This is a genomic window from Micromonospora sp. NPDC048935, assembly GCF_043197875.1.
Classification (GTDB): domain Bacteria; phylum Actinomycetota; class Actinomycetes; order Mycobacteriales; family Micromonosporaceae; genus Micromonospora.
The window spans coordinates 282,285-394,435 of the sequence record NZ_JBICTZ010000003.1; the positions used below are offsets into that span (position 1 = coordinate 282,285).

A 112,151-nucleotide genomic window follows, 5' to 3' on the forward strand; every position below is an offset into this window, starting at 1 on the left:
TGGCGCTCGGTGGAGTGGGAGCGCTGGCCGTCGGTGGCGCCGACGCCGTTCCTGGAGTCGCACGAGCACTACCAGCGGCTGATCCGTCAGTTGATCTCCAGTGGGGTGATGCTCGACGAGGGGATGCTCTACTGGTACGCCCGACTGTCGGCGAAGTACCCGACCGTGGAGCTGCGGATCGGCGACGTCTGCCCGTCGGTGGACGACGCGGTGCTGGTCGCCGCGCTGGTCCGGGCCCTGGTGGCCACCGCCAGGGCGGACGTCGAGGCTGGTCGCCCGGCGTTGCAGACCGATCACCACCTGCTTGTCGGCGCGCACTGGCGGGCCGCGCACGACGGCCTGGAGGGCGACGCCGTCGACGTCACCACCGGCGAGGTCCGCCCGGCCTGGGAACTGCTGGACCGGTTCGTCGAGCGGCTGCGGCCCGCGCTGGAGCAGCACGGCGACTGGGCCGAGGTGACCGACCTGCTGGGCGGGTTGCGCCGGCACGGCAGCGGGGCGGCCCGGCAACGCGCGGTGTACGAGCGCGCCGGCCAACTCACCGACGTGGTGCAGGACGTCGCACGGCAGACCCGTGGCTGAACACCGTCGTGACAGGATGAGCCCGTGGCGCAACGGCTGATCGTCATCGGCGGGGACGCCGCCGGAATGTCGGCGGCGTCCCAGGCCCGACGCCGCCGCGACCGTGACGACCTGGAGATCGTGGTCTTCGAGCGGGGCCACTTCACCTCCTACTCGGCGTGCGGCATCCCGTACTGGATCAGTGGCCTGGTGTCCGGCCCGGAGGCGCTGATCGCGCGGGATCCGGAGACGTTCCGCACGACGTACGCGATGGACGTCCGGCTGCGTCACGAGGTCACGGCCATCGACCTGGACCGCCGCGAGGTGGTGGCCCGGGATCTGGAGGGCGGCGGCGAGGTCCGCGAGCGCTTCGACGACCTGATGTACGCCGCCGGTGCCGTCCCGGTGCAACCGCCCTGGGCGGACACTGACGCGGGCGGCGTGTTCGGCATGCAGACCCTCGACGACGGGGCGGCGCTGCGCGACTGGCTGGACGCTGAGCCGCAGCCGCGTCGGGCCGTGGTGGTCGGCGGCGGCTACATCGGCGTCGAGATCGCCGAGGCGCTGATCCAGCGCGGCCTGTCGGTGACCCTGGTCGAGGCCGGTGCGCAGCCCATGGCGACTGTCGACGGCGACATGGCCGAGCTGGTCGCCGAGGCGATGCGCGGCCTGGGTGTCACGATCCGCACCGACCTGCCGGTGACCGGCCTGGAGCAGCGGGACGGCCGGGTGTCCGCGGTGGTCACGGCCGAGGGGCCGATACCGGCCGACGTCGTGGTCCTGGGCCTGGGGGTACGCCCGAACACCGCGCTCGCCAAGGCTGCCGGGTTTCCGATCGGCCCGACCGGTGGTATCCGGGTGGACCGCCGGATGCGGGTGGCCGGGCTGTCCGGCGTCTGGGCTGCCGGTGACTGCGTGGAGATGCTGCACCGGGTCAGCGGGATGCCGGTGCACGTGCCGCTGGGCACCCACGCCAACAAGCAGGGCCGCGCGGCCGGGATCAACATCGGCGGCGGGTACGCCACCTTCGCCGGCGTGATCGGCACGGCCGTGACCAAGGTCTGCGACCTGGAGGTGGGGCGCACCGGCCTGCGGGAGCGGGAGGCCACCCTGGCCGGCTTCGACTTCGTCTCGGTGATCGCCGAGTCGACGAACCGGGCCGGCTACTACCCCGGTGCCCGACCGATGACCGTCAAACTGATCGCCGAGCGGCCCAGCGGCCGCTTGCTGGGCGCGCAGATCGTCGGCTGGTCCGAGGCGGCCAAACGCATCGACACGCTGGCTGTCGCACTCTGGAACGGCATGACGGTGGACGATATGACATCACTGGACCTGGGCTACGCTCCGCCGTACGCGCCGGTGTGGGACCCGGTGCTCGTCGCCGCGCGCAAGGCGGTCGACGCGCTCGCCGCCCCCGACCGCTGACCGGCGCCCCGCCGTGGAGGACGACCCGTGACCCAGACCCCGACCCGGCCGACGGTGCGTCGGCGCCCGACGATGGTCGACGTGGCCCGGCACGCCGGGGTCAGTCTGAAGACGGTCTCCCGGGTGGTCAACGACGAGCCGGTGGGGCAGGAGCTGGTCAACCGGGTGCTCGCCGCCATCGCCGAGCTGGGCTTCCGCCGCAACGACATCGCCCGCAACCTGCGGTCCCGGCAGCTCAACGCCACGGTCGGGCTGCTCATCGAGGAGATCGCCAACCCGTTCTACGCGACGATCGCCAGCGTTGCCGCCGAGATCGCGGCCGCCCACGGCACCATGCTGATCACCGCCTCGTCGGAGGAGGACCCGGAACGCGAACGCGCCCTGCTCCAGGACTTCACCCAGCGTCGGGTCGACGGACTGCTGGTCGTGCCGGCGGGTCTCGACCACTCGTTCCTGCGTCGCGAGGTCGAGCTGGGGATGCCTGTGGTCTTCCTGGACCGTCCGCCGCAGGGGCTGCACGCCGACGCGGTGCTGTTGGACAACCGGGGCGGCAGCCAGGCCGCTGTCAGCGCGCTGCTCGACGAGGGGCACCGCCGGGTGGGCCTGCTGCTCGGCGCGCCGAGCGTGCCCACCATGCGCGAGCGGCTGGCCGGGGCGCGGGCGGCGCTGGCCACCGCCGGGGTCGCACCGGACGAGTCGCTGGTCCGCGAACGGCTCATCGCGCCCGAGGAGGCCGGTCGAGCCGTCGCCGCGCTGCTCGACCTGCCGGACCCGCCGACGGCGTTCTTCTGCGCCAACAACCGGCTCACCGTCGGCGCCCTCCAGGAGCTGCACCGCCGGGGCAGTGACGCCGCACTTGTCGGCTTCGACGACTTCGAACTGTCCCACCTGATGCCGCGGCCACTGACCGTGGTCGCCTACGACACCCGGGAGCTGGCCAGAGTCGCCACCGAACGCCTCTTCCAACGAGTAGCCGGCGACGACACCCCACCGTCCACCACAGTCCTCCCCACCAAGCTCCTAAAACGAGGCCTAACCTAACCCGCCCCCGCGCCCCCGGCCCCCGGCCCCGCTCGCCCCGCCCACCCCCACCCGGTCGATCATGGAGTTGTGGTGGGCGTTTGACTGCACTTCGCGGCGTTTGTGAGGCACCACAAGTCCATGATCGACCCGGCGAGCCTGGGCCGGGCCGGGTGGGGCGGGGGCGGGTCCGGGGTTTTACGGGGTTGGGTTGAGGAGGGGTTGGACCTCTGCTCGGCGGGGTGGGTCCGCGCCTTGGCGGGCGCAGGTCAGCGCGGCCACCGTCGCCGCCTGGCGGAGCACCGAGCCCCACTGCTGCTCGGTCACCGCGGCGAGTCGGTCGGCCGGTCGGTCGCCGAGGGCGTCGAGATCGGCCAGCGCGGCCAACAGACCGCCGGTGAACGAGTCACCCGCCCCGACGGTGTCGACAACTGTGGTGCGTACCGCCGGTTGTTCGTGCAGTGATCCGTTCGGGGCGAGTAGCCAGGCTCCCTCACCACCCCGGGTCACCACGGCGCAGGACACCCCGGCCTCGCACCACTCGGCGAGCACGTCGCCCACCGACCGGTCCGGGTAGAGCCAGGCCAGATCCTCGTCACTCGCCTTCACCACGTTCGCGAGGGGCACCTGGCGGCGTACCCTGGCCTGTTCCGCCGCCCGGTCCGTGACGATGCTGGGCCGCAGGTTGAGGTCGATCGAGACGGTGAGCCCGTCGCGGCGGTGTTCGCGGGCGAGCAGGTCCTCCAGCACCTGGGCCCCGGGTGGCAGCGCGAGCGCGAGGGACCCGGTGTGCAGCGCGGTCGCCGGTGACCCGGCGAGGTCGGGTAGCTCCCGCGGCGTCCACTGCCAGTCCGCCGTGCCGGCCAGCCGGAACTCGTAGCTGGCCTGCCCGCTGGCGTTCAACGTGGCCACCGCCACGGAGGTGGGCTCCGTGGCGCGGACCGCCCAGTCCAGGTCCACCCGGTTGGCGCTCAGGTGCGCGGTGAGTTGCCGACCGTAATCGTCGGTGCCGAGCCGGGCCAGCAGCCGTACCGGCTGGTCGAGCCGGGCCAGGGTGAGCGCAACGTTGGCCGGGGAACCACCCGGCACGGCGCGCTGCCCCTCGGCGGTGACCACCAGGTCGATGAGCGCCTCGCCAGCGACCACGATCATGCGGTCACCTCGCCCGGCGCGAGCGGGCCGGGCCCGCCGAGCCCGGTGGCGGAGCACGACAGCAGCACCGCCTGGTACGCGTGGTAGACGTCCGGCCGGCCGTGCCAGACCGTGTCGGCGGGCAGGTTCCGCGCGTCCAGCTCGTGCCGCCAGCCGGTGCCGTCGATCAGGTAGCGGCGCGCGTACGCCCAGAAGACGCGGTACCAGTCGGCGTAGACGTCGTCGCCGGTGCGGCGGTGCAGGGTGATCGCCGCACCGATGGCCTCGGCGAGCACCCAGTGCATCCGGGAGCGCACCACCGGCCGGTCGTCCCAGTCGATCGTGTAGACGAAGCCGTCGGCGCCGTCGACCGCCCAGCCACGGCGCACGGCGGCGGCGAACAGGGTGCGGGCGTCGGCGTGCAGCCAGCGGGGTGGCTGCGGCAGGACGGCCTCCAACTCCAGCAGCAGCCGGGCCCACTCCAACCAGTGGCCCATCGTCGAGCCGTACGGCCGGAAGGGGTCGGCAGGCTGGTCCCGGTTGTAGTCGAGCAGCGGCGTCCAGTCGGCGGTGAAGTGCTCGGGCAGCCGCCAGTCGTGTCGGGCGGCCTCGGTGTGCACCAGGTGGGTGGCGATCCGCAGGGCGCGGTCGGCCCAGCTCGCGTCGCCGGTGGCGGCGGCAGCGGCGAGGAACGCCTCGACCATGTGCATGCTGCTGTTCGCGCCGCGGTAGTCCTCGGTGACCGTCCAGTCCCGGAGCCACGACTCGCGGACCGCGCCCGCCTCGTCGTCCCAGAACCGGTCCCGCACCACGGTCAGCACGTCGGCGAGCAACTCCTTCGCGCCGGGTCGTCCGGCGCGCGTGGCGCTGGATGCGGCGAGCAGCACGAACGCGTGGTCGTAGCCGGCCTTGTGGTCGTCGACTGGCACGCCCTGCTGGTCCACGGCGCTGAACCAACCGCCGAACCGGTCGTCGTGCAGCAGGGTGCTGAGCGCGGCGATTCCGTGGTCGACGAGGGCGGCGGCGTCCGGATCGCCGTTGCGGTGGGCGAGGGCGGCCACGTGGGTCATCCGGCAGGTGATCCAGGTGTAGACGGCTTCGCCACGGTCCGGGGTGCGGTCGTCGGTCAACCACCAGAAGCCGCCCTCGGGCCGGACCGCGCGGCGGGCCGTGTCGAGCAGGGTGCTGGTCTGGTCGGTGAGGAACCCGTCCAGGTCGGGCAGGTCGGGTGACCCGGGCGGAGCGGGGGTCGTCAGGGCGTCGGATCGGGGCACGTCGGTCATCTCAGCTGGTCACCGTCGGGTAGGAAAGGGACATACGGCCAGGATCGGCGCACGGACCGGGTCGGCGCCGCAAAACCGTCAACGGTACGCCACGAAGCAACCGGCCAGGTCGACCATGCGGCAGGGAGAGCTTTTCCTCCCTTTTGCCCGTTGACATCGTTGTCACTTCTCAACCCTGCTCCGGTGGCCGGCCGACTGTCAATTCCGTCTGCGTCACACCGCACCACCGCCGCAGCAGCCGTCCGGACGTGGTCCAGCAGGTCGGCGACCTCCCCTACCGCTGCGCTCAGTAGTAGTCGTCGATCGGCGCACGCGCCTCGTCGAACAGCGCCGGCCCCTCGTAGCGGACCGGAGGCAGCGGCGGGGTGGCCGGCTTGACCTCCTCGAACTGCTCGCTGGACAGGGCGTACACCACCCGTCCGAGCCCGGAGCGGTCGATCGCTGTCGCGCACATCGGGCAGGGCTGGCAACTGGTGAACATGGTGGTGCCGGCGGCCACCTCGGGAGAGAGTTCCCGAGCGGCCCAGCGGGCCAGCTTGAGTTCCGGATGTGCGGTGATGTCCGCGTCGGAGACCACCGTGTTGTGGTCCTCGATCAGGACGGTGCCGTCCGCCCCGACGAGCAACGAGCCGAACGGCCGTTCGCCGGAGGCTCCGGCCTCGCTGGCAATGGCAACGGCACGGCGGAGAAAGGTCTCGTCCTCGGGGGTCATCGGTCCTCCATGGTCTTGGCGTACGCGGCCACGGCCGCGAGGGTCTGCCAGGCGCGCTCGGGTTGGTGGATCTCGGTGAGGTCGCCGTTGAACGGGTCGAGCACCACCGTCTCCGCGCCGAGCAGCCGGATCTGGTCGAGGTCTGCGGTGATCTGCTCGATGGTGCCCACACCAGCGAGCCGGTCGGGGCCGGTGACCGGGTCGCTGGTCTCCTGGAGTGCGATGCGCGGCATCAGCGCGGGCACGGGGAGGCCCAGGTCGTCGGCGATGGCGGTGAGTCGTCCGGCCGCGTCGGTGAGGTCGCCGAGCGTGAGGCGCAGCGGGTGCCACGCGTCTCCGAGTCGAACGGCGCGGCGCATGCCGGCATCGCTGTTGCCGCCGACCCAGATCGGGATCGCACCCGTGTCGTAGTCGTCGGTGTCCTGCCAGGCGTCGCGCATCGCGCGCAGGTAGTCGTCGGTAAGCGCGCCGCGCCGCTGGAACGGCACACCGAGCGCCTCGAACTCCTGCCGGGCCCAGCCGACGCCGACACCGAGGACGAGCCGGCCGCCGCTGAGCCGGTTGAGGTTCGCCGCCATCCGGGCGGTGAGCAGCGGATGCCGGTACGGGACGATGAGCACTGTGGTGCCCAGCCGGACCCAATGGGTCACCCCGGCCAGCCAGGACAGCGTGGTGAACGGCTCGTAGAACGGTGCCGGATATTGCTGGGCCACGTCCGGGGTCACCGCGATGTGGTCGGAGACCATCAGCAGGTCGAACCCGAGGCCCTCGATCGTCTGTGCCCACCGTCGCAGCACGTCGGGGTCGGTGCCCGGGCCGAAGTTCGGTACGTTCACGCCAATGTGCACGGGCCTACGCTAGCCACTGTGGACCGGCGTGTGAACACCATGATCCCTGCCTGTGCTGACCCTGGGCGCGGATCGGCCGGCAGGTGCGGGCCGCGTACCCTGTCGAGCCCTGCCCGATCGCGGCCCGCGCCGGACGCCGGCCCGGTCCGGCCCGGCGGATGAACGCCCTGCCCCAGGATGGCCGGATGGAGCTACCCGAGGGGCTTGGCTGGGTGGGCGCGGCACCGACCGGCCGGGCCTGGCTCGCTGCCCTCCCGAGCTGGTTGGCGGAGTGCGCCGAACAGTGGTCGCTGCGACTCGGCCCGCCCTTCCCGCAGGCGTACGCCTCGCTGGCGCTCCCGGCGGACCTGCCGGACGGCACGGCGGCGGTGCTGAAACTCCAGTACCCGGACGACGACAGCCGGCACGAGGCCGACGCGCTGACCCACTGGGCTGGCGACGGCGCGATCCGGCTCCTCGCGCACGATCCGGCACGCCGCGCCCTGCTGGTGGAGCGCTGCCGGCCCGGCAGTCCGCTGCACGAGCTGCCGATGGACCGGGCCCTGGACGTGGCGACCGGGCTCCTGCCCCGGCTCTGGCGACCCGCCGGCACGCCGTTCACCCCGCTCGCCGAGGAGGCCGCCGGCTGGATCGACCGGATGCCGAGGGCGTGGGAGCAGGCCGGCCGGCCGTACGAGCGGCGGCTGTTGGACGCGGCGCTCGCCCTGCTCACCGCCCTGGTGTCGAGCCAGGGCGAGCAGGTGCTGGTCAACCAGGACCTGCACGCCGGCAACGTGCTCGCCGCCGACCGGGAGCCGTGGCTGGCGATCGACCCGAAGCCGCTGACCGGCGAACGCGAGTTCTCGGTCGTGTCGATGGTGCGCGGTCCGGAGTTGGGCCACTCGCCGGCCGCTGTCCGGCATCGGCTGCACCGGCTCAGCACCGACCTCGGGCTGGACCGGGAGCGGGTACGGGGTTGGACGATCGGGCACACGCTGGCCTGGAGCGTCGCCAACGACAGCGTCTTTCCGCACCAGATCGAGGTGGTCCGCTGGCTGCTCGACTGATCGATCGATCCGTGCACCCTCCTTGATCACGCTCGATCCAGGATGTAGTGGTCTGCTCGCTCCGCGAGGCCACTACATCCTTGTTCCAGCACGATCATGGGGGCAGGGCGGGCGGTGGCGGTGGCGGTGGCGCTGGTGGCGGCGGTGGTGGCGCTGGTGGCGGCGCTGGTGGTGGCGGCGGTGGCGACGCGGGCGGCTCAGCCGAGCTGGCAGGTGCGGCACCAGTAGAGGTTGCGCCTGGCCAACTCACCACGGCTGACCTCGGTGCCGCAGACGTGGCAGGGTGCGCCGGGACGGCGGTAGACGTACACCTCGCCACCGTGCCGGTCCACCCGCGCGGCCCGGCCCATCGCCTCCGGCAGGTGTGCGTCGCGCACGGTGTCGATCCGGCCGTGCTCGACCGCGAGCCGCATCAGGGCGACCAGGTCGGCCCAGAGCGCGTCCCAGCCTTCCCGCGTGAGCCGGCGGCCGGGCACCGTGGGCGACAGGCCGGCCCGGAACAGCGCCTCGGTCACGAAGATCAGGCCGGTGCCGGCCACCACCGACTGGTCCAGCAGCAGCGCCGCGAGGGGCGTCGGGCTGCGCGAGATCCGGCGGTACGCCCGCTCCGGGTCGGCATCGGCGCGCAACGGATCCGGCCCGAGGCGGGCCCGCAGCGCGGCCACCTCGGGGGGAGTGATCAGCTCACAGGCGGTCGGCCCGCGCAGGTCCAGCCAGTGCCGATCGCTGGCCAGTCGCAGCCGCACCTGGCCGACCGGCTCCGGCGGCTCCCCCGACCCGTCGGTGAACTTCCCATAAAGCCCCAGGTGTACGTGCAGAATCAGCTCGCCGGCATAGTGGTGCAGCAGGTGCTTGCCGTACGCCTCGGTGCCCTTCAGCACCGTCCCGGAGAGGCGGGCGGCACCGTCGGCGAAGCGCCCCTGCGGGCTGGCGGCGTGCACCTTGTCCCCGGCGAACAGCTCGGCGTGCCGGGCCGCCAGGCGGTGGATCGTATGTCCCTCTGGCACGGGTCCCAAGGATAGCCAGCCACACCGCCACGCCGACCGACTCGGGGCACCGCCGGGCCGGGCGACGCCGGGCCGGGCACCGCCACGCCGACCGACTCGGGCGACCCCGGGCTGCGCGACGCCGGGCTGATCGCCCTGGGGGCGCCGCCGGTCGGGCACCGCCGCGCTTGATCGACTCGGCTTTCAGGAAATCGGGGTGTTCTGGTGAGCGGGACACCCCGGTTTTCAGGAAGGCGAGTCGATCACGGCGGGAGGGTGCCCGGGACGGCGTGGTCAGCCCCGGCGCTGCCCCTTGATGCCGTCCACGAACGCGGCCCAGGTGGCCGGGGCGAAGGCCAGCGCGGGACCGGTCGGGTCCTTACTGTCCCGTACGCCCACGACAGCGGGCAGGTTGTCGGCCACCTCGACGCAGTCGCCGCCGCTCCCACCGCTGCGGGTGCTCTTGCGCCAGGTCGCACCGGCAAGGTCAGTCATGATGCTCCTCGATGATCGAAGTGATCATTTTCTCTGATTCTGCCTCACTCGACGCGAGGGCTTCCAGGTCCGACCAGACATGTTCGTAGGCGGCCACCTCGGCCGGCTTGTCCAGATAGAGCGCGCCGGTGATGTTCTCGACGTAGACGGTGGTCGGCTCGGTCGACGCTCTCCCGAACGCCTGTGGGAAATCGAGCAGGACGAAGGTGCCGGTCTCGCTGGCCAACGGCGGACCGGCGACGAGCGGCAGGACCCGCAGACTCACGGTCGGCAGTGCGGCCACGTCGAGCAGGTGTCGTAGCTGCTGGGCCATCGCCCGGCGATCGGGGATGGTGCGCAGCAGCACGGCCTCGCTCAGGACGACCCGCAGGGTGGGCGCGGTGGGCAGCCGGCGCACGAGAATGCTCTGCCGTTGCAGCCGGACTTCCACCAACTTTTCCCGATCCTCCTCGCGCATGGTCGGATTCTTCCGGCGGAACAACTCGCTGGCGTACTCCCGGGTTTGCAGAAGCCCGGGGATCAGTTCCGAGTCATATCGGCGAATCAGAGCCGCGGACGATTCCAGGCCGACGTACAGCGAGAACCACGACGGTACGACGTCGCCGTACGAATGCCACCAGCCACGGGCACGAGTTTCCTTCGCGAGCCCGGCGACGATCTCGCCCATGTCGTCGGGCACCCGATAGAGAGCACACATCACTCGGGCGTCCACCACGCGCACCGGGACCAGCCCCTTCTCGATGCGCCACACCTTCTGCCGTGAGCAGTCGAGCGCTTCGGCTGCGGCGTCCAGCGACACCGAGGCGTCCTCGCGGAGCTGCGTGAGCAGCCGACCGAGCTGCCGTCGAGGGACCGTGGACCCGCTTGTTTCATCCGTCATGCAACATCACCGCGTCCCTCCTGCAACACCGAATGTTTCGCCCTGCACGCATTTCTTTTCCATTCCTCGTGCGTCAATGTTATCTGACGTTAGGACGGCGGTGTGGATTGCACAAGGTGGCCAGCGTGGAACATGCTGTCACGCGTTGGCGCCTCCCCGAAAACTGCTTCGGGAATAGCGTCAGCACAAGGCCGGTGTGACGCTATTCCTCGGAAGGACACCGCGATGCGCGTCTCGTACAACGAATACCTCTTGGTCACCGCGCTGACCTTCGCCCGTCGACATCGGCCGGTGTGGAGTTGGGTGCGCTGGCGCACCGTGTGCCGCTGCGGTGCGGACTTGCCCTGCCGAGCCCGTCACCGCATCCCGATCAACCGCGGCCACTGGCCGACATGACCGGCTGGAAGCCCGGCGACCTGCTGCTGATCGGCGCGGCGTGCTCGGTGCAGTTCGCCGGCGACCGGGCGTTACGCCTTCGGCTGGTCAACGCCGACCCGCGCCCGACGTACCACGGGTGGGTCTGGCTGACGGGCTACGTCCTGGATGACAAGGATCTGGCCGTCGACAAGCGAGAGGTCTTCGTGCAGCAGGCCGGGGTGCGTCTGCTCCGCGCCGCGCCCCCGCCCCCACCCACGCCCCGCAAGTCGACCCGCAAGTCGACCCGGCCCGGCGGTGAACGACTCGGCATCAAGAAAACCGGGCTGTCCCAGTGAGGCGGACCCGCCGACTTCCTGCAAATCGAGTCGATCACCGCGAGCCTCGGACACCGCCCAGCCTCGGTCACGGCCCGACGTGGCGACCCGTACCCGGGATTGGTGTCAGGAAACGCCCAGGTGGGTATTTCAGGGCGGTACCGCGTGGGTGCCATCCCTTCCGACGGCCACCACGCATTTATCAGGAGGTGTGTAGTGGTCAGGATTCCTTCGCTGTCCCGCCGGTCCGAGCCGGCACCGACGCGGGACGAGAACCTCGACGGCCGCGTTGACGGCCGCGACACCCCGGGCGCTGACCGGGCCAGCACAGCGACGACCGACACGGGCCGGTCCGACGAGGTCTCCGGTCGACCGGTGATCACCGACCGGGACGCCGACCAGACGACGTACCGCAGCGCCACCGCGCCCAGCGGGCAGATCGGCGAGGCCGAGCGGCGTGCCGCCGAGCGGGCCGCGGTGGCCCGAGCCGCCACCGCCCGCCCGGTCGACAGCGACCCCCGCACCGCCCGCCCGGTGGCGACCACGACCGGAACGGCCCGCCCGGTCGACGGCGAGACCCGCACCGGAGCCGTGGTGGACACCGAGCCCCGCACCGCTCGCCCGGTGGCGACCGAGACTCGCAGCGCCCGCCCGCTGGACACCGAGACTCACAGCGGCCGCCCGGTGGCGACCGAGACCCGTAGCGGCACCGCCCCGACCGTGGCCCGCACCGCCGAGCGGGACGCCGACCTCGGCAGCACCGCCGGCCGGCCCGACACGACCGACCGCGTCACCACCGACCGACCGGTCGACCCGACCCCGGGCGTGACCACGCCCGAGCCGCCGGCGACGCGCGGTCCGAAGCCGCGGGCCAGCCTGCTCGCCACCCTCGGCCTGATCGTCTCTGTCGCCGGTGCGCTGTTCGTGCTGACCGGCACTCTGGCTGGGTACGGCATCGGGCTTGGCGCCTTCGGCGCGGTGCTCGCGGTGCTCGGCCTGATGGCCACCCGCCGCCGGCACGTCGCCGGCAAGACCGACGCGCTCTTCGGTGTGCTGATCGGGCTGGCCGCGGTGGTGATCGGGGTGCTCGCGATGACCGGGCAGTTCGACTGGCCGACCACGGACGGCGACTGGGTGCAACGCTTCCGCGAGTGGCTTGACTCACAGTTTGTCGACCGTTTCTAGCGGGCACTGTTCCGCTCGCCGGTGATGCACCGGCGACAAGCCGGCGGTTCGCCGGCAGCACGATCTCATCCGGTGGTTCACCGGACGTGCGACACCCTTTCAGGGGCGGCGGTTCGCCGCCCCTGAAGTGTTTTCGGGGCCCGGCAGCGTCCACTGGGATGGGTGGTCCCCTTGGGATGGCTCCGTCCCCTGGGATGGCTCGTCCCCTTGGGACGGCTCGCTGGCCCGACAGCGACCCCGCCTGCCGGCAGCGGACCGGCCACCCCTGGATCGCCTTTGCTCTGCACCCGCCGAGGCGACACTCACAAGCAGCGGACCGGCCACCCCTACGTGCACCTTTGCTCTGCACCCGCGGAGGCGACACTCACAATCTGTAGCTGGCGCTTCCGCGGGTGCAGAGCAAAGGATGGCTAAGGCTCACCCAACAGGAGGATCACCCACCAGGAGGCTCGCCCGCCAGAAGGCTCACCCACCCGCAGCCTCACCCACCCGCAGGCTTACCCACCAGGAGCAGCGGGTGCAGAGCAAAGGTGACCCAGACCCAGCCCTGCGGCGGGGGCCCAGAACCCGAATCCCGGCTCTCGCAAACCCTCGACGCAACGATTCGCAGTCGTAGGCCGGCCAGACGCAACGAATGTTCGGTCTGCGCAACTCTCAGTGGTGGATCCTGCCGCTGGGGCCGCATAGCGTTGAGCAACGGCGCCAGCCCGTGGGCCACGGTGGCCGGGCGCGCCCGACCCTGGGAGCAGGACTAATGACGATGGACGCCACCAGCCAGCGCCTGTTGATGTGCCGGCCGACGTACTTCGCCGTCGACTACGCGATCAACCCCTGGATGGACCCGAGCTCCCCGGTCGACGCCGCGCTCGCCGTCCGGCAGTGGGAGCAACTCCGCCAGACGTACCTTGACCTGGGCCACACCGTCGAGGAGATCACTCCGGTGCCCGGTCTGCCCGACATGGTCTTCGCCGCCAACGGCGGCACCGTCATCGATGGCAAGGCGATGGCCGTGCAGTTCCGCGACCCGCAGCGCGCCGACGAGGCACCGGCCTACCGGGCCTGGTTCGAGGACGCCGGCTTCGAGATGTACGACCCGAAGCACGTCAACGAGGGTGAGGGCGACGTCCTCCTGGCCGGCGACCACCTGCTGGCCGGCACCGGCTTCCGCACGGCGCACTCCTCGCACGCCCAGTTGCAGGAGGTCTTCGGCTACCCGGTGATCACCATGCAACTGGTCGACCCGCGCTTCTACCACCTGGACACCGCGCTGACCGTGCTCGACGAGCGGACCGTGGCGTACCTCCCGGAGGCGTTCTCCCCCGGCAGCCATGCCGTGCTGCGCCGGCTCTTCCCCGACGCGGTGCATGCCAGCATGGCCGACGCCGAGGTGCTGGGGCTGAACGCGGTAAGCGACGGACGGCACGTGGTGCTGCCCGCGCAGGCCACCGACCTGGCCGCCAAGCTGCGCGACCGGGGCTACGAGACCATCGGTGTCGACCTGTCCGAACTACTCAAGGCCGGCGGCGGACCGAAGTGCTGCACGCTGCGACTCCGTCAGGGAAAGGCAAGCCAGTGATCGTGGATGACATCCTGCGGACGCCGGAAGCGGTCCGGGACGCCGAGCGCTGGACAGCGCACAACTACCACCCCCTGCCGGTGGTGATCTCGTCCGCGGAGGGTGCCTGGCTCACCGATGTGGACGGGCGCCGCTACCTGGACTGCCTCGCCGGCTACTCCGCCCTGAACTTCGGCCACCGGCACCCGCAGCTCATCGCCGCCGCGCACGCGCAACTGGACCGGCTCACGCTGACCAGCCGCGCGTTCATCCACGACCAGTTCGCCGACTTCTGCCGGGAGCTGGCCGAGCTGTGCGGCAAGGATCTGGTGCTGCCGATGAACACCGGCGCCGAGGCGGTGGAGACCGGGATCAAGGTGGCCCGCAAGTGGGGCTACCAGGTCAAGGGCGTGCCCGCCGGCCAGGCCAACATCGTGGTCGCCGAGGGCAACTTCCACGGCCGGACCACCACCATCGTGAGCTTCTCCACCGACGAGGACGCCCGCGCCGACTTCGGGCCGTACACCCCGGGTTTCACGGTCGTGCCGTACGGCGACCTGGACGCGCTGACCGCCGCGATCGACGAGAACACGGTGGCCGTGCTGCTGGAGCCGATCCAGGGTGAGCAGGGTGTGGTGGTGCCGCCCGAGGGCTACCTGCCGGGTGTACGCCAGGTCTGCACCGAGCGCAACGTCCTCTTCATCGCCGACGAGATCCAGTCCGGTCTGGGGCGTACCGGCAAGACCTTCGCCTGTGACCACGAGGGCGTCGTGCCCGACATGTACCTGCTCGGCAAGGCGCTCGGCGGCGGCATCATCCCGGTCTCCGCGGTGGCCGCGAACGCCGACGTGCTCGGCGTGCTCAAGCCCGGCCAGCACGGCTCGACCTTCGGCGGCAACCCGCTCGCCTGCGCGGTGGCGATCGAGGTGGTCCGGTTGCTGGCCACCGGCGAGTTCCAGCGCCGCTCGGCCGAACTGGGTGAACGGCTGCGGGCCGGCCTGGAAGGGCTGGTCGGCAAGGGCCTCGTCGGGGTACGCGTCCGCGGGTTGTGGGCCGGTCTGGACATCGACCCGGCGCTGATGAGCGGGCGGGAGGCGTGCGAACGGCTGGCCCAGCGGGGCGTGCTCGCCAAGGACACCCACGGCTCCACCATCCGGCTCGCCCCACCCCTGGTGATCACCGAGGACGAGATCGACCTGGCGGTGTCCAAGCTGGCCGAGGTGCTGGCCGGCTGAGCCGCGCTGGAGACGCAACTACAGGGAAAGTGCTGCCTCGACACCGTCCGAGGCAGCACTTTCCCTGTAGTTGTGCGGATCTTGACCGGCTGCGGCCCGCGGGCCCGTCAGGGGCGGGGCAGGCGCATGGCCATGGTCGGGGCCTCGGCCATCACGGAGGTGGGGGTGAACGGGGCGCCGGTCGGCAACTCCTCCGCGCGGCCGATCTGCACCCCCGGGTACAGCTCCACCATGTCGTTCTCACCGAGCACCCGGGACTGCTGCGGGGCCAGGGGGATACGGTCCGGCTCGGTCATCGAACCGGCCGGACGGATGCCGGAGCCGTTGGTGCTGATGTCGGTCACGATGACTTCGCCGACCCGCAGCTCGAACTGGACGTGACCACGACTGATCCACCGCCGGGCCTCGTCGTTGAGCCACTGGCCGAGCATGATCCCGCCGTCCTGCTCCGGTGCCCGGCCGGCCACGATCGGCTGCTCCTCAGTGAGCACGAACCGTCGCCGAACCAGGCCGCCGACGCGCACGGCGAGCACCTCACTGCGCGGCCGGGGCCCGCCGTCGCCGAGGCGTACGCCGTGGCGGGGGCAGGTCGGCACACCGTTGCGCAGCGCGGGCGGCGGCTGCCCGGCCGGGCTGCGGTCGGCACCCCCGGCCAGGTCGGCGAACGCGCCACCCCCACCGCCACCGCCGAACAGCGCGCAACCCGACTCCGGGCAGCGCCACTGGCGAGCCAGCAGCTTCGCCCCGGTCGGCGAGCGCTTGCCGGCGACCGGCGAGTGCCCGCCACCGACGTGCGCGATGAACACCGGCCCGCCCGCGCCCGGCACCGGGGCGACCACCCGACCGGCCTGCTCGACCAGCCACGGGAACCGCCCACGCAACCCGTCGAAGCGGACCCGGCTGAGCACCGGCAACCCGAGCAGGTCGGCCACCTCCAACATCCGGTCGCCCGGATTGTCGAGCACCTCCACCAGCCCGTCGTCGGCCCAGCGGCGCACCACCATCCGCTCGTTGGAGGTGAGGTCCGCGTCGGAGAGCAGCGCCCGGTGCACGACCGCGTAGACCTGGACGCTGTCCTCCTCCAACTCGCGGGAGAGCGCGTCGATGACCATGCCGAGCCGTAGCAGGCTGGCCGGTCGACCACCGTCGATGTCCTGGTAGCGGATCACCTCGGCCAGGTCGAGCACCGCCCGGGCCAGCGACGGATCGGTGCAGACCCGGCCCTCGATGGCGTCCAACACCTTGCTGATCTCGAATCTCATGCCGCACTCCGGACGATGTCGTCGATCCGCCCGGCCAGCTCGATGTCCCGGTGGGTGACCCCACCGGCCGAGTGCGTGACACAGCGGAAGGTCAGGGTCCGCCATCTGACGTCGATGTCGGGATGGTGGTCAAGCTCCTCGGCCACCGCCGCCACCCGGTCCACCACCGCGATGGCGGCCGGGAAACTGCCGAGCTGGGCTGTCCGAGCGATGCCGGTCGGGTCGCCTGACCAGTCGGGCAACCGGCCCAGCTCTTCTCGCACCGCGTCCGCGGTGAGCAGGTCTGCCATGAGCAGACCCTACCGGTGGCGCGGCCGACGAGCCGGACGCGCCACCGGCGGAGGGCGGAGCCCAGTCTTCGACGAGTTCGTCAGCCGCGCAGCGGCCGGCCCACCTCGTGCAGGTGACCGAGCGCCTGCCGGTACGACTCGACAAGCCCGGTCTCGGCGTACGGGATGCCCTGCTCGACGCAGTAGGCGCGCACGATCGGCTGGGCCCGGCGCAGGTTGGCCCGGGGCATGTTCGGGAAGAGGTGGTGCTCGATCTGATAGTTGAGCCCGCCCAGCGTGGTGTCCACCAGTCGGCTGCCGCGCACGTTGCGGGAGGTCAACACCTGCTTACGCAGGAAGTCCAGCTCGTCCTCGGCGGTCGGCATCGGCATGCCCTTGTGGTTCGGTGCGAACGCGCAGCCCATGTAGAGGCCCCACAGCGCCTGGTGCACGACGGCGAAGAGCAGCGCCTTGACCGGCGACATGACCGCCAACAGCAACGCCACGTAGCCGACGGTGTGCGCGACGAGCAGCGCGGCCTCGATCGCGCGGTGCCGCATCGGAACGGTGTACCCGCCGTTCGGCTCCCGCCCGACGATCGCCCGGATGCCCGACACGTGCAGGTTCAGACCCTCCAGCAGGAGCATCGGGAAGAAGAGGTACGCCTGCCGCTTGGCCAGCCAACGACCGAACCCCCGGGTCTCCAGCGCCTGCTCGCGCGTCCACACCAGGGCACCCGCGCCGACGTCCGGGTCCTCGTCCTCGTGGTTCGGGTTGGCGTGGTGCCGGTTGTGCTTGTCGACCCACCAGCCGTAGCTGATCCCCACCGCCACGTTGCCGGCGAACAGCCCCACCAACTCGCTGGGGCCACGCCGACGGAACATCTGCCGGTGACCGGCGTCGTGCCCGAGGAACGAGACCTGGGTGGTGGCCACCGCCATCACCGCCGCGAGGGGCAGCTGCCACCAGGAGTCGCCGAGCAGGAACACGGCGACCCAGCCGGCCACGAAGGCGCCGAGGGTGAGCGTGATGCGGGTGACGTACCAGCCGGGACGCCGTTCGAGCAGGCCCGCCTGGCTGATCCGTCGGGACAACTGTGCGTAATCACTGCCTCGCCGTCGTACCGGCGGTTCCGCCACCGCTCCGAGCGCCATTGCTGCTCCCGATCCACTTGTGCCTGAACCGGTATGGTTCGGGCCTTCTGTCAAGTCTCCGGTCCGCAGTAGCGCTGAGTAACCCTGGCAACCCCCGAATCGGGGGTAGGGCGGGCACTACCCCGCTGGTGGACGACTCAGCCCAGCCGGGCCACCGTGGCCCGCAGTCGAGCGAGGTCACGCCGCCGCCGCTCGTAGGTCGCGGCGAGCCCGACAAGCGCCAGCCCGCCCGCTCCGAGGTAGATCCACCGGGGCAGCAGGTCCCAGCCTCGGGCCACCTCGTGCAGCGCCAACAGCGCCAGCACCCCGCCGCCGAGCAGCACCGGCGCCTGCCATCGGCGGGTCGCGCCGGCCAGCACCGCGCCCAGGGCCGCCGCGCCGAGCAGCAGTCGCCGCCACGGCTGCGGGTCCGATCCGGCCAGCACCGACACGAGGCTCGGCAGCAGCGCCGCGACCAGCCCCGGGCCGAGGGCCGGCCAGCTGGTCAGCCCGGGGCGGGTGCGCAGCGCCAGCAGGCCCGCGCCGAGGGCGAGCGCCGAGGCCGGCAGGGTGTACGCCTCCAACACGGTCACGCCTCCGGCGGCCAGCAGGACCCACGCCCCGAGCAGCTCGCTGCCGGCGGCGATGCCGGCGAACGCCCACCGCCGGCCGGCCGACTCACCCCGGCGCAGCAGCCGCAGCGCGACGGCAGCTCCCCAGAGCACGCAGACGGTGGCGAGGTGCCGCGCCACCTCGACCGCCAGCACCGCCGCCACAAGCGCCACCGCCTGCGCGGCGGCGTCCAGCACCCGCCCGACCCGGAGCCGTGGCGCAACCGCCGCAGCCGGCAGCGGGACCGCCGCATCAGCACGCAGCGGGACCGCCGCGTCACCCGGCGGCGGAGGCGTCACGTCACCCGGCCGCAGGGCCGCCGTGGCCGCCCGCGGCCCGGTGGTCGTGGCGGCGACGGCCAGCACCAGGGCGGCCACCGCCAACAGCGGATACGCCGCCGCCCGCAGTGGCAGCCCACCGGCGAGCGGGGCGGTCACCGCCAGCGCGGACGCCGCACCCACCCCGGCCAGGCAACCCGCCACCCGCACCTCGAACACCCGCGCCCCGACGGCGACGACAACCGCCACCACCAGCAGCACTCCCTCCGCGGCGAGCGTCCCCGCCCGGGTGGCCAGCAGCCCCGCCACACCGGAGACGGTCAGCACCGCACCCACCGGCACGGCGACCGGTGCGAACGCCGGGCGCACGGCCAGAGCGGCGATCAGCAGCGCCGCCAGACCGGTGAGCAGGACAACCACCGGCAGCACCGGCCACGGCGTGCCGATCGCGACGAGGAGCACCGGCAGGGCCGCCGCGACGAACGGCAGCGCGGGCAGCACCCGGGCGCGGACCCCCCGACCGGCCACCACGACGGCCAGCGCCAGCACGGCCAACGCCAACCCGCGCGACAGCGCCATCGGGTCGGCGACGAGCGTGGGCACCCCCGACCACACCCGCCCCCGACCGCCGTACGGCGACACGAGCGCGCCCCACACCGTCGGCAGGGCCGCCAGGATCGTGAGCGCCGCCAGCAGGCCCCCCGCCGCCAGCGGCACGGCCCGCCGGACCGGTTCCCGGTCGCCGGCCGCCGGCCGCTCCCACCGGGCGACGAGCGCGACGCCGAGCGTCGCCAGTGCGGCGTACAGCGGGAGGGGTTCGTTGCCCGCCACGATCAGCGGCGTGAGTCCGGGCACGGTCACCGCGACCACGGCACCGATCACCGCGTACCCGGTCAGCTCGATCCGGTGGCGACGCGCCGCGAGCACCGCGACAAGCGGCAGCCCGGCGGCGGCCAGCGCGAGCCGCGCCTGCCACCAGGGTGGCGCACCCCCGGCGAACAGCGCCACCGCGACGGCCCCGGGCAGCGCGAGCTGCGCGACCAGGAGCCCCACGCCGGCCACCGGACGGTACGGCCCGGCACCCCGTCGCACGGCCAGGGCCAGCCCGACCCCGACGACGCTGCCGAGCGCCACCAGGGCGCCGATCGGGGCGGCCAGGGCGACCAGCAGCCCGTGCCCGAGCAGGACGGCACCACCGAGCGCGCGGGTGAGCAGCGCGGCGGGGCGGGTCGCCGGACGAGCCAGCACGGCGCACAGCAGCCCGACCCCGCCGACCAGGTCGACGGCCACCACCGCCGGCCAGGGGGCCGCCCAGCCGGCGGGCAGGGCGAGCAGCACCGTCACCGCGCCGGTCGTGGCGAGCACCGCTCGCACCTTCCGGGGCAGCAGCAGCACCGTCGCGCCGAGCGCCAATGCCACGGCGGGTGCCAACTGCCAGCCCCAGTCCAGGTCCGGTCCCGTCCCGGCCCCACGCCAGGGTGGCAGCGAGCGGCCCACGGCGGTGACCGCGAGCACGGCGGTGATCAGCGCGGCCACCTGGGCCGTTGCGGCCGCGACCAGCAGCGCGCCGGCACGCGGGCCGGTACGCCAACCGCCGGCGCCACGCGCCACCGAAGCGACCTCGGCGGGAAGCTCCGCCCCGGCCGACTCCCGCACCGGCGGCTCCGCCCCGACCACTCCCGGCAGCAGGCGCACCGCCCCGGCCAGCACGAGTGCGACGGTGGCCGCCGCGAGCAGCAGCAGGGACGGCCGCAGCTCGGCCACCGGGCGGAGCAGGGCGGCGGCGAGGACCGGCACCAGCAACCCGCCGGCCACCGCCCGCAACGCCCGTCCGCCGACCAACCGGGCCGCACCGAGCGCGACCAGCGCGACAAGCAACAGCGGCAACCCGGCCAGCAACGGCGAACCCGCCGCCCGCCCGAGGACCAGTGGCACCAGGGCACAACTGGCGGCACCCACGAGCGCGGCGACGTGACCGACCGCCGCCACCACCCGGCCGACGAGCGGTGCCACGCCCACCCGGCCGCGCAGCGCCACCAGCACGGCCAGGTCCAGCAGCGCCACCCCGAGCAGGACCAGCACCCAGCCGGCCGCATCCGGCTCGGCACCGACGGCGAGCAGCGGCAGAACCGGCTGCGCGGCCACCAGCGCGGCGAACCAGGGCCCGGTCAACCCGCTCCCCCGGCCGTACCCCACGGCGACCGCCGCGCTGGCCCCCCCGACCAGCGCGGCGTACCTGCTGCCGGACCAGCCGGCCACCCCGGCCAGGTCCACCGACCAGGCCGCGTAACCGTCAAGCACCACAAGCAGCAACCCGACCGCGGCGAACGTCTCCGCCGTGCCGCGCAACCCCCGACGGGCCACCAGCAGCGGTACGCCCAGCAGAAGCGCCGTGACCGCGGCCAGGATCGACGCCCGACCGGCGACACCGACCGCCGCCCAGGCCACTGCGGTGAACACCACCGCGGCCGTGCCCAGCAACAGCCCGCCGAGGACGAAGAGCACGCCCTGGACGGTCCGGGTGGAGGTCTCCGCCGCACCCGGTGCCGCACCCGCCGTGGCGGCCGGCCCGGTGGACACCACCGGCCCGACGGGAGACGCCGGACGCGTCACCACGGACCCGGCCAACCCCGCGCGGACGACCGCCGCCAGCTCGGCCCGCCGCCGCGAGGTGGCCGACAGGCGTCCGGCCAGCTCGACGTACGCGCGGCGGGCCCGCTCCACCTCCGGCTCCAACCGGGCGACCTCCCGGCCCAGCCGCAACACCTCGGCGGCGATCGGGTCGGGCGCGCGCCGGCAGCCGGTGCAGCCGGTACTCAGATCGGCCGGGGCACCGCAGGCCGGGCAGGGATAGCCTGTGTCATCCACCCGGTCATCATCGGCAGTCGACCGGAGCGCGGCCCAGAGTCCGCGTACTCAGGGTCGGGTGTGCTCGAATACCCAGGTGGCGTACGCGGGGTCGCCACTGTCCACCTTGGACACCAGGATCTCCGGCACCTCGTACGGATGGCTGACCCGGATCTGGTCCACCAACGCGGCCAGCCGATCCGGTGCGGTCTTGAACTGCACCGACCACTCGGAGCTGGTCTCCACCCCGGACCGCCACCAGTAGGTGCTGTCCACCTGACCGCCCACCTGTGCACAGGCGGCGAGCCGGCCCGCAACGGCCGCGGCCGCCAGCACGTCGGCGACCGAACGCGCGTCCACCACAGTCGTCACCACGCAGATCTGATCCACGCCCGCACCCTACGCGGCATTGTCCCGATTAGACGCTATCCACGTGTCGATCTGGGCCCACCAGTCGAACAGCCAGTCGATGCGTTGCTGCCGGCCGGTCGGCACGTCCTCCGGCGGCACCGACCAGAACCGCATCACGATCCGCTTGTCCATCGGCAGCTCCCGCCACACGTCGGCGACGGTGAGCATCCGGTCCAGCCCGGTGTGGGCGACGAAGATGACCCCCGCGTCCGGGGCGGCGTCCAGCGCGGCGAGCATCCCGCCGGGCTGCGGGGCGAGCACGTGGCGCATCCGTTCGGCGCGCAGGGCCATCCGTTCCAGGCCGAGGGACCGCAGCCGGGCGATGGCCCGCAGCCGCCGCTTGGGGGTGAAGTTGCCGCCCTCGGGGAAGATGACGAACGCGTCGTTGTCGTCCAGGCCCGTGGCCAGGTGACCGACCTGGCGTACCGTCTCCTCGCCGTGCTCCGGCGTCGGCGCGATGAAACGGTTGGGCAGCCGGTTGAGCAGCACGTCGATCGCCGGGTCCCACTGGAGGCTGTCCTTGAGGACGATCCGTGGCTCCCGCTTGAACCAGTTGACCAGGCCGTGGATCAGGATGAACGAGTCGCCCGGCCCGGCGTGCCGGCAGAGCACCAGCTCGGGCCGGCCGGGCAGCGCCGTGTCCGGATCGGTGCCGACCACGTCGATGCTCAACCGCAGGGTCCACCGCGCCTGCCAGAACAGCACCCGCAGGAACCAGCCCGCCAGCACGTAGTGCGCACGCTGGAAGGCCGGGGACCGGACCCGCCAGCCGAAGCCGGAGACGACCCAGAGCACGAAGAGCGCGAGCAGCGCGGCGGCGTTCCAGACCAGGTAGACACAGCCGATCCAGAGCAGCCGCAACGGGCGCAACCGGCCCGGGACCAGCGGCGACGCGGCCGCGGCGAGGAACGCCCAGACCGGCAACGTGGTGACCACGACGAAGGCGAGCACCACCACGGCGGGAGCGATCAGCAACCGACGGAGCCACCGGGGAGGCAGCGGCATCACCGCTCCAGATGCGTGGCGAGGTAGCGCCGGGAGGCGGTGTACGCCCGGCTGATCCGCCGGCCCACCGCCGCCATGTCCCGGTACGCCCACGGGGTGTCGTCTCGTGGGTTCAGCCCCCCGGTCGGCAGGACGTGCACCTCCACCCCCTCGGGCAGCGCGGCCATCTCGCGGAAGAAACGGTGCCGGCGGGAGATCTCGAACGCGACCTGCGCGATCTCCCACGGCCGCCGGGGCGGTGTCAGCTCCCGTTCGATCCGACCCACCTGGAGAACGTAGATGCGGCGGGCGCCGACGGCCACCGCCTCGCCGATCGGGATGGAGTTGACGATGCCGCCGTCCACGTAGTGCGCGCCGTTGATCTCCATGGGCGGGAGCAGGCCCGGCACCGAGGCCGACGCCATCACCGCCGGCACCACAGGACCGGTGTCGAACCAGTGCTCGGCGGCCCGCTCGATGTGCGCGGCGCAGCAGCGGAACGGCACCCGCAGCTCGGCGAAGGTGGTGTCCACCCCCAACTCGGTCTCCAGCAGGCGGCGCAGCGGTCGGGGCGAGTGCAGGTGGGTGCGGGCGGCGAAGCGGCGCAACTGCCGGGCGACCGAGTCGCCGTACACCTCGCTCGCCTCCGGCGAGGCCCAGAGCCGGACCAGCCGGTCGGTCACCGCCTCCGACGGGTCGGCGGCGACGAGCGCGCCGTTCACCGCGCCGATCGAGGTGCCGAGCACCATGTCGGGCTGGATGCCGGCGCGGAACAGCGCGCGCAGCATGCCCACCTCGACCGCGCCCAGCACTCCCCCACCGCCGAGCACGAACGCCACAGGTCCCCCCGCCATGTCTCTCATCCTGGCACGGACCCGCAGACGACCGGCCAGCCGCCGTCGTTGGACGGTCGGCGCACGCCAGGCACCGTCCGTCGACCGGAGGCGGCAACGGCGTTGACAGGCAGGACGCATTCGCGCAACCTGATACCGCTCCCACCCCTGAGGCAGGTGCGATCGGTGAAGGCAGCACTGCATGCGGGCCGATTGCTGGCTCGCAGATACCGGCTTCTCGACCAGATCGGCGCCGGCGGCATGTCGGTGATCTGGCGTGCCCGCGACGAGGTGCTGGCCCGGGTCGTCGCGCTCAAGGTGCTCGCCCCCTCGTTGGCCGCCGACGCGCGCTTCCGGGACATGGTGCGCGAGGAGGCCCGAGCCGCCGCCCAGTTGGTGCACCCCCACGTGACCTCGGTGCACGACTACGGCGAGACGGTCGCCCCGGACGGCTCCATCACCTCGTTCGTGGTGATGGAGTTGCTCAGCGGCGAGGAGTTGGAGCTGCGACTCACCGAGGGGCCGTTGCCGTGGGCCGAGGCGGTCCAGGTGGCCGCCCAGGTCGCGGACGCGCTGGCCGCCGCGCACCGACTCGGCATCGTGCACCGGGACATCACCCCGGCCAACGTGATGATGACCGGGTCCGGGGTCAAGGTGCTCGACTTCGGCATCGCCACGCGGATCGGCACACCCGACGACGACGAGGACGGCGGCACCTTCGGCACACCGGCGTACGTCGCACCGGAACGACTCGACGGTGCGCCGGCCCAGCCGTCCACCGACGTCTACTCGCTCGGCGTCCTGCTGTACGAGGCACTCACCGGCCGGGTCCCCTATCCGGCGGAGACCTGGGAGCAGCTCAGCGCCGCGCTGGCCAACGGCCCGCCGCCGACGCTCGCCGAGCTGCCGGAGCTGCCCCCGGCGGTGGCCCAGATCTGTCTGCGGAGCCTCGCCCGCGACCCGGCGGACCGGCCGACCGCCCGACAGGTCGCCAACGTGCTGCGCGACCAGTTGGCGCCGGCCGACCCGTCACCCACGACCGTCCGGCTGCCCAGCCAGCCCCTGCCACCGCAGCCAGTCGCCGTCCCACCCGTCGGAGGGAGCCTGGGCGGAAGCGCCCCGGCCGGATGGACGCCGGGCGGAGACACCCCGGCCGGATGGACGCCGGGCGGAGACACCCCGGCCGGATGGACGCCGGGCGGAGACACCCCGAGCGGATGGACGCCGGACGGAAGCCCTCCGGCCGGATGGACGCCGGACGGAAGCACCCCGGCCGGATGGACGCCAGGCGGGGAGGCCCCGGGCGGACAGGCCCCGGGCGGAGAGATCCCGGGCGCAGGGACAGCGGGCGCAGGGACGACGGGCGCAGGGACAGCGGGCGCAGGGACGGCGGGCGCAGGGACAGCGGGCGCAGGGACGGCGGGCGCAGGGACGGCGGGCGCAGGGACGGCGGGCGCAGGGTCGAACCGGTCGCGACGGCGGCTGGCGCTGCTGCTCGTGCCCGTGGTCCTGGCGGTCGCGGCCGCGCTGATCGGGGTGGCCCTGCTGCCGGAGCAGCAGCCCACGCGGCGGGCGCAGCCCTCGACAGGCCCGGTGACGACCCCGACCCCCACCCCGGCGACGTCGGCGACGTCCGTGCCGTCCGCGCCGACGACGGCACCGCCAGCGGGGCTCGCGTCGCCCACCTCGGATCCGGGCACTCTCGTCCAGGCCGCCAACCGGGTCGACGAGCTGATCTCCGCAGGGCTGAGCGCCGGGGAGATCCGCGACGACGTCGGCCTCGACCTGCGCAACGAACTCCGCAACCTGACCGCCCGGGTCAGCGCCGGCCGCGACGAGCTGGCACCACCGGTGGCCCGGCTGCGCCAGAAGGTCGCGGTCCGCCTCGGCGAGGGTGGCATCAGTCCGGCGTACGCGAGGCAACTCGACGTCGCCATCGCCGAGCTGGGCATGGCCCGGGTCTGAGCGGGCGACGGGCGTCGCGGCGGGCGGGTCAACGGGCGCGTCGCGGCGGGCGGGTCAACGGGCCGAGAGCCGGGCCGACTCGCGCACGTCGTGCCCGCCGGTGGCGAAGCGCCGGTAGATCTCCGCGTAGCCGTCCGCCATCCGCTCGACCGAGAAGTTCCGGGTCACGTGCGCCGCGCAGTCGGCCGGGTCGAGCCGTTCCGCCGCGCGCAGGGCCGCGGGTAGCTCCTCCGGTCGCGCGCAGACCAGCCCGGTCACCCCGGGTTCGACCAGCTCCGGCACCGCGCCCCGGTTGAGCGCGACCACAGGTGTCCCGGTCGCCATCGCCTCCACCATCACCATGCCGAACGGCTCGTCCCACTGGATCGGCATGATCAGGCAACGGGCGTCGACGAGCATCCGGAGCGTCTCGGCGCGGTCGGCGTTGAGCACGACTGTCACATTCTCGTCGACAAGCGGCTCGACGACCTGCTCGTAGTACCGGCGCTCGGCCGGCTCGTTGCACTTGCCGGCGAGCAGCAGGGGCAACCCGGCCTCCCGGCACGCCTGGATGGCGATGTCGGGACCCTTGTCCGGGCTGAACCGGGCCAGCCACAGCACCGGTCCCCGGCCGGGCTCGCTCTTGCGCGGTAGGCCCTGGGCGTCCAGCGCGTTGTGCACGGTGCCCGCCCATGGCAGGCCGGGATTCAGCAGGCGCTGGGCGTGTGAGATCGCCACCAGGGCCACCTCGGCGTCGATCTCGCTGAGCACGTCGCCGTACTCCCCCACGGGGTTGCCATGCACGGTCGCGACGGTCGGTACGGCCCGGCGACCGGCGAGCAGCGGGCCGATCGTGGTGTGGTCGTGGATCACGTCGAAGTCGGCCGCCGTGATCAGCCGGTTCACCCGGGCCAGGTGGGCCAGCTCGGGCAGTGACTCGCCGAGCCGCTCGTACTGGAGCTCGGGCACGGTCGAGACGAAGCCGTCGGCGGCGGTGCCGTGGTGGCTGCCTGCGCCGAACAGGGTCACCGCGTGTCCGTGCCTGCTCAACGCGTCCACAAGTGCGGCGACGACCTGTTCGAGGCCGCCGTAACCGGGAGGCGGCACGGACAACCAGGGCGGAACCACCATCGCGATGCGCAGAGACCGCTCCGGAGGGCGGCCCGCAGGCGGGTGGTTCACGGCCACGAGTCCTCCCCGTTGCTCCCCGTGCGGCGTCACCCGCCGGCCGGCGGGTGAGGTCGGCGGCGGGTTCCCGGTGGCGCCCCGGGTAAACCGGACAAGCGGTCGCTCACCCTCCGACCAGGAGTTGGTCGTGCACCACCCGCACGCCCGGCGCGCACCAGGCGACCCGCTCGACCTGGTCGCGTTCCCACCAGGACCGGACCACCCCGGCGAGGACCAGCGCGTCGCCGTCCACCTCGACTGTCACCCGATCGGCACCGATCGTGCGGGCCAACGCCCGCTGGACGTCCCGACGCAGGCGTTCGGCGACCGGTGGGTCCCCAGGTCGTACCTCGATCAGGTTGGTGATCCCCCGGACGCCGGCGAGCCGGCGCACCTCGCCCTCGACGGCGCGGCGCTGCCAGCCGAACTCGACGACACCCCGCAGCATCAGCCAGCCGTTGGCGACTGTGACGTCCAGGCGTTCGGCCGGCACGGAGCTGTCCCACTCCAGCGCCCGGGAGGCGGCGATGGCGACCTCGGCGTCGGTGCGACCCGGCGTGCCGGGCAGCCGCACCTCGATCGTGTCGGCCACCGCCCGTACGCCGCGAACCCGCTGCGCGGATCGGGTCGCGGCCCAGGCGCGAGCGGCGCCGTCCACGAACCCGGTCAGCGTGACCACCCCCTGGTCGACTGTCACGCCGATCTCGTTCGGGCGCAGCCGGGGGTCCCAGGCCAGTTCCGCGAGGACGTCGCGTTGGATCCGCTGGTCGTCGCGGACACCCACCACCTCGGTCATGAAGCCCACCCCCGGTCTCGGCTGCGCACACTCCGCACCGAAACCTGCCGGGTGAACGGGTGACGGCGGTTCACCCGATCCGGGTGAACCGCCGTCCGGGCGGAGAAGAGCGGCGGGTGACGGAGCCGACCCCCTCGGCCCCGCCACCCGCCGCCGGAGGGAGGAGGCAGGTGTGGATGTCTGTCAGGACGTCTCGGCGAGCGTCACGGTTGCCGACTTCTCGGTGCCGTTTCGCTTGTACTGCACCTCGACCCGGTCGCCGACCTTGCCGGCCTGCACCGCGCCGACCAGGTCGTCGGAGTCGTTGACCGGCTTGTCGCCGAACTTGGTGACGACGTCGCCACGCTGGAGGCCGGCCTTCTCGGCCGGGCTGCCCGGGGTGACCGACGCGACGAGCGCGCCACCGCCCTCGGCCTGGTTGACGCCCACCCCGAGGGAGGGGTGGCTGACCTTCTCGCCGCGCTGAAGCTTGCCCGCGACGTCCTTGGCCTTGTTGCTGGGGATGGCGAACCCGACGCCGATGTTGCCGGTGCTCTGCCCGGAGGTGGCGATGGCGGTGTTGACGCCGATCACCTCACCCCGGGTGTTGACGAGCGCACCGCCGGAGTTGCCCGGGTTGATCGGCGCGTCGGTCTGGAGCAGACCGGAGATCGAGCTGACCGGCTGGCTCTGCTGGTTCGGGTCCTGCTGCTGGCCGTCGCCGGCCCGGATGGTGCGGTCCCGGGCGCTGAGGATGCCCGAGGTCACCGAACCCTGCAGGCCGAGCGGGCTGCCCAGGGCGAGCACCTGGTCGCCGACCTGCATGGCGTCGCTGTCGCCGAACTTGGCCGGCTTGAGGTCGGTGACCCCGTTGGCCTTGACCACGGCCAGGTCGGTCTTCGGGTCGGTGCCAATGATCTTCGCCGGTGCCTTCGTGCCGTCGGCGAAGATCACCTGGACGGTGTCTCCACCGGCGGAGGCGACCACGTGGTTGTTGGTCAGCACGTAGCCGTCGTTGGTGAGCACCACCCCGGAGCCCTCGCCGCTGCCGGTGGTGATCGAGACGACGCTGTCCTGCACGGACGCGGCGATCTTCGGCAGGTCGGCGCTGTTGAGCACCGGTGCCGCCGTGTAGGTGCGGGTGACGCCGCCGCCGTCACCGTCGAGGGCGAGGGCGAGGGCCCCACCGGCGACGCCGGAGCCGAGCATCAGCGCGAACACCGCGACGCCCGCGCCGGCGAACTTGGCGATCCGGCCCGGCCGGGGGCCGCTGCCGGGCGGCGCGACCTGCGGGCCCCACGGCGGAATCGGCTGACCGGGGTGCTGGCCGGGGTGCTGCGGGTGCTGGCCGAGGTGCTGGGCGTGCTGTCCGGGGTGCTGCTGGTGCTGTCCGGGGTGCTGCTGGTGCGGCGGGTACGCCATGCCCGGCTGACCCCCGCCGGCCCAGCCGGACTGCTGGCCCGCGTACCAGGGTGCACCGGGGTATCGGCCGGCATTCGGCTGCGGGTAGCCGGGCTGGCCCGGTGCCGGGTAGCCGGAGACCGGGTACGGCGGCGCGGAGGGCGTGGCGGCCGGCGGCTCGTACCCGGTGGGCTGCGCGGTGGTCGGCTGCCCGGTGGGCTGCGTGCTGGCCGGCTGCCCGGCGGTCTGCGTGGCGGCTGGGGGCTCGTACCCGGTGGGCTGCGTGGTGGCCGGCTGCCCGGCGTAGGCGGCGGGGGCGGCTTCGCTGCCGGCGACGGGCTGCGTGACGGCGGTGGTCTCCGTGTCACGGGTGGTCGCCGCGTCACCGGTGGGCTGCGTGTCACCGGTGGTCGGGACGACCGAAATCGGAGTGGTCGGGGAGTCGGACTGCGCGCGCTCGTCGCGCGGCAGCTCGGCGGTGGGGTGCGACGGCTCGGCGTCGGTGGGGGCCGGCCGGCGCTGCGGGTCGGACTCGTACTCAGTCATGCCACTACCTTCTCCCTGGGCACTGCAATCAACCTGGAACCGTCCTGGAAGTTGGCTGAAAGTCACTCGCCCACTTCCTCGGCCTGTGGCAGCAGCGGCAGCCGGACCCGGAAGGTGGCGCCACCACCGGGTGTCCCGGCCACCTCGACCGAGCCGTGGTGCGCGGCGACAAGTGCCGCCACGATGGCCAGGCCAAGGCCGGTGCCGGTGTTGCCGTCGGCCCGCCGCGTACGCGCCGCGTCGGCCCGGTAGAACCGCTCGAAGACCCGTTCGGCCTGCTCCGGCGAGAGGCCGGGGCCGGTGTCGACCACCTCCACGACGGCCCGGCCCCCCGGCTCGGCCCGCAACCGCACGCGGATCTCGGCCTCCGGCGGGGTGTGGGTGAGCGCGTTGGTGACCAGGTTGCCGATCACCTGACGCAGCCGAGCGTCGTCAGCCGAGACGACGAGCGGACCCGACCCGGGCTCGATCTCCAACTCGATCCGACGATCCGGGGCCATCACCCGGGCGGCCTGCACGGCGTCGGAGGCGAGCACCGGCAACTCCACCGGAGTCAGCGAGAGCGGCCGTTCCCGGTCCAGCCGGGCGAGCAGCAGCAGGTCCTCCACGAGCAGCCCCATCCGGGACGCCTCGTCCTCGATGCGGCGCAGCAGGCCGGCGGTCTGCTCCGGCTCCCGGGCCGCGCCCTGCCGGTACAGCTCGGCGAAGCCGCGGATGGTGGTCAGCGGGGTCCGCAGCTCGTGCGAGGCGTCCGCGACGAACTGCCGCATCCGCTCCTCCGAGCGAATCGCCCGCGCCTCGGACGCCTGGGCGGCGTAGGCGGCGTCGCGGGCGGAGCTCTCCGCCGAGCGCGCGGACATCTCCGAGGCGGCTCTGGCGGTGAACGCCGCCTCGATCTGGGTGAGCATCGCGTTCAGCGCACGGGAGAGCCGGCCCAGCTCCGAGGTCGGATGCTCCTGCCCCTGCTCCGGGTCGGGCACCCGCTGGGTCAGGTCACCGCCGGCGATGGCGGCGGCGGTGCGTTCGATCTCCACCAGGGGCTTGAGGCTGGTCCGGACGATCGCCGCACCCACCGACGCCAGCAGGATCAGCACCGACCCGCCGACCAGCAGGTCGATCCAGACGAGCTGCTTCACCGCCCGGTCGACCTCGGTGAGCGGCTGACCCACGGCCAGCACCGAGCCGTCCGGCTGTGCCGCGAAGTAGACCCGCCACCGGGTACGGCCGTCGTGCGAAACGACGGTCTTCGGCTCCCCCTCCGAATCCTCGAAGCCGTCCACGCTTGTCGGGAGCGTGGGCAACTGCTCGGGGTCGAGACTCTTGTAGTCGTAGATCGCCCGGTAGACCTGGGTCTCGTCGGCCACCGACACGACGTAGTCGCTGGGCAGCATCGCCCTGATCTCGCCACTGCGCAGACCCGGCAGCGCCTGCCCGAGACCCTGGGTGGCCGAGCGGACCTGCCCGTCCACCTGGCCCTCCAGGTAGTTGCGCAGGAAGTAGGCGGTCAGCGAGCTGATCACCAGCAGCGCGACGGCGACAAGCGCCAGCACCGACGTGACCAGCTTGACCCGCAGCGGTACGCCCCGCAGCCGTCCCTTCGCCTGCTGGACCGTGTTCACGCCGCCGGCTTGCGCAGCACGTACCCGACGCCACGGAGCGTGTGGATCAACCGGGGCTGGGTGGTGTCGACCTTGCGCCGCAGGTAGGAGATGTAGGACTCGACGATGTTGTCGTCACCACGGAAGTCGTAGTTCCAGACGTGGTCGAGGATCTGCGCCTTGGACAGCACCCGGTTGGCGTTGAGCATCAGATAGCGCAGGAGCTTGAACTCGGTCGGCGAGAGCTGCACGCGCTGACCGGCCCGGTGCACCTCGTGGGTCTCCTCGTCCAACTCCAGGTCGGCGAAGGTGAGCCGGGACGGGGCCTGCCCGCCGGTCGTGGTGCGGCGCAGCACGGCCCGGATCCGGGCGGTCAACTCCTCCAGGCTGAACGGCTTGGTGACGTAGTCGTCGCCACCCAGGGTCAACCCACGGATCTTGTCGTCGGTGGCGTCCCGGGCGGTCAGGAAGACCACCGGGGTACGCGTGCCGCCCTCACGCAGCATCCGGATGACCTCGAAGCCGTCCAGGTCGGGCAGCATGACGTCGAGCACCACCAGGTCGGGCCGGTGGTCCTTGGCGGCGTTGAGCGCCGCGCTCCCACTTGTCGCGGTGGCCACGTCGAAGCCCGCGAACCGCAGGCTCGCGGAGAGCAGTTCGAGGATGTTGGGGTCGTCCTCGACGACGAGGAGTCGCGCCTCGGTCTGGGTAGCGGGCATGCGCCCATCATCGGCGACGTCACTGCGCCTGCGCTGGACACTTCCTGCAAAAACCCTGTGAGTCGTCACGGTACGGCGAACGTACTCAGCGCAGCAGGCGGCGCAGCCCGTCCAGGGCGCCGTCGAGCAACCGGATCGCGGTGCGTAACTGGGTGTCGGTGAACTGCCGGGCGCGCATCAGTCGGCCCACCTCGGCGCTGAACGCGGTGAGCCGCTGGTCGAGCTCGTCGAGCAGCTCGGCTCGTGGCCCGGCGGTCGACGCCGGCCGGGGCGGCGGTGCCGGTGCGTCCCACCGGGTACGCCGGGTCTGCCGGGTGGCCTCGCTCAGCTCCCGCTTGAGGTCGCGAACCGAGCCGCGTACCTCGTTGCGGATCTCGCCGGCCAGGCTGGAGAGGTCGGCCACCGAGGCCGCGATGTCCGCTTCGAGCGCGGCCAACTCACCGGCCCGCTGGCGCAGCTCCGCACGACCCGCGTCGGTGATGTCGTACGTCTTGCGGCCACCGGCAGCGGTGTGGCTGACCAGCCCCTCGACCTCAAGGCGTTGCAGGCGGGGATAGATGGTGCCGGCACTGGGCGCGTAGAGCCCGAGGAAACGGTCCTCCAGCAGGCGGATCAGCTCGTAGCCGTGCTTCGGGCCGTCGTCGAGCAACTTGAGCAGGTAGAGCCGGAGCCGCCCGTGGCTGAACACGGCGGTCACGGCAGCTCCTCCCCGTCGTGGTCGACAGCTCGGGCGAGCAGGGCGATGCTCCCCGAGGTCGCGGAAGCCCAGAGCTTACCGTCGCCGGCGCCGAGCACACCCGCGCCGCTGGACGGCGGGAACGGCGAGGTGCGTACCTGTGGAAAGCCGCTGGTGATCCGCCCGGCGGCGGTCTGAAGCTCGACGGCCAGGTCGCTGTCCTCGCGGACCCGGACGGTGATGCTGCCCGAGATGGTGGTCAGCCGGATCTCGCTGCGCCGGGGATTGTCCAGGTCACAGGTGATGGCACCGGAGACGGTCTGCGCCCGCACCCGCTCGGCGGCGCTGTCGGCGATGATCACCTCGCCGGAGACCGTCTCCAGGGTGAGGTCACCGCGGACGCCGAGCGCCTCCACCGGGCCGGAGGTGATGTGCGCGCTGGTGGTGCCCCGCAGACCCATGAGGGTGATCTGGCCGGCGGTGACCTGGACCGTGGTCTGCTGGCGCAGGCCGGAGGCGACGAGCGAGCCCGCGACCAGGCCCAGGTCGGCGAGGACGTCGGCGGGCACGGCGACGGAGACGTCCACCTTCGGATAACGGTGGATCATGCGGAGCCACCGCAGGACGTCCGACCAGCTCCGGCCGCGTTCCTGGCGGATGCTGAGCCGCCCGTCGGAGTGCTCGATCAGGACCGGCCGACGGCCGACCTGGGTGACGTCGACCCGGGCGGGGCCGTCGGCGGCGACCACGTTGAGTCGTCCGCTCACCAGGCGGACGTCCAGGCGGTTGACCGGCCCGTCCAGGGTGAGCCGTCGCGGGCTCTCGACAGTCCATCCGGCCATGGCGCGTCCTCTCTCTCGACGGCGCGCCACGCGCGCCCGACGACCAGACAGTAACGCGATACATCGCGACAGCACAAGACAGGTCGCGAGTTGGCCGTGCCGCCGGGCGCGCGCCAAGAGCCGCGCACCTTCCGGATGCCAAGATCCGCGCACTTTCCCGGATGTTGCTGCCTCAGACGCGCGGGAGGCAGCAACATCACCGATGTTGCGCGGATCTTGCTCTGCGATCCCGCCCCCGCCGCCAAGATCGCGCTCGATCCTGGATGTGGTGGCATCCCAGCTCACCGAGGCCACTACGTCCTGGATCGAGCGCGATCTTGGGACGGCGCAGGCTGCCAGCGCGACGCAGGATCCCGACGCGACGCAGGATCCCGACGCGACGCAGGGCCCCGACGTGGCTGCCGTTCTCAGGCCGCCAGGTCCAGCTCGCCACCGACGGCTGGGGCCGCCGGCAGGGCCGCCGAGGCCGCAGGGGCCGCCGAGGTCGCCGTGGGCACCGGACGCAGCCGGGCCCGCGTCACCGCGCCCGCCGCGGGCAACAGGTGTACGGCCGACTCGGCGGCCCGGGCCAGCAACCGCCGGTCGGCGGCGCGGGCCGGGTGCAGAGCTGCGGTGATCGTCACCGACACCACAAGTTCCCGCACCGCGACCACCCGGGCCATCGATCGCAGCAGCGTGTCCGCGCCGAGGAAGGCGGCGACCGTGGTGGTCGTGCCGGTGGCCGCGCAACGGTAGGCGAGCCGCAGCGGCACCACCGGGCTGCCCGTGTCGATGGCCGCCTGGAACGTCGCGGGCCGGAACCCGCCGCCGGGGCGGCAGTCGGCGGCGCCGTCACCGGCACACCAGGTCGTACCCTCCGGAAAGACCGCCACCGACCGGCCGGCGCGCAGCGTGTCGGCGACCCGGCCGACCATGTTCGGCAGCGCCCGCGGCCGGGACCGGTCCACGAAGACCGTCCCCGCCGCCGCGGCCAGGAGGCCGACCACCGGCCAGGAGCGGATCTCCCGCTTCGCGACCATCCGGGTGGGCGCGACAGCCAACACCGCGATGACGTCCAGCCACGAGACGTGGTTGGCGACCAACAGCGCCCGTCGCCGGGGCAGCCGGCCCCGGGTCACCAGCCGGACGCCGAAGGCACGCGCGGTGGCCCGGGCCCAGCCGCGTACCGCCGCCTGCCGTTCCTGGGTGGGCAGCACGGGCAGCACCATCACCAGGCCGGCACCGGCCAGCAGCATGCCGGTCACGGCGACCAACCGGAGCACCCGACGGGCCACCGGCACCGTGGGCACCTCGCCGGCCGTCGGCAGACAGTCGTCGTCGCAACCCGACGAGGGCCGCCACAGGTCGTGCGGTACGGCGGTCACCGCTCTGCCCCGCCGAGGAAGTGCCGCAGGTAACGCGGATTCATCCGGTCCAGGCAGAAGAGCACGTAGAAGTCCGCGCACCCGAAGTCGGGGTCGTACGACGGCTCGCCGCAGATCCACGCGCCGAGCCGGAGGTAGCCACGCAGCAGCGGCGGCACCGCGACGCGCATGCCCGGCTCGGCGGCGCCAGAGGCAGCGGCGGCGGCCGGCGCGAGACCAGCGGCCGGCACAGGAGCAGCGGCCGGCGCGAGACCAGCGGCGGCCGGGGCGAGACCAGCGGGCGGGGCAAGGGCCGCGGCCGGGTTGGCGAACCAGGGTCGCAGCGGGCGGACCCGCAGCGGCGGCGGTGACAGGTGCCGGGCCTGCGCCTGGGCCCACACGCCGGCGACCGTCCGCCCGCCGTCGTCCACCGGTACCGAGGCGCAGCCGCCGAGCCAGCGGGAGCCCCGCAGGTGCAGGTACCGGGTGATGCCGGCCCACATCAGGTTGATCACCGCGCCGGAGCGGTGGTCCGGGTGCACACAGGACCGGCCCGCCTCGACGAGGTCGTCACGGAGCGGATCGAGCGCGCCGAGGTCGAACTCGTCCTCGGCGTACCGCCGGTTGGTGCGCCCCGGCGGCAGCAGCCGGTACGTGCCGACCACCTCGCCGGTGCTGTCCTCGCGGACGATCAGGTGGTCGCAGTACGCGTCGAAGGGGTCCACGTCCAGCCCGGCCGCGCCGGGGAGGAGGGTGGCGCCGAGTTCGGTGGCGAACACCTCGTGGCGCAGGCGTTGCGCGGCCGCGACCTGGGTGGGGTCGTCGGCGATCAGCAGGGTGTATCCGCTGGTCGTCAAGGGTGCGCCAGCGGCATGCAGAACGGCCATGGGATCTGTGTAGGTGCCCGGGTTGCCATTCACGGGGACCACCGGTGTCGGCAGGATGAACGCCGGCCGGCAGATGCGTCCCGCAGGTGGTCGTGCGAGGCTGCGCGACGAACCGGCGACGACGCCGACGTGCCCCACCGGAGGTCGACGATGCGCATCGAGTCCCGCTACAACGGGCCCGCCGGCTCCGGCAACGGCGGGTGGTGCGCGGGGGTGTTCGCCGCCGAGGCGGGCGGCACCGGCCCGATCGAGGTGACGCTGCGCCGGCCCCCGCCGCTGGAGACCGAGTTGACACTTGTCGGCGACGAGGTCCGTGACCCGGCCGGCGAGCTGGTGGCCGAGGTGCGCCCGGTCGGGGTGGTCGACGCCGTCGTACCCCCTGTCGACCTGGATACCGCGATGGCCGCGGCGACCCGCTATCCCGGCCTGGTCGAGCATCCGTTTCCGGGTTGTTATGTGTGCGGGCCGCAGCGGACCGACGGGTTGCGGATCTTTCCCGGTCGGCTGCCGGACGGGCGGACCGCCGCGCCGTTCCGGGCGCCCGAGCAGGTCCGCGCGGCCACGGTCTGGGCGGCGTTGGACTGCCCCGGCGGCTGGACGGTGCTCGCGCCCGGCCGCCCGTACCTGCTGGGTCGGATCGCCGCCGTGGTCACCGCGCTGCCGGGCCCGGGCGACGACTGCGTGGTGACCGGTGCGTTGCTCGGTGTCGATGGGCGCAAGGCGCTCGTGCACACCAGTCTGTACGGCCCGGACGGTGCACTGCTCGGCGCGGCCCGGGCGACCTGGATCGCCCGCTGAACCCCGCCCCGTCGTCCGCAGGGTGGACTCGCCTCCGCCCCGCGACGGAGGCGAACATACGGACCGCGCCTGATTGACCTTGTTGCCCCGGGCCGTCACGCTGTGCCACGGCGTACCTCGACGCCGTACACGGGAGGAGAACGATGACTGACGGGCAGCGAAGCCCCACCAGCGACGGTCAGATCGTGGTGTCCGGTCTGACGAAGCAGTACAAGAACGTGCGGGCGGTGAACAACCTGTCCTTCACCGTGGCACCGGGGCGGGTGACCGGCTTCCTCGGCCCGAACGGCGCTGGCAAGACCACCACTCTGCGCATGCTGCTGAACCTGGTCACGCCGACTGCCGGCACGGCCACCATCAGCGGCCACCGGTACGCCGATCTGTCGGACCCGCTGCGGCACGTCGGCGCGGTGCTGGAAGCCTCCAGCGCGCACAAGGGCCGCACCGGCATCAACCACCTGCGGGTCATCTGCGCGGCGGCCGGTCTGCCCCGGCAGCGGGCCGACGAGGCGCTGGCCCTGGTCGGGTTGACCCCGGCGGCGAAGCGCAAGTTCAAGGGCTACTCGCTGGGCATGAAGCAGCGGCTCGGCATCGCCGCCGCGATGCTCGGTGACCCCCGCGTGCTGATCCTCGACGAGCCCGCCAACGGGCTCGACCCGGAGGGCATCCGGTGGATGCGCGGGTTCCTCAAGAACCTCGCCGTCGAGGGCCGTACGGTGCTGGTCTCCAGCCACCTGCTGTCGGAGATGCAGTTGCTCGCCGACGACGTGGTGATCATCGCGGCCGGTCAGTTGGTCCGGCAGGGACCGGTCGAGCAGGTCCTCGGCTCGATGGCGCAGAGCGCCCGGGTGCGGGTCCGCACGCCGCAGGCCGAGGCGCTGATCGCGGCCCTCAAGGCGCAGTCGGCGACCGTCGACACCGACGAGCAGGGCGTGCTGCTGGTCGCCGGGGTGGACGCCCCGACGATCGGCCGGACCGCCCTGGCCGCCGGTGTCGAACTGCACGAACTGACCACCGAACGACCCGACCTGGAACGGGTCTTCCTGGAGCTGACGGCCGGAAAGGCGGGCATCCGATGAACCTGGTCCGAGCCGAACTGCTCAAGATCCGTACCACCAGCACCTGGTGGTGGCTGGCTCTCGGCGCGCTCCTCTCGATCGCCCTGGCGTTCGCGATCAACGCGTGGCTGCTCGTCACTGCGCTCGGTGGCGACGCCGACAACATCGGCGTCAGCGCCGAGCAGGCGACCGCGCCGGCGCAGGCGGCGAACCTCTACACCTCGGGCCAGTACCTCGGGCTGATGTTCGTGATGCTCATCGGCATCCTGATGGTCACCAACGAGTTCTTCCACCAGACCGCGACCACGACGTTCCTGACGACTCCCCGGCGTACCTCGGTCATCGTCGGCAAGCTCGTCGCCGCCAGCCTGCTCGGCTTCATGTTCTGGTTGGCGACCACGCTCATCGACCTGGCCGCCGGCTCGATCTTCCTGTCCCTGAACGACTACGGCACCCAGCTCGGTGAGTGGCCGGTGCAGCGGGCGCTGCTGTTCAACCTGCTCGCGTACGCCATCTGGACGATCCTCGGGGTGGGCATCGGCACGCTGATCACCAACCAGCTCGGAGCGGTGATCACGGCGGCGGTGCTCTACCTGATCGGTACGCAGGTGGTGGGTCTGCTGTTCCTGCTCCTGTCGAACCTGCTCGACAGCCAGGCGGTGCTCAAGTGGCAGGTGGTCTGGCCCGCGGTGGCGTCCCAGGTCATGATCACGGAGGGTACTTCGGAGTTCACCCCGTCCTGGTGGGTCGGTGCCCTGGTGCTGGTCGGCTACGCGCTGGTCACCGGGGTCGTCGGCGTCCTGATCACCCGACGGCGCGACATCGCCTGACGGCGGTCCCGACCCCGGGGGCGGTGGCGACTGTCCTGCCGCTCCGGGGTCGGTGCCCCGCCCTCGCGGGCGACCGTGCGTTACCAGTCCCTCACCAGTCGCGCAGCGGTTGCTGAACTTCTGGCATCTTCTGTGAAACCGGCCACGGGACCGAGGCTGAAATGCCTGCGGGATCGGTACGGCGTAGCCTGGGAGCCGTCCAGTCCGTGCTCCTAATCGGGCACGAGGGACACACCGCGTGCCACACAAACCCGCGTGAAAGAGGCGATTACCGGCCGTGTCGACCCAGCAGACTTCGCAGGAGAACCCACTGGCGGGTTTCGGCCCGAATGAGTGGATCGTCGAGGAGATGTACCAGCGGTACCTCGCCGACCCATCGAGCGTCGATTCGGCCTGGCACGACTTCTTCGCCGACTACCGGCCGGCGCCCGGCGCGGCCACGCCGAGCGGGGCCGAGACGTCGGGAAAGCCGGCCGCCGCTCCCGAGCCGGACGGGCAGCCGGAGGCAGCCGCCACGGTCAGCCAGCCGAGCGCCACGCCGCCGGCGACCGCGAGCAAGCCGACCGCCACGCAGTCGGCACCGACCAAGCCCGCCGCCGCGCCGGCCGCGCCCAAGGCCGCACCGGCGAAGGCCGCCCCGGCCAAGCCGGCCGCCGCGCCGAGCGCCGACGGCCCGCAGACCACGCCGTTGCGGGGCGTGGCGGCGAAGATCGTCCAGAACATGGACGCCTCGCTGAGCGTGCCCACCGCGACAAGCGTGCGCGCGGTCCCGGCCAAGCTGCTCGTCGACAACCGCATCGTGATCAACAACCACCTCGCCCGGGGGCGCGGTGGCAAGGTCAGCTTCACCCACCTGGTCGGGTACGCGCTGGTCCGGGCGCTGGTCCAGCACCCCGAGATGAACAACTCCTTCGCCGAGGCCAACGGCAAGCCGGCGATGGTCCGCCCGGCGCACGTCAACCTCGGCATCGCGATCGACCTGGCCAAGCCGGACGGCACCCGCAACCTGGTGGTCCCCTCCATCAAGGGCTGCGAGCAGATGGACTTCCGGCAGTTCTGGCAGGCGTACGAGGACGTGGTCCGGCGGGCGCGGCGCAACGAGCTGACCATGGAGGACTATTCCGGCACCACGATCTCGCTGACCAACCCGGGCGGCATCGGCACCGTGCACTCGATGCCGCGCCTGATGCAGGGGCAGAGCGCGATCATCGGCGTGGGCGCGATGGAATACCCGGCTCCCTACCAGGGCATGTCCGAGGCCACCCTCGCCGAGCTGGCCGTCAGCAAGATCATCACGCTGACCAGCACGTACGACCACCGGATCATCCAGGGCGCCCAGTCCGGCGAGTTCCTCAAGGTGATGCACGAGCTGATCCTCGGCGAGCACGCCTTCTACGACGAGATCTTCACCTCGCTGCGCATCCCGTACGAGCCGGTGCGGTGGATGCGCGACGTGGCGGTCAACTCCGAGGGTCAGATCAACAAGACCGCCCGGGTGCACGAGCTGATCCACGCGTACCGGGTGCGCGGTCACCTGATGGCCGACACCGACCCGCTGGAATTCAAGATCCGCAAGCACCCCGACCTGGACGTCCTCCAGCACGGGCTCACCCTGTGGGACCTGGACCGGGAGTTCCCGGTCAACGGCTTCGCCGGCCGACAGCGGATGAAGCTGCGCTCGATCCTGGGTGTGCTGCGGGACTCCTACTGCCGCCGGGTCGGCATCGAGTACATGCACATCCAGGACCCGGAGGAGCGGCGCTGGATCCAGGAACGGATCGAGCGCAAGTACGAGAAGCCGTCCGCCGACGAGCAGAAGCACGTGCTCAACCGGCTCAACGCCGCCGAGGCGTTCGAGACCTTCCTGCAGACCAAGTACGTGGGCCAGAAGCGCTTCTCGCTGGAGGGCGGTGAGTCGCTGATCCCGCTGCTCGGTGAGGTGCTGGAGTCCTCCGCCGAGAACGGCCTGGACGAGGTCGTCATCGGCATGGCGCACCGGGGTCGCCTCAACGTGCTGGCCAACATCGTCGGCAAGCCGTACGAGAAGATCTTCTCGGAGTTCGAGGGTCACCTGGACCCGCGCTCGACGCAGGGCTCCGGCGACGTGAAATACCACCTCGGCCAGAACGGCAAGTTCACCACCCCCGACGGCGCGCACGCGGTCAAGGTGTCGGTGGTGGCCAACCCGTCGCACCTGGAGGCCGTCGACCCGGTGCTGGAGGGCATCGTCCGGGCCAAGCAGGACCGGATCGACCTCAAGCTGGAGGGCTACACCGTGCTGCCGCTGGCGGTGCACGGTGACGCGGCGTTCGCCGGGCAGGGCGTGGTCGCCGAGACGCTCAACCTGTCGCAGTTGCGCGGCTACCGCACCGGCGGCACCGTGCACGTGGTGGTCAACAACCAGGTCGGCTTCACCACCGCCCCGGAATACAGCCGGTCCAGCCTCTACAGCACCGACGTGGCCCGGATGATCCAGGCGCCGATCTTCCACGTGAACGGCGACGACCCGGAGGCCGTGGTCCGGGTGGCCCGGCTGGCCTTCGAATACCGGCAGACGTTCAACAAGGACGTCGTGATCGACATGGTCTGCTACCGGCGGCGCGGGCACAACGAGGGCGACGACCCGTCGATGTCCAACCCCCAGATGTACAAGATCATTGACTCGAAGCGCTCGGTGCGCAAGCTCTACACCGAGGAGCTGATCGGCCGCGGCGACATCACCGTGGAGGACGCGGAGGAGCTGCTGCGCGACTACCAGGCGCAGTTGGAGAAGGTCTTCAAGGCCACCCGGGACGCCGCCTCGGCGCCCCGGCAGCTCAACCGGCCGCGCCGCGAGGAGGAGCCGGAGCCGCAGGTCGACACCGCCACCGACGCGTCAGTGGTCAAGGCCATCGGCGAGGCGCACGTCAACCTCCCGGAGGGCTTCACCCCGCACAAGCGGATCCAGCAACTGCTGGACCGGCGGGCCAAGATGTCCACCGAGGGCAACATCGACTGGGGCTTCGGCGAGATCATCGCGCTCGGGGCGCTGCTGCACGACGGGGTCACCGTCCGGCTGGCCGGGCAGGATTCGCGGCGCGGCACGTTCGTCCAGCGGCACGCCTCGGTGGTCGACTCCCGCACCGGCGACGACTACCTGCCGCTGAAGTCGCTCACCGGCGACGGCGAACGCTCCCGGTTCTTCGTGCACGACTCGCTGCTCAGCGAGTACGCGGCGATGGGCTTCGAGTACGGCTACTCGGTGGAGAACATCAACGCCCTCGTCGCCTGGGAGGCCCAGTTCGGCGACTTCGTCAACGGCGCCCAGTCGGTGATCGACGAGTTCATCTCGTCCGGTGAGGTGAAGTGGGGTCAGCGCTCCGCCATCACCCTGCTGCTGCCGCACGGCCACGAGGGCCAGGGCCCGGACCACACCTCCGGCCGGCCGGAGCGGTTCCTACAGATGTGCGCCGAGGACAACATGCGGGTGTCCATTCCGACGACCCCGGCGAACTACTTCCACCTGCTGCGCCGCCAGGCCCTGTCGCCCAAGCGCAAGCCACTCGTGGTGTTCACGCCGAAGTCGCTGCTGCGGCACAAGCTCTGCGTGTCCTCGGTGGAGGACTTCACCACCGGCACCTTCCAGCCGGTGCTGCGCGACCCGGCCGCCCCGGCACCGGAGGCGGTGAAGCGGGTGCTGCTCTGCTCCGGCAAGGTCTACTACGACCTGTTCCAGGCCCGGCAGGATCGCGGCGTCACCGACACCGCGATCCTCCGCATCGAGCAGCTGTACCCGCTGCCGGTGGAGGAGATCCGGGCCGCCCTCGCGCAGTTCCCGAACGCGGAGGACTTCGCCTGGGTGCAGGAGGAGCCGGCCAACCAGGGCGGCTGGTCGTTCGTCGCGCTCAACCTGCTGGAGCACCTGACCGACGTCCGGCTGCGGCGGATCTCCCGCCCGGCCGCGGCCGCCCCGGCGGTCGGCTCGGCCAAGACCCACGAGGTCGAGCAGAACGCGCTGATCGAGGCGGCTCTCCCCCGCCCGTGACCTGACCTGAGCACGTAATCCGGGGCAGGGCCGTTTCACAGCGGCCCTGCCCCGGCTCGCATCGGTCCCGCCCGGTCCACCCGCCGGCCGGTCGACCACCCATCAACCCGCCCGGCCCGCGCCGGGCCGAGCACGAGGACGTACCCATGTACTTCACCGACCGTGGCATCGAGGAGCTGGTCGAGCGCCGGGGCGAGGAGCAGGTGACCCTGGAGTGGCTGGGTGAGCGCCTGCGCGACTTCGTCGACCTCAACCCCGACTTCGAAACCCCCATCGAACGCCTGGCCACCTACCTGGCCCGCCTAGACGACCCCGACGACGAAGACGCCTAACCCCCCACCCCACCCCCCCGTCACGTTGATCATGAGGTTGGCCGCGCGTGTCGTCGGCGTGTCAGTCGACAACCTCATGATCACCGGGGCGAAGGGTGGGGCCGGCAGGGCCGGAGGGCCCGGGTGGTGGGCCTTGCGATCTTCTAGGGTGGGTGCGTGGCTCGCAGTGTGTATTTGACCAGCGTGGGGTCTGGTGGGGGCAAGTCGATGGTTGCCCTCGGGCTGGCGGAGTTGTTGTCCCGCCAGGTCGGGCAGATCGGCGTGTTCCGGCCGTTGGTCTCCGACGCCGGTCCGGACCCGATCCTCGCCCTGCTCAGTGAGCGTTACCGGGTCGAGCTGCCGCTGGCCGAGCTGGCCGGGGCGAGCTACTCCCAGGCCGCGGCGCTTGTCGCCGACGGCCGGCGCGAGGAGCTGATCTCCACGGTCGTCGAGCGGTACCGGGCGGTGGAGCGGCAGTGCCCGGCCGTGGTCGTGGTGGGCAGCGACTTCGACGACCCGGGCGACCCGGCCCATCCTCGGGAGTTGGCCTTCAACGCCCGGCTGGCCACCGAGTTCGGCAGCGTGGTGGTGCCCGTGGTGGACGGCTTCGAGCAGGAGCCGTCGGCGGTGGCGGCGGCCGTGCGCGGGGCGTACCACGATCTGGCCGACCTGGGCGCGACGGTGCTCGCGGTGATCGCCAACCGGGTCTCCGAGCCGATGACGCTGCCCGACCTGCCGGTCCCCGCGTACGCCATCCCGGAGGTGCCGAGCGTGTCGGCGCCGACGGTGGCCGAGGTGGCGGCGGCGCTCGGCGCCACCCTGCTGGCCGGGGACGACGCGGCGCTCGGTCGCGACGTCCTGGACTTCGTGGTCGGCGCGGCGCACGTGCCGACGCTGCTGGGCCACCTCACCGAGGGCGCCCTGGTGATCACCCCCGGAGACCGGGCCGACCTGCTGGTGGCCGCGAGTGCCGCGCACGTGGCCGGGCAGGTGTCGGTGGCCGGGCTGGTGCTCACCCTGGGCGTTCAGCCCGACCCCCGGGTCATGCGGCTGGTGGAGGGCCTGAACACCGGGCTGGCGGTGCTCTCGGTGCGCAGCGACAGCTACGACACCGTGGCCGCGTCCAGTCGGATCGAGGGCCGGCCCAGCACGGCGAACCCGCGCAAGGTGGAGGCGGCGCTCGGGGCGTTCGAACGCTGCGTGGACACCGACGACCTGGCCCGCCGGCTGCGGGTCAGCCGGTCGACGCGGGTGACCCCGCTGATGTTCGAGAACGAGCTGATCGACCGGGCCCGGTCGAAGCCGCGGCACCTGGTGCTGCCGGAGGGCGCCGACGAGCGGATCCTGCGCGCGGCGGAGATCCTGCTGCGCCGGGGAGTCGCCGAGCTGACCCTGCTCGGCCGGCCGGACGACATCGCCCGCCGCACCCGTGAGCTGGGCATCGACCTCGGTGACGCGAGCGTCGTCGATCCGGCCACCAGCGGCTGGCGCGACGACTTCGCCGCGGAGTACGCGCGGCTGCGCGCCCATCGGGGCGTCAGCGCCGAGTTGGCCTACGACATCGTGGCCCAGCCCAACTACTTCGGCACGCTGATGGTGGCGACCGGACGGGCCGACGGCATGGTCTCCGGCGCGACGCACACCACCGCCGCGACGATCCGACCGGCGTTCGAGGTCATCCGTACCGTGCCGAACGTGTCGGTGGCGTCCAGCGTCTTCTTCATGCTGCTCGCCGACCGGGTGCTGGTCTACGGCGACTGCGCGGTCAACCGCGACCCGGACGCGGCCCAGCTCGCCGACATCGCAATCTCGTCGGCCGACACCGCCGCCCGGTTCGGCATCGAACCCCGGGTGGCCATGCTGTCGTACTCCACCGGCAGCTCCGGCGCGGGCGCGGACGTGGAGAAGGTCGCCACGGCCACCGCCCTGGTCCGGGAGCGCCGGCCCGACCTGTTGGTGGAGGGGCCTATTCAGTACGACGCGGCGATCGACCCCGCGGTGGCGGCGACGAAGCTGCCCGGCAGCCCGGTCGCCGGTCAGGCCACGGTCTTCATCTTTCCGGACCTGAACACGGGCAACAACACGTACAAGGCGGTGCAGCGCTCGGCCGGGGCGGTCGCCGTCGGCCCGGTCATGCAGGGCCTGCGCCGGCCGGTGAACGACCTGTCCCGCGGCGCGACCGTTCCGGACATCGTGAACACGGTGGCGATCACCGCCATCCAGGCGGCAGCCGAGGAGGCGTCATGAGTCGGGTGCTGGTGCTCAACTGCGGGTCGTCGTCGGTGAAGTGGCGTCACTACGACGGGGACCGGACCCTGGCCCAGGGCACCGTCGAGCGGGTCGGTGAGCCCGGTGGCGGCCCGGCGGACCACGCCGGTGCGGTCCGGCAGATCCTGGACGGTCTGGACCTGACCGGGCTGACCGCGGTGGGGCACCGGGTGGTGCACGGCGGCCGGACGTTCACGGCCCCGACCCTCGTGGACGACGCGGTGCTGGCCGCAATCAAGGACCTGGTGCCGCTCGCCCCGCTGCACAACCCGGCCAACCTGGCCGGCATCGAGGTCGCCCGCGCGGCGCTGCCGGACGTCGCGCAGGTCGCCGTCTTCGACACCGCGTTCCACCACACCCTGCCGGAGGCCGCCGCGACGTACGCGATCGACCGGGACACCGCCGAGCGGTACGAGATCCGCCGGTACGGCTTCCACGGCACCTCGCACGCGTACGTGTCCCGGCGCACCGCCGACCTGCTCGGCCGTCCGTACGAGCAGGTCAACACGATCACCCTGCACCTGGGCAACGGGGCCAGCGCCTGCGCGGTGGCGCACGGTCGCAGCGTCGCCACCTCGATGGGCATGTCCCCGTTGCAGGGGCTGGTGATGGGCACCCGCAGCGGCGACGTGGACCCGACAGTGATCTTCCACCTGCGCCGGGAGGGTGGGCTGTCGGTGGACGACATCGACGACCTGCTCAACCACCGCAGCGGCCTGCTGGGGCTGACCGGCGCCAACGACATGCGCGAGGTGCTCGAACGCCGAGCGGCCGGTGACCGGGCGGCGGAGCTGGCCTTCGACGTGTACTGCCGGCGGATCACCGAGTACGTCGGGGCGTACTACGCGCTGCTCGGCCGGGTCGACGCGATCGCCTTCACCGCCGGGGTCGGCGAGCACGCCGCGCCCGTCCGGGCGGCCGCGCTGGCCGGTCTGGACCGGCTCGGTATCACCGTGGACGACGCCCGCAACGACGGCACGGGCGACCGGTTGATCTCTCCCGAGGGCGCCGAGGTGAGCGTCTGCGTCATCCGGACCGACGAGGAACGGGAGATCGCCCGACAGACCCGGGACGTGGTCGGGGCGGCCTGACGTCACGCAGGCGCGCACCCCCGGGAAGCCCGAGGGTGCGCGCGAGTCGGTGTGATTCGATCAGCCGGTCGCCAGCCAGGCGACGAGTGCCACCAGCACCACGACGACCACTGCCGCACCGATGATGAGCGGCAGGCGGGACGGGGCCTCCGTCGGTGCCGCACCCTCCGGCGTCTGGTTGAAGGCGCGGAACGCCTCGGTGTTGCCGCTGGGGTCCGTGTAGTTCTCAGGCATGTCGGTGACCCTAGCGAAGCTGGTCACGCGGCACCGCCCCCGGCCCACTGACGTGGACGACCTGGCTCGACTGCGGGCCGGGCCTCGTCGAGCAGATCCTCGTACACCCCGACCTTGAAGGTGATCAGGTCCAGGCACTGGGTGAGCCGGTCGATCTGCTCCGTGACGCGCCCGTGGTGCTCACGCATGAGCGCGAGTCGTTCCTCCTCGTTGCCCGCGCCCGCACGGACGAGTTCGGTGTAGCGGCGAAGCGCCGGCAGTGGCATGCCGGAGGCGCGAAGGATGATGCAGACGGTCAGCCAGTCCACGTCGTCCTGGCTGTAGATCCGCCGCCCGCCGGCTCCGCGACGCACCGGGCTGACGAAGATGCCCTCCTGCTCGTAGAAGCGGAGCGTGTGCACGCTCAGACCGGTGCGTTCGGCGACCTGTCCGATGCTCAGATCCGCGGTGACCTCAACCATGCCGAGCAGGGTAACGAGGGTTGACCTAGAGCCGACTCCAGCTCCTACCGTGCCAGGTGATCACCAATCAACCACCTGGGAGAGAGCTTCGTCATGCGCTATCGCACCCTCGGCGGCACCGGCATCGAGGTCAGCACCCACTGCCTCGGGACCATGATGTTCGGCGCCGTCGGAAACCCCGACCACGACGACTGCGCCCGGATCATCCACACGGCGCTCGACCAGGGCATCAACATGGTCGACACCGCCGACATGTACGGCCGGGGCGAGTCCGAGGAGATCGTCGGCAAGGCGCTGCGGGGGCATCGCGACGACGTCGTGCTGGCCACCAAGGTGCACTTTCCGATGGGCGACGGCCCCAACCAGGGCGGCAACTCGCGGCGGTGGATCCTGAAGGCGGTCGAGGGCAGCCTGCGGCGTCTGAACACCGACTGGATCGACCTCTACCAGATCCACCGTCCCGACCCCTCGACCGATATCGAGGAGACGCTCTCGGTGCTCACCGACCTCGTCCGCGACGGAAAGATCCGCGCCTTCGGCTGCTCGACGTTCCCGGCCGAGGAGATCGTCGAGGCGCACCAGGTCTCCGAGCGTCGCGGCCTCGGACGGCTGCGCACCGAGCAGCCGCCATACTCGATCCTGGCCCGCGGCGTCGAGGCCGCGACTCTGCCGGTCTGCCAGCGCTACGGGATGGGAGTGCTGGTCTGGAGCCCGCTCGCCTTCGGGTTCCTCAGCGGAAGGTACCGCAGGGACCAGCCCGTCGACCTGACGACCGGGCGGGCCGCCCTGCGGCCGGCGCAGTTCGATCCCACCATCGCCGAGAACGCCGCGAAGCTCGACGCCGTCGAACAGCTCGTCGACCTCGCGGCGAGCATCGGCTGCACGCTTCCGCAGTTGGCCATCGCCTTCACCGTGGCCCACCCGGCCGTCACCTCGGCGATCATCGGACCGCGGACCCTGCCGCAACTGGAGGATCTACTCACGGGCGCCACACTCACCCTGAACGACGAGACCCTCGACCGGATCGACAAGATCGTTCCCCCCGGGACGAACCGGTACAACCCCAACGCCGCCTTCCCTCCCCGCGCGCTGACCGACACCGCACGGCGGCGGCGTCCACTCGCCGAACGCGCCGCAGCCTGAGCGCGCCCGGTGCCGGCCGTGCGACGTCGGGTGATCGAATGGACACACCGCGCCAGAACGCACCGGGCAGGCCAGGTGGGCGAGGCACAATCGGATTCATGTCCCGTCGCGTCACCCCGGCCCTGCTGGCCGGCACCATGCTGCTGGCCGGTCTGGTGGGCTGCTCCACGGACGCCCGGAAGACCGAGGGCCGGCAGGCACCTGTCGACCGACCGCCCGCCGCCACACCAACCCCGAAGGTCCCGGCCGGCAAGGCCCCGCAACGCAGCTTCGCGGTCGGCGTACGCCAGCTGAAGCTGAACCGGGACGGCCGGGCGCTACCGACGACGCTCTGGTACCCGGCGGCCGGGGAAGCCGGCGGCGCGGCCAGACGGTCCGTGACGGCGGCACCGGGCCGGTTTCCGGTGGTGATGTTCAGCCACGGGCTTGGTGGGCGGCCGGACGACTACGCCACGCTGCTGACCCGGTGGGCGGCGGCGGGTTTCGTGGTGGCCGCGCCGACGTTCCCGCACACCTCCTCCGGCGGCGACAACAACGTCCTCGACGTGCTGAACCAGCCTGCCGACGTGTCGTACGCGCTGGATCAGGTGTTGGCGTTGGACGGCACGGCCGGCGACGCGTTGCGCGGCCGGGTGGACGGCGAGCGGGTCGCCGCGGCCGGGCACTCGGCGGGTGGGGTGACCACCATCGGCCTCTTCACCGCCAGCCGGGACAGGCGGCTGGACGCGGGCGTGGTGTTCGCCGGCACGGCCCTCGGTGTGGGCACCGCGTTCGCCGGCGCGTCCGCGCCGCAACTGTTCGTGCACGGCGAGCTGGACGAGGTGGTCGACTACGCGGCCGGCAAGGCGGCGTACGACAAGGTGCCCTGGCCGAAGGCCATGCTGAGCCTGCCCAAGGGTGATCACGGACGGTCGTTGCTCCGCGACGGCGCGACGCTGCGGGTCGTCTCGGACACGTCTGTCGAGTTTCTGCGCTGGTCGCTCTACGGCGACCCGGCGGCCAAGAAGCGCATCGCCACCGACGCCACCCGCGGCGACATCGCCACCTTCGACGACCACCTCTGAGCGGGCGGGCCGGCCGACCAGGGCGGAGATCCGCGCAACATCAGGGATGATGCTGCCTCAGCGCGGCCCGAGGCAGCAGTTTTCCCGATGTTGCGCGGATCATGGAGGCCGCGTCAGGCGGTGTGGTCGATGACGACCTTGCCGAAGGCGTCGCCGGAGTGCAGGCGGGCGAAGGCGTTCTCGACCTGGCTGAACGGGACGACGCTGTCCACCACCGGGCGCACCTCGTTGTCCGAGCAGAACGCCAGCAGCTCGTACAGCTCACCCGGCGTGCCCATCGAGGTGCCCAGGATCTCCAACTGCATCGCGAAGACCCGACGCAGGTTGACCCTCGGCTCGTGCCCGGCGGTCGCGCCGGACACCACGATCCGGGCCATCGGCGCGGCCGACTTCAGCGAGTGGTCGAAGGTCGCCGCCCCGACCGTCTCGATCACCACGTCGACCCGTTCCGGCAGCCGGGCGCCGGGTTCCACGGCGGTGGCGCCGAGGGCCGAGATCCGGTCCCGCTTGACCGCGTCGCGGCTCGTCGCGTACACCCGCTTGCCCATCGCGACGGCGAGCGCGACGGCCGCGGTGGCGACGCCACCGCCCGCGCCCTGGACCAGCACGCTGTCGGCGTCCGCGACGCGGCCCTTGGTGGTCAGCATCCGCCACGCGGTCAGCCAGGCCGTGGGCAGGCACGCCGCGTCGGTCGCCGCCATGCCGTCGGGCAGCGGGACCAGATTCGACCGGGGTACGGCGACCCGCTCGGCGAACGTCCCGGCGAAGTGCTCGGAGAGGATGGAGACCCCGCGCGGGTCACCCGGAGTGACCACCACCGGGTACACGACCACCGGGCGGCCCTCCGGGTCCAGCCCGACCGCGTCGCAGCCGAGGATCATGGGCAGCTGGGCCTCGGCGAGCCCCACCCCGCGCAACGACCAGAGGTCGTGGTGGTTGAGCGAGGTGGCCCGCACCTGCACGGTCACCCAGTCGTCGGCCGGATGGGTCGGCTCGGGCCGCTCGCCGACGGTGAGCGCGGCGAGCGGGTCGGCGTCGTCGAAGCGGGAGGCAAAGGCAGCACGCATGATCGGCACGGTAACAAGCTGAGCGCTCGTTAAGAAGCCAGCGCGCAGGCCGGCGGCGCAGGCCGCGCCCGAGCGCCCGACCCACGCGTGCACACAAACCGGCGACGCACGCCGCGCCCGAGCGCCCGACCCACCTGTGCGCACAACCGGCGGCGCACGCCGCGCCCGAGCACCCCCGGTCTACGGGCGCACCGCGCCGCGTCTACCGGCGGGCGACGCCGTCGCGGCGGGCGGCTTCGGCGACCGCCTCGGCGACGGCCGGCGCGACGCGTGGGTCCAGCGGCGACGGGACGATCGCGTCGACGGTCAGCGACTCGGCCACCACACCGGCGATGGCGTCCGCGGCGGCGACCTTCATCGACTCGGTGATCCGGGTCGCGCCGGCGTCGAGCGCGCCACGGAACACGCCTGGGAAGGCCAACACGTTGTTGATCTGGTTGGGGTAGTCGCTGCGCCCGGTGGCGACCACCGCGACGTGCCGGGCGGCCACCTCGGGGTGCACCTCCGGGGTCGGGTTGGCCAGCGCGAACACGATCCCGCCGGGCGCCATCCCCGCCACCGCCGCCTCGGGGATCTGCCCGCCGGAGACCCCGATCAGCACGTCCGCGTCGCGCAGCGCCTCGGTGATGTCGCCGTGGCGGCCGTCGGCGTTGGTGTTCGCCGCCAGCTCGGCCTTGGTGCCGGTCAGCTCGGTGCGGTGCCGGCCGATGATCCCCTTGGAGTCGCAGACCACCACCTGGTCGGGGTTGACGCCCCCGGCGATCAGCATCTTCGTCACGGCCACGCCGGCCGCGCCCGCGCCGCTCACCGCCACCCGCAGGTCACCGAGCTTGCGGTCGAGCAGGGTGGCGGCGTTGCGCAGCGCGGCGAGCACCACGATCGCGGTGCCGTGCTGGTCGTCGTGGAAGACCGGGATGTCCAGCGCCTCGTCGAGCCGGCGCTCGATCTCGAAGCAGCGCGGCGCGCTGATGTCCTCCAGGTTGATCCCGCCGAACGAGGGGGCCAGCGCCCGGACCACGGCGACGATCTCGTCCGTGTCCTGGGTGTCCAGGCAGACCGGCACGGCGTCCACCCCGCCGAACTGCTTGAACAGCACCGCCTTGCCCTCCATCACCGGCAGCGCGGCGCGTGGGCCGATGTTGCCGAGCCCGAGGACCGCCGAGCCGTCGGTGACCACCGCGACGGTGTGCGACACCCAGGTGTACTCGTCCACCAGGGCAGGCTCGGCGGCGATCGCCTCGCACACCCGCGCCACCCCCGGGGTGTACGCCAGGGAGAGATCCTCCCGGCTGGTGAGCGGCACGGTCGAGGTGACGGCCATCTTGCCGCCCCGGTGCAGCAGGAAGACGGGATCAGCGGGGTCCATGGTGGACGAAGACATGGTGACTCCAGGATCTGTCGAGCAGACGGAGCGGCCCGCCCGGCCGCGAGGTGGGCGGCGAGCGATGGCGCGCGGTGCAGGGGGTCACCCGGTCACTTCCGAGCATAGTGTCGGCCCTACCCCTCGGGTGTGAGCAGGGTCATATCGGGTGTCGGCGTACCCGGCCGGGGCGTGGCCAGTAGCGGACCAGCACCCTCCCCCGCACGTCGGCCACCCCGTACGCCCGGGAGTCGTCGGTGACCAGGTCGTTGTCCCCGCGCAGCCACCAGCCGCCGTCCTGTTTCCGGACCGCCCGCTTCACCACCAGCAGGTCGGGACGACTCCGGAAGACCGCGACCACCACGTCCCCGGGTCGGATCCGGCGGCCACCGGGGCGGACCAGCACCGAGTCGCCGTGCCGCAGGGTGGGTGCCATGGACGGGCCAACCACCAACACGGCGGTCAACGGCCCCCGCAGCCGAGGCGCCTCAGCCGGGTGATCGGTGCCCATTGGTTTCACCTCCACCCGGTTAGGGGAGCATCCCCAGGAGTAATGTCGCCTTTGATCATCGCAAACTTCCCATGGAGGATCCCGATGCGATTTCTGCGCATCCTTGCGCCCCGCGTCACCGCGAGCGCTCACTGCGACCTACCGTGCGGCGTCTACGACCCGGCCCAGGCCCGGATCGAGGCCGAATCGGTCAAAATGATCTGCGAGAAGTACCAGGCGAACACCGACCCGGAGTTCCGCACCCGCGCCGTCATCATCAAGGAGCAGCGCGCCGAGCTGGTCAAGCACCACCTGTGGGTGCTGTGGACCGACTACTTCAAGCCGCCGCACTTCGAGAAGTACCCGAACCTGCACAGCCTGTTCAACGAGGCCACCAAGCTCGCCGGCGCCGGTGGCGTCAAGGGCAGCCTCGACCCGGCCACCGCCGACAAGCTGCTCGCGAAGATCGACGAGATCTCGAAGATCTTCTGGGAGACCAAGAAGGCGTGACCCCACCGGTCACTCCGACGATCCGGCCGGCACGTCCTCGGGACGTGCCGGCCGTCGTCGCCATGGTGCACGACCTGGCGGAGTACGAACGGGCCCCCGACCAGTGCCACCTCACCGCCGAGCAGTTGACCTCGGCATTGTTCCCGGCCGATCCAGACGGCGGTGCGGCCTCGGACGCGTCCAGCCCCGCGACGGCTCCGGCGCTCTTCGGTCACGTCGCGGTCGACGAGCAGGACGAGCCGATCGGCTTCGCGCTGTGGTTCCTCAACTTCTCCACCTGGGCCGGCGTGCACGGCATCTACCTGGAGGACCTCTACGTGCGGCCGGCCGCACGGGGCACCGGGGCAGGTCGACTGCTGCTCGCCACCCTGGCCGAGATCTGCGTACGACGCGGCTATCGGCGACTGGAGTGGTGGATGATCGACTGGAACCCGGCCGCCGGTTTCTACGCCTCGATCGGCGCGCAGCCGATGAGCGAGTGGGTGCCCTATCGGCTCAGTGGCGACGCGCTGCGGGAGCTGGCCGACCATGCCGCCACCGCTGACACGCGTACGGGCGACCGACCGGGTAGAGTCCCCGACCGGGGGGATGAGGCGTGACTCAACTGACTGGCCAGCCAGCGACCGACGACGACGTGGTGCACCTCACGGTGCCCGCCGACGGCGGTTACCTCGGCGTGCTCCGCACCGCCACCGCCGGTCTCGCGGCCCGGTTGCAGTTCGCGCTCGACGAGATCGAGGATCTGCGGATCGCTGTCGACGAGGCGTGCGCCATGCTGCTCGCCATCGCCACCCGCGACGCCGAGTTGGAGTGCCGCTTCGCGGTCACCGAGGACGCGTTGACAGTCGAGGTGACAGTGCCGACCGTGCGCGGTGCCACGCTGCCCGCCGAGTCGTCCTTCGCCTGGAAGGTGCTCACCGCGTTGACCACGTCGGCGTCCGCCACGGCCGTCGACGGTCGGGCCACGATCGCGTTGCTGACCCGCCGCTCCGGCGGCTACTGACCGGCTCGGCACGGCGGCCCGGCGCACGGCAGCCCCGACTCAGGCCGGCCCGGCGCACGGCAGCCCGGCGCACAGCAGCCCCGACTCAGGCCGGTCCGCCGCACGGCAGCCCGGCGCACGGCAGCCCGGTTCAGGCCGGTCCGGCCCAGCTCCGCGCGGTCACTCGAAGCCGAGCGCCCGGGTCGTCGGTGGGCTGACCAGCAGCCAGCCCACGCCCAGGCCGAGCGCCATCAGCGGCACGCCCAGCCAGCCAAGCCCGCCCTGGATCATGAACCACCCGATCGGCAGCAGCATCAGCTGAAGCACGATCGCGGGCGCGCGGGCGCCGGCCTTTCGGCGCGCCAGCGCCCGACCCAGCGCCCAGAGCACGACGGCGGCCCCGATGGCGAACGCGGTCACCAGTAACGCCGACGCCAGATCGGTGGTGGTGACCGTGAGGTCGGCCCAGACCAGCCATGCCGCGATCAGCCCGACGGCGACCGCCTCCGCCCACAGCAGCCGCACCGCCCAGCGGAGCGTGACGGGAAACGGGGCCGAGTCGATGGTCACGCGCGCCACGATACCCGGGCTACCGGGAGGTACAGTGCCGCCCATGCGCGCCGTCCTGGTGGTCAATCCAAAGGCCACCACCACCAGCGAACGCAGCCGGGACGTGCTTGTCCGGGCGCTGCGCAGCGAAGTCGACCTCAGCGTGCGCTACACCCGCCGGCGTGGGCACGCCATGGCGTTGGCGCGGGAGGCCGCCGCTGAGGGCGTCGACCTGGTCGTCACCCTCGGTGGCGACGGCACCGTGAACGAGGTGGTGAACGGCCTGATGACGGCCGAGCCGCCGCCCCGAGGCGACGCGCCGATGGCCGAGCGGCTGCCCGCCTTGGCGACCGTGCCGGGTGGCTCGACGAACGTGTTCGCCCGTGCGCTGGGCCTGCCCCGGGAGTGGCCGGAGGCGACCAGCATGATCCTCGAAGGGTTGCGGCTGGGTCGGAGCCGAACGGTCGGGTTGGGCCGCGCGGACGACCGCTACTTCACCTTCTGCGCCGGGTTCGGCCTGGACGCCGCGGTCATCCACCGGGTGGAGCAGGCCCGGCGGAAGGGTCGGGTGTCCACGCCGACGCTCTATCTGCGTTCGATCATGAACCAGTACTTCCTCGCCTCGGACCGGCGGCACCCGGCGATCACTCTGGAGCGTCCGGGCGAGGCGGCCGAGGCCGAGCTGGCCACCGTCATCATCCAGAACACGGCGCCCTGGACGTACCTGGGCGACCGGGAGGTCAACCCGAACCCCGCCGCGTCGTTCGATCTCGGGCTCGATGTGCTGGCGTTACGTCAGCTCCGGGTGGCTAGCACAACACGGACAGTGACGCAGTTCCTGTCTCGGCAGCCGGATCCGCGCGGCCGGCAGGTGTTACGACTCCATGACACGCCGGAGTTCACCCTGCTCTCCAGTCGTCCGCAGGCGTTTCAGCTAGACGGGGACTATCTCGGCGAGCGGGAGAAAGTCAGATTCACCTCCGTTCCGGCCGCACTGAGAGTAATCTGCTAGGTCTCGGGTACTGCCCTAGGTCGACACGGTGGCCACAACCGCATCGACGGGTCACCGCCACACCGAGGGGCAGGTGCCGGAAATGTCAGCAATGTCACGCGGACTGTACTATATTGATCCTCGACTGTGGCACGGCGGGTAATCGGGAAGGCCCCGAAAACCGGACAAAGGGGCTGTGGGCTTGCTCACCGCCCGGAGTTTTTCCGAGCGTCACCCTTGACATCACGAGAGTTCGTGAAAGTATTCACAAGCGAACTTGAGTTACCGGGACATTGCCTGGATATGCTCGTCAGGTTGAGCTGTTCCAGCAGGTCCCCGGGGCTAACCGCCTGCTCACGCACTGCCGAATGGTCGAACGCTAACTGTCACCATCGGCACTGCGGATGCATATAGGAAAAGCACGACCACGCAATTGTTTGCCACCCATCCAGAATGAGGAGTGTTGCCGCCATGGACTGGCGTCACCATGCTGTCTGCCGCGACGAGGACCCGGAGCTGTTCTTCCCGATCGGGACGTCCGGGCCGGCTCTCCTGCAGGTCGAGCAGGCCAAGGCCGTCTGCAGGCGCTGCTCCGTGACCGACCAGTGCCTGCAGTGGGCGCTCGAGTCCGGTCAGGACGCCGGCGTCTGGGGCGGAATGAGCGAGGAGGAGCGGCGCGCTGTCAAGCGGCGCGGCGGCCTCCGGGTGCTGCGCGCTCACTCCGCCTGATCCCCAACGACACAGCTGTACGCCCCGGTGGGTCCGCCCACCGGGGCGTTCCGCTGTCCGGTACCGGTTTCAGCCCGCCGGTGTCACGACACGGCCGGACGACCCGTCGTCGACCCGGCGCAGCACCACCTCGACCAACTCCGGCGCGTCGGTCAACGGGGCGGACACCGCCACCGCACCGGCCGCCCGAGCCGCCTCGGTCACCGCGTCGTGGAACAGCCCCGGCGCCAGGAAGTACGCGGACACCGCGACCCGCCGTGCGCCGGCCGCCCGCAGCCGGGACACCGCCACGCCGGCCGCCGGTGGAGCCGCCGAGGCGTACGCCACCCGGCAGGGCACACCGAACTCCGCGCCGAGCGCGTCCGCGACCCGCCCCACCGAGCGGCGTGCCCGCGCGTCCCGGGTGCCCGCCGCCGCCAACACCAGCGCGTCGAAGCGGCCCGCCCGCGCCTCCGCGAGCCGACGGCGCAGCCCCGCCATCAGCCCTGGGTCGACAGTCCCGTCCGCCGGGCCGAGCACGTCGGTCACGCGTACGGCCAGGGGTGACTCGGCCCGCACCGCCGCGGTGACCGCCGCCGGAATGTCGACCCGGTGGTGGTACGCGGCGGTCAGCAGGAGCGGCACCAGGACCGCCTGTGGGTGACCGGCAGCCGCCAGCCCCCGCAGCACCTCGGTCGGCCCCGGCTCGGTGTGGTCCAGCCAGCTTGCCCAGACCGGCGTGCCCGGCCGGGCCGCCGACACGGCCCGGGTCAGTGCCCGGGTGGCGTCGGCCGCTCGCGGATCCCGGCTGCCGTGTGCGACGAGCACCACCGGGTCGGCCCCGCCGGCCAACCCTGGGCCGGTCGGGGCCGTTGCCGGCGAGGTCAGACGTGCAGCCCGCACTCGGTCTTCTCGAACATGGCCCACCGGCCGGCACGCGCGTCCTCGCCGGCCTTGGTCCGCCGGGTGCACGGCCAGCAGCCGATCGACCCGTACCCCTGCTTGAACAGCTCGTTCACCGGCACGTTGAAGCGGGCGATGTAGGCGTCGACGTCCTTCTGCGACCACGCCGCGATCGGGTTGACCTTCACCTTGCCGCGCCGCGCGTCGAAGGTCACCACCGGCGTGTTGGCCCGGGTCGGCGACTCGTCCCGGCGCAGGCCCGCGGCCCAGGCGTCGTACCCGGCCAGCGCCCGTTCCAGTGGCTCCACCTTGCGCAACTGGCAGCAGTCGTCCGGCGACTTGTTGAACAGCCGGGGGCCGTACTGGCCGTCCTGCTGACCGACGGTGAGCCGGGGACGGATCGACCGGACGTTCACCGGAAGCGTCCGGGCCACCTCGTCGCGGACCCGTAGCGTCTCGGGGAAGTGCAGGCCGGTGTCGAGGAAGACCACGTCCACCCCCGGGGCCACCCGCGACACCAGGTGAGCCAGCACGGCGTCGGCCATCGAGCTGGTGACGCAGAACCGGTCGCCGAAGGTCTGCGCCGCCCAGCGGGCGATCTCCAGCGCCGGCGCGCCCTCCAGGTCGCGAGCCGCCTGCTCGGCCAGCGCCCGCAGCTCCTCCGGGTCGCGTCGGGCCGGGTCGGCCTTCGTCGGCGCACCGGGCCCGACCAGGCGCAGGTTCGCTGCGGAGACGAGACTCATCGGGTCACCGCCCGCGAGAGCAGCCCGGTGAACTTCACCGAGAAGACCCGGGTGCAGGCGTGGCACTCCCAGGCGCCGTGCCCCGCCTCGTGCGGCCGCAGGTCTTCCTCGCCGCAGTAGGGGCAGTACAGAGGTGCCGCTCGGTTCTCGCTGCTCACCGCAGTGCCTCCTCGTCGACTCTGATCACCCAGTTGGCGAAGGTCTCGCCCTCGCTCCGGCCGGCCAGGTAACGGGTGGCCAGCCGTTCCACGTACTCCGGAAGCTCGTCGGCGGTGGTCTTCAGCCCGCGCAGCTTGCGACCGAACCCGGCCGTCTGCCCCTGGGCCATGCCCAACCCGCCGCCGAGATGCACCTGGAAGCCCTCCACCTGCCGGCCGTCGGGACCGACCACCAGCTGCCCCTTGAGGCCGATGTCGGCCACCTGGGTGCGGGCGCAGGCGTTGGGGCAGCCGTTGATGTGGATCGAGATGTCCGCGTCGAAGTCACGCAGCCGCTGCTCCAGCCGGGCCACCAACTCCTCACCGCGGGCCTTCGTCTCGACGATCGCGAGCTTGCAGTACTCGATGCCGGTGCACGCCATCGTGCCGCGTCGCCAGGCCGACGGCCGGGCCTCCAGGCCAATGCCGCGCAGCGCGTCGACGAGCGACTCCGTCCGCTCCGGCGGCACGTCGAGCACCAGCAGCTTCTGGTACGGGGTGAGCCGCACCCGGTCGCTGCCGTGCGCCTCGACCACGTCGGCCAGTTGGGCGAGCTGCCCACCGGAGACCCGCCCGACCACCGGGGCGGCACCGACGTAGTTTCGCCCGTCGGACTGCTCGTGCACGCCCACGTGGTCGATCGGCTTCGCCGGCAGCTCCGCGGCGGGGCCGTCGAGCAGCGTACGGCCCAGGTACTCCTTCTCCAGGACCTCCCGGAAACGCTCCACGCCCCAGTCGGCCACCAGGAACTTCAGCCGGGCCCGGTTGCGCAGCCGGCGGTAGCCGTAGTCGCGGAAGATGCCGACCACGCCGGCCCACACGTCGGGGATCTCGGCCAGCGGCACCCAGACGCCGAGCCGCTTGGCGAGCATCGGATTGGTGGAGAGCCCGCCACCGACCCAGAGGTCGAAGCCGGGGCCGTGTTCGGGGTGGTCGACGCCGAGGAGGGCGATGTCGTTGGACTCGTACGGGGTGTCCACCAGCCAGGAGATGGACGTCTTGAACTTGCGGGGCAGGTTGGAGAACTGCTTGTCACCGACGTACCGGGAGACGATCTCGTCGATCGCCGGGGTCGGGTCGAGCAGCTCGTCGCGGGCCACCCCGGCGACCGGGCTGCCCAGCACGATCCGGGGGCAGTCGCCGCACGCCTCGGTGGTCTGCAGGCCGACCGACTCCAACCGACGCCAGATCTCCGGCATGTCCTCGACCCGAATCCAGTGGTACTGGATGTTCTGCCGGTCGGTGATGTCGGCGGTGTCCCGCGCGAACTCCCGGGAGATGTCCGCGATCACCCGCAGCTGGGCGAGGCTGAGCTGACCGCCGTCGATGCGGACCCGGAGCATGAAGAACTCGTCCTCCAGCTCGTGCGGCTCCAGCACGGCGGTGCGCCCGCCGTCGATGCCCGCCTTGCGCTGGGTGTAGAGGCCCCACCAGCGGAACCGGCCACGCAGATCCTGTGGGTCGATCGAGGCGAAGCCGCCGTGTGCGTAGATGTTCTCGATACGCGCCCGGACGTTGAGCGGGTCGTCGTCCTTCTTGATCCGCTCGTTGGGGTTGAGGGGCTCGCGGTGGCCGAGCGCCCACTGACCCTCACCCCGTGGCCGGCGCGGCGCCCGGGCCGGGCGGGTCGTCGGGTCCTCGGAACGGGCAGGGATGCTGCTGACCGCCATCGCGGCGTCCTCCGTTGTCTGCGGTGCCTCGAAGCAGGCGGGGCGCGACGGCCGGCCCGGCGGAAGCGGGCGGGACAACGGTGTCTGAGACAGCCGGCGCGGAGCGCACCCGAGACAGATTGGTCGGGCGTCGTCAGGAAGCCGGACAGATCGCGCTGCGCACGCGGCCGTAATCGACGTGGCGACGGGCCACGAAGCGGCGGACGACAGCGGCGGTCATGCCGACCATGCTGCCACACGACATGAGGCCCGGCCAATGTTCACGTGTGGGATCCCACATCACGGGCCGGCGCTAGCCGACGAGCTGGTCACCGAGGACAGTTCGGGCATAGCGCACCACTCGCCCCTGTCGCACGCCGGCGACCAGGCCGTTGTCCCGCAGCGTGGTGAGGTGGTGCGACGCGGTCGCCGCGGCGAGGCCCAACATCGCGGCCAGCTCGCCGGTGCTCAGCGGTGTGTCGAGCAGGGACAGCGCCGCCGCCCGCGTACTGCCGAGCAGGGCGCCGAGCGCGGCGCTGGGCGGCGGCGAGGCCCACAGCCCGCCCAGACCGGCGGGCGGATAGCAGAGGGCCGGGCCGGCGTCCCCTTCCATGATCGCGTGCACCGTCGGCCCGGAGAACGAGGTGGGCAGCAGCGTCCACGGGCGGTCGTCCATACCGACCGGTCGGGTGGCGCCGACGGCGACCCGCAGCGCCGCGCCGTCCCAGCGGATCAGCGGGTGCAGCTCGCGGAGCAGGGTGCGCCCGCCCTGCTCGGCGGCGAGGAGCGTCCGCCGCCGGATGTCGGCCAGCGCGAGCGCCCGCAGCCGGGGCCAGTCCGGCGCGATCAGCAGGGAGAAGTAGCGGCGTAGCTGCGCCACCAGCTCGTCCGGGGCCAGCCGGGGCGCGCCGGCCCGGTCCAGCTGCCGCCGTGCCCTCCTCGGGTCGGTGCCCGCGACCGCCCGCAGCTCGGCCGCCAGGTTCGGGGCCACCCCGATCGGGGTGAGGAAGTCCGGCACGTATCCGTTGGACGACCTGAGCACCGCCAGCAGCGGCTCCAGGCCGGCACCGGGCAGCAGCCGCTCGGCACGCTCCCGCCACGGCCGGTGCATCCAGTACTTCGCGGGCTTGCGCAACGCCCAGGAGCTGGCCACCAACTCGGCCATCGGAGAGTGCACGAACCGGACCCGACTCAGGTCGTCAGGCGTGAACCGAACCTCGATCACCGACAGATTCGACCACGTTCGAACGGTTCGGCGGCAGCGCGGGGCCGGCCGAGGATCCTGGAATGGAACACAGGCAACTGGGCCGGTCGGGCCTGCGCGTGAGCGCGGTCGCGTACGGCAACTGGGTCACCCACGGCAACCAGCTCGACGACGACGCGGCGGGTGCGTGCGTGGCCGCCGCCCTGGACGCGGGCATCACCACCTTCGACACCGCGGACCGGTACGCCCAGGGGCGGGCCGAGGAGGCGCTCGGCAGGGCGTTGAGCGGCGTCCGGCGCAGCTCGATCGAGCTGTGCACGAAGGTGTTCCTGCCGGTCGGGCCCGGGGCCAACGACTCCGGGCTGTCCCGCAAGCACATTTTCGAGAGCTGCCACGCCTCACTGCGTCGGCTGGGCACCGACTACGTCGACCTCTACCAGGCGCACCGGTACGACGACACCGTGCCGCTGGAGGAGACGATGCTCGCCTTCGCCGACCTGGTCCGCCAGGGCAAGGTGCTCTACGTCGGCGCGTCCGAGTGGACCGCCGCGCAACTGCGTGCGGGCCGGCGGCTCGCCGCCGACCTGCACGTGCCGTTCATCGCCAACCAGCCGCAGTACTCGATGCTGTGGCGGGTGCCGGAGGCCGAGGTGCTGCCCACCAGCGCCGAACTCGGGTTGGGTCAGCTCGCCTGGGCGCCGCTCGCGATGGGCGTGCTGACCGGCAAGTACGAGCCCGGCCAGCGTCCGCCCGCCGGCTCCCGGGCCACCGACGGCTTCGGCGGATCGTTCATCGCCCGCTACTCCTCGGATCTGCTGCTCGCCCGCGTCCGCCAGCTCCGGCCGATCGCCGATGCCGCCGGCTGCACGATGGCCCAACTGGCGGTGGCCTGGGTGTTGCACCGGCCGACAGTGGCCAGCGCGATCGTCGGCGCGTCCCGACCCGAGCAGCTCGCCGAGACGGCCGCCGCCACCGCGCTCCGGCTGGACGACGAGCTGATGCGGCGCATCGATACCGTGCTCGGCGACCTCGTCGAACGCGATCCGGCGAAGACCGCCCGGCCGAACGACGTGCCGCCGGCCTGGCGCCCACCGCCTGCGGCCGGCTGACGCCCACGAACGGCACGGCCGTGGCAGGCTCGAACCATGGGCGGATTGTCCGGGTCGACCGGGGCGGCGTGGGAGCACCTGCGCCGCGTACCGGTCTGGCTCGCCCCGGCGCTGCTGACCCTGGCGGTGACCCTGACCGGGCTGGGCTCCGCCCAACTCTGGCGCGACGAGTTGGCGACCTGGAGCGCGGCCAGCCGGTCGCCGGAGGACCTGGCCCGGTTGGCCGACACCATCGACGCCGCCACCGGGCCGTACTACCTGCTGATGCACGGCTGGACCACGATCGTCGGCGACTCCACGATCGCCCTGCGCGTACCGGCCGTGCTGGCGATGACCGTGGCGGCCGGGTTGCTCGCCGTGCTCGGCGCGCGGCTCGTCGACCGGCGCACCGGCCTGTTCGCCGGGCTGCTGTTCGCGGTCCTCCCCGGCACGTCCCGCTACGGGCAGGAGGCCCGCCCGTACGCGTTGGCCACCATGCTCGCGGTGCTCGCCACGCTGCTGCTGGTGGCCGCACTGCGCCGGCCGGGCTGGGCCCGCTGGGCCGGGTACGCCGCCGCCGTCGCCGCCCTCGGACTCGTCCACCTGATCGCGCTCACCCTGCTCGCCGCGCACGGCCTGGTCGTCCTGCTCGCCTGGTGGCGCGGCCCGGCCCCGGCCGGCGTCGCCAGCCGAGACCAGGACGGCGCTGCGCGGGACCAGGACGGCGCTGCGCGGGACCGGCGGGTGTGGCGGTGGGTGGTCTCCGTGGTGCCGGTCGCGTTGCTTGTCGCCCCCCTGCTGCTCAAGGCCCGCGCACAGCGGTCCCGGCAGCTCAACTGGGTCCACCTGGTCCGCCTGGACGACCTCACCGCGCTGCCCGGCGGGGTGGCACAGAGCAGCGTGGTGGGTGGCCTGCTGGTCGGGGTCGCCGCGCTGGGTGCGGCCCGGCTCGGGCGGCGCGCCCTGCTGCCGGTGAGCGCGGTGCTGCTGCCCGTGCTGCTGCTCTTCGCCGCCGGCGAGGTCGTACCGCTGTGGGTGCCCCGGTACCTGGTCTTCGTGGTGCCCTTCGCCTGCCTGCTGGCAGGCGCGGCGCTGGCCGCGGTGGCCGTGCCGGCCGGGCTCGCCGTGGTGGTCCTGGCCGGGTTGCTCGGCCTTCCCGACCAGGCGGCGCTGCGGCGCACCCACGAGTGGCCGCGCAGCGCGCCGGTCGACTACGCGGGTGCGGCCCGGGTGATCGCCGACGGTCAGCGGCCGGGCGACGCGGTGGTCTACTCCCCCCGGCAGAGCTGGCTCTTCCTCGACCTCGGCATCGAATACCACCTCGGCGACCCACCACGCGACGTGCTGGTCACCGAGGACGAGGTCCGCCGGGGCGACCTGTGGGCCGCCGAGTGCCCCCAGCCGGCGCAGTGCCTGGCCGGCACGACACGGGTCTGGCTCGTCGTCTCCGGCCGGCACGCCGAGCCGCTGTCCGCCGTGACCGGCCCCAAGGGCGACGCCCTGCGCGCGGACTTCACCGTCGCCCAGGTCTGGCCGCGCCCCGGCCTCACCGTCGCCCTGCTGACCAGCCGACCCGGCCGCTGACCAGCCCTTCCGACCGCCGACCCGACCGACCCCGGGCAGGCGAGCCGGCTCAGCCCGGTGAGCGGCCGTCGTGGGCGTTGCGGGCCAGCGGGACGACAAGCACGGCCTCGGTGCCGCCGTTGGCCCCCGCCCGCAGCTCGATGGTGCCGCGCAGCTCACCGGTGACCAGGGCGCGGACGATCTGGAGGCCGAGCCGGCTGCCACGTTCGGCGTCGAAGTCCGGTGGCAGCCCGCGCCCGTTGTCCGTCACCGAGACGTGCAGCATCTTGCGGAACCGGTGCGCCGCGACCACCACCTCCGGCCGGTCCGACGGGTCCACCTCGGCAACGGCGACCGGCACCATGCCCGAGGCGGCGGGTGTCGGAGCGTCCTCCGCCTCGTCGGCCGGCGGGAAGCCGTGCTCGACGGCGTTGAGCAGCAACTCGTTGAGGACCATCACCAGGGAGGTGGCGATCTCCGCCGGCAGCACGCCGAAGCTGCCCCGCCGCCGCATACCGACGCTCACCTCGGTCGCCGCGACCTCGGTCGCCGCGCTGGCCACCCGGTCGACGATGCCGTCGAACTCGACCGCCTCGTCACTGGACATGGAGAGCGTCTCGTGCACCAGGGCGATCGAGGCGACCCGGCGGACCGACTCCTCCAACGCGACCCGGGCCTCCGGCATGGCCACCCGGCGGGCCTGCAACCGCAGCAGTGCGGCAACGGTCTGGAGGTTGTTCTTCACCCGGTGGTGGATCTCCCGGATCGTGGCGTCCTTGGTGATCAGTGCTCGATCCCGACGGCGAACCTCGGTGATGTCCCGGACCAGCACCAGCGCGCCGATCGGCACCCCGGCGGGCATCAGCGGCAGCGCCCGGGTGAGCATCGTGGCACCGCGTGCGTCGATCTCCCGGCGGGGCGGCGCCTCACCGCGCAGCGCGGCCAGGATGCCGTTCGCCGCCTCGGTGCCGTCCAACGGATCGCCGGCGAGCCGGCGGTGCAGCGCGGCCAGGTCCTCGCCCACCAGGTGCGAGGCGTAGCCCAGTCGGCGGTACGCGGACTGCGCGTTCGGGCTGGCGTAGGTGACCTTGCCACCGGCGTCGAGCCGGACCAGGCCGTCGCCGACCCGGGGCGCCGACGTGGTCTCGCCCGGGTGCCGCGGCGGCGGGAACGTGCCGTCCGCGATCATCTGCGCCAGGTCGTCGGCGGTGGTCAGGTAGTTGAGTTCCAGCTGGCTGGGCGTACGGGCGGTGGAGAGGTTGGTGTCCCGACCCACCACGGCGATCACCTCGCCGGCCTCGCCCTCGGCGGTCCGCAGCCGGACCGGGATCGCCTCGTGCCGGGCCGGCACGTCGCCATACCAGACCGGGTCGCCCTCCCGCCAGATCCGACCCTGGGAGTACGCCACTCCCAGGTGGGCCACCTCCGACCCGCCGACGATCCGCCCCACCTGGTCGTCCTGGTAGGCGGTCGGTGCGGTGGTCGGCCGGACCTGGGCGACGCACAGGAACGTGCCGTCGGCGTCGACCGGCACCCAGAGCAGTAGGTCGGCGAAGGACAGATCGGAGAGCAGTTGCCAGTCGCCGGCGATGCGGTGCAGGTGGTCGATGTCGGCCGGACGGAGATGGGTGTGCTCCTCGGCGAGGTCGCGCAGCGTGGACACGGTGACCAGGGTGCCACGCCGTGCCTCACATCGTCGCGGTGACCTTCTTCAAGCCGCGCGGCGCGTCCGGGTCCTCACCCCGGGTGAGCGCCAGGGCCAGCGCCAACCGCTGCAACGGCAGGATGTCCAGGAGTGGGGCGTACCGTTCGTCGACCTCGGGGACGGCCAGCCGGGTGGCACCCGGCACGTCGGCCGAGCCGACCACCACGACGTCGGCGCGGCGCTCACCGAGGCGGGGCAGCACCTCACCCATCGAGCGGCCGCCGGGGCCGGAGCCGACCACGGCGAGCACCGGGACCTCCGGGTCGGTCATCGCGAGCGGGCCGTGCAGCAGGTCGGCGCCGGAGAAGGCGAGCGCCGGCAGGTACGAGGTCTCCATCAGCTTCAGCGCGGCCTCCCGGGCGGTCGGGTAGGCGTACCCCCGGCCGGTGGTGACCAGTTGGCGGGCGAACCGGTAGCGCGGCGCGAGCCGGGCCGGCGTGTCGTCGGCGAGGGTGCGGGCGGCCAGTTCGGGCAGCGCGTCGAGCGCCTCCCGTTCGGCCGCGGGGAGCACGCCGTCACCGGCCCGGATCCCCTCCACGAGCATCAGCAGGGCAAGCAGCTCGGCGGTGTAGGTCTTGGTGGCGGCGACGGCCCGCTCGTGCCCGGCGGCGATGTCGACGCTCAGCTCGGCCACGTCCACCAGCGGCGAGTCCGGCGCGTTGGTCACCGCGAGGGTCAGCGCCCCGGTGGCGCGGGCGGCGCGCAACACCTCGGCCAGGTCGGGCGAGCCGCCGCTCTGGCTGACCCCGACGACGAGCGCGTCGGACAGGTCGGGCCGGGCCCCGAACAGGGTGACCGAGCTGGGCGAGGCGAGCCCGGCGGGCAGGCCGAGCCGGATCTCGGTCAGGTACGCCCCGTAGAGCGCCGCGTGGTCGGAGGTGCCCCGGGCGGTGAAGACCACGTGCCGGGGGCGACGTTCGGCGATGACCGCCGCCACCCGCGCGATCTCGGCGGCGTTGGCGGTCGAGAGCAGGCGGGCGTAGCCAGCGGGCTGCTCGTCGATGTCGGCGGCCATGCCGGCCCCTGCACGTGTCACGGAAACCCCTCCCCTGCGCGGTTGCCGCGCGATTCTTGCTCATTCTTGCACGTTTAACGGTATCTCAGTAATCGAACGAGCAGGAGTGCGCAGATGATCACCAGTTGATCTCAATATCAACTAAGCTGGGCGTGTTGCACCCAGCCCAGCGACGAGAGGACGACGTGCCCGAGGGAACGGACGACCCCGCGCTCTCCGTGACGGAGGAGCTGGCGCTGGCCCGGCTGGCACTCGACGAGGGCGACCTGCACCACGCCGCCGGCCACCTCGCCGGCGCGCTGGCGCGGGCCCCCACCCTCCCGGAGGTGCACGAGACACTGGCCCGGCTCGCCGCGACGAGCGGCGGCGGGCTCGACCTCTTCCCGATCAACCACCACACCTTCGTGGGCGCGGTCGTCGCCCGCGCCCATCTGCTCGCCACCGCCGGCCGTCCCGCCGAAGGGCTGGAGCTGCTGGCCGCGGCGACCACGTACGCACCCGGCACCGACTGGGCCGGGGTGCCCTGGGTCACCGCGCCCGAGCTGGCCGAACGGCTGAACCCGGAGCACATCGCCCGCGTCCTCATGCAGGTCTGCGCCGCGCTGCCCGACCCGGTGCCGCGGGTCGACCGGGGCGCCCTCACGCCGTACCTCACGCTGGCCCGCAACGCGGTCACCGTCCACCCCGAGCACGGCCTGCTGCTCGGTGCGGCGTCCGCGCTGGCCCGGCGTCTCGGCGAAGCCACGCTGGCCGTGCGCTGGGCCACCCGAGGGGTACGCGCACAACCCTCGAAGATGGGCGAGGTCTGGCTCGGGTACGCGTACCGCAGCGTGGGCCGGACCCGCGACGGCCTGGCCGCCCTCGGTCGTGCCGTCGAGCTGGACCCCGACGACCTGGCGATCTACGCGGACATCGCCGGCACCCTGGCCGACATCGGCCGCCTCGACGAGGCACTGGAGTGGACCGAGCGGGCGCTGGCGCGCGACCCGTCGTTCGACTGCGCGGTGCACACCGCCCACCGGCTACGGCACCTGCGCGACGGCGACCTGGCCCACCTGGTCGCGCTCGCCGACTTCGTCCGCGACCACCCCGACGACAGCCACGAGCATGGTGACCTGGCCCAGTGCTGCCGGGGCCGGCCGTGGCTCGGCCAACTGACCCCGGCCGGCGGCCCACTTGTCGACGCGATGCGCCAGGCGGTGGCCGATGACGACAACGGCTCGGGCAACGCCGTACGCCTGGCCGCCGCAGCCCCGCCGAGTGCCGTGCGAACGGCGACGTCCACCGCCCCCGGGCTGCGGATCGACGTCGTGGGCACGCCCGATCCGGACCCGCGCGAGCCCCGGCGGGCGTCCGCCCAGCGGTTGTGGCACTACGCGGAGAACGTTCCCACGCCCGCGCTGCCGGCGCCCTCGGCGACGGCTGTCGAACGGATCGGCCAGCTCGCCCACCCGGCGTGGCCGCACCCACCGGCGGCGTACGACGCGGCGGTGGGCCTCGCCGGTCTCGACGTGGCGGACCTGCTCGGCCTGCTGGTGCACCCGCCGGCGGCGCCGGCCAACGCGGTGGGTCGGCTGCTTGCCGCCCACGACCCGTCGATCTGGGTGCGTGGCGTGCAGGTGTGGGCGTGCCTGGGGCTGCTGCACCACCGCACCGACGAGCCGTGGGAGGGTTCGACCCGCCGCCGCGTACTGCTCGACCTGATCTGGGACGTCGAGGACTGGGTCACCGAGGCGGCGTTGTTCGCCCTGGTCACGGCCGCCTGGGTGGACCCGTCGGTGCGGTCGGACGTGGCGCGGGTGGTGGCGGAGCGGCTCGCCGACGCGGCTGCCGTCGCGCGGGCCCGACCGGTCCCGATCGCCGTCTCGCTGGCCCACCTGGCGCTCGCCGTCCCGGAGCTGGACAAGGCCACCGCGGCGCTGGCCACCCAACTACTCGGCACGCGACCCGCCACCCTCCCCCGCCCCCGCAACCCCCTACGCCGCCTCTGGCAACACCTAACGCGCCGCACCTAACCGCCCCCACCCCGCCCCACCCCGGCCCGGCCCGGCCCGGCCCGGCGATCTTGCACTTTCTGTCGCCGTTTTGTCGGGAACAGGGGATTATGTCGGGGCAGAAAGTGCAAGATCGCGGGGAAACAGCGCGGGAAGCAGCGCGCCGCGCCGGCCCGGCAGGGCTGGCGCGGCGCGGGGATGGGTGCGGGTCAGGCGACCGGGGCCGCCTTGCCGAGGGCAACCTCGGCGTCCTCTTCCGGAGTGGCCTGCGGCGGCGCCTCGTTGGCGGTACGCAGCGGGATCTCCTTGATGAACCAGGCGAGCACCGGGATCACGATGGTGAACAGCACCGCCCACAGGAAGACGTGTGAGATCGCGTCGGAGAGACCGCCGAGCACCGCCTCACGCGCCTGGGCCGGCAGTTGCTTGAGCTTCTCCAGGTCCATGCTGCCACCGGACTCGCCACCGAAGGCCGCGCCCGCGGCGGAGTCGGCCAGCCGGTTGGCGAAGATCGCGCCGAACAGCGAGATGCCGAACGAGCCGCCGATCGACCGGAAGAACGTCGCCGCGCCGCTCGCCGCGCCGAGATCCTTCTGCTCGACGCTGTTCTGGGCGATCAGCATCGACGTCTGCATCAGGAAGCCCATGCCGACGCCGAGCACGACCATGTACAGCGAGGACGTCAGCTTGCTGGTGTTGGTGTCGAGCATGGACAGCAGCGCCATGCCCGCGGTCATCACGACGCCACCGATGATCGGGTACGCCCGGTACTTGCCGTTCTTGGTGATCGCCCGGCCGATGACGAGCGAGACGACGAGCATGCCGAACATCAGGGGCAGCAGCAGCAGACCACTGTTGGTCGCCGACGCCCCCTGCACGGTCTGCTGGTAGAGCGGCAGGAAGTTCATCGCGCCGAACATCGCGAAGCCGAGCAGGAAGCCGATCACCGAGATCAGCGCGAAGTTGCGGTTGGCGAAGAGCGCCAACGGCAGGATCGGCTCCTGGACCCGGCGCTCCACCAGGCCGAACGCCACAAGCGCGAGCACGCCCAGCACGGCCAGGCCGAGGATCTGCGGCGACGTCCAGTCGTACTCGTTGCCACCCCAGGTGGTGATGAGCACGATCGCGGTGATGCCGACCGAGAGCAGCCCGGCGCCGAGCCAGTCGATCCGGTGCTCGGTACGGTACTTCGGCAGGTGCATCGTGCTGATCAGTACGAGCAGTGCGATCCCACCCAGCGGCAGGTTCACGTAGAACGCCCACCGCCAGGACAGGTGGTCGGTGATGAAGCCACCGGCCAGCGGGCCGGCGACCATGGCGATGGCCATGATGCCGGCGATCATGCCCTGGTAGCGCCCACGCTCGCGGGGCGGGACCAGGTCACCGATGATCGCCATCACGCCGACCATGAGCCCACCGGCGCCGAGGCCCTGCACGGCACGGAAGGCGATGAGCTGGACCATGCCGTCCTGCGGGCCGCCGAGCATCGCGGAGCCGGCCATGCCACAGAGGGCGGAGCCCACGAGGAAGGTGACCACCGAGGTCAGGAAGACCGACTTGCGGCCGTAGAGGTCACCGAGCTTGCCCCAGATCGGGGTCGAGACGGTGGTGCCCAGAACGTACGCGGTAACCACCCAGGTGAAGTGGTTGAGGCCGCCGAACTCGCCGACGATCCGCGGCAGCGCGGTGCTGACGATCATGTTGTCGAGCATCGCGAGCATCATCGCGATCATCAGCCCGAACAGCACGACCCGGATGTTGTTGGGTCGCACGCCGGCCTGGGTTGCCTGAGTCATGGGTAAGCTCCCCCTGAGAATTGCCATACTTACTTGCCGCCCGGCTAGTCACCTTACTAGCCGCACGGTAAGTTCGGTAGGAAGTACCGGTCAAGTCAATTGGGGGGCGTGGGTGAGGGAGAGCACAGGCGGGACGCGAGAGCGGATCAAGGCCGTCGCGCTCGAGCTCTTCACCGAGCAGGGGTACGAGAAGACCTCGCTACGGGAGATCGCCGAGCGCCTCAATGTCACCAAGGCCGCGCTCTACTACCACTTCAAGAGCAAGGATGACATCGTCGCCAGCTTCGTCGAGGACCGGCTGGAGGGGATGGATGCGCTGATCGCCTGGGCCGCCACCCAGCCCGCCACCCTGGACACCCGGCGCGAGTTGATCTCCCGGTACGCAGACACGATGTTCGACGGGACCCAGCCGTCGGTGATGCGCTTCTTCGAGCAGAACCAGACCGCGCTCAAGAGCCTCTCCGCCGGCCAACAGATGCGCGGTCGGATGTTGGAGCTGGCCGACGCGCTCTGCCGGGGCGACGACTCCCCCGCCGCCCAACTTCGCGCCGCGCTGTCGATCTTCGCGGTGCACACGAGCTGGTTCGCCGTCCGCGCGCCGCTCATCAGCGACGACGAACGCCGCAAGCTCGCCCTGGAGGTGGCCGACGAGCTGCTGGCCGCCATCGGCACGCAGCACGACACCTGATCCGGGCGGTCACGGCCCGGACCCGCCGGTCGGCGGCTCAGCCGCGCGTCAACTCCAGGCGCAGGCCGAGTAGCTGCACGCCCGGCGTCGGCGCCCAGTCCTTCTCCGGCGCGCGGACGAACCCACGCCGCTCGTAGAGCCGGTGCGCCGGATCGGCCATTCCGGCGCGTACGCAGATCACCACCGCCGTGCAACCCAACTCGGTCGCACGGGCGACACACGCCTCGACCAGGGCGGCACCGACGCCCCGCCCCTGTGCGCCCGGGTCGACCGCGAGCATCCGGAACTCCGCCTCGCCCGGCCCGCACAGCTCGGCGAACGGGGTGCCCGGCAGCGCGAAGGTCACCGAGCCGAGCACCGCACCGGTCGCCTCGTCGACCGCGACAAGCACCTCGCCGCTTTCGGCCCGGGTCGACACGTCGACAAGCACCTCGGCATACCAGTGCTCGTCCTTGAGCTGGCCGTCCGCCTCGTACGCGGCAACGGTCAGCCGGGCCACCGCCGGGAAGTCGGCCGGCTCGGCCGGACGGACCCGCACCCCGGTCAAGCAATCACCGCGATGAGATCGCCGTCCTGCACGACGTCGCCCTCGTGGACCACGAGCTGCTCAAGCACACCGTCGGACTCGGCGACGACCGGGATCTCCATCTTCATCGACTCGAGGATCACCAGGGTGTCGCCCTCGGTCACCGTGTCACCCGCCGTGGCGACGACCTTCCAGACGTTCGCCACCATCTCGGCGCGGATCTCCTCGGCCATGTCCAGGCCCTCCCTTTTCGCGATGTGCCTGCCGACGTATCCAATCATGCGGCCACCGCCCCCGGGTGCGCAGCGGCCCGGTCCGGATGGCGCACCCGCCCTGGGGAAGGCGACGGGTGCCGACCGCACTACCATCAGCGGGTCGGACCCGTTGCCGGGCCGCCGGTGGGTGCACCGGCGCCGAGGTCGTGGGCAGCACGGATCCGCCCCAACACGAGGAGGTCAGCATGGCGAAGAAGTCCCGGAAGAAGAAGGCTCGTAAGAAGAGCGCCGCGAACCACGGCAAGCGTCCCAACTCCTGAACGGGTCGACGGGCCGGCGGCCCGTCGCCGATCAGCTGGACCCGGCCGACGCCGGACACACCGGTGGCCCGGGTCGACATCGACCCGGGCCACCGGTCTTGACGCTGTCGTGCCGACTCTCAGTCGGCCAGCTCACGGGAGTCGCTGGTCTCGAAGACCACCAGCTCGGTCAGCTTGACCCGCAGGCGCTCGCGCAGCTCGTCCGGTGCGGTCTCGTTGCCGCAGCAACGAGCGACCAACGCCCGCACCTCCTGCTCCAGCCCGTACTCGCGCAGGCAGGGCCCGCACTCGTCCAGGTGGTGCCGGATCAGCGAGCGCCGCTCGTCGGCGCACTCGAGATCCAGGTAGAGGTAGACCTCCGCGAGCACCTCGCGGCAATCCGTCTCGTGCGGCTCCCCACAGCTCACGTCACACCTCCCGGCCGGCGGCGGCGGTCGAGCCCTTCGACGAGCGGGCCGCGCTGAAGCCCCGCTCCCCGGCGTAGCGCTCAAGCAACTTGCGCAGATTACGACGCCCCCGGTGCAGACGCGACATCACCGTGCCGATCGGCGTGCCCATGATGTCCGCGACCTCCTTGTACGAGAAGCCCTCGACATCGGTCAGGTAGACGGCCAGCCGGAACTCCTCCGGCAACTGCTGGAGGGCTTCCTTGACGTCGCTGTCCGGCAGGCGGTCCAGTGCCTCGGTCTCGGCCGATCGCAACCCACTGGAGGTGTGCGACTCGGCCTCGGCGAGCTGCCAGTCGGTGATCTCCTCGGTGGGCGCCTGGATCGGCTGGCGCTGCCGCTTGCGGTAGGAGTTGATGTAGGTGTTGGTCAGGATCCGGTAGAGCCAGGCCTTCAGGTTCGTGCCCTGCTCAAACTGGTGGAAGGCCGCGTACGCCTTCAGGTAGGTCTCCTGGACCAGGTCCTCGGCATCCGCCGGGTTGCGCGTCATCCGCAGCCCAGCAGCGTAGAGCTGATCGACGAATGGCATCGCGTCCCGCTCGAATCGGGCCCTGCGCTCGTCCGTCTTCTCGGTGGTCAACCGCACATCCCCTCGCGTCGGATGCTTTCCCGCCGAGGATACGCGCACGGCCCTGCCCGCAGATCCACTTCCGGCCGGTGTGCCCGTGCTCACCGCCGCACGCACCCCACCCGGTCCCGCCGTCGCGGGCCACTCCGGGCCATCCAGCAGCCGCTTCAGCTGCCGGGCGTCCCGTTCGTCCCGTTCCAGGCTTCGCGTCTCGGTTGGCACCGGTCACCCCCCTCGCAGAAAACTCGTCCGGGGTTAGTAACGCGAGATGACCACCGGGGCATTCCGGCTGACCTCCCGTTCCTGGTCCCGGCCCCGACGGCGGCCGGCGCTGGGACCAGGAAGGGCCTGGGAGGGTTGGTGTCCCCGGTCCGGATCGGGCCGGCGGCACCATCGGATGCAACGACCCGTGCCCGGCACCGGAAACGGTCGTCCGGGCGCGCCGGGGTCGGCCGGATCAGTGGGGTGCCCAGCCCTGTGCACCCAGCCAGGCCCGGACGACGGCGGCGGTGCCGGCCGGATCCCGCCGCAGGTCGTGCGTCTCCCCGGGACGGGTGACCACCTGCACTGCCGGCCCCGGCTCCGGTGTCCCGAACGGGTCCCGGTCGCCGTTGACGACAAGCGTCGGCAGGCCGGTGGCCAGTTCGGCGGCGCGCGAGCGCTCCGGCCGCCCGGGTGGGTGCAGCGGGAAGGCCAACGCGACCACGCCTGCCGCTCCCACCGCACGGGCCGTGCGGCAGGCCACCCGAGCGCCGCTGGAACGGCCGCCGACCAGGACCGTCGGCACGTCGGCGTGCCTCGCCCGCAGCACGGCGAGCACCGCCGTCCATGCCTCGTCGAGATGACCCGCCGGTGCCGGCGCACGTCGACCGGCGACCCGGTAGGGCTGGGTCACCCGGACCACCGCCAGGCCGGCCGCGACCGAGGCGTCCCGGACCGCGAGCAGGTCAGGGGCGTCGACGCTGCCGCCCGCGCCGTGCCCGAGCACGAGCAGCGCGGTGGCCCGGCGGGTCGGCAGGTCGGTGTCGATCCGCGCCGAACCGCGCGGAGTGTCGATCTCGTCGCTGGGCAGCACCGACCCATTCTGCGCCGCCGGACCGGTGGCGGGTGCGGGCCGGGTGCGCTGATCAGCTCAACGGGACCAGGGTGAGCAGGCGATCCCGCACCGGCGGGCCGGCATCGTCGACGGCGTCCGGGTCCGGATCGACCTCGCCACGCCAGGCGACGAGCATCGCCCGCCGTTCGCGGGGCGTGGTGGCGCCCCACACGCCGTGGCAGTCACCCACGTCGAGGGCCCACGCCAAACAGGACCCCTGCACGTCGCAACTGCGGCAAAGCGCGACGGCGGCGTCCGCCGGCTCGTTCGGTGCCGGAAAGAACGTCTCCGGATCGACGCTCTGACAGGTGCCTCTGGTGCGCCACGCGTCGTCCTGTCGTCGGTCCCGCACGGCCCGCAGCAGTCGCGGGTCTCGCCGCGCCGCAGCCACCTCGTGCGGGCGAGGCATACGCGCCCGTGTCATCCACCCACCTCCCCCGTGGGACCGGCAAGATCGGAGGACGTCGTCCGCCCCGTGCGGATCGACGGCCACTACCGGCGCTGTGTTCTATCGCACTTCGCAACACCGGGACAAGGGCTTGCCGGGAACATGACTGAACAGCCGGGAGACGAATCGCGCGCAACCCTGGCAAATCGGTGCCTGACGATGCGCGCCGATCTCAGAACAGGGTCAGCTCCTGCGGCGTCACCGTCGGCGCCACCGACACCCGGGCGGTCAACTGCGGTCCGTCATTGCGGACGTCGCCCACCGCGGCCCCGACCGGGCGGATCTCCAGACCGGCGAGCCACTCCGCCGACGCCGGCACGAGCAGCCGCTCCGGCTCGTCGGTCGGCGCCAGCCACGACGACCACCGCTCGGGCGGCAGCAGCACCGGCATCCGGTCGTGCACCTCGGCCAGGTCGCCGAGCGCCGCGGTGGTCAGCACGCTGAAGGTGAGCCGGGTTTCGGCCTCGGACTCCCAGACCGACCAGATGCCGGCCAGCGCGAGCACCGAGCCGTCGCGGGGGGTCATGAAATAGGGCTGCCGCCCGCCGTCGGGCCGACGGACCCACTCGTACCAGCCGTCGGCCGGGACCAGGCAGCGCCGCCGGGAGAACGACCCGGCGTACGCCCTGCTGGTGGCCACCGTCTCCGCCCGCGCGTTGATCATGCGAGCTGCCCCGGCGGGCGACCGGGACCAGTGCGGCAGCAGACCCCAGCGACCGACACACAGGCTGCGGTGCCCCTCGGGGCTGACCCGGACCAGCGGCACCGGGTCGGTCGGCGCGACGTTGTGGTCCGGTCGGAGCGGGCCGTCGGTGTCGTCGGACGACTCGAACAACGCGCTCAGCTCGCCGGAGCTCCGGGTCGTCGCGTACCTGCCGCACATGGGCCACACGCTAACGCGTCGGAGCCCTGTCGGCTGTCCCGCCAACCGGGAGTACGACCACCGCCTCCCGCCACCGACCAGCCGACGCGGCAGAATGTAACCGTGGGGAATCTGACCGCGACCCGGCCGCCACAGCCGTGGACCGCACCTACCGCATCCGACCCGGTGTCGACGACGCTGCGCCTGCCCGGTTCCAAATCGATGACCGCACGCGCCCTGGTGCTCAGCGCGCTGGCCGCCGGGCCGTCGACGCTGTCCCGGCCGCTGCGCGCCCGGGACACCGAGTTGATGGCCGCCGGTCTGCGCGCGATGGGCGCCCACGTGTCGATCAGCGACGACGAGCGCTGGCTGGTCCGGCCGCACCCGCTGGCCGGCCCCGCACACGTCGACGTGGGGCTGGCCGGCACGGTGATGCGGTTCGTGCCACCGGTGGCGGGCCTCGCCGATGGGCAGGTCACCTTCGACGGCGACCCGTACGTCCGCACCCGGCCGCTCGGCCCGCTGGTCGGCGCACTGCGTTCGCTGGGCGTCCGGATCGACGTCACCGGCACCGGCAGCCTGCCGCTGACCGTGCTCGGCACCGGCCGGGTCACCGGGGGCGAGGTGGTGATCGACGCGTCCGTGTCCAGCCAGTTCGTCTCCGCGCTGTTGCTGGCCGCACCGCGCTTCGACAGGGGTGTGGTGGTCCGCCACGTCGGGCCGCCGGTGCCCTCCGCGCCGCACCTGCGGATGACGGTGCGGATGCTGCGGGCCGCCGGTGCGGCGGTCGACGACAGCACCCCCGACGTCTGGGCCGTCGAGCCCGGCCCGCTCACCGGCCGCGGCTGGGACATCGAACCAGACCTCTCCGGCGCCGTGCCGTTCTTCGCCGCCGCCCTGGTCACCGGTGGCGAGGTGACCCTCCAGGGTTGGCCGCACAGCAGCGCCCAGCCGGTCGAGCAGCTCCGCTCGCTGCTGCAGCGGATGGGCGGCGAGGTCACCCTCTCCACCAACGGGCTGACCGTGCGCGGCACCGGCGTGGTGCACGGCCTGACCGCCGACCTCTCCGACGTCAGCGAGCTGACCCCGGCGCTGACCGCGTTGGCCATGCTCGCCGACTCGCCGTCGGTGTTCACCGGCGTCGGGCACATCCGCGGCCACGAGACCGACCGGCTGGCCGCGCTCGCGCGCGAGTTCAGCGCGCTCGGGGCGGACGTCACCGAGGCACCGGACGGGCTGGAGATCCGGCCCCGCCCGCTGCGCGGCGGGGTGTTCCACACCTACCACGACCACCGGATGGCGCACGCCGCCGCGGTGGCCGGGCTCGCCGTTCCCGGCATCGAGGTCGACGACGTGGGGTGTACCTCCAAGACCATGCCCGAGTTCCCGGCACTATGGTCAGCGATGGTGACGGGCAAGTGAGCGTCGGGGTTTCCGGACGGCTCACTTGAGCTGACGCGAGAAGGGGACAGGTCCTGGCGACCAAACGGCGGGAGTACGACGAGGACGACGTACGGGTCCGGCCCGGGAAGTCGTCGCGCCCGCGTACGCGCACCCGACCCCAGCACAGTGACGCGGTGGACGGCTTCGTCATCGCCGTCGACCGGGGGCGCTACCAGTGTGTGCTGGCCGGTGCCGAGCGCGGCGTGGTCGGGGCCGAGCTGCCCACGGTGACCGCGATGCGGGCCCGCGAGCTGGGCCGCAAGTCGGTGGTGGTGGGCGACCGGGTCAGCCTGGTCGGGGACACGTCCGGGGCGGAGGGCGCTCTCGCCCGCATCGTCCGGATCGCCGAGCGCCGCTCGGTGCTGCGCCGCACCGCCGACGACGACGAGACCACCGCCGAAGGCCGGCTGGAACGGGTGGTGGTGGCCAACGCCGACCAGTTGGTGATCGTCAGCGCGCTGGCCGACCCGCCGCCGCGCACCGGGTTCATCGACCGCTGCCTGGTGGCCGCGTACGACGCGGACGTCGAGCCGCTGCTCTGCCTCACCAAGGCCGACCTGGCCGGGCCGGAAGAGGTGCTCGGCTACTACACCGAGCTGGAGCTGCCGTACGTGCTCAACCGTCCCGACGCCGACCTGGGCGCGCTGCGTGCGTTGCTGAGCGGCAAGGTGTCGGTGCTGGTCGGCCACTCCGGGGTGGGCAAGTCGACACTCGTCAACCGCCTCGTCCCGGACGCGCTGCGTGCGGTGGGCGTGGTCAGCGCGATCGGCCGTGGCCGGCACACCTCCACCAGCGCGGTGGCGCTGCGGTTGCCGCCGGTGCCCGGCGTCGACACCGATCCCGGTTGGATCATCGACACTCCCGGAATCCGCAGTTTCGGGCTGGCGCACGTCTCGGCCGACAGCCTGTTGCACGGCTTCCCCGACCTGGTCGAGGGCACCGTCGACTGCCCGCCCAACTGTCAGCACACGGCCGACGAGGCCGCCTGCGGGCTGGACGCCTGGGTGGCCGCCGGTAAGGCCGACCCACGCCGGTTGGCCTCGTACCGCCGGTTGCTCGCCTCGCGTGCCGGCGAGGGCGACTCGCGCGGCGAGAGTGACCAGCGGGGGCCCGGCGAGGGTGACCGGCGCGGCCCCGACGAGTGACCAGTCGGGCGTCGGCTAGGTTGCCGGCATGACCGGGTACGCCGACGACCTCGCCCTCGCCCACCTGCTCGCCGACCGGGCCGACGCCATCTCCACGGCCCGGTTCCGCGCGCTCGACCTGCGGGTGGAGACGAAGCCCGACCTGACCCCCGTCTCGGACGCGGACACCGCCGTCGAGCGGGAGATCCGCGCCCTGCTGGCCGAGCACCGGCCGACCGACGGGCTGCTCGGCGAGGAGTACGGCGCCGAGCCGGCCAGCGACCCGGACGGTCGCCGCTGGATCATCGACCCGATCGACGGCACCAAGAACTTCGTCCGTGGCGTGCCGGTCTGGGGCACCCTGATCGCGCTCTACGACGGTGACCTGCCGGCGGTCGGTGTGGTGTCCGCACCGGCGCTGGGCCGGCGCTGGTGGGCCAGCGCGGGAGCGGGCGCGTACGCCGGTCCCGGCGCGGCCACCGGCGAGCGGATCGGGGTGTCCGCGGTGCGCGACATCGCGGACGCCAGCCTCTGCTACTCGTCACTGGACGGGTGGGAGCGCGCCGGTCGGCTCGACGCGATGCTCGACCTGATGCGGGCCGGTTGGCGCAGCCGGGCGTACGGCGACTTCTACGGCTACATGCTGCTGGCCGAGGGCGCACTGGACGTGATGGCCGAGCCGGAGTTGTCGCTGTGGGACGTGGCGGCGTTGGTGCCGATCATCACGGAGGCGGGTGGCACGGTCACGGATCTGGGCGGTCACCCGTCCCCGACCGGCGAGCCGGGCACCGACAGCAGCGTGGTGGCCACCAACGGTGTGCTGCACGCCGACATCCTCGCCCGGCTCGATCGTCCAGCCGAGCGCTGACCGTCGCCAACCTCTATCCTCGCCAGGTGGTCTCCTCCGGCTGGTGCTTCCTCGCGGCGATGATCGTCGCGTACGGCTTCGCCAACCTGCTCCAGTCGGTGGCCGCGGCCCGCACCACGGTCCACCACACCTTCGACCCGGGCCTGCTGCTGCGTCTCGCCGGGCACCGGACGTACCTGGTCGGCCTGGGCTGCCAGATCGGCGGGTTCGTGCTCGCCTTCCTGGCCCGACGCGACCTGCCGCTGTTCCTGGTGCAGGCGAGCGTCGCGGCCGGGCTCGGGGTGACCGCCATCCTCGGCGTGCTGGTGCTGAAGTGGCGGCTGCCGGTGGCGGAGGTGGTGCTGTTGGCCCTGCTCTTCGCCGGGATCACCGCCCTGGTGCTGGCCGCCCGCCCGGCGCCGTCGAAGCAGCTCGGCACCGCCGGCTCGATCGCCCTGCTGGTGGCGCTCGGTGTCATCGCGGTGCTCGGGGTCTTCGCCGTCCGACTGCACGGGGCGCCGGGCTCGGTGGCCCTCGGCTCGCTGGCCGGGTTGGCGTTCAGCTCCGCGGCGGTCGCCGCCCGGCCACTGGCATCCGCGTCGTCCGCCGAGGCGTTCCTCTCGCACCCGCTGTTCTACCTGCTGATCGCCCACTCGATCGTCGGTCAGCTCCTGCTCGGGCTGGCCATGCAGCGCGGTTCGACGACCGCCGCGGTCGCCGCGATGGACGCCGCCGGCGCGGTGCCGGCCGCGATCGTCGGTCTGCTACTGCTCAACGACAAGATCTGGCCGGGGCGGGAGTGGTTGGCCGCGGCCGGTTTCCTGGTCACCCTGGCCGCGGTGATCGGCCTGACCCGCTACGCCGAGCCGCAGCAGCAGCGCGCGATGGCACACCGACGCGACCGGGCCGCTGCCGTCGTCGGGCGGTCCGGCCGAGACACCGGGCCGCCCGACCGGCCAGCTCAGGCCTCGACCGGCTTACGTCGACTCACCACCCGCTCGTAGAGGCGCTCCAACGCACCGGCGGTGCGCTCCCACGTGTAGCTGCTGCGCACCCGGTCCACCGCGGCGTGCCCGTACGCGAACCGGCCGGCGTTGTCGGCGAGGAGCCGGCGCAGCGAGACTCCGAGCGCCCGTACGTCGCCGGGGGGCACCAGGCGGCCGGTGACCTCGTCGACGACGGCGTCCGCCAGGCCACCCATCGCGTAGCCGATCACCGGCACACCGCAGGCCATCGCCTCCAGCGAGACCCGTCCGGCGGAGGAGTAGTGCGGCGTGCAGGCGACCACGTCCGCCGAGCGGTACCAGGTGGCCATCTGGTCGTGCGGCACCGCGCCGACGAGTCGTACCTGGTCGACGACGCCGACCTGCTCGGCCAGCTCGCGCAGCCGCCGTGCCTCGGCGTGGTTGGCCAGTTGGTCGGCCGGCGGGCCACCGGCGATCACCAGCTCGGCGTCACCGACCAGTCGCATGGCCCGGATCAGGTCCTCCTGGCCGTGCCCGGCGGCCAGCGAGCCTACCGACAGGATCCGGGCGCGCTGCTCGCGCGGTGCCGCCTCGCCATCGGGTTGGAACTGCTCGATGTCCACCCCGGCCGGCACCAACGCGACCGAGCTGCGTTGCAGACCCATCCGGGTCAGCTCGTCGACCTCGTCGTTCGACTGGGCGACGGCGATGTCGACAGCCCGGGTCAGCGCGCGTTCCAGCGTGATCCGCTCCCCCGGCCCGTCGTAGTGGCCGCCCAGGTGGCGTAGCTGCTCGACGCCGAGCGAGTGGAACGTCTGCACCACCGGGATGTCGGTCTCCCGAACGGCGTGCGCGGCGGCCAGGCCACCGACCCAGTAGTGCCCGTGCACCACCTCGGGCCGCCAGGCGCCGGACCACTGCTCGGCCAACCAGCGACCGCACTCGGTCACGTACGGGATGAGCTCGGCGGTGGGTAGTGGGGTGGGCGGGCCGGCCGGCACCTGGTGCACCTGGTAGCCGTCGATGTCGGCGACCGCCGGCAGTCCCGGGGCATCCCGGCGGTCGTAGAGCCGGACGTCATGGCCTCGCTCGGCCAACTCGGCGGCGACCCGTGCGATGTGCTGGCGGGTGCCGACCGGTGGGCCGTCGGCGTGGCGGTACGAGCTGGCGTGCGCGCAGACGAGGCCGACGCGCATGGGTCACCTCCCTGCGATCTTTCCTCGGCGGTGGTCCTCCCGTTTCAGAGCGTCCCATTAACCTCGGGGGCCCGAGTCGAAACCTGGCAGATCGGAACAGGTCCCCGCGAGTGCCACCGACGCTTGCGCAACGACAATCACAATGATCACGTCACCGGGCCGGATTGCGAAGATCGACAATGGGTACGTTGCATGACCAGGCCCGGGTGGGGGTACCGCTGAGGAATGCCGCTGACCCGCAGCCTCGACGATTCGACCGTGGTGATCACTGGCGCGTCCAGCGGGATCGGCACGGCGACCGCGTACGCGCTGGCCCGCCGGGGTGCGTCCGTCGTGCTTGCCGCCCGCAGCGAGGCGGCCCTCCGACAGGTCGCGCTGCACTGCGCCGAGTTGGGCGGTCAGGCGCTCGTCGTGCCGACCGACGTGACCGACCTGGAGTCGGTGCGACGGCTGGCCGACCGGGCGGCGGCCGAGTTCGGCCGGATCGACGCCTGGGTGAACAACGCGGCGGTGAGCGCGGTGGGTCTGTTCGACGAGATCCCGGTCGCCGAGTTCCGCCGGGTGCTGGAGGTCAACCTGCTCGGCGCGGTGCACGGCATCAAGGCCGCGCTGCCGCACCTGAGCGCGGCCGGCGGCGGCGTGCTCGTCAACAACGCCTCGGTGCTGGCCGAGGTGGCCATGCCGTACCAGTCGGCGTACAACGCCACCAAGCACGGCATCCGCGGGCTGGCCGACACGGTTCGACAGGAGCTGCGGGTCACCGGTCGCGGTCAGATCTCCGTCTGCACCGTGCTGCCGGCCACCATCGACACCCCCTTCTTCCGGCACGCGGCCAACCACACCGGCCGCGAACTGGTGCCACCACCCCCGATCTATCCGCCGGAGGTGGTCGCCGAGACCATCGTGCGGCTGCTGCGCCGGCCCCGCCGCGAGGCGTACGCCGGCGGGGCGGCCCGCCTGCTCGGCCTCCAGTGGCGGATGGCGCCCGCGCTGGTGGAGCGCACCCTCGGCTGGTACGCCCAGCGCACCCAGTTCGGCCCGGGGGCGCGGATGGACAGCAGCGGCAACGTCTTCCACGCCGACGCACAGGCCCGGCGGGACGGCGGCTGGCACGGTCGGCGGCGTCAGTTGGTGCGGATGACCGCCGCGCTCGGCCTGGCCGCGGCCGGCACCGCGGTCGGCACGATGGCGGCGATCAACCGCCGTTCCCGGTTGGACCGCTGATGACCGGCATTGACCGCCCGAATGCGCGAACCGTCACCGACGCGCACACTGGGGCGATCATGTCGAGCTGTCTGGTGACCATCGACGACTCGTCGGCGGTGGTCCGGCTGACGGGCACCCTCGACGCCGCCGGAGCCGAATCGGTACGCGCCGCGCTGCTCGCCTGCCTCTGGGACCGTCCGGGCCAGGTGGTGGCCGACGTGACCGGCCTGCGGGTCAGCGAGCCGCGGGCCTGGGATGTCTTCGCCGAGGTTCGGCGGGAGGTCGCCGACTGGCCGGCGGGGGATCTGCTGCTGTGTGACCCGAGCGCCGACCGGCCCGACCAGGCGAGCACCGCGTTGGCCGGCGGGTCGGCCCGGTCGATCACGACGGCCGGCGTACCAGCCTGGCCAACGCTGGACGGCGCGCTGGCCGCGGTCGCGGCGGTGCCGCTGGCGGGGATGCTCAGCACGCCGCTGGCCGCGACCGTGGTAGCCGCCCGGGAGGCCCGCGAGCTGGTCACCACCGGCTGCCGCACCTGGGGCATGCCGACACTCACCGACCCGGCGGGCATCGCGATCACGGAGATGGTCAACAACGTGGTGGCGCACGCCCGGACCTCGATGACCGTGCGGCTGGCCGCCCGGGACGGCGCCCTGCACCTGGCGGTCCGCGACTACTCCTCGCGTCGGCCGACGTTCGCGGGGTTGTCACCGCCGACCCGGGTGGGCGGCCGGGGCCTGCTGCTTATCGACACGGTGGCCCGTCGCTGGGGCAGCAGCGCCCTACCGGACGGCAAGGTCGTCTGGTGCGTCCTGCACCCGGACGACGAGGCCGGGGCTTTCGACTGACGGGGCGTTTCGCCGTCGGTGCCGGTTTCGGCAACGGTACGGCCGGCGGTGCCCCGGTTACGGCGGGAGGGCAGCGGGTAGTGATCAGACATGCGCGACAACGAGTACCCGACCCCCGTGTCCGACACCGAGGCGCAAGGTCTGCCCGACACCGCCGATGACGACTCGACCGCCAACGACGACGTCCTCACCGGGCGCGAGGCGGACGGCCCGGACCCGGCCCAGCTCCCCGGCGACCGGACGCCGGTGGCGGTGGACCGGTTCGGGACGACCGCCGAGGAGCAGCTCGACGGTGAGTCGTTGGACTACAAGCTCGACCGCGAGGTCTACGAGCGCCCGGCGGACGACCCGCTGGCCGGAACGATCGACCCGAAGATCGCCTTCGAGGCGGACAATCTGGAAGCCGCAGCGGAGGCCCAGCTGGACGCCGACGTGATGGACCCGGGGCCCACCTCGGATCCGAACTCGCCGGTCTCCCTCTACGACCACGGTCAGCTCGGCACGGTGGCCGACGCCACGGTGGGTCGACTGGTGGAGCCGGACGAGGGGGCGCACACCGACCAGGAGACCGACTCGGTGGCGTACGACGCCGGTTCCGCCGGCGGCGGGGCGACGGCCGAGGAGTTGGCCATCCACGAGACGGAGCCGCCGCGCTCGGTCTGACCTCTCAGTCGTCCAGGCCGCGTTCGATGGCGTAGCGGGTCAGCTCGACCCGGTTGTGCAGTTGCAACTTGCCCAGGGTGTTCTGCACGTGGTTCTGCACGGTGCGGTGCGACAGCCCGAGCCGCTGCGCGATCTGCTTGTACGACATCCCCTTCGCCACCAACCGCAGCACCTCGGTCTCCCGGTCGGTGAGCCGGGGCGTCGCGGGCTCCGCGCCGCCGGCCGGGTCGGTGCCCTGCCCCGGCCCGGCGGCCAGCCGCCGGTACTCGCCCAGGACGAGCCCTGCGAGGCCGGGGGTGAAGACCGCGTTGCCGGCCGCGGTGCGGCGGACCGCGTCGAGGAACTCCGCGGGCGCTGTCGACTTCACCAGGTAACCGGTGGCACCGGCCTTGACCGCGTCCAAGACGCTCTGTTGTTCGCCGCTGGCACTGAGCATCAACACCCGCACGTCGGGCAGTGCCGCGCGTAGCCCCAGGATCACCTCGACACCGGAGATGTCCGGCAGTTGCAGGTCCAGGACGACGACGTCGGGCCGGGCGGCGGCGGCCACCCGGATGGCCTGTCGCCCCTCGCCGCTCGTCGCCACCACCAGGAACCCGGCCTCGGTCAGGTCGCGGGCGACCCCCTCCCGCCACATCGGATGGTCGTCGACGACCATGACCCTGGTCTGGTTCACCGCCCTGCCCTCGGCACGGTCAGCTCGATCTCGGTGCCGGCGTCGGGGGCGGACACGATCCGAACGGTCCCGCCCAGGTCGGACACCCGCCCCCGGATGGACTGGGTCACGCCGAGCCGGCCCTGAGCGGCGGCCTCGGCCAGCCGGCCGTCCGGGATGCCCGGCCCTTCGTCACGGATCGACACGGTCACCGTCGCCCCCTCGTCCTCGATCAGCACCCAGGCCCGTCCACCGGCATGCCGGCCCACGTTGTCCAGGGCCGCGCCGGTCGCGGCGGCCAACTCTCCGGCCACCCGGCGCGGCAGCGGGACCGGGGTGGCCGGGGCGGAGAGCGCCACCGCCGACGACGCGTACCGGTTGAGCAGGGTTCGCAGGTCCACCGCCTCGGGGCCGGCCGGGAGGCTGGCGACAGCCGGGCCGCCACCGGCGATCAGCGCCCGCAACGCGGCCTCCTGCTCGCCGGCCAGCCGGGCCAGCTCGCCAGCCTCGCCGGGCAGGTCCGCGCCACGCCGCTGCACCAGCGCCAGCACCTGGAGCACCGAGTCGTGGATGTCGCGGGCCAGTCGCTCCCGTTCCCGGGTGGCGGCCTCCAACTCCACCGCGCGTTGCAGTCGTTCCTCGGCGCCCGCCGCGAGCCGGGCCACGTGCCCGACCACCACCCCGGCGAGCAGCATCAGGATCACCCCGGTGAACGAGGACTGGCCGATCCGCTCCCGGGTGGCCAGGTCCGCGCCGGCGACAAGCAGCGCCGCTACCGTGCCCCGCCGCCGGCCGCCGGAGACGGCCCAGGCCAGCACCGGGCCGGCCATCCAGGCGACCCCCATGGTGGGTACGCCGTGGGTGAGCGCCGTCCGCCCGACCACCCACGGGGTGGCCAGCACGACGGCCAACACCACCCCGAGATCGGCAAGCAGCAGCGGCCAGCGCCGCCAGGCCGGCCGCGCGTATCCGATCGCGGTCGCCCCCGTCCAGACGATCATCAGAAGGACCAGGGCGGCGACGGCGTACGGGTGGGCGTACCGGTCGGCGTCGCGTACCGCGAGCACGCAGACGTACGCCAGGGACGCCATCCGGAACACCGCGAGCGCACGCCACAGCGGCACCTCGAACCCACCCGGCGGCGACGGCATGGCGGTCACGATGCCACACGCGGCAAGGAGCGCGGCGAGCAGCGAGTGCGGTTCGGGAAACCCTGACGTACGGTGGAAAAGCCGCGAAAGACTCCGAGATCCGCCGCCGGGACAGGGCCATGACGAATGCAGATCCGCACGCACCGCGTACGGTGGGGCCCATCGAACCTGCCCTCCTGATCGCCGACGCCTTCGACCAGGCCCAGGTGACCGAGATTCGACACTCGGTCACCTCCTGTGCGCATGCCGCCGGGCTCGGCGGTCAACGGCTTGACGATTTCGTGCTCGCGATCAACGAGTTGATTACCAACGCCGTGCGCCATGGCGGCGGGCGGGGGTGGCTGCGGCTCTGGCACGAGTCGGGCCTGCTGGTGTGCGAGGTCGCCGACCACGGGCACGGGATCAGCCCGCAGCGGTTGGGCGACCGCAGTCGACCCGCCCCGGACACCGCCGGAGGCTGGGGCCTGTGGCTCGCCCGCGAGCTGACCGACGCGATGGAGGTCGTCACCAGCACCGCCGGCACCACAGTCCGCATCACCACGGGCCTAACCACCCAAAACCCCACCCCGCACTAACCCCCACACCCCCACCCCCGCGCCCCCACCCCCCCACGACCCGCGCGATCTTGCACTTTCTGCCCCGACAAATCACCCCGAACACCCTCATCTCGGCGACACAAAGTGCAAGATCGCGCGGGTTACGGCGAACTCCGGGAGCCGTTAGGCGAAGAGGGCGGAGACGGATTCTCCGTTGTGGATTCGGCGCATCGCCTCGGCCAGGGCGGGGGCCACCGACAGGACCTGTAGTGCGGGGACCCGCTTCTCGGCCGGGATGGGCACCGTGTTGGTGCAGACGATCTCCAGGACGCCGTCCTGGTCGCTGAGCCGCCGCAACGCGTCGCCGGAGAAGAGCCCGTGCGTGCAGGCGAGCCGGATCGAGCGGACCTTCAGGCCGCGCAGATGCTCCATCAGCTCGACAACCGTGCTGCCCTTGGCGATCTCGTCGTCCAGCACGATGACGTCCCGGTCGGTCACCTCGCCGATCACCGCACTGATCTTGACCAGGTCGTCGCTGAACCGCTGCTTCGCGCCGGCCGCGACCGGCGTGCCGAGCAGCCGGGCGAAGGCCGCCGCCTCCTTGGCGTTACCCAGGTCGGGTGAGACCACCACGGTGTCGCTCAGGTCGTAGCGCTGGAAGTGGGTGGCCAGCTCACGCAACGCGTGCAGGTGATCCACGGGAACGCTGAAGAAGCCGTGCACCTGCGGCGAGTGCAGCGTCATCGCCAGCACCCGGTCCGCCCCGGCCGACGTGAGCAGATCCGCGACGAGCCGAGCGCCGATCGAGATCCGCGGCGCGTCCTTCTTGTCGGAGCGGGCGTACGCGTAGTGCGGCAACACCACCGTGATCCGGCCGGCGGACGCGCCCCGGGCGGCATCGATCATCAACAGCAACTCGACCAGGTTTTCCTGGACGGGCGGCACCAACGGCTGGATCAGGAAGACGTCGCGCTCCCGGCAGTTGGCCTGCAACTGCACTTCCAGACAGTCGTTCGCGAATCGGGAAACCCGCACCGGGTGCAGCGGCACCCCGAGGTGGGCACAGATCTCGGCAGCCAGGTCGGGATGGGCGGTTCCACTGAAAACGGCGATGTCACGCACGTTCGCACATGGTAGGCGAAGCGCAGGCCACCGTGACGCCGGTCGCTCCGCGCCGCCGGTTTGGGTACGGTGCTGCGGTGACCCCCCAGTACGTCGCCGCCATCGACCAGGGCACCACCTCCTCGCGGTGCATCGTCTTCGACCGGGCCGGGGAGATCGTCGCCGTGGCCCAGCGCGAACACCGGCAGATCTTCCCCCGCCCCGGCTGGGTGGAGCACGACGCCGAGGAGATCTGGGACAACGTCCAGCAGGTGGTCGCCGACGCCCTGCGAGCCGCCGGCACCGACGCGACCGGGCTGGCCGCCGTCGGCATCACCAACCAGCGGGAGACCACTGTCGTCTGGGACCGGGCCACCGGCCGCCCGGTGGCCAACGCCATCGTCTGGCAGGACACCCGGACCGGGCCGCTGCTGCGCGAGCTGGCCTCGGCGTACGGTGAGGAGCGGTTCCGGGCCCGCACCGGCCTGCCGCTGGCCACCTACTTCGCCGGGCCGAAGCTGCGCTGGCTGCTCGACGAGGTCGACGGCCTGCGCGAGCGCGCCGAGCGCGGCGAGGTGCTCTTCGGCACCATGGACAGCTGGCTGATCTGGAAGCTGACCGGCGCGCACGTCACCGACGTGACGAACGCCAGCCGGACCATGCTGATGGACCTCACCACACTGGACTGGGCGCCGGAGCTGCTGGACGCGGTGGGCGTGCCGGCGGCGATGCTGCCGGAGATCCGCTGCTCCGCCGAGGTGTACGGCACGGCGGGTGGGGTGCTCGCCGGGGTGCCGGTGGCCAGCGCGCTCGGCGACCAGCAGGCCGCCCTGTTCGGGCAGACCTGCTTCCAGCCGGGCGAGGCGAAGTGCACCTACGGCACCGGCAGTTTCCTGCTGCTCAACACCGGGGCCAGCCCCGTCCCGTCCACGCACGGCCTGCTCACCACTGTCGCGTACCGGATCAAGGACCAACCTCCGGCGTACGCCCTGGAGGGCGCGATCGCGGTCACCGGCTCGCTGGTGCAGTGGCTGCGCGACAACCTCGGGCTGATCTCCACGGCCGCGGAGGTGGAGGAGCTGGCGCGCACCGTGGACGACAACGGCGGCTGTTACATCGTGCCGGCGTTCTCCGGCCTGTTCGCCCCGCACTGGCGCAGCGACGCGCGTGGTGTGATCGCCGGCCTGACCGGCTACGTCACCAAGGGGCACCTGGCGCGGGCGGTGCTGGAGGCGTCGGCGTGGCAGACCCGCGAGGTGGTCGACGCGATGGACGCCGACTCCGACGTGGCGCTGCGCCGACTTCGGGTGGACGGTGGGATGACCGCCAACGGGCTGCTCATGCAGTTCCTCGCGGATGTGCTCGACGTGCCGGTGATCCGGTCCCGGATCACCGAGACCACCTGCCTGGGCGCCGCGTACGCGGCCGGTCTGGCGGTCGGCTTCTGGCCGGATCTGGCCACCCTGCGGGCGCAGTGGCGCTCCGACGCGCAGTGGGAGCCGGCGATGGCCCCGGAGCTGCGCGAGCAGGAGCTGGGCCAGTGGCGCAAGGCCGTGCAGCGCACCCTGGACTGGGTGGAGTGATGGCCGGCCCGGGCGGTCACTCCCAGCGGTTGCCGGTCAGCTTCTCGTACACCTCGACGTAGCGGGCGCGGGTCGCCTCGACCACCTCGTCCGGCACGTCCGGTGCCGGTGCCTGCTTGTTCCAGCCGCCGTCGGTGGCCCAGTCCCGCACGTACTGCTTGTCGTAGGAGAACTGCACGCGGCCCGGCTGGTACGACTCGGCCGGCCAGAACCGCGACGAGTCCGAGGTGAGCAGCTCGTCGGCGAGGACCAGGGTGCCGTCCGGCGCCCAACCCAACTCGATCTTGGTGTCGGCGATCAGGATGCCCCGGTCGGCGGCCAGCTCGGCCCCGCGCCGGTAGACGTCGATGGTGATCTGCCGCAGTCGTTCCGCGGTGGCCTGGCCCACCGTGTCCACCACCTGGTCGTACGTGATGGGTTCGTCGTGTTCGCCCATCGGCGCCTTGCTGGACGGCGTGAAGATCGGCTCGGGCAGGATCGACGCCTCGCCGAGCCCTCGGGGCAGTGCCACGCCGGAGACGGCGCCGGTCTTCTCGTACTCCCGCAGGCCGCCGCCGGTCAGGTAGCCGCGAGCGACGCACTCGATCGGGAGCATGTCCAGCCGCTGGCAGCGGATCGCCCGCCCGGCGAACTCGGCGGGCACGTCGGTGGCCGAGATGACGTGGTTCGGCACCAGGTCGGCGAGCTGCTCGAACCACCACAGCGAGAGTGCGGTGAGCAGGCGACCCTTGTCCGGAATCGGCGTCGGCAGCGCCACGTCGTAGATCGAGATGCGGTCCGAGGCGACCAGGATCAGGTCGTCGCCGTCGGCGTAGACGTCCCGAACCTTGCCCGAGTGCAGAAGTTCCACGCGCCCTAGTACACCACGCGACATCGGAGGGCCTGATTCGACCACCCGCGCCGGGGGTGGCCGGACGGACGTTGACACCTTCGTGCGCTCCCTGCGTGAATGGTCCCGCCGCACTCCCGCAGGTCCAGGAGACCCCCGTGCCCGTTGTTCCACCCCCGATCGACCGCCTCGGCGCCGACCCGGGCCGGCGCCGACTGCTCACCGCGCTGCTCGGTGCACCCCTGCTCACGTCCGGTGGGCTGGCCGGATGCAGCGACGGGGCCGACACGTCGACCCAGGACGGGCCGGTCGAGCTGTCGGTCTTCTGGTGGGGCGGGACCAAACGGGCCGAACTCACCGAGAAGGTGCTGCGGCTCTACTCGGATCGCAACCCCCGGGTCACCTTCCGGGTCACCTGGCAGGGCACCGACGGCTACTACGAGCGGCTGGCCACCCAGGCGGCCGGCGGCAACGTACCGGACCTGATCCAGATCGACGACGTGGTGTTGACCGAGTACGCCCAACGCCAGATCATCCTCGACCTCACCGACCGGGTCGCCGACCACCGCCTCGATCTGCGGGGCCTGCCGGAGGGCCTGCTCCGCTACGGCACGGTCGAGGGGAGGACGATGGCCGTGGCCGGCGGGCAGACCCACGCCGCCGTGGTCTTCAACCGGGATCTGCTGCGGGACCTGAAGGTGCCGGAGCCGCGGGGCGGAATGACCTGGGCCGACTACGTCGCCTGGGCGGAGCAGGTCACCGAGGCCAGCAAGGGTCAGGTGGCCGGCACGGTGGACGCGTCCGGTGACCACCGGGCGCTCTGGCTGTGGCTGCGGTCGCAGGGCGGCGAATTCTACCGGAGCAACCAGCTCGGTTTCGGCGCGGACGAGCTGATCGCGTGGTTCGAGCTGTGGCAGCGGGCTCGCACCGCACGGGCCACACCGGGTGCCGCGCTCGTCGAGCAGGTCGACAGCAGGGAGCCGGCCCGACAACTGGTGGTGACCGGGATGACCGCGGCGTCGTTCGCCTGGTCCCATCAACTACCGGAGTTGCAGCGGCTCACCAAGGCCGAGCTGGGCGTGGTCGGCCTCCCCGGGCCGGCGGGCGCGCAGTGGGCACGCGCGTCGATGTACTGGGCCGCGTTCCGTGGCACCCGCCACCCGGACACCGTCACCGACGTGATCAACTTCTTGACCACGAACGGCGAGGCCGGCACCGTCCTCGGCCACGAACGTGGCCTGAACCCCAGCCTCGCCGTCCGCCGCTACACCGAGGGCAGCATCACCGACCCGGCCCAGCAGCGCGCCGCCGCGTTCGGCGCCAGCCTCGCCGACCAGCTCGGGCCCGCGCCGGCACCACCGCCGAAGGGGCACGCCAGGGTGCGTACCCTGCTGGTCGCCGCCGCGGAGAGCATCCGCGCCAAGCGGGCCGGCACCCGGGCGGCCACCTCGCGTTTCCTCTCCCAGGCCAATGCCGCGCTGACGGCGTGACCACCGGCGGTCGGTCGACAGCCCGCTGCCGTCGACCGACCGATGGGGACGGCCCGCCGGGTCAGTGTGGCGGACGGTTGCGACGGTTGCGGGTCAGACGCAGCACCAGGAACACGATGACCCCGACCACCACCAGGCAGCAGAGCAGGCTGAGGATGCCAAACCCGCCGCCGCCACGGGACCGCCGCCGCGCGGCCTCCACCACCACCTCGCCGGTGCCCGTGGACGCCCACGCCGCGACGGGCACGAAGACCGCCAGTACGGCCGCACCGAGGACCGTGCTCAGCCGGCCCCACCACTTACCGAAAGAAGACATGTGCCCATCCTCGCCGAAGGACGCAACCTGGGCACGTCGGTCCACGCCGAACCAGGGGACCGAGATCGTCCGGAGCACCCCGGACCCCGCGCCAGGGAGTCACAGGCGAGCTGGACGAGCTGGGCGCCCGCCAGGGTGGAGTTGTCCCGGAACCCGACGCACAGGTTGCTGTGCACCGGTCGCAACCGATAGCCCCACAGCGGCGCGGCCACCGGCTCGACGCGGAACAGTTGCCCGTGCCCGGCGGCGCAGTAGTCGTCGTAGAGGGGCGCGCGGACACTCACCGATCCGTTCCGCACCCCTGTGCAGCCGGGCCCGTAGACGTCGTGGTCGGTCGCGATCCGATAGGTGTCGCTCCCGGCCGCCACCAGAGTCATCCTCGGGAACTGGCTGCCGCACGACGGCTGCTGGTAGAGGTAGCCGCTGTCGCCACCCTCCTCGGTGAGGCACATGCCGCTGTGGACAGCACGGATCCGCACCGGTCCGGGGGTGACGGCCGGCGGGAGACCGAGGAGACCGGTCACCTCCGGCGCGGTGACGGCACGCGGGAGCACCCGCACCTCGTCGACGTCACCCGGCCAGAAATCGGCCGCCGAGCCGTCGCGCAGCCCCCGGCCCAGCACGAGGGCACCGGTGGCGGGCCAACTCGCCACGTGGCTCGCCGTGCCGGCAAGCGTCCCGTTGACGTACAGCCGCAGTTGGCCGGCAGCGGCGTCGAAGACACCGGTCAGGTGCGTCCAACTGTTGACGCCCGCCGACGAGGACACGGCCGCGTCCGTGGCCGCGCTCCCGCCCGGCTCGTCGACCCGGTCCATCCGGAAGGCCCACCGGCCGGTCGCGGCCTCGTAGCGCAGCCGGAACCGGCTGTTGTGCCGCCCGTCCTGGCCGACCGCGACGGCATCCCGACCGGCACCGGCGAGCCGTACCCAGGCCGACACGGTGAAGCTGGCGTCCCCCGCCACCACCGGCCCCGCCGTGTACGCCACTCCGGACGTCCCGTCCAGGCGCACGCCCCCGTCGCGCACATCCCGGTCGAATGCCGCACCGGGTGCCAGGTAGAGCGAGTGACCGTTCCCGCTGGCATCGGTGCCGACCACACCTCCCGACTCGTTCAGGTGCCACCACGCCTCCGGGCCGAACGGCTCGCCGGCCATCTCCTCGATGATCTTCTTGGGCGCCGCCGGGTAGTCGTAGAGCTGGACCTCGTCGAGCGAACCGGTCCAGGCGCCACGCGCGCCGGACACACCGTTCGCCTGGCCGACCAGGAGGGGGCCGGAGGCGTTCCAGGTGCTGCGGTACGGCGTACTGCCAGCCAGCCGACCGTTGAGGTAGATCCGCAGCTCGCCCGCATCGTGGTCGTACACACCGGCGAGGTGGGTCCAGGTGTCGAGTTGGGGAGCCGTGTTGGCCACCGCGGCCCGCTCCGCCGCCGCCGCGCCGTCCGCCTCGCGGAGCACGAACACCCAACGCTTGCCGCACTGGCAGTCGGCCCTCGACGTCCTGCGCGACTGCGGGTACGTCGACGACGACGACATCAGGGCGATCATGGCGGAGCCGACGCCGAGCCCGCCGGCTGCCATCCGCAACAGCACGTAGCTCAGACCAGGGGCAGGCTATCCACCTACGAGCAAGGGCCCGTCCCCAGAAAACTCTGGAGACGGGCCCTTTCCTGCGTGGTAGCGGGGACAGGATTTGAACCTGCGACCTCTGGGTTATGAGCCCAGCGAGCTACCGAGCTGCTCCACCCCGCGTCGACTGGTTAACCTTAACCCATCCCGTTCAGCGATGATCAGCCGGGGGTCGGCACCGGTTCCGGACGCCCGCGCCGGGTGCCGCGCCCAGTCGTCGCCGCCCAGTCATCGCCGCCCGCACAAGAAGAAGCCCGCCTCCCCGAGGTGCGGGAGACGGGCTTTCCTTTGTAGCGGGGACAGGATTTGAACCTGCGACCTCTGGGTTATGAGCCCAGCGAGCTACCGAGCTGCTCCACCCCGCGTCGGCTCGCTAACCGTAGCGCACCACCCCCGGGCCCCGCAAAACGACATCCGAATCCGCCGGGTAGCGATCCGGCACGCTGGGGTCAGCCAAGCCAGGCTTCGATGGCGGCCACGGCGAGGCGACTGTCCGCGTCGACCTGTGCACGCGGGCTGGACCCGGTCTCCCAGCCCTTCTCCCAGAGTGTGGTCACCACGTCGCCGACCCGGATCGCCCGGACCAGCCGGACCTCCTCCCCGCCGGTCGGGTCGCCGTTGCGGTCCTGAGCCGGCTTCCGCAGCTCGAACAGCACCGACTCGTCGCCGTACCCGACGTCGCTGAGCAGCCGCTGCCTGCTCGGCACCGGCGGGACCTGGAGACGCAGTGCCGGCTGCTCGGGGCAGTCGCGCACCGCCCGCCGCAGCTCCTCCAGCACGTGTGTGGCTCGCCCGGCCCGGTAGACGGTGATGGAGTGCGCGTAGGTGCCGTCCGGGTCGTTCCGCTGGGGCGTTTTCGGCAGCTTGAACACCAACAACCGGGTACGCCGGTGCAGGATCGGTTCGCTCGGGAGGTGGGCACCGCACAGGCCCGGCAACGCGGCCACGTCTCGGTAGTCCGGCGCGATGCCGGTCTGGTTGGCCGGCGGGAGCGTGAAGAACGCCCGATCCGGAATGCCGCCGGGAATCCGCGGAGACTCGGGGGTCGTACCCGGAGGTCGGCCCGGCGTGGCGGACGGCGACGGCGACCCGGCAGTCACGTTCGGCGCGGGAATCGTCGGTGTGCCGGCCGGCGGGGCGCCGGGCGTCGGCATGGCGACCACCTGGGTACCGATCACCACGCCGCCCACCAGCAACGCCGCAGCGAGGGCACCCCCGGCCGCGCGCAGCCGGGCCCGCCGGTCCGCCCGCCGCCGCAGCACGTCGGGAACGCCCAGGTCACCGGCATCGGCGTCGGCGGCGAGGCGCCGATACCACTCGGCAAGTTCACGCGACATCGCTGGTCTCCAATTCCATGTTGGCGAGATCGGGCAGCAGCGCGGCAAGCCGGGCCCGGCCCCGGGAGAGCCAGGACTTCACCGTGCCGACGGGCGCGCCGACCTCGCGGGCGATCTCTTCCACCGGCATGTCGAACAGGTAGTGCAGGGCCAACGCCTGCCGGTGGTTCGCCGGCAGTTGGCGCAGCGCCTGGAGCAGCAGCACGCTGTCCTCGTTGGGCGGCGGGGCCGCCGGTGGGGGCCCCGCCAACCGCAACGCCCCGCGCAGACCGCGCAGCCGACGCCAGCGGTCGGTCGCCAACCGCGCGACCACCAGCCGCAGCCACGCCTCCGGCGCGGGATGTGCCGCCAGCCGCCCCCAGTGCCGCCAGGCCCGGGTGTACGCCTCCTGCACCAGGTCCTGCGCCTCGTTGTGATCGCCGGCGACCGCATAGCCGTACCTCGCCATCCGCCGCGCCGTGCCGCGGTAGAAGTCATCGAAGCTCTGCGCGTCCCGCAAGACTGTTCCTCCTCGTCGCACACCGTCGACCTGAGGACGGCGGGCCGGTGTCGCAGGTTGCGGTCGGTCGGACCTTTTTCGGACGCGGCGACGGGCGGGCAGCCGGCCGACGACAGCGAAGCCCCCGTCGCGCGGACCGGGAGGGTCCGACGACGGGGGCTCCGAGAGTCGCAGCCGACGACTGCGGTCAGCCGCCCGCGCTCGGGCTGCCGCTGGGCGACGGTGACGCGCCGCCGCTCGGTGCCGCGCTACCGCTTGGCGCTCCGGTCGGGTTGGCGGCCTGTTGCGCCTGCTGGAACGCGGTCAGCGCCTCGTCCAGTGCCTTGAGCGCGCGCCCGTACCGCTCGAAGTCACCAGAGGTCTGCGCGGCCCGGACCTCGGTGATCGAGGTCCGCACCCGCTCGGCGGCCGTGGCCAACTCACCGGTCGGCGGCGGGTTGCCGGTGCCGGCGCTCGGCGTCGGCGTCGTCGGCGTCGGGGTCGTCGGCGTCGTCGGGTTGCCCCCGGTGGTCGGTGGCGGCGACGTGCCCTGCCCGGCCTTCTTGCCCTGCTCCACCAACTGCTTGATGCCGTCGTTGATGTTGTCGGCGAGCGCCACGAAGGAGCCACCGTCACCGTAGGAGAGCAGCACCTTCTGCAACAGCGGGTACGCGTCCTGCTGGTTGCTCTTCACGTAGACCGGCTCGACGTACAGCATGCCGTCGGCGAAGGGCAACGAGAGCAGGTTGCCGTACTGCACCTGCGCCTGGTTGCTGGAGAGCAGGTTGAGCTGCTGGCGGATGTTGGCGTTGTTGGTCATCTGTTGGTGCACCTGCACCGGGCCGGAGATCCGGGTCTGGTCCGGCAACTCCAGCACCTCCAACCGGGGATTCCCGTCGACGTACGACCCGGAGATCAGCGCGGCGAGGTTCTGCCGGCCGTTCGGGGTGACCGCGGCGGTGAGCTGGAACCGGGGGCTCTCCTGCCCCGGGAACTGGGTGAACAGGTAGTACGGGGGCTGCTTCTGACCGCTGTCCGGGGCGTCCGGCACGGTCGGCACCTGCCAGAAGTCCTGTGCGGAGTAGAAGTCGCCCGGGTTGGTCACGTGGAACTTGGTGAGCAGGTTGCGCTGCACCTTGAACATGTCCGCCGGGTAGCGCAGGTGCTCGGTCAACTCGACCGGGATGTCCGCCTTGGGCAACACCAGGTCACCGCCGAACGCCTTGTTCCACGCCTTGAGCACCGGGTCGGTGTCGTCGTACTCGTAGAGCTTCACGGTGCCGTCGTACGCGTCGACGGTGGCCTTCACCGAGTTCCGCATGTAGTTGACGTTCTCCCGGGCCAGCTGGAAGGTGCCCCGGTTGGTCAACTCGTCGGTGGTCTCGGTCTGTAGGTTGACCCGCTCGGCGTACGGGTAGGTGGCCGCCGTGGTGTAGCCGTCGACGATCCACTGCACGCGACCGCCGACCACCGCCGGGTACGGGTCGCCGTCGAGGGTGAGGAACGGTGCGACCTTCTCCACCCGGTCCCGCGGGTTACGCACGTAGAGCAGCTTGGAGTCCTTGTTGACCGCCTCGGAGAGCAGGAAGTTCGACTCCTGCTCCTTGATGGCGTACAGCAGTCGCCGGGTGAAGGAGCCGATCTTGACGCCGCCCTCACCGGTGTAGGTGTAGGACTCGCCGCCGCCCTCGCCGACCGGCCTGTCGAACTCGGCCTTCTTGTTCGGGTCGGCCTGACCGACGATCGCGTAGTCGTCGGGCGCCATCCGCTCGCCGTAGTAGATGCGCGGCTGCTTGGCCGGGATCTGCTCGGTCTGTGAGGAGCACGCCTCCTGGGTCTTCTCGCCGAGGAAGCCGGAGACGAAGAACGGCTGCCCACCGCAGACCACCTGGTTGGCCGGGGCGGCCACCAGCCCGTACCCGTGGGTGTAGACGGTGTGCCTGTTGATCCAGGTGTTCTGCTGGTCGGTCAGCTCACCGTAGTTGATCTCCCGGACGCCGACCACGTAGTCGGAGACCTTCCCGTTCACCCCGTACCGGTCGATGTCCAGCTTGGGGCCGAAGTCGTAGAAGCCACGCACCTGCTGGAGCTGGGTGTACGTCTCGCTGACCAACTGCGGGTCGAGCAGCCGCACGTTCGACACCACCGCGGTGTCGGTGACCAGGTTCGCCGGTGGGGTGAGGTTGTTCGCCGCGTACGGGGTCGTCTGGGTGGCCCCCAGCCCGAACGCCGCCCGCGTCGCGTCGATGCTGCGCTGGATGTACGGCGCTTCCTTGTCCTTGGCGCTCGGCTTGACCTCGAAGGTCTGCACCGCCCAGGGGTAGATGCCGCCGATGGCCACCGCCGACACACCGAGCAGCGCCAGCGAGATCCCCGGCCAGACCAGGTTGCGCATCCAGGCGTTGGAGAACACCACGATCGCGATCGCCACCACGATCGAGATGTACGCCAAAATCTCCTTCGCCGGCAGCAACGCGTTGACGTCGGCGTAGCCGGCGCCGTACAACTTGGCGCCCTCGTTGTACTCCAGCAGCATCGCCCGCCGGTCCAGCACGTACGCGACGGCCTTCAACAGCACGAAGACCGCCACCAGGCTGCTCAGGTGCGCGCGGGCGGCGTTGCTCATCCGGTCCCCGACGCCCTGGAGGCGGACCCCGCCGAAGAGGTAGTGCACCGCCAGCGCGCCGATCACGGCCAGCACGACGGCGGTGAAGGCGACCCCGAGCAGGTAACGCCAGAACGGCAACTGGAAGACGTAGAAGCCGATGTCCACCCCGAACTCCGGGTCCTTGACCCCGAAGTCACCACCGTTGCGGAAGAGCAGCCACTGGTTCCACCGGTTCTGCGCGGAGAGGCCGGCGAAGAGCCCGACCACCGCCGCGATCAGCACGATCCAGGTGCCGAGTCGCGGGCTGAGCGCCATCCGGTAGCGCTCCAGGGTCGCCTGCTCCACCGAGTGCGGACGCAGTCGCGGGCGCAGCCGGTGGGCCAGCCAGAGGTTGCCACCGACGACCACCGCCATGCCGAGCCCGATGGCGAGGAAGAGCACCAGCCGGGTCAGCAGGACACCGGTGAAGACCTCGGTGTAGCGGACCTCGTCGAACCAGAGCCAGTCCGTCCACGCCTGGACACCCCAGCCGAGCAGGGTGAAGAGCACGAACACCCCGACCAGGACCGCGATGGTGACGCGCCCGCGCCGGCTCATCCTCGGAAGGGGGCTGCTGCTACGCATGACCACTGTTGGCTCCGCACGCTCGATGTGATCGGCTCCGACCAGGCACCCAGAGTACGGGGTGTTCCTGAGCGTGTCGGGGCACGGTCACATCGGTCAGCAGCGGGTCGGCTGACCCCCCGTGCGCAACGTCTCCAGAGCGGCCATCGCGTCGTCCAACGAACCCACCCGCAACAACGGCAGATTCGGCTGCGGATTACGGACGGCCTCGGCGCAGTTGTCCGCCGGCACCAGAAAGACCTTGGCGCCGGCATGCTTCGCGCCGACCAGCTTCTGGGCGATCCCGCCGATCGGGCCGACGGTGCCCTCGTCGTCGATGGTGCCGGTGCCGGCGATGATCTGACCGCCGGTGAGGTCGGCCGGGGTCAGCTTGTCGACGATCCCCAGGGCGAACATGAGACCGGCGCTCGGCCCGCCGATGTCCCCCAGGTCGATGCCGAGGGTGAACGGATGCGGCTGCTGCTGGTCGATCTCCACGCCGATCCGTGGTCGGCCGTCCTGCTCGCGACTGGTCACCGTGGCGGTGGCCGGCGCGCCGTCGCGGACGTAGGCGATGGTCAACGCCGTGCCCGCCGGCTTGGCCCGGACCAGCTCGGTGACCTTCGCGGCCACCGGCACCGGCTGACCGTCGACCGCGGTGATCACGTCTCCGGCCTTCAGCGCCCCGGCCGCCGGGCCGTCCCCGGCCACCGTCTTGATCACCACCTGCACCGGAAAACCGAGCTTCCGCAGCGCGGCGGTCTCCGCGCTGGTCTGCGACGCCTTGAAGTCCTCCGCGTTGCGCTGTTCGACCTGCTCGGTCGACTCTCCCGGCGGGTAGACCAGCTCGCGCGGCACCACCGCCTCGTCGTCGGAGAACCAGCCCGCGATCGCCCCGCGCAGCCGCACCGTGGGCTGCACCCCCACCGTGGTCAACCGCAGTTGGCCGGCCGAGGTCGAGGTCTCCCGCCCGGAGACCTGGATGACCTCCTTGCCGTCGGCGGTGCCGAGGGTGTTGACCGTCGGGCCCGGACCGAGCACCACGTACGGGATCGGCACCCGCAGCACCCCGATGCTCAGCAGGGCGGTGAACAGGGCACCGAGCAGGACCGTCAGGCCACGACGTCTCATGCCGCAGAGCGTACCGACCGGCCGGGCACCTCCTGCCGAATGCGTCGGGCGACTTCGCCCTCAGCGCAACGCCAGCGGCGGCGACCTGGGGCGCGGTCCGCGTACCGTAGACGTCGTGCCTGATATTCCGTTCGGTTTCGCGCTCCCGGGTGGGCAACCACCAGACCCCAACGATCCCGCGCAGATGCAGCAGTTCATGTCGCAGTTGCAGCACCTGCTCTCCGCGCCGGGCAGCGGTCCGGTCAACTGGGACCTGGCCCGGCAGGTAGCGGCCAGCCAGCTCGCGGCCGCCGGCGACCCGGCGGTGTCACCGTATGAGCGCAACGCCGTCGAGGAGGCGCTGCGCCTGGCCGACCTGTGGTTGGAGCCGGCCTCGGCGTGGCCGTCGGGCATCCAGTCGCCGGTCGCCTGGAACCGCAATGAGTGGATTTTCAAGACGCTTGACGTGTGGCGCAAGCTCTGCGACCCGGTCGCCAGCCGGATGGTCGGCGCGATGGGTGACCTGGTGCCACCGGAGGCGCGTGCCCAGCTCGGGCCGATGCAGTCGATGGTGGCCACCCTCGGTGGCGCGCTCTTCGGCGGTCAGCTCGGCCAGGCGCTCGGTTCGCTCGCCGCGGAGGTGCTCTCCGCCGGCGACATCGGGCTGCCGCTCGGCCCGGCCGGCACGGCCGCGCTGATCCCGGCCAACATCCGCGCGTACGGCGAGGGCCTGGAGCTTCCCGAGGACGAGGTCCGCCTCTACGTGGCGCTGCGCGAGGCCGCCCACCAGCGGCTTTTCCAGCACGTCCCGTGGCTGCGCGGGCACGTGCTCAGCGCGGTCGAGATGTACGCCTCGGGCATCCGGGTCAACCGGGACGCGATCGAGGAGGCGATGGGCCGGGTCGACCCGACCGACCCGGAGTCGATGCAGGCGATCGCCCTGGAGGGCATCTTCACCCCGGAGGACACCCCGGCGCAGAAGGCCTCCCTGGCCCGGCTGGAGACCGCACTCGCCCTGGTCGAGGGCTGGGTCTGCCACGTCGTGGACAGCGCCGCCAGCGACCGGCTGCCCAACGTCGTCCGGCTGGGCGAGGCGTTCCGCCGTCGCCGTGCCGCCGGTGGCCCCGCCGAGCAGACCTTCGCCGCACTCGTCGGCCTGGAGCTGCGCCCGCGCCGACTGCGCGAGGCCGCGGCGCTCTGGGCCGCGCTCACCGAGCACCGCGGCATCGAGGGCCGCGACGCCGTCTGGGGTCACCCGGACCTGCTCCCCTCGGACGACGACTTCGCCGACCCGGTCGCCTTCGCCATGAACGACATGGACCTGAGCGAGCTGGACAGCTTCGACTTCAGCGCGCCCGGCGGCGCGGAGGAGAAGGCCCCGGGCCAGCCCGACGGGACCGACGACGAGGGCGACGCGAAGCCCTGACGCCAGCGCCCGGGTGCCCGCCCCGATCGACGGCGGGCTCCCGGGAGTGCGGCTGGCTGGTCAGGTAGGTCGGCGTAAGCCCGAGAGGAGAGCGCGGGTTGCTTCCCAGCCCTCGAAGGCCGGGTCCAGTGTTGCCAGGTCAGCCGGGCCGCGCAGCCGTCGCCACCCGGCGGTGACCGCCACGTCCCCCGGTGCGGCGGCACCGGAACGAACGTCGGCCGCCGCTGTCGTGTCCAGGTCGAGCGCGGGGAGCCAGCTCGGCACCGGCAGCCGCACAGCCACCCCGAGCAGACCCGGACCGCCGCCCTCGACCGGAGCCACCGCGACCGGTCGGGTGGTGAGCGGGCGCAGCAACTTGCCGACGGTCAGTGCGGGCAGGTCGGGCACGTCGCCGGCGAGCACGGCCGCCTGGTCGTAACCCTCCAACGCGGCGAACACGGCGTTCGGCGTCGGCTCGGCCACCTCGTACACCGTCGTGCCGGGCCAGACCAGCGCTTCGGCCATCGCCCGGTCGGCCGGGGTCACCGCGACCGCGGCCTCCACCTCGTTGAGCGTGGCGAGCAGGTCGAGGACGTCTTCCGCGAGAGCCGCCCGCCACTCCGCCAGGTCGACGCCGGGCGGCGACCAGTGCACCGGCCCGAGTAACGCCACCACCACCCGTCGCGCCATCCCCCGACCCTAGCGCCCGTCCCGTACGGCGACCCCACCCCACCCTGGCGCGGCTCGACGACATGATCGACTCGGCTTCATTGACGTCGCGGTGTCCCGACGACCTGGATAGCGCGGAATTCAGAAAGGCGAGTGGATCTCGGCGTATCGCGCGCCGCAGACGGCGGCCGGCGCTCGGCGCGGTGCGCTCAGCGGCTCGGCGGGCAGGGAAATCAGGTCGGGACCGGGGCGCAGGAGGCGGCGGCGACACCTTCGAGGTAGCCGCGGGCGCGCTCCGCTTTGGGATAGCTACCGACCAGGGCCCAGAACCGGGCGTTGTGGCTGGGCACGATCAGGTGCGTCAGCTCGTGCAGCAACACGTAGTCGATCACCCAGTCGGGCATTTCCTGAACACGGTGCGAGATCCGGATGCTGCGGTCGGCAGGCGTGCACGAGCCCCACCGGCCGTTCTGGTTGGTGACCCATCTGACGCTGGCCGGCACCGCCCTGGTGGCGTACCCGGCGAGGTAGAGGTCGATGAGCCGGGTGGCGCGGGCCAGCAGCTCGGCGTCGGAACGCGCCAGGCGGCCCTCCCGGGCGGCGAGCCGGGCGAGCATCCGGTCGACCCACTCGCTCTCCTCGGCGCGGGAGAACTGGTCGGGGATGAGGACCACAACACGCTCACCGTCACGGTACGCAGACACCGTGCGTCGCCGACGCTGGCTGCGCCGCACCTCGACGACCGGCTTGCGCGTCCCCGCCATCACTGGCCCGCGCAGCCTCGGCTACGTGTCACGAAGGACAGCTAATGCCCTCTGACCAGGGGTCCGCAAGAGTCAACCACACGACACACGCCCGGAAAATGGTGATTGGTCGTCAGGTGTCCCGAAAATTTCTTGACCGCGACGCCATCGCGCCGTCTCGTCACCCTTGGTGAACACCGACGGCACCGGTATGCGGCACCTCCCCACCGTAGGTGATCACGAGGCCGGATGCCGCCTCGGGGGGCACTCGCACGGGTGGCTGTGGGGGTTTGGTCGGCGTGTCCCCGCCAAACTGACTTATCCGACCTATTTCGCCATGCACACTCTCGACGTCGACTTGCTCACAGTGTCGATGCACAGCTGACATGGAACCGCCCAGACCTGGGTAGGGTCCGCGGACCAGCGGTCACGAAGGTGGCCGTGGAGTGAGACCCAGCGCCGGCGCCCCGTGTGGCCCGCCGCCGGGCACCCCGCCGGGACGGCATCGACCGGCGGACGAGACGAGGAGGGCACCGTGGCCGACCAGGCCCAGACGACCTACAACGGTTACTGCGTGAAGTGCAAGGAGAAGCGGGACTTCGAGGGACACGTCGAGGTCTCGAAGACCGGTATGAACATGGCGAAGGGCAAGTGTCCGGTATGCGGAACAACAGTGAACCGCATCCTGGGTAAGGCCAAGGTCTGACCCGTACGAGTGACGGGGGCGGGCTGGCCGGTTGGCCAGCCCGCCCCCGTGGCGTCTCCCAGCGCGGCGATTACCGGCTGGACCGTGTCGCGTGACCGACAGCCTCGTTGGCAGCCTGTGGATAACTAGGCGAACCCTGTGGACAACGCTGGACAGAGGCTCGCGCGCCTGTGGACAACCGTCGACCCAACGCGAATGCGTGATCACAATTCGTGACCATGAGTCACACCCTCCTGCCCCGTCCCACGCTGCTGCCCGGCCTCCACCGCCTCTGGCGGGACCGGCACACCCTCCAACTCGGCGTCGGCCCCGGGCCGGCGGTGCTGCTGGAGCTGGCCAATCCCCGTGCCGCCCACCTGCTCGACCTGCTCGACGGCACCCGCAGCGAGCGGGCCGTGCTGGCCCAGGCGGCCACCGCCCAGGTCACCATCGACGACGCGCGCACCCTGCTCGACGCCCTGCGTACGGCCGGCCTGCTGGTGCCCGCGCACAGCCTGCTCCCCCGTGACCTGGCCGGCCCGGTCCGCGCCCGGCTCACCGCGGAGGCCGGCGCGCTGGCCCTGGCCGCCGCTCGACTGCCCGGCACCCCCGCCCAGGTGCTGCGCCGGCGACGGGCCGCCCGAGTCGTGCTCAGCGGCGCCGGGGCGCTCGGCGGGCCGCTGACTGTGGCGTTGGCCCAGTCCGGCGTCGGGCAGGTGGTGCCGCTTCTCACCGGCCCGGTGCGCGCCGTCGACCTGGTCGGGACCGGCATTCCCGCCACCGAGCTGGGCCAGCCGCTGGCACCGGCGGTGCGGGCGGCGGTCGACCGCGTCGCCCCGGGCACGGGCACCCAGCCGATCCGGGGCGGACGGGCGGACCTGGTGATCCAGCTCGGCACGGACCGCCCACCCGCGTTGCTCGCCGCCGGTCTCGCCCAACGTCGGCAGCCGCACCTGCTGGTCACCCTGCGCGAGGGCGTACCGGTCATCGGGCCGCTGGTCTGCCCACCCGCCGGGCCCTGCCTGCACTGCGTCGAACTGCACCGGGCGGACCGCGACCCGGACTGGCCGCGGCTGGCCGCCCAGATCGCCGCCGCCGAGCCGGTGACGACCGCCGGCGCGACCGGGACGCTGTTCGCGGCCATCGGGTACGCGCTCGCCGAGGCACTGACACAGCTCGACGGTGGGCAGCCGGAGACGCTGGGTGGGGCGATGGAGATCACTGGTGCGGGCCGTTTCCGTCGTCGGGGCTGGCCGCCACACCCGGCGTGTGCGTGCTCGCGGGGGCGAGTGTCCGCACCAGCCCGGCCGCAGAGCAGCAGCGGGGCCCTCCGGTCGGTAACAATGACCGAGTGACCGACATCCCGCGCCGCGCCGTGTCCCGCACCGCCAAGCTCGCCGCCCTGCCGCTCGGCTTCGCCGGCCGGACCGTTCTCGGCATGGGAAAGCGCGTCACCGGGCTGGCCTCCGACGTGATCTCCGCGGAGATCCAGCAGCGCACCGCCGAGCAACTGTTCAGCGTGTTGGGCCAGCTCAAGGGCGGGGCGATGAAGTTCGGCCAGGCGCTGTCGGTCTTCGAGGCCGCGTTGCCGGAGGAGATTGCCGCGCCCTACCGCCAGGCGCTCACCAAGCTCCAGGAGGCGGCGCCACCGCTGCCGGTCGCCAGCGTGCACAAGGTGCTGGCCGAGCAACTCGGCCCCGACTGGCGGGACCTGTTCGTCGAGTTCAACGACACCCCGGCCGCCGCCGCCAGCATCGGTCAGGTGCACCGGGCGCGGTGGCGGGAGCCGGGGGTCGACGAGTCGGGGGCACCGAACGGCCGGGACGTGGCCGTCAAGATCCAGTATCCGGGTGCCGGCGAGGCGCTGCTCTCCGACCTCAAGCAGCTCTCCCGCCTGGGCGGGATGTTCCGGGCCATCCAGCCCGGCCTGGACGTCAAGCCGCTCCTGGTCGAGCTGCGCGAACGCATCACCGAGGAGTTGGACTACGAGCTGGAGGCCGAGTCGCAGCGCGCCTTCGCCGAGGCGTACGCCGACGACCCGGAGATCTACATCCCGAAGGTGGTCAACGCGGCGCCCCGGGTGCTTGTCACCGAGTGGGTGACGGGCACCCCGTTGGCCGACATCATCCGCGAGGGCACCGAGGAGGAGCGCGACGAGGCGGGCCGGTTGATGGCCACCCTGCACCTCTCCGCGCCGCAGCGGGCGGGGCTGCTGCACGCCGACCCGCACCCGGGAAACTTCCGGCTGCTGCCCGACGGCCGGCTCGGGGTGATCGACTTCGGCGCGGTGGCCCGGATGCCGGAGGGCACGCCGGAGCCGATCGGTCGCATCGCCGCGATGGCCCTGCGTGGCGACGCCAACGAGGTGGTTGCCGGACTGCGGTCGGAGGGATTCATCGGCTCGACGGAGGAGATCGACGCCGAGGGGGTGCTCGACTTCATCCGTCCGATGCTGGAGCCCATCGCGGCGGACGGGTTCCGGTTCACCCGGGCCTGGTTGCGGGGCGAGGCGGGTCGACTCGCCAGCCCTCGCTCCCCCACGTACCAGTTGAGCAGGCAGCTCAACCTGCCGCCGTCGTACCTGCTGATCCACCGGGTGACGCTCGGGTCGATCGGAGTGCTCTGCCAGTTGGAGGCGAAGGCCCCGTACCGCAGCATCCTGGAACGCTGGCTACCCGGTTTCGCCGCCGTGGCGTGAGCACACCGGGCTGAAGACGTGACGAAGGGCGGGTGCCGGTCGGCACCCGCCCTTCTGCGTGAGGTGGTACTAGAGAACGCCCAGGTCGCGAGCCGTCTGGTTGCGGCTGCTCATGGCGACGGTACGGGCGGATCGGGTTGCCTCAGTGCTCGTGGTGGTACGACCGGCCTGAGGCCGGCGCATTCGAGCCCTGGTCAACGCTTCGTGGAGTAGTTGCATCTCGAAGGCTCCACTCGGAACGTTCAACATCGTTTTCTCGCTCACTGCCGGTGTGACACCGGCGTAGTTGGGACGGGTCGGGAACATGTCAGGCTGCCAGCCGGACCGCGCCACGCACCTCGGACAGCCCACTGGCCGCCAGGCGCGCCTCGGCCTCGACCCGAAGCTCGGCGTCACGGGCGACGTCCTCCTTGCGCGGACGGCCACGGGGCCGCTTACGCGGGACGACCGCGCCACGCTCGAAGATCTCGCCGCCCCAGACGCCCCACGGCTCCGCCCGCTCCACCGCCCCGGCCAGGCACTCGACGCGCAGCGGGCAGTCCCCGCAGAGCGACTTGGCCAGCTCGAGCTCGGTAGGCGAGTCGGAGAACCACAGGTCGGGGTCGAACTTCCGGCAGGGCAGGTTCGCCTCCAGCTCGACACTCACGTCGAGGGGGGCCAACGCCAGACTCATCTCCCGGTCACCTCTCTCTCACATCGATCTCGTGGATCGCATTCCGACGTACTTCGGCGGGGCAAAAAACTGAGGCCGCGGATCCCGGTAAGCGGGTTCCGCGGCCTCGAGGTGAGCCGGTGTCTGATGGTCAGACCGGTTTACCTCGAGGTGGAACGCCGCGGACATTGGTGCGCTTCTTGACGCCCTGGATGTCCATGCCCGTGAAGCCACTGGTCCCCTCGACTCCGGTTGGCGCGACGGCCAGGATCAGCTCGGCCTGAACCTGGTGCACCTGCGGAACCGACGGTCGTGCGGCCGTAAGGGCCACCCGGACAGCCGACAGCGGAGCGCCGACAGACGGCATCGCCGCCAGACGCTCATAGGTGAAGATCTTCACGGGTGCCACCTCCCTCACGTTCCTCAGAATCGACTGGACCAACCCCCGTGAGCAGCCGGAATGGCGCCGCTCGCGTGGTGTGTCCTGAGGCTATTCCTCGCGCCGGGGCGAGGGCAAACGAATTTACGACTCGATTTCGAAAGTTTTCTCTGGGCAGACGTCGTCCACCCCCGCACCATCGACCAACGCCAGCACCGACTCCCCGTAGAGGTCCAGCTTGCGGGGGCCGATACCGGCGATGGCAATCAACTCCTCGGGCCGGCCGGGCCGCCGCTCGGCCAACGCGACAAGTGTCGCGTCGGTGAAGACCACGTACGCCGGGACCTTCTGCGCCCCGGCCACCCGCTGCCGCCACTCACGCAGCCGTTCGTGCAGCTCATCGTCGATGTCGGACGGGCAGGTGGGGCAGCGGCCAAGCTTGCGGTCCGGGCCGGCGAGCAGGGTCGCGCCGCAGATCCGGCAGGAGACGATCTGGGTGCGCCGCCGCTCGGGGCGGCGGGCCGGACCGGTGCCGGTCGCCCGTTCGGTGCCGCCGGAGCGGTCCAGTTGGGGCAGGAACCGCGACGGCCGCCGGGCTCGTCCACCCGGCGAGCGCGCGGCGGCGTACGACAGCCAGAGCCACTGCCGGGCGCGGGTGATGCCGACGTAGAGCAGGCGGCGTTCCTCCTCGACCTGCTCGACGGTCTTGGCGTACGTGGTCGGCAGGGTGCCCTCGGCGAGACCGACCAGGAAGACCGCGTCCCACTCCAACCCCTTGGCCGAGTGCAGTGAGGCGAGGGTCACCCCATCCACGGTCGGTACGTGCTGCTGGGCGGCCCGGCGGGCCAACTCCTCGGTGAAGTCGGTGAGGGTGACCTGACGCTCCACCGAGGCGGCCTCGCCGATCGGCACCACCTCGGGGCTGGCCGCGTACTCCTCGGAGAGCTGGACCAGCGCGGACAGCGCCTCCCAGCGCTCGCGGGCGGCGCCACCGGCCGGGGGCGCGTCCGGTGCCCAGCCGACGGCGGTGAGCGCCTCGACGACGGCGGCCGGCAGCGGTGTCTCGCCCGGGATCGAGCGGGTGGCGGCCCGCAGCGCGACCATCGCCTGGCGCACCTCGGCACGCTCGAAGAAACGCTCCGCGCCCTGCACGACGTACGGGACGCGGACCTCGGTGAGCGCCTTCTCGTACGCCTCGGACTGCGCGTTGACCCGGAACAGCACGGCGATCTCCTTCGCCGGCGTGCCCGCGTCGATCAGTGACCGGCAGCGCGCGGCCACCGCGTTCGCCTCGGCCGGCTCGTCGGTGAAGATCCGCAGGTCCGGCTCGGGGCCGGGTGGGCGCTGCCCGCTCAACTCCAGCCGCAGCCGGGCCTCGGTGCCCCGGGCCTGGGCGATCACCGCGTTGGCCAGCCCGACCACCTGCGGGGTGGAGCGGTAGTCGCGGACCAGCCGGACCACCGTGGCGCCCCGGTGCCGGCGGGGGAAGTCGACCAGGTACGCCGAGGTCGCCCCGGTGAACGAGTAGATCGTCTGGCTGGCGTCACCGACCACGGTCAGGTCGGTGCGGCCACCCAGCCAGGCGTCGAGCAACCGCTGTTGGAGGGGGTTGACGTCCTGGTACTCGTCGACCACGAAGTGCCGGTACTGGCCGCGGACCTGCTCGCCGACGTCCGGGTGCTCCTCGATGCCCCACACCGCGGCACGCAGCATGTCCTCGAAGTCGATCACGCCGTTCGAGCGTTTGAGCTGCTCGTACGCGGTGAACACGTCGGCGACCTTCGCCGGCTCGTGCGGGGTGTCGCGCAGGGCGCGGGCGGCCGCCACCACGTAGTCCGTCGGCTCGACGAGCGACGACTTGGCCCACTCGATCTCACCGGCCAGGTCGCGGGCGGCGGCCCGGTCGGTACGCAGGCCGACCCGGGCGGCGGCGAGGGTGACCAGGCGCACCTTGCTGTCCAGCAGCTCGGGCATGGCCCGGCCGGCCAGCAGCCGGGGCGCGAAGTACCGCACCTGGCGCAACGCGGCCGCGTGGAAGGTCCGCGCCTGCACGCCGCCCACCCCGAGAACGGTGAGTCGGCTCCGCATCTCGGCGGCGGCGCGGGCGGTGAAGGTGACCGCGAGCACGTGCCGGGGGGAGATCTCGCCGGAGAGCGCCCGATGGGCGATCCGGGAGGTGATCGCCCTGGTCTTGCCGGTGCCGGCGCCGGCCAGGATGCAGACCGGTCCGGCGGGTGCGGTCACCGCGGAGCGTTGCTCCGGGTCCAGCCCGGTGAGCACCTGTTCCGACGCTGAGTGAACCACCACAACCAGGAATCATCTCAGCTCCTCCCAGCGTTGCAGCGAACAGCCTCGGCTTGATCCGCAAGCCGCGGCCGGAGGAGTTGGAGGATCCGAGGATGCTGACGATGTATTCCACCCCCTGGTGCGGCTACTGCCACCGGCTGAAGTCGCAGCTCGACCGGGAGGGCATCGGGTACGAGGTGGTCGACATCGAGCAGGACCCGAAGGCCGCGGAGTTCGTGATGAGCGTCAACGGCGGCAACCAGACGGTGCCGACGCTGCGCTTCGCCGACGGCAGCGCCCTGACGAACCCCTCGATCACCCAGGTCAAGCAACACCTGGAGACCCTCGACGCCTGACCGGCCGGGTCCCTGTCGACCAACGGCCGCCCCAGTCGGGGCGGCCGTTCGTCGTGTCTGTGTCGGTCACCCGGGCGGCGGCCGCTTCGTGCCGGTCGCGACCGGCCGGTCGGTGTCCTCGACCGGTCGCCGGGGTGCCGGAACCGGGTGGGTCGGCGGGGGTGGCGGGCGGGTGCCGGGCGGCGCGCTCAGGTGCCGGCCCCGCCAGAGGTAGGTGCCGGCCGCCAGGGTGGCCATCCCGACGAGCGCGAACAGCACCCGGTAGTCGAGGAAACCGACGAGCAACGCGCCCGCCCCGATGGAGAAAGCCTGCGGCCCGCTGACCACCGCCTGGGTGGCCGCGGCGACCCGGCCGACGAGCGTCGGCGGGGTCCGACGCTGGATCAGCGTGTGCAGCCCCACCATCGTCAGGGGCAGGGAGACGCCGGCCAGCAGCACCGCCACGAACGCCAGCCGCAGATCGGGGTACGCGAGCACGAGCGCGGCCGGAGAGAAGAAGGCGACCCCGGCGGCCAGTGTGCCGACCTCTCCGAGCCGGCGGACCAGCGTCGGTGAGCAGAGCCCGCCGAGCAGCCCGCCCACGCCCTGCACGGTGACAAGGACACCCACGAAGGCGGCGTCCCGGTGCAGCCCCTGGTCCACGTAGGCGAAGATGAGCGACTCGCTGAAGCCCATCACCAGCGACCCGAGCCCGTAGCCGAGCAGGGCCCGCCGCAGGGCCGCCTCGCCGGCCAGATGCCGCAGACCGGCGCCCAACTCGGCCGGCCAGCGCAGTCGCGGGGCCGAGGGCACCTGGTGCGGGGTGGGTAACGCGGTCACCACGGCCGCCGCGGTCAGAAATCCGACCATGCCGACCCCGGCCAGCGCCCACCCGCCGAGCGCCGCGTAGAGCGCCGCGCCGGCCAGCGGACCGACCAGCCGCATGCCCTGACGCACGGTCTGCAACGCGCCGTTCGCGTCCGCCAGCAGCTCGACCGGCACCAACTCCCGGATGAGCCCGCTGAGCGCCGCGCCGAGCGTGATCGACGACAGCCCGTACAGGGCCGCCACCAGGTAGACGATCCAGACGTCACCGGCGTCCGCGACGGTGAACAGCGGGGTGAGCAGCGCCGCGGTGACCACGTTTGCGGCGACGAAGAACGGCCGGCGTGGGTGGCGGTCGACGAACCAGCCGATCACCGGTGCCAGCGTCATCGGGGCGACGACGGCGAAGATCGTGCCGCCGGCGAGCCCGTTGGAGCCGGTCAGATCCTTGACCCAGATGGCCAGCGCGAGCAGCAGGATCGACTCGGCGGTCATGCTGGCCAGCAGGCCACCGAAGAGCAGGCGGAAGTCGGGTCGGCGCAGGACGGTGCGCATGGGGGTCCCTCCGGCGGGGATGGCGTGCCCGGGGTGGGCGTGGTCGACGGGGCTGCGACCGCAGGTCCGTCGTCATCCGGCGTTCCCGTGGTCCATTTTTCGCAAGACACGCCCCCGCCGGAACCTCCGACGCCGGTCGCGCCGTCCATACTGGCCGTGGGGGGCGAATTTCATACAGTTACCGTCGCGTCTGCGGCGGTCGACGGGAAAGAGGACACTGTGCCTCCTGCCGCACCCAGCCCGATCATGCGTCGACGACGGTTGGGCCTAGAACTGCGCCGCCTGCGCGAGGCTGCGGGCCTCACCGGCGATCAGGTCATCGAGAGGATCGGTTGGGCGTCCGCGTCCAAGCTGTCCCGCCTGGAAAACGGCCGTAGCCGGCCCGACCCGCAGGACGTCGGTGTTCTGCTGGACCTGTACGGCGCCGACGAGGGGCTGCACGCGGAGCTGCTCGGGATAACCGGCGAGGCCGGCGACATGCGGGGCTGGTTGAAGAAGTTCCCGGTGATGACGCAGCAGCAGCGTGTGTGGGCCGAGCTGGAGGCCGGCTGCGCGGAGATCTGCGAGTACAACCCGGTGTTGGTGCCGGGCCTGTTGCAGACCCCGGGGTACGCGAGGGTCCGCATCGTCTCGGCCCGGGAGGTGGGCGCGGGCGCCGGTGAACCGGAGCCCGGCGACGAACCCGAGACCGAGGTGCAGGCGCGGATGGCCCGTCAGTTGCTGCTGACCCGGGAGCCGCACGCGCCGCGCTACACCGCGGTCCTGGAGGAGGCGGCCCTCGGCAACCGGGCCGGGCCGCCCGAGGTGCTGCACGAGCAACTGGTCCAGCTCTGCGAGCTGGCCCTGCTGCCCAACGTGACGCTGCACGTGCTGCTCCGGGACACGCCTGTCGGCAATTTCTACCTTCCGCCGACCGCGTTCTCCGTCTACCGGTTCGCCGATCCGCTCGATCCGGAGACACTGGCCATCGAAGGGGGGTTCACCGACGTCATGTCGACCGAGGCAATCACACTAAATAGCTATAAAGTGGTGTTCGAGTGGCTATGCACGGCGGCACTGACCGCGTCGGAAACCCTCTCCTGGCTGATCGAGTCGACGGGACGGCCGACCGAGGCGGTGCCCCCATCCACAGTGGCGTTCGGGCCGGCAACGGCGCCGACCCAACGCCGCCGTGACTCGGGGCGGCTGACGGACCGGTGATCCACGGGGGCCCATCCGTCGGGACGTGCGGCACCACTCGTCCCATCGGATCGGTCCACACCAGGAGCAGAGTCATGAACGACATCCGCACGACGCTGTCCACCTCCGTCCGCTCGTTGGCGGACGCCCCGTGGCGTACCAGCACACGCAGCCAGACCTCCAACTGCGTGGAGGTCGCCCCACTGGGCACCGGCCCGTCCGCGGTCGCGCTGCGCGACAGCAAGGACCGAGGCGGCCCGGTGCTGCTGTTCAATCGGGCCGGCTGGCTCGGCTTCATCGCCGGAGCGAAGGGTGGCCAGTTCGATCTGAACTGACCCGGTGACCGGGACGGGGCCGCCGGCAGGATGCCGACGGCCCCGTCCCGCTGTGCGCGTAGGCCCGCTGAGCAGGCATCGGATGATCGGACGAGGCTCAGGACCGATAGGCGAGTTTGCGTTGCTGGGACGACACCGCGGCGTAACATGACCGTCGAGTACGTGGAACTTCCACACTGGCTCATCCGTCGCGGTTCATCCGGAGACCCTCATGCGGTTCCTGATCGTTCGCACCGACATCCGCTCCGTCGCCGACGGGGACATCGCCGCCGCCTGGGTGGATGGTCACCTGCTCCGCGACGAGACGACCGCGCCCGAGCCGCGACGGCAGATCGTGCACGCCGACGACCGGGACGCCGCACTCCTGCTGGCCCGCGCCCTGGCCGCGGTCGGCGCGGTCCGCGCCGGCAAGCAACGGGTCAAGGTCCTGCCGCTGAGCGAGCCCCGGCCCGCCTTCCGCGGCAGACCGGGCCGCCTCGGCACCTGACACCACCCGGACGTCCGTCGTGGTCGGACCGGCTCCCCCGCCGCGTTAATCGCACCCGCCGACCACGACGGCCCGTGTTCCCGGCCTGTGACCGTCGCGGCAACGGCGGCCACGGGCCGGGACCGTGCTCAGCGGCCGGCGTCCACCCAACCGTCCAACCAGCGGTGGATGAGAAACAACGCGATCGACGACGGTGGCGGCAGGATCAGCCGGGCACCGTCGCCCACGTCGACGGTCTGCCCGGCCAACGCCGCCCCGATCTCCCGGCGGGAGAACCACCGCGCGTACGCGATCTCGGACGGGTCGACCCGCACCGGATCGGCCGGGTTCGCGGTGGCCAGGAAGCCCAGCATCAGCGAGCCCGGGAACGGCCATGCCTGGCTGCCCACGTACCCGATGTGCCCGATCCCGATGCCCACCTCCTCGCGGACCTCGCGCAGCACGGCGGCCTCGGCCGACTCGCCCGGCTCGACGTAGCCGGCCAGACACGAGTAACGCCGACCATCCGGGGTGCCCGCCCAACTGGCGTTGTTGCCGAGCAGGCAGCGCCCGTCCGGACCGTCCACCCCGTCGTGCACCAGCACGATCATCGCCGGATCGGTACGCGGCCAGACCCGCCCACCGTTGCGGTCCACCCGGGACCAACCGGCCTCGT

109 protein-coding genes and 2 tRNA genes (2 of these 111 cut by a window edge) are annotated in these 112,151 nt (G+C 72.2%); 47 read left to right on the forward strand and 64 right to left on the reverse strand.

What is annotated here, in order from left to right:
* The 3 genes in view from ACGFIW_RS11935 to ACGFIW_RS11945 are tightly spaced (at most 27 nt apart) and all read left to right on the forward strand, a layout consistent with a single transcriptional unit that may run on beyond the window.
* Positions 1 to 582, forward strand: partial view of a glutamate--cysteine ligase gene (locus ACGFIW_RS11935; RefSeq protein ID WP_393313388.1) — the 3' portion only. It extends 555 nt beyond the left edge of the window; only the last 582 of its 1,137 coding nucleotides appear in the window; its start codon lies off the left edge, out of view; it ends in the stop codon at positions 580 to 582.
* Positions 583 to 606: 24 nt separating this feature from the next.
* Entirely contained in the window at positions 607 to 1,986 is a 1,380-nt protein-coding gene (locus ACGFIW_RS11940) for an FAD-dependent oxidoreductase (RefSeq protein WP_393313391.1), read from the forward strand.
* A gap of 27 nt (positions 1,987 to 2,013) precedes the next feature.
* Positions 2,014 to 3,027 (forward strand): LacI family DNA-binding transcriptional regulator, encoded by a 1,014-nt coding sequence (locus ACGFIW_RS11945; RefSeq protein WP_393313394.1) that lies wholly within the window; start codon positions 2,014 to 2,016, stop codon positions 3,025 to 3,027.
* Positions 3,028 to 3,204: 177 nt separating this feature from the next.
* Here ACGFIW_RS11945 and ACGFIW_RS11950 read toward each other — a convergent pair whose 3' ends face one another.
* The 4 genes from ACGFIW_RS11950 to ACGFIW_RS11965 form a co-directional block, all read right to left on the reverse strand.
* Complete coding sequence (locus ACGFIW_RS11950; RefSeq protein WP_393313398.1) at positions 3,205 to 4,158, reverse strand: carbohydrate kinase; 954 nt, start codon at positions 4,156 to 4,158, stop codon at positions 3,205 to 3,207.
* Entirely contained in the window at positions 4,155 to 5,420 is a 1,266-nt protein-coding gene (locus ACGFIW_RS11955; RefSeq protein WP_393313401.1) for an AGE family epimerase/isomerase, read from the reverse strand. Before ACGFIW_RS11955 ends, ACGFIW_RS11950 begins: the two co-directional genes overlap by 4 nt.
* 286 nt (positions 5,421 to 5,706) lie before the next feature.
* Positions 5,707 to 6,132, reverse strand: a complete 426-nt coding sequence (locus tag ACGFIW_RS11960; RefSeq protein ID WP_393313404.1) for a nucleoside deaminase — start codon at positions 6,130 to 6,132, stop codon at positions 5,707 to 5,709.
* On the reverse strand, positions 6,129 to 6,980 hold the full coding sequence (locus tag ACGFIW_RS11965) for a TIGR03619 family F420-dependent LLM class oxidoreductase (RefSeq protein WP_393313406.1): 852 nt from the start codon (positions 6,978 to 6,980) through the stop codon (positions 6,129 to 6,131). The genes ACGFIW_RS11960 and ACGFIW_RS11965 overlap by 4 nt, the downstream gene beginning before the upstream one ends.
* Before the next feature lie 185 nt (positions 6,981 to 7,165).
* On the opposite strand from ACGFIW_RS11965, the gene ACGFIW_RS11970 reads away from it, so the two are divergent.
* Positions 7,166 to 8,026: an aminoglycoside phosphotransferase family protein gene (locus ACGFIW_RS11970; RefSeq protein WP_393313409.1), complete on the forward strand. Its 861-nt coding sequence runs from the start codon at positions 7,166 to 7,168 to the stop codon at positions 8,024 to 8,026.
* A gap of 96 nt (positions 8,027 to 8,122) precedes the next feature.
* The gene (locus ACGFIW_RS11975) at positions 8,123 to 8,254 is read left to right on the forward strand and encodes a hypothetical protein (RefSeq protein WP_393313411.1); all 132 of its coding nucleotides are present in this window, start codon (positions 8,123 to 8,125) and stop codon (positions 8,252 to 8,254) included.
* Here ACGFIW_RS11975 and ACGFIW_RS11980 read toward each other — a convergent pair.
* From ACGFIW_RS11980 to ACGFIW_RS11990, 3 genes are all read right to left on the reverse strand, one after another.
* Positions 8,224 to 9,033, reverse strand: coding sequence for an Fpg/Nei family DNA glycosylase (locus ACGFIW_RS11980; protein WP_393313414.1), 810 nt, complete (start codon positions 9,031 to 9,033; stop codon positions 8,224 to 8,226). The two genes, ACGFIW_RS11975 and ACGFIW_RS11980, sit on opposite strands and share 31 nt — an antisense overlap.
* Before the next feature lie 273 nt (positions 9,034 to 9,306).
* Positions 9,307 to 9,507 carry a DUF397 domain-containing protein gene (locus ACGFIW_RS11985; protein WP_393313417.1) on the reverse strand — a complete coding sequence of 67 codons (201 nt, stop codon included), beginning with the start codon at positions 9,505 to 9,507 and terminating at the stop codon, positions 9,307 to 9,309.
* Positions 9,500 to 10,387 carry a helix-turn-helix domain-containing protein gene (locus ACGFIW_RS11990; RefSeq protein WP_393313419.1) on the reverse strand — a complete coding sequence of 296 codons (888 nt, stop codon included), beginning with the start codon at positions 10,385 to 10,387 and terminating at the stop codon, positions 9,500 to 9,502. Before ACGFIW_RS11990 ends, ACGFIW_RS11985 begins: the two co-directional genes overlap by 8 nt.
* A gap of 392 nt (positions 10,388 to 10,779) precedes the next feature.
* Here ACGFIW_RS11990 and ACGFIW_RS11995 point away from each other — a divergent pair, with 392 nt between their 5' ends.
* The 4 genes from ACGFIW_RS11995 (at position 10,780) to rocD (ending at position 15,054) form a co-directional block, all read left to right on the forward strand.
* Entirely contained in the window at positions 10,780 to 11,100 is a 321-nt protein-coding gene (locus ACGFIW_RS11995; RefSeq protein ID WP_393313422.1) for a hypothetical protein, read from the forward strand.
* Positions 11,101 to 11,295: 195 nt separating this feature from the next.
* The gene (locus ACGFIW_RS12000; protein ID WP_393313425.1) at positions 11,296 to 12,264 is read left to right on the forward strand and encodes a thrombospondin; all 969 of its coding nucleotides are present in this window, start codon (positions 11,296 to 11,298) and stop codon (positions 12,262 to 12,264) included.
* Positions 12,265 to 13,024: 760 nt separating this feature from the next.
* On the forward strand, positions 13,025 to 13,840 hold the full coding sequence (ddaH, locus tag ACGFIW_RS12005; RefSeq protein WP_393314044.1) for a dimethylargininase: 816 nt from the start codon (positions 13,025 to 13,027) through the stop codon (positions 13,838 to 13,840).
* Positions 13,840 to 15,054, forward strand: coding sequence for an ornithine--oxo-acid transaminase (rocD, locus tag ACGFIW_RS12010; protein ID WP_393314047.1), 1,215 nt, complete (start codon positions 13,840 to 13,842; stop codon positions 15,052 to 15,054). The genes ddaH and rocD overlap by 1 nt, the downstream gene beginning before the upstream one ends.
* Before the next feature lie 107 nt (positions 15,055 to 15,161).
* Here rocD and ACGFIW_RS12015 read toward each other — a convergent pair whose 3' ends face one another.
* The 7 genes from ACGFIW_RS12015 to ACGFIW_RS12045 form a co-directional block, all read right to left on the reverse strand.
* Entirely contained in the window at positions 15,162 to 16,316 is a 1,155-nt protein-coding gene (locus tag ACGFIW_RS12015) for an FHA domain-containing protein (protein ID WP_393313428.1), read from the reverse strand.
* Positions 16,313 to 16,606 carry a 4a-hydroxytetrahydrobiopterin dehydratase gene (locus tag ACGFIW_RS12020; protein WP_393313431.1) on the reverse strand — a complete coding sequence of 98 codons (294 nt, stop codon included), beginning with the start codon at positions 16,604 to 16,606 and terminating at the stop codon, positions 16,313 to 16,315. Before ACGFIW_RS12020 ends, ACGFIW_RS12015 begins: the two co-directional genes overlap by 4 nt.
* Positions 16,607 to 16,686: 80 nt before the next feature.
* Positions 16,687 to 17,739: a fatty acid desaturase family protein gene (locus ACGFIW_RS12025; protein ID WP_393313434.1), complete on the reverse strand. Its 1,053-nt coding sequence runs from the start codon at positions 17,737 to 17,739 to the stop codon at positions 16,687 to 16,689.
* A gap of 137 nt (positions 17,740 to 17,876) precedes the next feature.
* On the reverse strand, positions 17,877 to 21,476 hold the full coding sequence (locus ACGFIW_RS12030; RefSeq protein ID WP_393313437.1) for an SCO7613 C-terminal domain-containing membrane protein: 3,600 nt from the start codon (positions 21,474 to 21,476) through the stop codon (positions 17,877 to 17,879).
* Positions 21,477 to 21,524: 48 nt separating this feature from the next.
* Complete coding sequence (gene cutA / locus ACGFIW_RS12035) at positions 21,525 to 21,845, reverse strand: divalent-cation tolerance protein CutA (RefSeq protein ID WP_393313440.1); 321 nt, start codon at positions 21,843 to 21,845, stop codon at positions 21,525 to 21,527.
* A gap of 9 nt (positions 21,846 to 21,854) precedes the next feature.
* Positions 21,855 to 22,871: a 1-acyl-sn-glycerol-3-phosphate acyltransferase gene (locus ACGFIW_RS12040; protein WP_393313443.1), complete on the reverse strand. Its 1,017-nt coding sequence runs from the start codon at positions 22,869 to 22,871 to the stop codon at positions 21,855 to 21,857.
* A complete protein-coding gene (locus ACGFIW_RS12045) occupies positions 22,871 to 23,704 on the reverse strand; it encodes a patatin-like phospholipase family protein (RefSeq protein ID WP_393313446.1) in 834 nt (277 codons plus the stop codon). Before ACGFIW_RS12045 ends, ACGFIW_RS12040 begins: the two co-directional genes overlap by 1 nt.
* A gap of 165 nt (positions 23,705 to 23,869) precedes the next feature.
* On the opposite strand from ACGFIW_RS12045, the gene ACGFIW_RS12050 reads away from it, so the two are divergent.
* Positions 23,870 to 25,648: a protein kinase gene (locus ACGFIW_RS12050; protein WP_393313449.1), complete on the forward strand. Its 1,779-nt coding sequence runs from the start codon at positions 23,870 to 23,872 to the stop codon at positions 25,646 to 25,648.
* A gap of 54 nt (positions 25,649 to 25,702) precedes the next feature.
* On the opposite strand, the gene ACGFIW_RS12055 is transcribed toward ACGFIW_RS12050, so the two are convergent.
* The 9 genes from ACGFIW_RS12055 to ACGFIW_RS12095 all read right to left on the reverse strand — a co-directional run bounded on the left by ACGFIW_RS12055 (position 25,703) and on the right by ACGFIW_RS12095 (position 35,581).
* Positions 25,703 to 26,815, reverse strand: coding sequence for a glycosyltransferase family 4 protein (locus tag ACGFIW_RS12055; protein ID WP_393313452.1), 1,113 nt, complete (start codon positions 26,813 to 26,815; stop codon positions 25,703 to 25,705).
* Between the two features lie 103 nt (positions 26,816 to 26,918).
* The gene (locus ACGFIW_RS12060) at positions 26,919 to 27,590 is read right to left on the reverse strand and encodes a BON domain-containing protein (protein WP_393313455.1); all 672 of its coding nucleotides are present in this window, start codon (positions 27,588 to 27,590) and stop codon (positions 26,919 to 26,921) included.
* A gap of 183 nt (positions 27,591 to 27,773) precedes the next feature.
* Entirely contained in the window at positions 27,774 to 29,516 is a 1,743-nt protein-coding gene (locus ACGFIW_RS12065; RefSeq protein ID WP_393313458.1) for a trypsin-like peptidase domain-containing protein, read from the reverse strand.
* Positions 29,517 to 29,578: 62 nt separating this feature from the next.
* Positions 29,579 to 31,135, reverse strand: a complete 1,557-nt coding sequence (locus ACGFIW_RS12070; protein ID WP_393313461.1) for a sensor histidine kinase — start codon at positions 31,133 to 31,135, stop codon at positions 29,579 to 29,581.
* Positions 31,132 to 31,833, reverse strand: coding sequence for a response regulator transcription factor (locus ACGFIW_RS12075; protein ID WP_355033347.1), 702 nt, complete (start codon positions 31,831 to 31,833; stop codon positions 31,132 to 31,134). The genes ACGFIW_RS12070 and ACGFIW_RS12075 overlap by 4 nt, the downstream gene beginning before the upstream one ends.
* A gap of 85 nt (positions 31,834 to 31,918) precedes the next feature.
* Positions 31,919 to 32,530, reverse strand: coding sequence for a PadR family transcriptional regulator (locus ACGFIW_RS12080; protein ID WP_393313464.1), 612 nt, complete (start codon positions 32,528 to 32,530; stop codon positions 31,919 to 31,921).
* Positions 32,527 to 33,351 carry a DUF4097 domain-containing protein gene (locus tag ACGFIW_RS12085; RefSeq protein WP_393313466.1) on the reverse strand — a complete coding sequence of 275 codons (825 nt, stop codon included), beginning with the start codon at positions 33,349 to 33,351 and terminating at the stop codon, positions 32,527 to 32,529. The genes ACGFIW_RS12080 and ACGFIW_RS12085 overlap by 4 nt, the downstream gene beginning before the upstream one ends.
* A 407-nt stretch (positions 33,352 to 33,758) precedes the next feature.
* A complete protein-coding gene (locus ACGFIW_RS12090; protein ID WP_393313469.1) occupies positions 33,759 to 34,715 on the reverse strand; it encodes a lysophospholipid acyltransferase family protein in 957 nt (318 codons plus the stop codon).
* On the reverse strand, positions 34,712 to 35,581 hold the full coding sequence (locus ACGFIW_RS12095) for a GNAT family N-acetyltransferase (RefSeq protein WP_393313472.1): 870 nt from the start codon (positions 35,579 to 35,581) through the stop codon (positions 34,712 to 34,714). Before ACGFIW_RS12095 ends, ACGFIW_RS12090 begins: the two co-directional genes overlap by 4 nt.
* Before the next feature lie 150 nt (positions 35,582 to 35,731).
* Between ACGFIW_RS12095 and ACGFIW_RS12100 the strand changes: the two genes are divergently transcribed.
* The 7 genes from ACGFIW_RS12100 (at position 35,732) to ACGFIW_RS12130 (ending at position 45,961) form a co-directional block, all read left to right on the forward strand.
* Positions 35,732 to 36,379, forward strand: coding sequence for a hypothetical protein (locus ACGFIW_RS12100; protein WP_393313475.1), 648 nt, complete (start codon positions 35,732 to 35,734; stop codon positions 36,377 to 36,379).
* Positions 36,380 to 36,522: 143 nt separating this feature from the next.
* Positions 36,523 to 37,458: an ABC transporter ATP-binding protein gene (locus tag ACGFIW_RS12105; protein ID WP_393313478.1), complete on the forward strand. Its 936-nt coding sequence runs from the start codon at positions 36,523 to 36,525 to the stop codon at positions 37,456 to 37,458.
* Entirely contained in the window at positions 37,455 to 38,267 is an 813-nt protein-coding gene (locus ACGFIW_RS12110; RefSeq protein ID WP_393313481.1) for an ABC transporter permease, read from the forward strand. Before ACGFIW_RS12105 ends, ACGFIW_RS12110 begins: the two co-directional genes overlap by 4 nt.
* 277 nt (positions 38,268 to 38,544) lie before the next feature.
* Positions 38,545 to 42,291, forward strand: coding sequence for a multifunctional oxoglutarate decarboxylase/oxoglutarate dehydrogenase thiamine pyrophosphate-binding subunit/dihydrolipoyllysine-residue succinyltransferase subunit (locus tag ACGFIW_RS12115; protein WP_393313484.1), 3,747 nt, complete (start codon positions 38,545 to 38,547; stop codon positions 42,289 to 42,291).
* 146 nt (positions 42,292 to 42,437) lie between these two features.
* Positions 42,438 to 42,623, forward strand: coding sequence for a DUF6104 family protein (locus ACGFIW_RS12120; protein ID WP_030490374.1), 186 nt, complete (start codon positions 42,438 to 42,440; stop codon positions 42,621 to 42,623).
* Between the two features lie 156 nt (positions 42,624 to 42,779).
* Positions 42,780 to 44,849 (forward strand): phosphate acetyltransferase, encoded by a 2,070-nt coding sequence (pta, locus tag ACGFIW_RS12125; RefSeq protein WP_393313487.1) that lies wholly within the window; start codon positions 42,780 to 42,782, stop codon positions 44,847 to 44,849.
* Positions 44,846 to 45,961, forward strand: a complete 1,116-nt coding sequence (locus ACGFIW_RS12130; RefSeq protein WP_393313490.1) for an acetate/propionate family kinase — start codon at positions 44,846 to 44,848, stop codon at positions 45,959 to 45,961. Before pta ends, ACGFIW_RS12130 begins: the two co-directional genes overlap by 4 nt.
* 60 nt (positions 45,962 to 46,021) lie before the next feature.
* On the opposite strand, the gene ACGFIW_RS12135 is transcribed toward ACGFIW_RS12130, so the two are convergent.
* Complete coding sequence (locus tag ACGFIW_RS12135; protein WP_393313493.1) at positions 46,022 to 46,195, reverse strand: hypothetical protein; 174 nt, start codon at positions 46,193 to 46,195, stop codon at positions 46,022 to 46,024.
* Positions 46,196 to 46,218: 23 nt separating this feature from the next.
* A complete protein-coding gene (locus ACGFIW_RS12140) occupies positions 46,219 to 46,656 on the reverse strand; it encodes a MerR family transcriptional regulator (protein ID WP_393313496.1) in 438 nt (145 codons plus the stop codon).
* Between the two features lie 93 nt (positions 46,657 to 46,749).
* Here ACGFIW_RS12140 and ACGFIW_RS12145 point away from each other — a divergent pair, with 93 nt between their 5' ends.
* Together ACGFIW_RS12145 and ACGFIW_RS12150 are read left to right on the forward strand one after the other, a co-directional pair.
* Positions 46,750 to 47,799: an aldo/keto reductase gene (locus ACGFIW_RS12145; RefSeq protein WP_393313499.1), complete on the forward strand. Its 1,050-nt coding sequence runs from the start codon at positions 46,750 to 46,752 to the stop codon at positions 47,797 to 47,799.
* A 98-nt stretch (positions 47,800 to 47,897) separates the two neighbouring features.
* A complete protein-coding gene (locus ACGFIW_RS12150; protein WP_393313502.1) occupies positions 47,898 to 48,863 on the forward strand; it encodes an alpha/beta hydrolase family protein in 966 nt (321 codons plus the stop codon).
* A gap of 113 nt (positions 48,864 to 48,976) precedes the next feature.
* On the opposite strand, the gene ACGFIW_RS12155 is transcribed toward ACGFIW_RS12150, so the two are convergent.
* The 3 genes from ACGFIW_RS12155 to ACGFIW_RS12165 form a co-directional block, all read right to left on the reverse strand.
* On the reverse strand, positions 48,977 to 49,939 hold the full coding sequence (locus ACGFIW_RS12155) for a zinc-binding dehydrogenase (protein WP_393313504.1): 963 nt from the start codon (positions 49,937 to 49,939) through the stop codon (positions 48,977 to 48,979).
* Between the two features lie 193 nt (positions 49,940 to 50,132).
* Complete coding sequence (locus ACGFIW_RS12160; protein ID WP_393313507.1) at positions 50,133 to 51,311, reverse strand: NADP-dependent malic enzyme; 1,179 nt, start codon at positions 51,309 to 51,311, stop codon at positions 50,133 to 50,135.
* A 139-nt stretch (positions 51,312 to 51,450) separates the two neighbouring features.
* Positions 51,451 to 51,801, reverse strand: coding sequence for a S24 family peptidase (locus ACGFIW_RS12165; protein ID WP_393313510.1), 351 nt, complete (start codon positions 51,799 to 51,801; stop codon positions 51,451 to 51,453).
* An 84-nt stretch (positions 51,802 to 51,885) separates the two neighbouring features.
* Between ACGFIW_RS12165 and sodN the strand changes: the two genes are divergently transcribed.
* From sodN to ACGFIW_RS12180, 3 genes are read left to right on the forward strand one after another with little or no spacing between them, the layout of a single operon-like run.
* The gene (gene sodN, locus ACGFIW_RS12170; protein WP_393313513.1) at positions 51,886 to 52,290 is read left to right on the forward strand and encodes a superoxide dismutase, Ni; all 405 of its coding nucleotides are present in this window, start codon (positions 51,886 to 51,888) and stop codon (positions 52,288 to 52,290) included.
* The gene (locus ACGFIW_RS12175) at positions 52,287 to 52,889 is read left to right on the forward strand and encodes a GNAT family N-acetyltransferase (RefSeq protein WP_393313516.1); all 603 of its coding nucleotides are present in this window, start codon (positions 52,287 to 52,289) and stop codon (positions 52,887 to 52,889) included. The genes sodN and ACGFIW_RS12175 overlap by 4 nt, the downstream gene beginning before the upstream one ends.
* Complete coding sequence (locus tag ACGFIW_RS12180) at positions 52,886 to 53,293, forward strand: ATP-binding protein (RefSeq protein ID WP_355031264.1); 408 nt, start codon at positions 52,886 to 52,888, stop codon at positions 53,291 to 53,293. Before ACGFIW_RS12175 ends, ACGFIW_RS12180 begins: the two co-directional genes overlap by 4 nt.
* A 159-nt stretch (positions 53,294 to 53,452) precedes the next feature.
* On the opposite strand, the gene ACGFIW_RS12185 is transcribed toward ACGFIW_RS12180, so the two are convergent.
* A complete protein-coding gene (locus ACGFIW_RS12185) occupies positions 53,453 to 53,887 on the reverse strand; it encodes a hypothetical protein (protein WP_393313519.1) in 435 nt (144 codons plus the stop codon).
* Here ACGFIW_RS12185 and ACGFIW_RS12190 point away from each other — a divergent pair.
* Together ACGFIW_RS12190 and ACGFIW_RS12195 are read left to right on the forward strand one after the other, a co-directional pair.
* Positions 53,886 to 54,833 (forward strand): diacylglycerol/lipid kinase family protein, encoded by a 948-nt coding sequence (locus ACGFIW_RS12190; protein ID WP_393313522.1) that lies wholly within the window; start codon positions 53,886 to 53,888, stop codon positions 54,831 to 54,833. The genes ACGFIW_RS12185 and ACGFIW_RS12190 overlap by 2 nt on opposite strands.
* Positions 54,834 to 55,283: 450 nt before the next feature.
* On the forward strand, positions 55,284 to 55,541 hold the full coding sequence (locus tag ACGFIW_RS12195) for a WhiB family transcriptional regulator (protein WP_007072794.1): 258 nt from the start codon (positions 55,284 to 55,286) through the stop codon (positions 55,539 to 55,541).
* Between the two features lie 69 nt (positions 55,542 to 55,610).
* Here the strand turns inward: ACGFIW_RS12195 and ACGFIW_RS12200 are convergent, their stop codons facing one another.
* From ACGFIW_RS12200 to ACGFIW_RS12220, 5 genes are all read right to left on the reverse strand, one after another.
* On the reverse strand, positions 55,611 to 56,423 hold the full coding sequence (locus tag ACGFIW_RS12200) for a sirohydrochlorin chelatase (protein WP_393313525.1): 813 nt from the start codon (positions 56,421 to 56,423) through the stop codon (positions 55,611 to 55,613).
* Positions 56,405 to 57,166, reverse strand: a complete 762-nt coding sequence (locus ACGFIW_RS12205; protein ID WP_393313528.1) for a phosphoadenylyl-sulfate reductase — start codon at positions 57,164 to 57,166, stop codon at positions 56,405 to 56,407. Before ACGFIW_RS12205 ends, ACGFIW_RS12200 begins: the two co-directional genes overlap by 19 nt.
* Entirely contained in the window at positions 57,163 to 57,324 is a 162-nt protein-coding gene (locus ACGFIW_RS12210) for a hypothetical protein (RefSeq protein WP_167393614.1), read from the reverse strand. Before ACGFIW_RS12210 ends, ACGFIW_RS12205 begins: the two co-directional genes overlap by 4 nt.
* Positions 57,321 to 59,033, reverse strand: coding sequence for a nitrite/sulfite reductase (locus ACGFIW_RS12215; protein WP_393313531.1), 1,713 nt, complete (start codon positions 59,031 to 59,033; stop codon positions 57,321 to 57,323). Before ACGFIW_RS12215 ends, ACGFIW_RS12210 begins: the two co-directional genes overlap by 4 nt.
* 292 nt (positions 59,034 to 59,325) lie before the next feature.
* The gene (locus ACGFIW_RS12220; RefSeq protein WP_393313534.1) at positions 59,326 to 60,237 is read right to left on the reverse strand and encodes an ArsR family transcriptional regulator; all 912 of its coding nucleotides are present in this window, start codon (positions 60,235 to 60,237) and stop codon (positions 59,326 to 59,328) included.
* 62 nt (positions 60,238 to 60,299) lie between these two features.
* Here ACGFIW_RS12220 and ACGFIW_RS12225 point away from each other — a divergent pair, with 62 nt between their 5' ends.
* Entirely contained in the window at positions 60,300 to 61,325 is a 1,026-nt protein-coding gene (locus tag ACGFIW_RS12225) for an aldo/keto reductase family protein (RefSeq protein WP_393313536.1), read from the forward strand.
* Between the two features lie 36 nt (positions 61,326 to 61,361).
* Positions 61,362 to 62,888: a glycosyltransferase family 39 protein gene (locus ACGFIW_RS12230; protein ID WP_393313539.1), complete on the forward strand. Its 1,527-nt coding sequence runs from the start codon at positions 61,362 to 61,364 to the stop codon at positions 62,886 to 62,888.
* Positions 62,889 to 62,937: 49 nt separating this feature from the next.
* Here ACGFIW_RS12230 and ACGFIW_RS12235 read toward each other — a convergent pair whose 3' ends face one another.
* Together ACGFIW_RS12235 and ACGFIW_RS12240 are read right to left on the reverse strand one after the other, a co-directional pair.
* Entirely contained in the window at positions 62,938 to 64,530 is a 1,593-nt protein-coding gene (locus ACGFIW_RS12235) for a histidine kinase N-terminal domain-containing protein (protein WP_393313542.1), read from the reverse strand.
* Between the two features lie 25 nt (positions 64,531 to 64,555).
* Positions 64,556 to 65,587: an SIS domain-containing protein gene (locus tag ACGFIW_RS12240; RefSeq protein WP_357554952.1), complete on the reverse strand. Its 1,032-nt coding sequence runs from the start codon at positions 65,585 to 65,587 to the stop codon at positions 64,556 to 64,558.
* A 185-nt stretch (positions 65,588 to 65,772) separates the two neighbouring features.
* On the opposite strand from ACGFIW_RS12240, the gene ACGFIW_RS12245 reads away from it, so the two are divergent.
* Positions 65,773 to 67,602: a tetratricopeptide repeat protein gene (locus ACGFIW_RS12245; protein WP_393313545.1), complete on the forward strand. Its 1,830-nt coding sequence runs from the start codon at positions 65,773 to 65,775 to the stop codon at positions 67,600 to 67,602.
* Between the two features lie 188 nt (positions 67,603 to 67,790).
* On the opposite strand, the gene ACGFIW_RS12250 is transcribed toward ACGFIW_RS12245, so the two are convergent.
* Positions 67,791 to 69,377, reverse strand: a complete 1,587-nt coding sequence (locus tag ACGFIW_RS12250; protein WP_393313548.1) for an MDR family MFS transporter — start codon at positions 69,375 to 69,377, stop codon at positions 67,791 to 67,793.
* A gap of 112 nt (positions 69,378 to 69,489) precedes the next feature.
* On the opposite strand from ACGFIW_RS12250, the gene ACGFIW_RS12255 reads away from it, so the two are divergent.
* Positions 69,490 to 70,065 carry a TetR/AcrR family transcriptional regulator gene (locus ACGFIW_RS12255; RefSeq protein WP_393313551.1) on the forward strand — a complete coding sequence of 192 codons (576 nt, stop codon included), beginning with the start codon at positions 69,490 to 69,492 and terminating at the stop codon, positions 70,063 to 70,065.
* 37 nt (positions 70,066 to 70,102) lie between these two features.
* Here ACGFIW_RS12255 and ACGFIW_RS12260 read toward each other — a convergent pair whose 3' ends face one another.
* Together ACGFIW_RS12260 and ACGFIW_RS12265 are read right to left on the reverse strand one after the other, a co-directional pair.
* A complete protein-coding gene (locus tag ACGFIW_RS12260; protein WP_393313554.1) occupies positions 70,103 to 70,612 on the reverse strand; it encodes a GNAT family N-acetyltransferase in 510 nt (169 codons plus the stop codon).
* Positions 70,609 to 70,830 carry a biotin/lipoyl-binding carrier protein gene (locus ACGFIW_RS12265; protein ID WP_357067195.1) on the reverse strand — a complete coding sequence of 74 codons (222 nt, stop codon included), beginning with the start codon at positions 70,828 to 70,830 and terminating at the stop codon, positions 70,609 to 70,611. The genes ACGFIW_RS12260 and ACGFIW_RS12265 overlap by 4 nt, the downstream gene beginning before the upstream one ends.
* Positions 70,831 to 71,051: 221 nt before the next feature.
* Between ACGFIW_RS12265 and ACGFIW_RS12270 the strand changes: the two genes are divergently transcribed.
* Positions 71,052 to 71,126: a 50S ribosomal protein bL37 gene (locus ACGFIW_RS12270; RefSeq protein ID WP_369814844.1), complete on the forward strand. Its 75-nt coding sequence runs from the start codon at positions 71,052 to 71,054 to the stop codon at positions 71,124 to 71,126.
* A gap of 119 nt (positions 71,127 to 71,245) precedes the next feature.
* Here the strand turns inward: ACGFIW_RS12270 and rsrA are convergent, their stop codons facing one another.
* From rsrA to ACGFIW_RS12295, 5 genes are all read right to left on the reverse strand, one after another.
* Entirely contained in the window at positions 71,246 to 71,533 is a 288-nt protein-coding gene (gene rsrA, locus ACGFIW_RS12275; protein ID WP_030336658.1) for a mycothiol system anti-sigma-R factor, read from the reverse strand.
* Position 71,534: 1 nt separating this feature from the next.
* Complete coding sequence (locus tag ACGFIW_RS12280) at positions 71,535 to 72,362, reverse strand: sigma-70 family RNA polymerase sigma factor (RefSeq protein ID WP_393313557.1); 828 nt, start codon at positions 72,360 to 72,362, stop codon at positions 71,535 to 71,537.
* A 235-nt stretch (positions 72,363 to 72,597) separates the two neighbouring features.
* Positions 72,598 to 73,215, reverse strand: a complete 618-nt coding sequence (locus ACGFIW_RS12285) for an alpha/beta family hydrolase (protein WP_393313560.1) — start codon at positions 73,213 to 73,215, stop codon at positions 72,598 to 72,600.
* Positions 73,216 to 73,267: 52 nt separating this feature from the next.
* Entirely contained in the window at positions 73,268 to 73,660 is a 393-nt protein-coding gene (locus tag ACGFIW_RS12290; protein WP_357066666.1) for a WhiB family transcriptional regulator, read from the reverse strand.
* A gap of 196 nt (positions 73,661 to 73,856) precedes the next feature.
* Positions 73,857 to 74,567: an SOS response-associated peptidase gene (locus ACGFIW_RS12295; RefSeq protein WP_393313563.1), complete on the reverse strand. Its 711-nt coding sequence runs from the start codon at positions 74,565 to 74,567 to the stop codon at positions 73,857 to 73,859.
* 102 nt (positions 74,568 to 74,669) lie between these two features.
* Between ACGFIW_RS12295 and aroA the strand changes: the two genes are divergently transcribed.
* From aroA to ACGFIW_RS12315, 4 genes are all read left to right on the forward strand, one after another.
* Positions 74,670 to 75,968, forward strand: coding sequence for a 3-phosphoshikimate 1-carboxyvinyltransferase (gene aroA / locus ACGFIW_RS12300; RefSeq protein ID WP_393313566.1), 1,299 nt, complete (start codon positions 74,670 to 74,672; stop codon positions 75,966 to 75,968).
* A 155-nt stretch (positions 75,969 to 76,123) separates the two neighbouring features.
* Complete coding sequence (gene rsgA, locus ACGFIW_RS12305) at positions 76,124 to 77,134, forward strand: ribosome small subunit-dependent GTPase A (RefSeq protein ID WP_357067193.1); 1,011 nt, start codon at positions 76,124 to 76,126, stop codon at positions 77,132 to 77,134.
* A 28-nt stretch (positions 77,135 to 77,162) separates the two neighbouring features.
* Positions 77,163 to 77,981 carry a histidinol-phosphatase gene (gene hisN / locus ACGFIW_RS12310; RefSeq protein ID WP_393313569.1) on the forward strand — a complete coding sequence of 273 codons (819 nt, stop codon included), beginning with the start codon at positions 77,163 to 77,165 and terminating at the stop codon, positions 77,979 to 77,981.
* 59 nt (positions 77,982 to 78,040) lie between these two features.
* The gene (locus ACGFIW_RS12315; RefSeq protein WP_393314050.1) at positions 78,041 to 78,964 is read left to right on the forward strand and encodes a hypothetical protein; all 924 of its coding nucleotides are present in this window, start codon (positions 78,041 to 78,043) and stop codon (positions 78,962 to 78,964) included.
* Here ACGFIW_RS12315 and ACGFIW_RS12320 read toward each other — a convergent pair.
* Complete coding sequence (locus tag ACGFIW_RS12320; protein WP_393313572.1) at positions 78,922 to 80,121, reverse strand: glycosyltransferase; 1,200 nt, start codon at positions 80,119 to 80,121, stop codon at positions 78,922 to 78,924. The two genes, ACGFIW_RS12315 and ACGFIW_RS12320, sit on opposite strands and share 43 nt — an antisense overlap.
* Positions 80,122 to 80,346: 225 nt before the next feature.
* On the opposite strand from ACGFIW_RS12320, the gene ACGFIW_RS12325 reads away from it, so the two are divergent.
* The 3 genes from ACGFIW_RS12325 to ACGFIW_RS12335 all read left to right on the forward strand — a co-directional run bounded on the left by ACGFIW_RS12325 (position 80,347) and on the right by ACGFIW_RS12335 (position 82,838).
* Complete coding sequence (locus tag ACGFIW_RS12325; RefSeq protein ID WP_393313575.1) at positions 80,347 to 81,345, forward strand: SDR family oxidoreductase; 999 nt, start codon at positions 80,347 to 80,349, stop codon at positions 81,343 to 81,345.
* 59 nt (positions 81,346 to 81,404) lie between these two features.
* On the forward strand, positions 81,405 to 82,175 hold the full coding sequence (locus ACGFIW_RS12330; RefSeq protein ID WP_393313578.1) for an ATP-binding protein: 771 nt from the start codon (positions 81,405 to 81,407) through the stop codon (positions 82,173 to 82,175).
* Positions 82,176 to 82,265: 90 nt separating this feature from the next.
* Entirely contained in the window at positions 82,266 to 82,838 is a 573-nt protein-coding gene (locus ACGFIW_RS12335) for a DUF5709 domain-containing protein (protein WP_099848385.1), read from the forward strand.
* Positions 82,839 to 82,842: 4 nt separating this feature from the next.
* Here ACGFIW_RS12335 and ACGFIW_RS12340 read toward each other — a convergent pair whose 3' ends face one another.
* Together ACGFIW_RS12340 and macS are read right to left on the reverse strand one after the other, a co-directional pair.
* Positions 82,843 to 83,496 (reverse strand): response regulator, encoded by a 654-nt coding sequence (locus ACGFIW_RS12340; RefSeq protein ID WP_393314052.1) that lies wholly within the window; start codon positions 83,494 to 83,496, stop codon positions 82,843 to 82,845.
* 14 nt (positions 83,497 to 83,510) lie between these two features.
* Positions 83,511 to 84,644 carry a MacS family sensor histidine kinase gene (gene macS / locus ACGFIW_RS12345; protein WP_393313581.1) on the reverse strand — a complete coding sequence of 378 codons (1,134 nt, stop codon included), beginning with the start codon at positions 84,642 to 84,644 and terminating at the stop codon, positions 83,511 to 83,513.
* A 119-nt stretch (positions 84,645 to 84,763) separates the two neighbouring features.
* On the opposite strand from macS, the gene ACGFIW_RS12350 reads away from it, so the two are divergent.
* Positions 84,764 to 85,219, forward strand: coding sequence for an ATP-binding protein (locus ACGFIW_RS12350; protein WP_393313584.1), 456 nt, complete (start codon positions 84,764 to 84,766; stop codon positions 85,217 to 85,219).
* 144 nt (positions 85,220 to 85,363) lie between these two features.
* Here ACGFIW_RS12350 and ACGFIW_RS12355 read toward each other — a convergent pair whose 3' ends face one another.
* On the reverse strand, positions 85,364 to 86,302 hold the full coding sequence (locus ACGFIW_RS12355; RefSeq protein ID WP_393313587.1) for a ribose-phosphate diphosphokinase: 939 nt from the start codon (positions 86,300 to 86,302) through the stop codon (positions 85,364 to 85,366).
* A gap of 77 nt (positions 86,303 to 86,379) precedes the next feature.
* Between ACGFIW_RS12355 and glpK the strand changes: the two genes are divergently transcribed.
* Positions 86,380 to 87,864 carry a glycerol kinase GlpK gene (glpK, locus tag ACGFIW_RS12360; RefSeq protein ID WP_393313590.1) on the forward strand — a complete coding sequence of 495 codons (1,485 nt, stop codon included), beginning with the start codon at positions 86,380 to 86,382 and terminating at the stop codon, positions 87,862 to 87,864.
* A 16-nt stretch (positions 87,865 to 87,880) separates the two neighbouring features.
* Here the strand turns inward: glpK and ACGFIW_RS12365 are convergent, their stop codons facing one another.
* Complete coding sequence (locus ACGFIW_RS12365) at positions 87,881 to 88,714, reverse strand: phosphoribosylaminoimidazolesuccinocarboxamide synthase (protein WP_393313593.1); 834 nt, start codon at positions 88,712 to 88,714, stop codon at positions 87,881 to 87,883.
* Between the two features lie 137 nt (positions 88,715 to 88,851).
* Here ACGFIW_RS12365 and ACGFIW_RS12370 point away from each other — a divergent pair, with 137 nt between their 5' ends.
* Positions 88,852 to 90,183 carry an ABC transporter substrate-binding protein gene (locus ACGFIW_RS12370; RefSeq protein ID WP_393313596.1) on the forward strand — a complete coding sequence of 444 codons (1,332 nt, stop codon included), beginning with the start codon at positions 88,852 to 88,854 and terminating at the stop codon, positions 90,181 to 90,183.
* 61 nt (positions 90,184 to 90,244) lie between these two features.
* Here ACGFIW_RS12370 and ACGFIW_RS12375 read toward each other — a convergent pair whose 3' ends face one another.
* The 8 genes from ACGFIW_RS12375 to ACGFIW_RS12410 all read right to left on the reverse strand — a co-directional run bounded on the left by ACGFIW_RS12375 (position 90,245) and on the right by ACGFIW_RS12410 (position 98,284).
* The gene (locus ACGFIW_RS12375) at positions 90,245 to 90,499 is read right to left on the reverse strand and encodes a hypothetical protein (RefSeq protein ID WP_393313599.1); all 255 of its coding nucleotides are present in this window, start codon (positions 90,497 to 90,499) and stop codon (positions 90,245 to 90,247) included.
* A complete protein-coding gene (locus tag ACGFIW_RS12380; RefSeq protein WP_393313602.1) occupies positions 90,466 to 92,079 on the reverse strand; it encodes a LamG-like jellyroll fold domain-containing protein in 1,614 nt (537 codons plus the stop codon). Before ACGFIW_RS12380 ends, ACGFIW_RS12375 begins: the two co-directional genes overlap by 34 nt.
* A gap of 94 nt (positions 92,080 to 92,173) precedes the next feature.
* A tRNA-Met gene (locus ACGFIW_RS12385) sits at positions 92,174 to 92,250 on the reverse strand.
* Positions 92,251 to 92,418: 168 nt separating this feature from the next.
* Positions 92,419 to 92,492, reverse strand: a tRNA-Met gene (locus tag ACGFIW_RS12390).
* 84 nt (positions 92,493 to 92,576) lie between these two features.
* Positions 92,577 to 93,464, reverse strand: a complete 888-nt coding sequence (locus tag ACGFIW_RS12395) for a hypothetical protein (protein WP_393313605.1) — start codon at positions 93,462 to 93,464, stop codon at positions 92,577 to 92,579.
* Positions 93,454 to 93,963 (reverse strand): SigE family RNA polymerase sigma factor, encoded by a 510-nt coding sequence (locus tag ACGFIW_RS12400; RefSeq protein WP_393313608.1) that lies wholly within the window; start codon positions 93,961 to 93,963, stop codon positions 93,454 to 93,456. Before ACGFIW_RS12400 ends, ACGFIW_RS12395 begins: the two co-directional genes overlap by 11 nt.
* A gap of 187 nt (positions 93,964 to 94,150) precedes the next feature.
* On the reverse strand, positions 94,151 to 97,174 hold the full coding sequence (locus tag ACGFIW_RS12405) for a UPF0182 family protein (protein WP_393313611.1): 3,024 nt from the start codon (positions 97,172 to 97,174) through the stop codon (positions 94,151 to 94,153).
* Positions 97,175 to 97,270: 96 nt separating this feature from the next.
* Positions 97,271 to 98,284, reverse strand: coding sequence for a PDZ domain-containing protein (locus ACGFIW_RS12410; RefSeq protein ID WP_393313614.1), 1,014 nt, complete (start codon positions 98,282 to 98,284; stop codon positions 97,271 to 97,273).
* Between the two features lie 184 nt (positions 98,285 to 98,468).
* Here ACGFIW_RS12410 and ACGFIW_RS12415 point away from each other — a divergent pair, with 184 nt between their 5' ends.
* Positions 98,469 to 99,689, forward strand: coding sequence for a zinc-dependent metalloprotease (locus ACGFIW_RS12415; RefSeq protein WP_393314055.1), 1,221 nt, complete (start codon positions 98,469 to 98,471; stop codon positions 99,687 to 99,689).
* A gap of 60 nt (positions 99,690 to 99,749) precedes the next feature.
* On the opposite strand, the gene ACGFIW_RS12420 is transcribed toward ACGFIW_RS12415, so the two are convergent.
* Positions 99,750 to 100,358 (reverse strand): hypothetical protein, encoded by a 609-nt coding sequence (locus tag ACGFIW_RS12420; protein WP_393313617.1) that lies wholly within the window; start codon positions 100,356 to 100,358, stop codon positions 99,750 to 99,752.
* 212 nt (positions 100,359 to 100,570) lie between these two features.
* Entirely contained in the window at positions 100,571 to 101,101 is a 531-nt protein-coding gene (locus tag ACGFIW_RS12425) for a M48 family metallopeptidase (protein WP_393313620.1), read from the reverse strand.
* Positions 101,102 to 101,615: 514 nt separating this feature from the next.
* Between ACGFIW_RS12425 and ACGFIW_RS12430 the strand changes: the two genes are divergently transcribed.
* The 3 genes from ACGFIW_RS12430 to ACGFIW_RS12440 all read left to right on the forward strand — a co-directional run bounded on the left by ACGFIW_RS12430 (position 101,616) and on the right by ACGFIW_RS12440 (position 104,463).
* Positions 101,616 to 101,786, forward strand: coding sequence for a DUF5679 domain-containing protein (locus ACGFIW_RS12430; RefSeq protein WP_167457767.1), 171 nt, complete (start codon positions 101,616 to 101,618; stop codon positions 101,784 to 101,786).
* Positions 101,787 to 102,004: 218 nt separating this feature from the next.
* Positions 102,005 to 103,120: a hypothetical protein gene (locus ACGFIW_RS12435; RefSeq protein ID WP_393313623.1), complete on the forward strand. Its 1,116-nt coding sequence runs from the start codon at positions 102,005 to 102,007 to the stop codon at positions 103,118 to 103,120.
* On the forward strand, positions 103,117 to 104,463 hold the full coding sequence (locus tag ACGFIW_RS12440; RefSeq protein ID WP_393313626.1) for an ABC1 kinase family protein: 1,347 nt from the start codon (positions 103,117 to 103,119) through the stop codon (positions 104,461 to 104,463). Before ACGFIW_RS12435 ends, ACGFIW_RS12440 begins: the two co-directional genes overlap by 4 nt.
* Before the next feature lie 307 nt (positions 104,464 to 104,770).
* Here ACGFIW_RS12440 and ACGFIW_RS12445 read toward each other — a convergent pair whose 3' ends face one another.
* The 3 genes from ACGFIW_RS12445 to ACGFIW_RS12455 form a co-directional block, all read right to left on the reverse strand.
* Positions 104,771 to 105,136 (reverse strand): WhiB family transcriptional regulator, encoded by a 366-nt coding sequence (locus ACGFIW_RS12445; RefSeq protein ID WP_357756206.1) that lies wholly within the window; start codon positions 105,134 to 105,136, stop codon positions 104,771 to 104,773.
* A gap of 130 nt (positions 105,137 to 105,266) precedes the next feature.
* Entirely contained in the window at positions 105,267 to 105,515 is a 249-nt protein-coding gene (locus tag ACGFIW_RS12450) for a hypothetical protein (RefSeq protein WP_393313629.1), read from the reverse strand.
* Between the two features lie 123 nt (positions 105,516 to 105,638).
* Complete coding sequence (locus ACGFIW_RS12455) at positions 105,639 to 107,801, reverse strand: ATP-dependent DNA helicase UvrD2 (protein WP_393313632.1); 2,163 nt, start codon at positions 107,799 to 107,801, stop codon at positions 105,639 to 105,641.
* A 92-nt stretch (positions 107,802 to 107,893) separates the two neighbouring features.
* Between ACGFIW_RS12455 and ACGFIW_RS12460 the strand changes: the two genes are divergently transcribed.
* Positions 107,894 to 108,136, forward strand: a complete 243-nt coding sequence (locus ACGFIW_RS12460) for a mycoredoxin (protein ID WP_357066605.1) — start codon at positions 107,894 to 107,896, stop codon at positions 108,134 to 108,136.
* A gap of 66 nt (positions 108,137 to 108,202) precedes the next feature.
* On the opposite strand, the gene ACGFIW_RS12465 is transcribed toward ACGFIW_RS12460, so the two are convergent.
* A complete protein-coding gene (locus ACGFIW_RS12465) occupies positions 108,203 to 109,495 on the reverse strand; it encodes an MFS transporter (RefSeq protein ID WP_393313636.1) in 1,293 nt (430 codons plus the stop codon).
* A gap of 219 nt (positions 109,496 to 109,714) precedes the next feature.
* Between ACGFIW_RS12465 and ACGFIW_RS12470 the strand changes: the two genes are divergently transcribed.
* From ACGFIW_RS12470 to ACGFIW_RS12480, 3 genes are all read left to right on the forward strand, one after another.
* Positions 109,715 to 110,695 carry a helix-turn-helix domain-containing protein gene (locus ACGFIW_RS12470; protein WP_393313639.1) on the forward strand — a complete coding sequence of 327 codons (981 nt, stop codon included), beginning with the start codon at positions 109,715 to 109,717 and terminating at the stop codon, positions 110,693 to 110,695.
* A 74-nt stretch (positions 110,696 to 110,769) separates the two neighbouring features.
* The gene (locus ACGFIW_RS12475; protein WP_393313642.1) at positions 110,770 to 111,009 is read left to right on the forward strand and encodes a DUF397 domain-containing protein; all 240 of its coding nucleotides are present in this window, start codon (positions 110,770 to 110,772) and stop codon (positions 111,007 to 111,009) included.
* Positions 111,010 to 111,220: 211 nt separating this feature from the next.
* Complete coding sequence (locus tag ACGFIW_RS12480; RefSeq protein ID WP_393313645.1) at positions 111,221 to 111,496, forward strand: hypothetical protein; 276 nt, start codon at positions 111,221 to 111,223, stop codon at positions 111,494 to 111,496.
* 128 nt (positions 111,497 to 111,624) lie between these two features.
* Here ACGFIW_RS12480 and nudC read toward each other — a convergent pair whose 3' ends face one another.
* On the reverse strand, positions 111,625 to 112,151 hold the 3' portion of the coding sequence (nudC, locus tag ACGFIW_RS12485; protein ID WP_393313648.1) for an NAD(+) diphosphatase. 433 nt of this gene lie beyond the right edge of the window; the window shows 527 of its 960 coding nt (coding positions 434-960); its start codon lies beyond the right edge, outside the window — the gene reads right to left on this strand; the stop codon is at positions 111,625 to 111,627.

Coding starts and splice junctions, on each gene's coding strand:
- ACGFIW_RS11950 (WP_393313398.1), bottom strand. CDS start 4,158: ATGATCGTGGTCGCTGGCGAGGCGCTCATCGACCTGGTGGTCACCGCC.
- ACGFIW_RS11955 (WP_393313401.1), bottom strand. CDS start 5,420: ATGACCGACGTGCCCCGATCCGACGCCCTGACGACCCCCGCTCCGCCC.
- ACGFIW_RS11960 (WP_393313404.1), bottom strand. CDS start 6,132: ATGACCCCCGAGGACGAGACCTTTCTCCGCCGTGCCGTTGCCATTGCC.
- ACGFIW_RS11970 (WP_393313409.1), top strand. CDS start 7,166: ATGGAGCTACCCGAGGGGCTTGGCTGGGTGGGCGCGGCACCGACCGGC.
- ACGFIW_RS11975 (WP_393313411.1), top strand. CDS start 8,123: ATGGGGGCAGGGCGGGCGGTGGCGGTGGCGGTGGCGCTGGTGGCGGCG.
- ACGFIW_RS11985 (WP_393313417.1), bottom strand. CDS start 9,507: ATGACTGACCTTGCCGGTGCGACCTGGCGCAAGAGCACCCGCAGCGGT.
- ACGFIW_RS11990 (WP_393313419.1), bottom strand. CDS start 10,387: ATGACGGATGAAACAAGCGGGTCCACGGTCCCTCGACGGCAGCTCGGT.
- ACGFIW_RS11995 (WP_393313422.1), top strand. CDS start 10,780: ATGACCGGCTGGAAGCCCGGCGACCTGCTGCTGATCGGCGCGGCGTGC.
- ddaH (WP_393314044.1), top strand. CDS start 13,025: ATGGACGCCACCAGCCAGCGCCTGTTGATGTGCCGGCCGACGTACTTC.
- ACGFIW_RS12015 (WP_393313428.1), bottom strand. CDS start 16,316: ATGAGATTCGAGATCAGCAAGGTGTTGGACGCCATCGAGGGCCGGGTC.
- ACGFIW_RS12020 (WP_393313431.1), bottom strand. CDS start 16,606: ATGGCAGACCTGCTCACCGCGGACGCGGTGCGAGAAGAGCTGGGCCGG.
- ACGFIW_RS12025 (WP_393313434.1), bottom strand. CDS start 17,739: ATGGCGCTCGGAGCGGTGGCGGAACCGCCGGTACGACGGCGAGGCAGT.
- ACGFIW_RS12040 (WP_393313443.1), bottom strand. CDS start 22,871: ATGCCGCTGCCTCCCCGGTGGCTCCGTCGGTTGCTGATCGCTCCCGCC.
- ACGFIW_RS12045 (WP_393313446.1), bottom strand. CDS start 23,704: ATGGCGGGGGGACCTGTGGCGTTCGTGCTCGGCGGTGGGGGAGTGCTG.
- ACGFIW_RS12060 (WP_393313455.1), bottom strand. CDS start 27,590: ATGACCGAGGTGGTGGGTGTCCGCGACGACCAGCGGATCCAACGCGAC.
- ACGFIW_RS12065 (WP_393313458.1), bottom strand. CDS start 29,516: ATGACTGAGTACGAGTCCGACCCGCAGCGCCGGCCGGCCCCCACCGAC.
- ACGFIW_RS12075 (WP_355033347.1), bottom strand. CDS start 31,833: ATGCCCGCTACCCAGACCGAGGCGCGACTCCTCGTCGTCGAGGACGAC.
- ACGFIW_RS12085 (WP_393313466.1), bottom strand. CDS start 33,351: ATGGCCGGATGGACTGTCGAGAGCCCGCGACGGCTCACCCTGGACGGG.
- ACGFIW_RS12095 (WP_393313472.1), bottom strand. CDS start 35,581: ATGGCCGTTCTGCATGCCGCTGGCGCACCCTTGACGACCAGCGGATAC.
- ACGFIW_RS12100 (WP_393313475.1), top strand. CDS start 35,732: ATGCGCATCGAGTCCCGCTACAACGGGCCCGCCGGCTCCGGCAACGGC.
- ACGFIW_RS12105 (WP_393313478.1), top strand. CDS start 36,523: ATGACTGACGGGCAGCGAAGCCCCACCAGCGACGGTCAGATCGTGGTG.
- ACGFIW_RS12110 (WP_393313481.1), top strand. CDS start 37,455: ATGAACCTGGTCCGAGCCGAACTGCTCAAGATCCGTACCACCAGCACC.
- ACGFIW_RS12120 (WP_030490374.1), top strand. CDS start 42,438: ATGTACTTCACCGACCGTGGCATCGAGGAGCTGGTCGAGCGCCGGGGC.
- ACGFIW_RS12130 (WP_393313490.1), top strand. CDS start 44,846: ATGAGTCGGGTGCTGGTGCTCAACTGCGGGTCGTCGTCGGTGAAGTGG.
- ACGFIW_RS12135 (WP_393313493.1), bottom strand. CDS start 46,195: ATGCCTGAGAACTACACGGACCCCAGCGGCAACACCGAGGCGTTCCGC.
- ACGFIW_RS12140 (WP_393313496.1), bottom strand. CDS start 46,656: ATGGTTGAGGTCACCGCGGATCTGAGCATCGGACAGGTCGCCGAACGC.
- ACGFIW_RS12145 (WP_393313499.1), top strand. CDS start 46,750: ATGCGCTATCGCACCCTCGGCGGCACCGGCATCGAGGTCAGCACCCAC.
- ACGFIW_RS12150 (WP_393313502.1), top strand. CDS start 47,898: ATGTCCCGTCGCGTCACCCCGGCCCTGCTGGCCGGCACCATGCTGCTG.
- ACGFIW_RS12160 (WP_393313507.1), bottom strand. CDS start 51,311: ATGTCTTCGTCCACCATGGACCCCGCTGATCCCGTCTTCCTGCTGCAC.
- ACGFIW_RS12165 (WP_393313510.1), bottom strand. CDS start 51,801: ATGGGCACCGATCACCCGGCTGAGGCGCCTCGGCTGCGGGGGCCGTTG.
- sodN (WP_393313513.1), top strand. CDS start 51,886: ATGCGATTTCTGCGCATCCTTGCGCCCCGCGTCACCGCGAGCGCTCAC.
- ACGFIW_RS12190 (WP_393313522.1), top strand. CDS start 53,886: ATGCGCGCCGTCCTGGTGGTCAATCCAAAGGCCACCACCACCAGCGAA.
- ACGFIW_RS12185 (WP_393313519.1), bottom strand. CDS start 53,887: ATGGGCGGCACTGTACCTCCCGGTAGCCCGGGTATCGTGGCGCGCGTG.
- ACGFIW_RS12195 (WP_007072794.1), top strand. CDS start 55,284: ATGGACTGGCGTCACCATGCTGTCTGCCGCGACGAGGACCCGGAGCTG.
- ACGFIW_RS12205 (WP_393313528.1), bottom strand. CDS start 57,166: ATGAGTCTCGTCTCCGCAGCGAACCTGCGCCTGGTCGGGCCCGGTGCG.
- ACGFIW_RS12215 (WP_393313531.1), bottom strand. CDS start 59,033: ATGGCGGTCAGCAGCATCCCTGCCCGTTCCGAGGACCCGACGACCCGC.
- ACGFIW_RS12225 (WP_393313536.1), top strand. CDS start 60,300: ATGGAACACAGGCAACTGGGCCGGTCGGGCCTGCGCGTGAGCGCGGTC.
- ACGFIW_RS12230 (WP_393313539.1), top strand. CDS start 61,362: ATGGGCGGATTGTCCGGGTCGACCGGGGCGGCGTGGGAGCACCTGCGC.
- ACGFIW_RS12240 (WP_357554952.1), bottom strand. CDS start 65,587: ATGGCCGCCGACATCGACGAGCAGCCCGCTGGCTACGCCCGCCTGCTC.
- ACGFIW_RS12250 (WP_393313548.1), bottom strand. CDS start 69,377: ATGACTCAGGCAACCCAGGCCGGCGTGCGACCCAACAACATCCGGGTC.
- ACGFIW_RS12290 (WP_357066666.1), bottom strand. CDS start 73,660: ATGACACGGGCGCGTATGCCTCGCCCGCACGAGGTGGCTGCGGCGCGG.
- ACGFIW_RS12295 (WP_393313563.1), bottom strand. CDS start 74,567: ATGTGCGGCAGGTACGCGACGACCCGGAGCTCCGGCGAGCTGAGCGCG.
- hisN (WP_393313569.1), top strand. CDS start 77,163: ATGACCGGGTACGCCGACGACCTCGCCCTCGCCCACCTGCTCGCCGAC.
- ACGFIW_RS12315 (WP_393314050.1), top strand. CDS start 78,041: ATGATCGTCGCGTACGGCTTCGCCAACCTGCTCCAGTCGGTGGCCGCG.
- ACGFIW_RS12320 (WP_393313572.1), bottom strand. CDS start 80,121: ATGCGCGTCGGCCTCGTCTGCGCGCACGCCAGCTCGTACCGCCACGCC.
- ACGFIW_RS12325 (WP_393313575.1), top strand. CDS start 80,347: ATGCCGCTGACCCGCAGCCTCGACGATTCGACCGTGGTGATCACTGGC.
- ACGFIW_RS12330 (WP_393313578.1), top strand. CDS start 81,405: ATGTCGAGCTGTCTGGTGACCATCGACGACTCGTCGGCGGTGGTCCGG.
- ACGFIW_RS12335 (WP_099848385.1), top strand. CDS start 82,266: ATGCGCGACAACGAGTACCCGACCCCCGTGTCCGACACCGAGGCGCAA.
- ACGFIW_RS12340 (WP_393314052.1), bottom strand. CDS start 83,496: ATGGTCGTCGACGACCATCCGATGTGGCGGGAGGGGGTCGCCCGCGAC.
- macS (WP_393313581.1), bottom strand. CDS start 84,644: ATGCCGTCGCCGCCGGGTGGGTTCGAGGTGCCGCTGTGGCGTGCGCTC.
- ACGFIW_RS12350 (WP_393313584.1), top strand. CDS start 84,764: ATGACGAATGCAGATCCGCACGCACCGCGTACGGTGGGGCCCATCGAA.
- ACGFIW_RS12375 (WP_393313599.1), bottom strand. CDS start 90,499: ATGTCTTCTTTCGGTAAGTGGTGGGGCCGGCTGAGCACGGTCCTCGGT.
- ACGFIW_RS12380 (WP_393313602.1), bottom strand. CDS start 92,079: ATGGCAGCCGGCGGGCTCGGCGTCGGCTCCGCCATGATCGCCCTGATG.
- ACGFIW_RS12395 (WP_393313605.1), bottom strand. CDS start 93,464: ATGTCGCGTGAACTTGCCGAGTGGTATCGGCGCCTCGCCGCCGACGCC.
- ACGFIW_RS12405 (WP_393313611.1), bottom strand. CDS start 97,174: ATGCGTAGCAGCAGCCCCCTTCCGAGGATGAGCCGGCGCGGGCGCGTC.
- ACGFIW_RS12410 (WP_393313614.1), bottom strand. CDS start 98,284: ATGAGACGTCGTGGCCTGACGGTCCTGCTCGGTGCCCTGTTCACCGCC.
- ACGFIW_RS12415 (WP_393314055.1), top strand. CDS start 98,469: ATGCAGCAGTTCATGTCGCAGTTGCAGCACCTGCTCTCCGCGCCGGGC.
- ACGFIW_RS12420 (WP_393313617.1), bottom strand. CDS start 100,358: ATGGCGCGACGGGTGGTGGTGGCGTTACTCGGGCCGGTGCACTGGTCG.
- ACGFIW_RS12425 (WP_393313620.1), bottom strand. CDS start 101,101: ATGGCGGGGACGCGCAAGCCGGTCGTCGAGGTGCGGCGCAGCCAGCGT.
- ACGFIW_RS12435 (WP_393313623.1), top strand. CDS start 102,005: ATGAGTCACACCCTCCTGCCCCGTCCCACGCTGCTGCCCGGCCTCCAC.
- ACGFIW_RS12445 (WP_357756206.1), bottom strand. CDS start 105,136: ATGAGTCTGGCGTTGGCCCCCCTCGACGTGAGTGTCGAGCTGGAGGCG.
- ACGFIW_RS12460 (WP_357066605.1), top strand. CDS start 107,894: ATGCTGACGATGTATTCCACCCCCTGGTGCGGCTACTGCCACCGGCTG.
- ACGFIW_RS12465 (WP_393313636.1), bottom strand. CDS start 109,495: ATGCGCACCGTCCTGCGCCGACCCGACTTCCGCCTGCTCTTCGGTGGC.
- ACGFIW_RS12475 (WP_393313642.1), top strand. CDS start 110,770: ATGAACGACATCCGCACGACGCTGTCCACCTCCGTCCGCTCGTTGGCG.
- ACGFIW_RS12480 (WP_393313645.1), top strand. CDS start 111,221: ATGCGGTTCCTGATCGTTCGCACCGACATCCGCTCCGTCGCCGACGGG.